Annotated in this window: 106 protein-coding genes, 1 tRNA gene and 1 pseudogene (2 of these 108 cut by a window edge); 49 read left to right on the top strand and 59 right to left on the bottom strand. The window is 72.3% G+C overall.

Features of this window, described 5'->3' with window-relative positions; translation table 11 throughout:
* On the bottom strand, positions 1-732 hold the 5' portion of the coding sequence (locus ACZ7LT_RS30865; protein ID WP_471239402.1) for a ferritin-like domain-containing protein. Its footprint begins 54 nt before the window's first position; 732 of the gene's 786 nt are visible here — the first part of the coding sequence; its start codon is at positions 730-732; the stop codon falls past the left edge of the window.
* A gap of 258 nt (positions 733-990) precedes the next feature.
* On the bottom strand, positions 991-2,040 hold the full coding sequence (locus tag ACZ7LT_RS30860) for an LLM class F420-dependent oxidoreductase (protein ID WP_471239401.1): 1,050 nt from the start codon (positions 2,038-2,040) through the stop codon (positions 991-993).
* Positions 2,041-2,181: 141 nt separating this feature from the next.
* Here ACZ7LT_RS30860 and ACZ7LT_RS30855 point away from each other — a divergent pair, with 141 nt between their 5' ends.
* Positions 2,182-3,171, top strand: coding sequence for an aldo/keto reductase (locus tag ACZ7LT_RS30855; RefSeq protein WP_471239400.1), 990 nt, complete (start codon positions 2,182-2,184; stop codon positions 3,169-3,171).
* Positions 3,156-5,294 carry a helix-hairpin-helix domain-containing protein gene (locus ACZ7LT_RS30850; protein ID WP_471239450.1) on the top strand — a complete coding sequence of 713 codons (2,139 nt, stop codon included), beginning with the start codon at positions 3,156-3,158 and terminating at the stop codon, positions 5,292-5,294. The genes ACZ7LT_RS30855 and ACZ7LT_RS30850 overlap by 16 nt, the downstream gene beginning before the upstream one ends.
* Before the next feature lie 211 nt (positions 5,295-5,505).
* Here the strand turns inward: ACZ7LT_RS30850 and ACZ7LT_RS30845 are convergent, their stop codons facing one another.
* Positions 5,506-6,162, bottom strand: a complete 657-nt coding sequence (locus tag ACZ7LT_RS30845; protein WP_471239399.1) for a hypothetical protein — start codon at positions 6,160-6,162, stop codon at positions 5,506-5,508.
* Between the two features lie 47 nt (positions 6,163-6,209).
* Between ACZ7LT_RS30845 and ACZ7LT_RS30840 the strand changes: the two genes are divergently transcribed.
* Positions 6,210-6,398: a DUF5703 family protein gene (locus ACZ7LT_RS30840; protein WP_019885022.1), complete on the top strand. Its 189-nt coding sequence runs from the start codon at positions 6,210-6,212 to the stop codon at positions 6,396-6,398.
* Positions 6,399-6,472: 74 nt separating this feature from the next.
* On the opposite strand, the gene ACZ7LT_RS30835 is transcribed toward ACZ7LT_RS30840, so the two are convergent.
* The 3 genes from ACZ7LT_RS30835 to ACZ7LT_RS30825 form a co-directional block, all read right to left on the bottom strand.
* The gene (locus ACZ7LT_RS30835; protein ID WP_471239398.1) at positions 6,473-7,300 is read right to left on the bottom strand and encodes a chaplin; all 828 of its coding nucleotides are present in this window, start codon (positions 7,298-7,300) and stop codon (positions 6,473-6,475) included.
* Positions 7,301-7,438: 138 nt separating this feature from the next.
* On the bottom strand, positions 7,439-7,672 hold the full coding sequence (gene chpH / locus ACZ7LT_RS30830; RefSeq protein ID WP_471239397.1) for a chaplin ChpH: 234 nt from the start codon (positions 7,670-7,672) through the stop codon (positions 7,439-7,441).
* Between the two features lie 163 nt (positions 7,673-7,835).
* Positions 7,836-9,173: a M20/M25/M40 family metallo-hydrolase gene (locus ACZ7LT_RS30825; protein ID WP_471239396.1), complete on the bottom strand. Its 1,338-nt coding sequence runs from the start codon at positions 9,171-9,173 to the stop codon at positions 7,836-7,838.
* A 196-nt stretch (positions 9,174-9,369) separates the two neighbouring features.
* Here ACZ7LT_RS30825 and ACZ7LT_RS30820 point away from each other — a divergent pair.
* The 3 genes from ACZ7LT_RS30820 (at position 9,370) to ACZ7LT_RS30810 (ending at position 10,889) form a co-directional block, all read left to right on the top strand.
* Positions 9,370-9,457: transfer RNA gene (locus ACZ7LT_RS30820), tRNA-Leu, on the top strand.
* 131 nt (positions 9,458-9,588) lie between these two features.
* Entirely contained in the window at positions 9,589-9,924 is a 336-nt protein-coding gene (locus ACZ7LT_RS30815) for a cupin domain-containing protein (RefSeq protein WP_471239395.1), read from the top strand.
* A gap of 38 nt (positions 9,925-9,962) precedes the next feature.
* Complete coding sequence (locus ACZ7LT_RS30810; protein WP_471239394.1) at positions 9,963-10,889, top strand: RluA family pseudouridine synthase; 927 nt, start codon at positions 9,963-9,965, stop codon at positions 10,887-10,889.
* Here the strand turns inward: ACZ7LT_RS30810 and ACZ7LT_RS30805 are convergent.
* The 4 genes from ACZ7LT_RS30805 to ACZ7LT_RS30790 all read right to left on the bottom strand — a co-directional run bounded on the left by ACZ7LT_RS30805 (position 10,873) and on the right by ACZ7LT_RS30790 (position 15,308).
* Positions 10,873-11,502 (bottom strand): MBL fold metallo-hydrolase, encoded by a 630-nt coding sequence (locus tag ACZ7LT_RS30805; RefSeq protein WP_471239393.1) that lies wholly within the window; start codon positions 11,500-11,502, stop codon positions 10,873-10,875. The two genes, ACZ7LT_RS30810 and ACZ7LT_RS30805, sit on opposite strands and share 17 nt — an antisense overlap.
* Positions 11,499-12,587: an S-(hydroxymethyl)mycothiol dehydrogenase gene (locus tag ACZ7LT_RS30800; RefSeq protein ID WP_471239392.1), complete on the bottom strand. Its 1,089-nt coding sequence runs from the start codon at positions 12,585-12,587 to the stop codon at positions 11,499-11,501. Before ACZ7LT_RS30800 ends, ACZ7LT_RS30805 begins: the two co-directional genes overlap by 4 nt.
* A gap of 308 nt (positions 12,588-12,895) precedes the next feature.
* Positions 12,896-14,359: an amino acid permease gene (locus tag ACZ7LT_RS30795; RefSeq protein WP_471239391.1), complete on the bottom strand. Its 1,464-nt coding sequence runs from the start codon at positions 14,357-14,359 to the stop codon at positions 12,896-12,898.
* A gap of 247 nt (positions 14,360-14,606) precedes the next feature.
* A complete protein-coding gene (locus ACZ7LT_RS30790) occupies positions 14,607-15,308 on the bottom strand; it encodes a FadR/GntR family transcriptional regulator (protein WP_471239390.1) in 702 nt (233 codons plus the stop codon).
* 135 nt (positions 15,309-15,443) lie between these two features.
* Between ACZ7LT_RS30790 and ACZ7LT_RS30785 the strand changes: the two genes are divergently transcribed.
* Together ACZ7LT_RS30785 and ACZ7LT_RS30780 are read left to right on the top strand one after the other, a co-directional pair.
* Positions 15,444-15,974, top strand: coding sequence for a gluconokinase (locus ACZ7LT_RS30785; protein ID WP_471239449.1), 531 nt, complete (start codon positions 15,444-15,446; stop codon positions 15,972-15,974).
* Between the two features lie 18 nt (positions 15,975-15,992).
* Entirely contained in the window at positions 15,993-17,390 is a 1,398-nt protein-coding gene (locus ACZ7LT_RS30780) for a GntT/GntP/DsdX family permease (RefSeq protein ID WP_471239448.1), read from the top strand.
* Between the two features lie 80 nt (positions 17,391-17,470).
* Here the strand turns inward: ACZ7LT_RS30780 and ACZ7LT_RS30775 are convergent, their stop codons facing one another.
* On the bottom strand, positions 17,471-19,126 hold the full coding sequence (locus ACZ7LT_RS30775) for an FAD-binding dehydrogenase (RefSeq protein WP_471239389.1): 1,656 nt from the start codon (positions 19,124-19,126) through the stop codon (positions 17,471-17,473).
* Between the two features lie 238 nt (positions 19,127-19,364).
* Here ACZ7LT_RS30775 and ACZ7LT_RS30770 point away from each other — a divergent pair, with 238 nt between their 5' ends.
* The 4 genes from ACZ7LT_RS30770 to ACZ7LT_RS30755 all read left to right on the top strand — a co-directional run bounded on the left by ACZ7LT_RS30770 (position 19,365) and on the right by ACZ7LT_RS30755 (position 21,540).
* Positions 19,365-20,129 carry a glucose 1-dehydrogenase gene (locus tag ACZ7LT_RS30770; RefSeq protein ID WP_471239447.1) on the top strand — a complete coding sequence of 255 codons (765 nt, stop codon included), beginning with the start codon at positions 19,365-19,367 and terminating at the stop codon, positions 20,127-20,129.
* Between the two features lie 60 nt (positions 20,130-20,189).
* Complete coding sequence (locus tag ACZ7LT_RS30765) at positions 20,190-20,729, top strand: NUDIX hydrolase (RefSeq protein WP_471239388.1); 540 nt, start codon at positions 20,190-20,192, stop codon at positions 20,727-20,729.
* Positions 20,730-20,753: 24 nt separating this feature from the next.
* On the top strand, positions 20,754-21,146 hold the full coding sequence (locus ACZ7LT_RS30760; protein ID WP_019885045.1) for a YidH family protein: 393 nt from the start codon (positions 20,754-20,756) through the stop codon (positions 21,144-21,146).
* Positions 21,147-21,255: 109 nt separating this feature from the next.
* On the top strand, positions 21,256-21,540 hold the full coding sequence (locus ACZ7LT_RS30755; RefSeq protein WP_471239387.1) for a DUF202 domain-containing protein: 285 nt from the start codon (positions 21,256-21,258) through the stop codon (positions 21,538-21,540).
* A gap of 93 nt (positions 21,541-21,633) precedes the next feature.
* On the opposite strand, the gene ACZ7LT_RS30750 is transcribed toward ACZ7LT_RS30755, so the two are convergent.
* Entirely contained in the window at positions 21,634-22,575 is a 942-nt protein-coding gene (locus ACZ7LT_RS30750) for an NADP-dependent oxidoreductase (protein ID WP_471239386.1), read from the bottom strand.
* 163 nt (positions 22,576-22,738) lie between these two features.
* On the opposite strand from ACZ7LT_RS30750, the gene ACZ7LT_RS30745 reads away from it, so the two are divergent.
* The 4 genes from ACZ7LT_RS30745 to ACZ7LT_RS30730 all read left to right on the top strand — a co-directional run bounded on the left by ACZ7LT_RS30745 (position 22,739) and on the right by ACZ7LT_RS30730 (position 26,500).
* Positions 22,739-23,035: a hypothetical protein gene (locus tag ACZ7LT_RS30745; RefSeq protein WP_471239385.1), complete on the top strand. Its 297-nt coding sequence runs from the start codon at positions 22,739-22,741 to the stop codon at positions 23,033-23,035.
* A gap of 102 nt (positions 23,036-23,137) precedes the next feature.
* Complete coding sequence (locus tag ACZ7LT_RS30740) at positions 23,138-24,049, top strand: MBL fold metallo-hydrolase (RefSeq protein WP_471239384.1); 912 nt, start codon at positions 23,138-23,140, stop codon at positions 24,047-24,049.
* 197 nt (positions 24,050-24,246) lie between these two features.
* Positions 24,247-25,269 carry a phosphotransferase family protein gene (locus ACZ7LT_RS30735; RefSeq protein ID WP_471239383.1) on the top strand — a complete coding sequence of 341 codons (1,023 nt, stop codon included), beginning with the start codon at positions 24,247-24,249 and terminating at the stop codon, positions 25,267-25,269.
* 7 nt (positions 25,270-25,276) lie between these two features.
* Positions 25,277-26,500 (top strand): acyl-CoA dehydrogenase family protein, encoded by a 1,224-nt coding sequence (locus ACZ7LT_RS30730; protein ID WP_471239382.1) that lies wholly within the window; start codon positions 25,277-25,279, stop codon positions 26,498-26,500.
* Positions 26,501-26,538: 38 nt separating this feature from the next.
* Here ACZ7LT_RS30730 and ACZ7LT_RS30725 read toward each other — a convergent pair whose 3' ends face one another.
* From ACZ7LT_RS30725 to ACZ7LT_RS30710, 4 genes are all read right to left on the bottom strand, one after another.
* Positions 26,539-26,685: a hypothetical protein gene (locus tag ACZ7LT_RS30725; protein ID WP_471239381.1), complete on the bottom strand. Its 147-nt coding sequence runs from the start codon at positions 26,683-26,685 to the stop codon at positions 26,539-26,541.
* Between the two features lie 57 nt (positions 26,686-26,742).
* Positions 26,743-27,336, bottom strand: a complete 594-nt coding sequence (locus tag ACZ7LT_RS30720; RefSeq protein WP_471239380.1) for a TetR/AcrR family transcriptional regulator — start codon at positions 27,334-27,336, stop codon at positions 26,743-26,745.
* 121 nt (positions 27,337-27,457) lie between these two features.
* Positions 27,458-29,113 (bottom strand): class I adenylate-forming enzyme family protein, encoded by a 1,656-nt coding sequence (locus ACZ7LT_RS30715; RefSeq protein ID WP_471239379.1) that lies wholly within the window; start codon positions 29,111-29,113, stop codon positions 27,458-27,460.
* Positions 29,110-29,913, bottom strand: coding sequence for an SDR family oxidoreductase (locus ACZ7LT_RS30710; protein WP_471239446.1), 804 nt, complete (start codon positions 29,911-29,913; stop codon positions 29,110-29,112). The genes ACZ7LT_RS30715 and ACZ7LT_RS30710 overlap by 4 nt, the downstream gene beginning before the upstream one ends.
* Before the next feature lie 216 nt (positions 29,914-30,129).
* Here ACZ7LT_RS30710 and ACZ7LT_RS30705 point away from each other — a divergent pair, with 216 nt between their 5' ends.
* The 3 genes from ACZ7LT_RS30705 (at position 30,130) to ACZ7LT_RS30695 (ending at position 33,623) form a co-directional block, all read left to right on the top strand.
* Positions 30,130-31,377: an exo-beta-N-acetylmuramidase NamZ family protein gene (locus ACZ7LT_RS30705; protein ID WP_471239378.1), complete on the top strand. Its 1,248-nt coding sequence runs from the start codon at positions 30,130-30,132 to the stop codon at positions 31,375-31,377.
* A 117-nt stretch (positions 31,378-31,494) separates the two neighbouring features.
* Positions 31,495-32,805, top strand: coding sequence for an alpha/beta fold hydrolase (locus ACZ7LT_RS30700; RefSeq protein WP_471239445.1), 1,311 nt, complete (start codon positions 31,495-31,497; stop codon positions 32,803-32,805).
* Between the two features lie 170 nt (positions 32,806-32,975).
* Complete coding sequence (locus ACZ7LT_RS30695) at positions 32,976-33,623, top strand: hypothetical protein (RefSeq protein ID WP_471239377.1); 648 nt, start codon at positions 32,976-32,978, stop codon at positions 33,621-33,623.
* 143 nt (positions 33,624-33,766) lie between these two features.
* Here the strand turns inward: ACZ7LT_RS30695 and ACZ7LT_RS30690 are convergent, their stop codons facing one another.
* Entirely contained in the window at positions 33,767-34,651 is an 885-nt protein-coding gene (locus ACZ7LT_RS30690) for an NAD(P)-dependent oxidoreductase (RefSeq protein WP_471239376.1), read from the bottom strand.
* A gap of 49 nt (positions 34,652-34,700) precedes the next feature.
* Here ACZ7LT_RS30690 and ACZ7LT_RS30685 point away from each other — a divergent pair, with 49 nt between their 5' ends.
* The 3 genes from ACZ7LT_RS30685 (at position 34,701) to ACZ7LT_RS30675 (ending at position 37,035) form a co-directional block, all read left to right on the top strand.
* Entirely contained in the window at positions 34,701-35,108 is a 408-nt protein-coding gene (locus ACZ7LT_RS30685) for a MerR family transcriptional regulator (protein WP_471239375.1), read from the top strand.
* 60 nt (positions 35,109-35,168) lie between these two features.
* Entirely contained in the window at positions 35,169-35,882 is a 714-nt protein-coding gene (locus tag ACZ7LT_RS30680) for a 3-keto-5-aminohexanoate cleavage protein (protein WP_471239374.1), read from the top strand.
* 67 nt (positions 35,883-35,949) lie between these two features.
* Complete coding sequence (locus ACZ7LT_RS30675; protein WP_471239373.1) at positions 35,950-37,035, top strand: RNA ligase (ATP); 1,086 nt, start codon at positions 35,950-35,952, stop codon at positions 37,033-37,035.
* Positions 37,036-37,101: 66 nt separating this feature from the next.
* Here the strand turns inward: ACZ7LT_RS30675 and soxR are convergent, their stop codons facing one another.
* Positions 37,102-37,572, bottom strand: coding sequence for a redox-sensitive transcriptional activator SoxR (gene soxR, locus ACZ7LT_RS30670; protein WP_471239372.1), 471 nt, complete (start codon positions 37,570-37,572; stop codon positions 37,102-37,104).
* 116 nt (positions 37,573-37,688) lie between these two features.
* Here soxR and ACZ7LT_RS30665 point away from each other — a divergent pair, with 116 nt between their 5' ends.
* Entirely contained in the window at positions 37,689-38,150 is a 462-nt protein-coding gene (locus tag ACZ7LT_RS30665) for a MaoC family dehydratase (RefSeq protein ID WP_471239371.1), read from the top strand.
* 57 nt (positions 38,151-38,207) lie between these two features.
* Here the strand turns inward: ACZ7LT_RS30665 and ACZ7LT_RS30660 are convergent, their stop codons facing one another.
* The 3 genes from ACZ7LT_RS30660 to ACZ7LT_RS30650 all read right to left on the bottom strand — a co-directional run bounded on the left by ACZ7LT_RS30660 (position 38,208) and on the right by ACZ7LT_RS30650 (position 40,412).
* Positions 38,208-38,834 carry a TetR/AcrR family transcriptional regulator gene (locus tag ACZ7LT_RS30660; RefSeq protein WP_471239370.1) on the bottom strand — a complete coding sequence of 209 codons (627 nt, stop codon included), beginning with the start codon at positions 38,832-38,834 and terminating at the stop codon, positions 38,208-38,210.
* Positions 38,835-38,906: 72 nt separating this feature from the next.
* Positions 38,907-39,194, bottom strand: a complete 288-nt coding sequence (locus ACZ7LT_RS30655) for a YiaA/YiaB family inner membrane protein (protein ID WP_471239369.1) — start codon at positions 39,192-39,194, stop codon at positions 38,907-38,909.
* A gap of 66 nt (positions 39,195-39,260) precedes the next feature.
* On the bottom strand, positions 39,261-40,412 hold the full coding sequence (locus tag ACZ7LT_RS30650; protein WP_471239444.1) for an acyl-CoA dehydrogenase family protein: 1,152 nt from the start codon (positions 40,410-40,412) through the stop codon (positions 39,261-39,263).
* A 65-nt stretch (positions 40,413-40,477) separates the two neighbouring features.
* On the opposite strand from ACZ7LT_RS30650, the gene ACZ7LT_RS30645 reads away from it, so the two are divergent.
* The 3 genes from ACZ7LT_RS30645 (at position 40,478) to ACZ7LT_RS30635 (ending at position 43,072) form a co-directional block, all read left to right on the top strand.
* Positions 40,478-41,212 (top strand): TetR/AcrR family transcriptional regulator, encoded by a 735-nt coding sequence (locus tag ACZ7LT_RS30645; protein WP_471239368.1) that lies wholly within the window; start codon positions 40,478-40,480, stop codon positions 41,210-41,212.
* Between the two features lie 18 nt (positions 41,213-41,230).
* On the top strand, positions 41,231-41,926 hold the full coding sequence (locus ACZ7LT_RS30640; protein WP_471239367.1) for an ArsR/SmtB family transcription factor: 696 nt from the start codon (positions 41,231-41,233) through the stop codon (positions 41,924-41,926).
* Between the two features lie 231 nt (positions 41,927-42,157).
* Positions 42,158-43,072 carry a DMT family transporter gene (locus ACZ7LT_RS30635; protein ID WP_471239366.1) on the top strand — a complete coding sequence of 305 codons (915 nt, stop codon included), beginning with the start codon at positions 42,158-42,160 and terminating at the stop codon, positions 43,070-43,072.
* Here the strand turns inward: ACZ7LT_RS30635 and ACZ7LT_RS30630 are convergent.
* The 10 genes from ACZ7LT_RS30630 to ACZ7LT_RS30585 all read right to left on the bottom strand — a co-directional run bounded on the left by ACZ7LT_RS30630 (position 43,069) and on the right by ACZ7LT_RS30585 (position 56,360).
* Positions 43,069-44,148 (bottom strand): Zn-dependent alcohol dehydrogenase, encoded by a 1,080-nt coding sequence (locus ACZ7LT_RS30630; protein ID WP_471239443.1) that lies wholly within the window; start codon positions 44,146-44,148, stop codon positions 43,069-43,071. The genes ACZ7LT_RS30635 and ACZ7LT_RS30630 overlap by 4 nt on opposite strands.
* 25 nt (positions 44,149-44,173) lie before the next feature.
* Complete coding sequence (locus ACZ7LT_RS30625) at positions 44,174-45,565, bottom strand: aldehyde dehydrogenase family protein (RefSeq protein ID WP_471239365.1); 1,392 nt, start codon at positions 45,563-45,565, stop codon at positions 44,174-44,176.
* A 143-nt stretch (positions 45,566-45,708) separates the two neighbouring features.
* On the bottom strand, positions 45,709-46,194 hold the full coding sequence (locus tag ACZ7LT_RS30620; RefSeq protein WP_471239364.1) for a DUF3574 domain-containing protein: 486 nt from the start codon (positions 46,192-46,194) through the stop codon (positions 45,709-45,711).
* Between the two features lie 131 nt (positions 46,195-46,325).
* Positions 46,326-47,546, bottom strand: coding sequence for an MFS transporter (locus ACZ7LT_RS30615; RefSeq protein WP_471239363.1), 1,221 nt, complete (start codon positions 47,544-47,546; stop codon positions 46,326-46,328).
* A gap of 1 nt (position 47,547) precedes the next feature.
* Positions 47,548-48,951, bottom strand: coding sequence for a CitMHS family transporter (locus ACZ7LT_RS30610; protein WP_471239362.1), 1,404 nt, complete (start codon positions 48,949-48,951; stop codon positions 47,548-47,550).
* Positions 48,952-49,070: 119 nt separating this feature from the next.
* Positions 49,071-51,287 carry a molybdopterin oxidoreductase family protein gene (locus tag ACZ7LT_RS30605; protein ID WP_471239442.1) on the bottom strand — a complete coding sequence of 739 codons (2,217 nt, stop codon included), beginning with the start codon at positions 51,285-51,287 and terminating at the stop codon, positions 49,071-49,073.
* Between the two features lie 181 nt (positions 51,288-51,468).
* Positions 51,469-52,149 (bottom strand): TetR/AcrR family transcriptional regulator, encoded by a 681-nt coding sequence (locus tag ACZ7LT_RS30600; protein WP_471239361.1) that lies wholly within the window; start codon positions 52,147-52,149, stop codon positions 51,469-51,471.
* 26 nt (positions 52,150-52,175) lie between these two features.
* The gene (locus tag ACZ7LT_RS30595; RefSeq protein ID WP_471239360.1) at positions 52,176-53,438 is read right to left on the bottom strand and encodes a hypothetical protein; all 1,263 of its coding nucleotides are present in this window, start codon (positions 53,436-53,438) and stop codon (positions 52,176-52,178) included.
* A 7-nt stretch (positions 53,439-53,445) separates the two neighbouring features.
* Complete coding sequence (locus ACZ7LT_RS30590) at positions 53,446-54,258, bottom strand: cupredoxin domain-containing protein (protein WP_471239359.1); 813 nt, start codon at positions 54,256-54,258, stop codon at positions 53,446-53,448.
* On the bottom strand, positions 54,255-56,360 hold the full coding sequence (locus ACZ7LT_RS30585; protein WP_471239358.1) for a right-handed parallel beta-helix repeat-containing protein: 2,106 nt from the start codon (positions 56,358-56,360) through the stop codon (positions 54,255-54,257). Before ACZ7LT_RS30585 ends, ACZ7LT_RS30590 begins: the two co-directional genes overlap by 4 nt.
* A gap of 164 nt (positions 56,361-56,524) precedes the next feature.
* Here ACZ7LT_RS30585 and hmgA point away from each other — a divergent pair, with 164 nt between their 5' ends.
* The 3 genes from hmgA (at position 56,525) to ACZ7LT_RS30570 (ending at position 59,998) form a co-directional block, all read left to right on the top strand.
* Positions 56,525-57,841 (top strand): homogentisate 1,2-dioxygenase, encoded by a 1,317-nt coding sequence (gene hmgA / locus ACZ7LT_RS30580; protein WP_471239357.1) that lies wholly within the window; start codon positions 56,525-56,527, stop codon positions 57,839-57,841.
* A 45-nt stretch (positions 57,842-57,886) separates the two neighbouring features.
* Positions 57,887-58,636 carry a GntR family transcriptional regulator gene (locus ACZ7LT_RS30575; protein WP_471239356.1) on the top strand — a complete coding sequence of 250 codons (750 nt, stop codon included), beginning with the start codon at positions 57,887-57,889 and terminating at the stop codon, positions 58,634-58,636.
* A 165-nt stretch (positions 58,637-58,801) separates the two neighbouring features.
* Entirely contained in the window at positions 58,802-59,998 is a 1,197-nt protein-coding gene (locus tag ACZ7LT_RS30570) for a type ISP restriction/modification enzyme (RefSeq protein WP_471239355.1), read from the top strand.
* On the opposite strand, the gene ACZ7LT_RS30565 is transcribed toward ACZ7LT_RS30570, so the two are convergent.
* A complete protein-coding gene (locus tag ACZ7LT_RS30565) occupies positions 59,995-60,711 on the bottom strand; it encodes a TetR/AcrR family transcriptional regulator (RefSeq protein ID WP_471239354.1) in 717 nt (238 codons plus the stop codon). The genes ACZ7LT_RS30570 and ACZ7LT_RS30565 overlap by 4 nt on opposite strands.
* 63 nt (positions 60,712-60,774) lie before the next feature.
* Between ACZ7LT_RS30565 and ACZ7LT_RS30560 the strand changes: the two genes are divergently transcribed.
* The 3 genes from ACZ7LT_RS30560 to ACZ7LT_RS30550 are packed head-to-tail and all read left to right on the top strand — an operon-like array spanning position 60,775 to position 63,729.
* A complete protein-coding gene (locus ACZ7LT_RS30560; RefSeq protein ID WP_471239353.1) occupies positions 60,775-61,722 on the top strand; it encodes an ATP-binding cassette domain-containing protein in 948 nt (315 codons plus the stop codon).
* Positions 61,719-62,495, top strand: coding sequence for an ABC transporter permease (locus ACZ7LT_RS30555; RefSeq protein WP_471239352.1), 777 nt, complete (start codon positions 61,719-61,721; stop codon positions 62,493-62,495). Before ACZ7LT_RS30560 ends, ACZ7LT_RS30555 begins: the two co-directional genes overlap by 4 nt.
* Positions 62,496-62,529: 34 nt before the next feature.
* On the top strand, positions 62,530-63,729 hold the full coding sequence (locus ACZ7LT_RS30550) for a CaiB/BaiF CoA transferase family protein (RefSeq protein WP_471239351.1): 1,200 nt from the start codon (positions 62,530-62,532) through the stop codon (positions 63,727-63,729).
* Positions 63,730-63,920: 191 nt separating this feature from the next.
* Here the strand turns inward: ACZ7LT_RS30550 and ACZ7LT_RS30545 are convergent, their stop codons facing one another.
* Entirely contained in the window at positions 63,921-64,184 is a 264-nt protein-coding gene (locus tag ACZ7LT_RS30545) for a hypothetical protein (protein ID WP_471239350.1), read from the bottom strand.
* Positions 64,185-64,510: 326 nt separating this feature from the next.
* Here ACZ7LT_RS30545 and ACZ7LT_RS30540 point away from each other — a divergent pair, with 326 nt between their 5' ends.
* On the top strand, positions 64,511-66,205 hold the full coding sequence (locus tag ACZ7LT_RS30540) for a serine/threonine-protein kinase (protein WP_471239349.1): 1,695 nt from the start codon (positions 64,511-64,513) through the stop codon (positions 66,203-66,205).
* On the opposite strand, the gene ACZ7LT_RS30535 is transcribed toward ACZ7LT_RS30540, so the two are convergent.
* Positions 66,189-66,995: an SGNH/GDSL hydrolase family protein gene (locus tag ACZ7LT_RS30535; protein WP_471239348.1), complete on the bottom strand. Its 807-nt coding sequence runs from the start codon at positions 66,993-66,995 to the stop codon at positions 66,189-66,191. The genes ACZ7LT_RS30540 and ACZ7LT_RS30535 overlap by 17 nt on opposite strands.
* A 173-nt stretch (positions 66,996-67,168) precedes the next feature.
* On the opposite strand from ACZ7LT_RS30535, the gene ACZ7LT_RS30530 reads away from it, so the two are divergent.
* The 5 genes from ACZ7LT_RS30530 (at position 67,169) to ACZ7LT_RS30510 (ending at position 71,927) form a co-directional block, all read left to right on the top strand.
* On the top strand, positions 67,169-67,594 hold the full coding sequence (locus ACZ7LT_RS30530) for a hypothetical protein (protein ID WP_471239347.1): 426 nt from the start codon (positions 67,169-67,171) through the stop codon (positions 67,592-67,594).
* Positions 67,595-68,063: 469 nt separating this feature from the next.
* On the top strand, positions 68,064-68,909 hold the full coding sequence (locus ACZ7LT_RS30525) for a glycosyltransferase family 2 protein (RefSeq protein ID WP_471239346.1): 846 nt from the start codon (positions 68,064-68,066) through the stop codon (positions 68,907-68,909).
* A complete protein-coding gene (locus ACZ7LT_RS30520; protein WP_471239345.1) occupies positions 68,906-69,997 on the top strand; it encodes a glycosyltransferase family 2 protein in 1,092 nt (363 codons plus the stop codon). The genes ACZ7LT_RS30525 and ACZ7LT_RS30520 overlap by 4 nt, the downstream gene beginning before the upstream one ends.
* A gap of 20 nt (positions 69,998-70,017) precedes the next feature.
* Positions 70,018-70,791, top strand: a complete 774-nt coding sequence (locus tag ACZ7LT_RS30515; RefSeq protein ID WP_471239441.1) for a polysaccharide deacetylase family protein — start codon at positions 70,018-70,020, stop codon at positions 70,789-70,791.
* A gap of 41 nt (positions 70,792-70,832) precedes the next feature.
* A complete protein-coding gene (locus ACZ7LT_RS30510) occupies positions 70,833-71,927 on the top strand; it encodes a DUF5925 domain-containing protein (RefSeq protein ID WP_471239344.1) in 1,095 nt (364 codons plus the stop codon).
* Positions 71,928-71,947: 20 nt separating this feature from the next.
* Here the strand turns inward: ACZ7LT_RS30510 and ACZ7LT_RS30505 are convergent, their stop codons facing one another.
* Complete coding sequence (locus tag ACZ7LT_RS30505) at positions 71,948-72,322, bottom strand: GntR family transcriptional regulator (protein ID WP_019885109.1); 375 nt, start codon at positions 72,320-72,322, stop codon at positions 71,948-71,950.
* Positions 72,323-72,416: 94 nt separating this feature from the next.
* Here ACZ7LT_RS30505 and ACZ7LT_RS30500 point away from each other — a divergent pair, with 94 nt between their 5' ends.
* Positions 72,417-73,346, top strand: coding sequence for a GNAT family N-acetyltransferase (locus ACZ7LT_RS30500; protein ID WP_471239343.1), 930 nt, complete (start codon positions 72,417-72,419; stop codon positions 73,344-73,346).
* Positions 73,327-73,809 (top strand): ribonuclease FAU-1 family protein, encoded by a 483-nt coding sequence (locus ACZ7LT_RS30495; RefSeq protein WP_471239342.1) that lies wholly within the window; start codon positions 73,327-73,329, stop codon positions 73,807-73,809. The genes ACZ7LT_RS30500 and ACZ7LT_RS30495 overlap by 20 nt, the downstream gene beginning before the upstream one ends.
* A gap of 9 nt (positions 73,810-73,818) precedes the next feature.
* Here the strand turns inward: ACZ7LT_RS30495 and ACZ7LT_RS30490 are convergent, their stop codons facing one another.
* The 5 genes from ACZ7LT_RS30490 to ACZ7LT_RS30470 all read right to left on the bottom strand — a co-directional run bounded on the left by ACZ7LT_RS30490 (position 73,819) and on the right by ACZ7LT_RS30470 (position 77,791).
* Entirely contained in the window at positions 73,819-74,244 is a 426-nt protein-coding gene (locus tag ACZ7LT_RS30490; protein ID WP_471239341.1) for a DUF6299 family protein, read from the bottom strand.
* A 112-nt stretch (positions 74,245-74,356) separates the two neighbouring features.
* Positions 74,357-74,803 (bottom strand): GNAT family N-acetyltransferase, encoded by a 447-nt coding sequence (locus ACZ7LT_RS30485; RefSeq protein ID WP_471239340.1) that lies wholly within the window; start codon positions 74,801-74,803, stop codon positions 74,357-74,359.
* A complete protein-coding gene (locus ACZ7LT_RS30480) occupies positions 74,800-76,296 on the bottom strand; it encodes a tripartite tricarboxylate transporter permease (RefSeq protein ID WP_471239339.1) in 1,497 nt (498 codons plus the stop codon). The genes ACZ7LT_RS30485 and ACZ7LT_RS30480 overlap by 4 nt, the downstream gene beginning before the upstream one ends.
* Positions 76,296-76,811, bottom strand: coding sequence for a tripartite tricarboxylate transporter TctB family protein (locus tag ACZ7LT_RS30475; protein WP_471239338.1), 516 nt, complete (start codon positions 76,809-76,811; stop codon positions 76,296-76,298). Before ACZ7LT_RS30475 ends, ACZ7LT_RS30480 begins: the two co-directional genes overlap by 1 nt.
* Entirely contained in the window at positions 76,808-77,791 is a 984-nt protein-coding gene (locus ACZ7LT_RS30470; RefSeq protein ID WP_471239337.1) for a Bug family tripartite tricarboxylate transporter substrate binding protein, read from the bottom strand. Before ACZ7LT_RS30470 ends, ACZ7LT_RS30475 begins: the two co-directional genes overlap by 4 nt.
* Before the next feature lie 132 nt (positions 77,792-77,923).
* On the opposite strand from ACZ7LT_RS30470, the gene ACZ7LT_RS30465 reads away from it, so the two are divergent.
* Together ACZ7LT_RS30465 and ACZ7LT_RS30460 are read left to right on the top strand one after the other, a co-directional pair.
* Positions 77,924-78,595 carry a response regulator gene (locus tag ACZ7LT_RS30465; RefSeq protein WP_471239336.1) on the top strand — a complete coding sequence of 224 codons (672 nt, stop codon included), beginning with the start codon at positions 77,924-77,926 and terminating at the stop codon, positions 78,593-78,595.
* Between the two features lie 261 nt (positions 78,596-78,856).
* The gene (locus tag ACZ7LT_RS30460) at positions 78,857-79,840 is read left to right on the top strand and encodes a lytic polysaccharide monooxygenase (RefSeq protein WP_471239335.1); all 984 of its coding nucleotides are present in this window, start codon (positions 78,857-78,859) and stop codon (positions 79,838-79,840) included.
* A 32-nt stretch (positions 79,841-79,872) separates the two neighbouring features.
* On the opposite strand, the gene ACZ7LT_RS30455 is transcribed toward ACZ7LT_RS30460, so the two are convergent.
* The 3 genes from ACZ7LT_RS30455 to ACZ7LT_RS30445 all read right to left on the bottom strand — a co-directional run bounded on the left by ACZ7LT_RS30455 (position 79,873) and on the right by ACZ7LT_RS30445 (position 85,319).
* On the bottom strand, positions 79,873-80,736 hold the full coding sequence (locus tag ACZ7LT_RS30455) for an esterase/lipase family protein (protein ID WP_471239334.1): 864 nt from the start codon (positions 80,734-80,736) through the stop codon (positions 79,873-79,875).
* 183 nt (positions 80,737-80,919) lie between these two features.
* Positions 80,920-81,888: a DNA polymerase Y family protein gene (locus ACZ7LT_RS30450; protein WP_471239333.1), complete on the bottom strand. Its 969-nt coding sequence runs from the start codon at positions 81,886-81,888 to the stop codon at positions 80,920-80,922.
* Positions 81,885-85,319, bottom strand: a complete 3,435-nt coding sequence (locus ACZ7LT_RS30445) for a DNA polymerase III subunit alpha (protein WP_471239332.1) — start codon at positions 85,317-85,319, stop codon at positions 81,885-81,887. The genes ACZ7LT_RS30450 and ACZ7LT_RS30445 overlap by 4 nt, the downstream gene beginning before the upstream one ends.
* 163 nt (positions 85,320-85,482) lie before the next feature.
* Here ACZ7LT_RS30445 and ACZ7LT_RS30440 point away from each other — a divergent pair, with 163 nt between their 5' ends.
* Positions 85,483-86,553, top strand: coding sequence for an ABC transporter permease (locus ACZ7LT_RS30440; protein ID WP_471239331.1), 1,071 nt, complete (start codon positions 85,483-85,485; stop codon positions 86,551-86,553).
* A gap of 421 nt (positions 86,554-86,974) precedes the next feature.
* On the opposite strand, the pseudogene ACZ7LT_RS30435 reads toward ACZ7LT_RS30440, so the two are convergent.
* The 5 genes and pseudogenes from ACZ7LT_RS30435 to ACZ7LT_RS30415 form a co-directional block, all read right to left on the bottom strand.
* Positions 86,975-87,145 (bottom strand): annotated as a pseudogene (locus tag ACZ7LT_RS30435) (Tn3 family transposase); the annotation flags it as partial.
* 10 nt (positions 87,146-87,155) lie between these two features.
* Positions 87,156-87,590 (bottom strand): hypothetical protein, encoded by a 435-nt coding sequence (locus tag ACZ7LT_RS30430; protein WP_471239330.1) that lies wholly within the window; start codon positions 87,588-87,590, stop codon positions 87,156-87,158.
* A gap of 828 nt (positions 87,591-88,418) precedes the next feature.
* Complete coding sequence (locus ACZ7LT_RS30425; RefSeq protein WP_471239329.1) at positions 88,419-89,351, bottom strand: hypothetical protein; 933 nt, start codon at positions 89,349-89,351, stop codon at positions 88,419-88,421.
* A gap of 77 nt (positions 89,352-89,428) precedes the next feature.
* On the bottom strand, positions 89,429-90,514 hold the full coding sequence (locus ACZ7LT_RS30420; protein ID WP_471239328.1) for a S1 family peptidase: 1,086 nt from the start codon (positions 90,512-90,514) through the stop codon (positions 89,429-89,431).
* 223 nt (positions 90,515-90,737) lie between these two features.
* Positions 90,738-91,547 (bottom strand): AAC(3) family N-acetyltransferase, encoded by an 810-nt coding sequence (locus ACZ7LT_RS30415; protein ID WP_471239327.1) that lies wholly within the window; start codon positions 91,545-91,547, stop codon positions 90,738-90,740.
* A 119-nt stretch (positions 91,548-91,666) separates the two neighbouring features.
* Here ACZ7LT_RS30415 and ACZ7LT_RS30410 point away from each other — a divergent pair, with 119 nt between their 5' ends.
* Positions 91,667-92,611 (top strand): alpha/beta fold hydrolase, encoded by a 945-nt coding sequence (locus ACZ7LT_RS30410; protein ID WP_471239440.1) that lies wholly within the window; start codon positions 91,667-91,669, stop codon positions 92,609-92,611.
* On the opposite strand, the gene ACZ7LT_RS30405 is transcribed toward ACZ7LT_RS30410, so the two are convergent.
* Positions 92,582-93,055 carry a hypothetical protein gene (locus ACZ7LT_RS30405; RefSeq protein WP_471239326.1) on the bottom strand — a complete coding sequence of 158 codons (474 nt, stop codon included), beginning with the start codon at positions 93,053-93,055 and terminating at the stop codon, positions 92,582-92,584. The genes ACZ7LT_RS30410 and ACZ7LT_RS30405 overlap by 30 nt on opposite strands.
* Positions 93,056-93,272: 217 nt before the next feature.
* Here ACZ7LT_RS30405 and ACZ7LT_RS30400 point away from each other — a divergent pair, with 217 nt between their 5' ends.
* On the top strand, positions 93,273-94,172 hold the full coding sequence (locus ACZ7LT_RS30400) for a DUF4231 domain-containing protein (RefSeq protein ID WP_471239439.1): 900 nt from the start codon (positions 93,273-93,275) through the stop codon (positions 94,170-94,172).
* An 11-nt stretch (positions 94,173-94,183) separates the two neighbouring features.
* Here the strand turns inward: ACZ7LT_RS30400 and ACZ7LT_RS30395 are convergent, their stop codons facing one another.
* The 6 genes from ACZ7LT_RS30395 to ACZ7LT_RS30370 all read right to left on the bottom strand — a co-directional run bounded on the left by ACZ7LT_RS30395 (position 94,184) and on the right by ACZ7LT_RS30370 (position 100,247).
* Complete coding sequence (locus ACZ7LT_RS30395) at positions 94,184-94,663, bottom strand: hypothetical protein (protein ID WP_471239325.1); 480 nt, start codon at positions 94,661-94,663, stop codon at positions 94,184-94,186.
* 163 nt (positions 94,664-94,826) lie between these two features.
* On the bottom strand, positions 94,827-95,729 hold the full coding sequence (locus ACZ7LT_RS30390; protein ID WP_471239324.1) for a S1 family peptidase: 903 nt from the start codon (positions 95,727-95,729) through the stop codon (positions 94,827-94,829).
* 251 nt (positions 95,730-95,980) lie between these two features.
* Entirely contained in the window at positions 95,981-96,778 is a 798-nt protein-coding gene (locus ACZ7LT_RS30385; RefSeq protein WP_471239323.1) for a DUF1684 domain-containing protein, read from the bottom strand.
* Between the two features lie 60 nt (positions 96,779-96,838).
* Positions 96,839-97,591, bottom strand: coding sequence for an amino acid ABC transporter ATP-binding protein (locus ACZ7LT_RS30380; RefSeq protein WP_471239438.1), 753 nt, complete (start codon positions 97,589-97,591; stop codon positions 96,839-96,841).
* Between the two features lie 5 nt (positions 97,592-97,596).
* Positions 97,597-99,396: an FAD/NAD(P)-binding protein gene (locus tag ACZ7LT_RS30375; protein ID WP_471239322.1), complete on the bottom strand. Its 1,800-nt coding sequence runs from the start codon at positions 99,394-99,396 to the stop codon at positions 97,597-97,599.
* Positions 99,393-100,247: an amino acid ABC transporter permease gene (locus tag ACZ7LT_RS30370; protein ID WP_471239321.1), complete on the bottom strand. Its 855-nt coding sequence runs from the start codon at positions 100,245-100,247 to the stop codon at positions 99,393-99,395. Before ACZ7LT_RS30370 ends, ACZ7LT_RS30375 begins: the two co-directional genes overlap by 4 nt.
* 429 nt (positions 100,248-100,676) lie before the next feature.
* Between ACZ7LT_RS30370 and ACZ7LT_RS30365 the strand changes: the two genes are divergently transcribed.
* Positions 100,677-101,621 carry an ABC transporter substrate-binding protein gene (locus ACZ7LT_RS30365; RefSeq protein ID WP_471239320.1) on the top strand — a complete coding sequence of 315 codons (945 nt, stop codon included), beginning with the start codon at positions 100,677-100,679 and terminating at the stop codon, positions 101,619-101,621.
* Between the two features lie 81 nt (positions 101,622-101,702).
* Here ACZ7LT_RS30365 and ACZ7LT_RS30360 read toward each other — a convergent pair whose 3' ends face one another.
* Positions 101,703-102,950 carry a DUF5685 family protein gene (locus tag ACZ7LT_RS30360; RefSeq protein ID WP_471239319.1) on the bottom strand — a complete coding sequence of 416 codons (1,248 nt, stop codon included), beginning with the start codon at positions 102,948-102,950 and terminating at the stop codon, positions 101,703-101,705.
* A gap of 288 nt (positions 102,951-103,238) precedes the next feature.
* Between ACZ7LT_RS30360 and ACZ7LT_RS30355 the strand changes: the two genes are divergently transcribed.
* Positions 103,239-103,673 carry a cell division protein SepF gene (locus ACZ7LT_RS30355; protein ID WP_471239318.1) on the top strand — a complete coding sequence of 145 codons (435 nt, stop codon included), beginning with the start codon at positions 103,239-103,241 and terminating at the stop codon, positions 103,671-103,673.
* A gap of 38 nt (positions 103,674-103,711) precedes the next feature.
* On the opposite strand, the gene ACZ7LT_RS30350 is transcribed toward ACZ7LT_RS30355, so the two are convergent.
* Positions 103,712-104,902, bottom strand: a complete 1,191-nt coding sequence (locus tag ACZ7LT_RS30350; RefSeq protein WP_471239317.1) for an acyl-CoA dehydrogenase family protein — start codon at positions 104,900-104,902, stop codon at positions 103,712-103,714.
* Positions 104,903-104,974: 72 nt separating this feature from the next.
* The gene (locus ACZ7LT_RS30345) at positions 104,975-106,636 is read right to left on the bottom strand and encodes an MFS transporter (RefSeq protein ID WP_471239316.1); all 1,662 of its coding nucleotides are present in this window, start codon (positions 106,634-106,636) and stop codon (positions 104,975-104,977) included.
* Between the two features lie 418 nt (positions 106,637-107,054).
* On the opposite strand from ACZ7LT_RS30345, the gene ACZ7LT_RS30340 reads away from it, so the two are divergent.
* A complete protein-coding gene (locus ACZ7LT_RS30340; protein WP_471239315.1) occupies positions 107,055-108,056 on the top strand; it encodes a phosphatase PAP2 family protein in 1,002 nt (333 codons plus the stop codon).
* Between the two features lie 107 nt (positions 108,057-108,163).
* On the opposite strand, the gene ACZ7LT_RS30335 is transcribed toward ACZ7LT_RS30340, so the two are convergent.
* Positions 108,164-108,379, bottom strand: coding sequence for an I78 family peptidase inhibitor (locus ACZ7LT_RS30335; protein WP_019885138.1), 216 nt, complete (start codon positions 108,377-108,379; stop codon positions 108,164-108,166).
* Between the two features lie 376 nt (positions 108,380-108,755).
* Between ACZ7LT_RS30335 and ctaD the strand changes: the two genes are divergently transcribed.
* A protein-coding gene (gene ctaD, locus ACZ7LT_RS30330; RefSeq protein WP_471239437.1) for an aa3-type cytochrome oxidase subunit I crosses the window boundary here: on the top strand, positions 108,756-109,899 show its 5' portion. The gene runs 557 nt beyond the window's last position; 1,144 of the gene's 1,701 nt are visible here — the first part of the coding sequence; it begins with the start codon at positions 108,756-108,758; its stop codon lies off the right edge, out of view.

Genomic DNA, 109,899 nt, shown 5'->3' with positions numbered 1-109,899 from the left:
CATCTTGAGGGCGACCATGCGCCGCCAGCCGCCGGCGCGCTCGTAGGCGTACATGCCGTGGATACCGGCCTGGAGGGCAGCCGACTTGGCCTTGGGCCAGCGCAGGATGCGGCCCATGTGGCCCATGACGGCGAAGCTGACGTCGCGGTAGATCTTGATCTCGGCGAGCGCGCACTCGCGCAGCGTGTGCTGGATCGCCCGGCCGTGCCCGGCGCGGGCGAGGCGCAGCAACTCCTCGTGGCAGTAGGCGAGGTGGTTGTCCTCGTCGTTACTGATCATGCGGATGGCCTTGCCGACCTCCGGATGGTCGCCGAAGTACTTGACCAGCATCACCATCTGGTCGGCCGCGCGCTGTTCGGTGACGCGGCTGTGCGAGAGGTAGACGACGATGTCCCGCTCGTCCAGGGGCTCGTCGTTGCGGAGCTTGTCATGGGCGAGGCCGATGCCGTTCTTCTCCAGGAGCATCGTGTAGTCGGTCTCGGGCGGTACCTCGACCGGTTCCAGCTCGCGCTTCTTGAGCAGGGCGTGGAAGATGCGGCCGTGCTTGTCCTCGTCGGCACCGTGCCGGGTGATCTTGGGGGCGAGTTCACGCATGCTGGGCGGCACGAGCGCGGCGATCCGGGCGTTCTCCCAGCCACCCTGGCTCTCGCCGCTGGCCGCGATCGAGCAGAAGAGCTGGTAGGCGTCGTCGTTGTCGACGATCTCCTGGAACAGGCTGCGGGCCGAGAGCATCAGTGCCACCTCCGTGCGAGCGTCCGCGAAACGCAGAGGGGCTTCTCCCGGACACCCCGGGAGCAACCTCCGCAAAGGGAAAGTCAAGTGCGGGACGGAGCCGGAGGCAACAGATGGAGCCGGAGACTGGGCCGAAAGAAGGAGCGCACGCGGGCGTGGAGCCCCGTAACCGGGAGCCCGGCTCCGGCGTTGTGCTGCGTGACGGCCGTGGCGGGGAGACACCCCGAGCCCCCACCACGGCCGTGGGTCTTTCCGGAGTCAGGCGACGCCCGCGCGCTCCAGGGCCTCGGTGCCGGCCCGCAGCGCGGCGATCCGCTCGTCGAGCGTGAAGCCGGCGGGGGCCAGCGTGAGCGTGGTGACACCGGCCTCGGCGTAGGCCCGCATGCCGTCGGCGATCCGGTCCACGGAGCCGAGCAGCGTGGTCTGGTCGATCAGCCGGTGCGGTACGGCGGCCGCGGCGCCGGCCTTGTCCCCGGCCAGGTACTTCTCCTGGATCTCGGCGGCCTCCTTCTCGTACCCCATGCGCTGCGCGAGCTGGTTGTAGAAGTTCTGCTTGCGGCTGCCCATGCCGCCCACGTAGAGGGCGGTGTACGGCCGGAAGGTGTCGGCGAGGGCCTCGACGTCGTCGCCGAGGGCGATCGGGACGGTGGGGTGGACGTCGAAGCCGCCCATGGTCTTGCCGGCCTTCTCGCGGCCCGCGCGGATGTGGCGGAGCGCGGTCTCCTCCAGGTGGGCGGCGGAGGGGAAGATCAGCAGGGCGCCGTCGGCGATCTCGCCGGTCTGTTCGAGGTTCTTGGGGCCGATGGCGGCGATGTAGAGCGGGATCTCGTGGCGCGTGGGGTGGACGGTGAGCTTGATGGGCTTGCCGGGGCCACCGGGCAGCGGGAGCGTCCAGTGCTCGCCCTCGTAGGTGAGGCGCTCGCGGGACATGGCCTTGCGGACGATCTCAACGTACTCACGCGTGCGTGCCAGGGGCTTGTCGAACTTCTGGCCGTACCAGCCCTCGGAGACCTGAGGGCCGGAGACGCCGAGGCCGAGGCGGAAGCGGCCGCCGGAGAGGGAGTCGAGGGTGGCCGCCGTCATCGCCGTCATGGCGGGCTGGCGGGCCGGGATCTGCATGATCGCCGAGCCGATGTCGATCCGCTCGGTCTTGGCGGCGACGAAGGACAGGACGGTCGGGGCGTCCGAGCCGTACGCCTCCGCGGCCCAGCACACGTCGTAGCCGAGGCGGTCCGCCTCCTGGGCGACGGCGAGGTTGTCGCCGTCCATGCCCGCGCCCCAGTAGCCGAGGTTGATGCCCAGCCGCATGTCCACACCCTCTTTACTGATCAGTAACGTCTCTTTGGCGCGGACTCTAGCGCGCGGGCGGACGTTGCGTCAGGGGGCCTCGCGAGGGACGTTGTCCACAGGCTCTCTCCGCGTGGTGTCTTGGCCAGTACTCTCCCGCCCATGGAGCAGAGGCATCTCGGCCGTACGGGCCTGCGCGTGTCCCGGATCGGCCTCGGCACCCTCACCTGGGGCCGGGGCACCGACGAGCACGACGCCGCCGAACAGTTGAAGGCGTTCTGGGAGGCCGGTGGGACGCTGGTGGACACGGCGGACGTCTACGGCGGCGGTGAGGCGGAGTACCTGCTCGGGCAGCTCATGGAGCGCCTGGTGCCGCGGCGGGATCTGGTCGTCGCCACCAAGGCGGGCAGTGTGCCCCACCCGGATCCGGGGCGCCGGTTCGACGCCTCGCGCGGCCATCTGCTGTCGGCGCTCGACGCGTCGCTGGCCCGGCTCGGCACGGACCACGTCGATCTGTGGCAGGTCCACGCCTTCGATCCGCGCACCCCGCTGGAGGAGACCCTCCAGGCCCTGGACATCGCGGTGACCAGCGGACGCGCCCGCTATGTCGGCGTCGCCAACTTCTCCGGCTGGCAGCTGGCGAAGGCGGCCACCTGGCAGCTCGCCGCGACCGGCGGGCGTACCCCGCTCGCGGCGACCCAGATGGAGTACTCCCTGCTCCAGCGCGGCATCGAGCGGGAGGTGCTGCCCGCCGCGCGGGACCTGGGGGTCGGTCTGCTGCCGTCGTCACCGCTCGGCCGCGGGGTGCTGACCGGGAAGTACCGGGGCGGGACCCCGGCCGACTCGCGGGGCGCCTCGGAGACGATGGCGCCGTTCGTCGAGCCCTATCTCGACGATCCGTCGAGCCGGATCGTGGACGCGCTGGCGACGGCCGCGGACGGGCTCGCCGCGACGCCGCTCCAGGTGGCGCTGGCGTGGGTACGGGACCGGCCGGGAGTGACCGCGCCGATCGTCGGCGCGCGCAACGCGCAGCAGCTCACGGCGGCGTTGTCAGTGGAGAGCCTTAGTCTTCCTGACGAGATCTGCCGGGCCCTCGACGATGTGTCGGCGCCCGTGCACCGCTACCCCGATCAGGACTGGAGCACGTTGTGACTGTGCCTTCCGAGGAAGCCGCCGGCCCCGAGAGCGCCGGCGAGTCGGCCGACGAGGCCGAGCAGAGCGCCGAGGGCACGGCAGAGGTGTCCGAGGCGCAGGCCGAGCTCGCCGCCCAGCGCGAGCTGCGGGAGCGGATCGAGCGGCGCAAGGCCGAGAAGGAGGCGCCCATCGAGGCGGGCGCCAAGCTGAGCGGCACGGCCGCCGACCTGCTGGCGGCGGTACGGGCCGTGGAGAGCGGCGAGAAGTCCGGCGGCGCGTTCTTCGACTCCCCCGCCCCGGCCCCCCGCCGCGCCGTCCCCGAGCCCGCCGCGCCGGTACGGCCCCAGGTGCCCGGGCCGGCCGCGACGCCCGAGCGGGGCGTGACCCCGCAGACGCTCGCGTCGGTACGGGCGGTGCTGGCCCGGGGCGGCGCCCCTGAGGCGCTGGCCCCGCGGGCAGCGGGCGTCCTCGGCGAGGGCGCGGGCGAGCTGCTGGCCGAGGACCCGTGGCAGCTGCTGTCCCTGCCGGGCGTCCGCCCCGAGCAGGCGGACGGCTTCGCGCGGGCCCTGCTCGGCGACGCGTGCGGGCCGGGCGACGACCGGCGGACCACGGCTCTGGTCGGCTGGCTCCTTGAGCGGGCCGCCCTCCAGGGGCACACGGCCATGGAGCTGGCCGCCGTCCGGGAGGCGCTCGCCGAGCACAAGGTGCCGGACCCGGCGGAGGCCGTGCGGCACGCCGTGGCCGAGGGTGTGGTGCTCGTGTTTCAGGAGGAGGAGCAGGAGGAGCCCGGCGAGGAGGACGAGGAGGAGCTGGAGGGCGGCGAGGAGTCCGGCGAGCGGCCCGAGGGCGCGGCGGAGGCGGCCGAGGCCGGTCCGGTCCTGCTGGGCCTCGACCGGTACGCGCTCGCCGAGGAGTCCCTCGCCGACAGCCTCGCCCGGCTGGCCAGGACCGGCCCTTCGGACGACTGGGCCGAGGCGGCCGCCGCCGCGCCCTCGCCGTCCGCCGCCGACCTGATCCGGGCTTCCGCCGCCCATGGCCTGATCGTCCACACGGGCGGCGAGGCGGCCCGCGCCGAGCCGGTCGCGCTGGCTCGCGCGGCACGCGCCCTCGGCCTGCGGGCGGTCGTCGCGGCCCACAGCGAGAACGGCGTACGGCGCCTGGGTGAGGACGTGCAGGCGGTCACCGTGGCCGCCCTGCTCTCCGGAGCGGCCGGTCCTGGCCGGGACGCGGAGGGCGCGCTCGCCGTCGATCTGCTGGCCGTCCTCGACGCCCCGCAGCTGGACGTGGAGACCGCCGCGATGCTCGTGGAGTCGCTGCCCGACGGCTGCCGGCTGGTGCTCAGCGGTGACCCGGGGGTGCTCGGTTCGGCGGGCGCGGGGCGGGTGTTCGGCGACGTGCTGGCCGCACGGGTGTGTCCGCAGGTCGCCTCGCGGACCCCTGACCCGGGTCCGGTCGGTGAGCTGGTGTCGGGCATCGGGATCGGCGAGCTGCTCCCGGTCGAGGCGCCCGGCAAGGAGGTCGTGATCGTCCCGGTCCGGGACGCGGGCGAGGCGGTGCACCGCGCGGTGCAGCTGGTCGCGGACTCGGTCCCCCGGGCCTTCGCGCTCACGGCCGACCAGATCCAGGTGATCACCGTCGGCCACGGCGGCTCGGCGGGCACGCGCGCGCTGAACGCCGCCCTGAAGCAGCGGCTGAACCCCGGCCCCGGCCGGTTCGCCGGCTTCGACCCGGGCGACCGGGTGGCGTACGCACCGGCGCCGGGGCGGACGCTGACCGGGACGGTCGTCTCGGCGGACGTTGAGGGCCTGCGGCTGGACTGCGGCGGCGAGGCGGTCGTCGTACCGAAGGAGCGCGTGGAGCAGTCCGTCCGCCACGGCTGGGCCCTCACGGCGCACCAGTCGGCCGGCATGCGCTGGCCGGCGGCGGTCGTGGTCCTCCCGGGCGACGCGGCCCAGGGCCTGAGCCGCCCGTGGGTGTACACGGCCTTCGGCCGGGGCGAGCGCCACCTCTCAGTGGTCCACGGAGTGGACCAGGCCCTGCCGCGCGCGGTGTCCGAAATCCCCGCCACGGAACGCACGACCCGCCTGCGCCCCCTCCTGGAGTCCCTCCTCACGGAGCCGGAGGAGCCTCCGACCGCCTGACGGCCGTGGCCGGCTGCCCACGGGGCCGGACGAAACCTCCGGCGCCTCACGGCCGCGCTGGAAGCGGAGCCACACCCCCGCCGTGGCCACCCCAGGCCCCCGCCCACCGAGCCGACGCCGGTACCCCCACCGCCCTGACGGCCGTGGGGGTACCGGCATCGCCGGTACCCCCACGGATCGTCCCGCCCGGCTCACCTGGCCGGTGGCCCGGTCAGGTGGGCTCCGTGTCCAGGTCCTCCAGGTCTTCGTCGGTGTCGTCGTCGAAGACCGCGCTCACGTCGAAGCGGCAGACGATCCGCTCCGGGTCCGCCTGGTCGAAGGGGGTGGTCAGCCATTCGCCCGGTTCGGGGAGGTCGTCCACGGCTGAGACCCAGAGGGTGGAGTCACCCTCCTCAAGGCCGAACTCCTTGTGTCGGGAGGCGATTTCGTCCGGTTCGTACTCGCCGAAGAGGACGCCGATCGCCGCGTGGACGCTGTCGCCGACCACCGGCGCCGCCTGCGTGGCGTCGTCGTCGCGGTCGAGGTCGGCGATGCGCTGCGCCTGGGCGAGCAGCCGCTGCGGTTCCACGACGGCGTAGTCGCGCCGGATCAGCACGCTCAGCGCGTTCGGCTCCTCGGGACCGGCGTACGGCGGCATCGAGTCGTCGGCGCCCGGGATCTCGAAGGGCGTGACCTCGTCGTACCGGTCGTAGAGCCGCTCGTCGTAGGCCTCGGCGGCCGCGGCGAGGGCGTTGAACGCGCTGTAGACGGCCGGGTCGTCGTCGCCCGTGCGGCGTTCCACCGCCTCCAGGTGACGGTCCAGTGCGGCTTTGACCGCCTCGGCGGCGGCACGTACCTCGGCAGCGGTGGGCTGCGCAGCATCAGACATGGGACAGACGCTATCCGTACTGGGCCGGTGCCCGCACAATAGATGCGATGCCGGAATACGAATTTGTCGACGTGTACGTGCCGCGCGGCGTCTCCCGCAAGGAGGCGACGCGGCTGCTGACCGACCATGCCGAGTACGGACACTGGGAGTTGGACCGACTGAGCCTGCTCCGGGACGGCAGCCGCCGGGTGCGGCTGCGCCGGCGCATCATCCGCCAGGTCCGCGCCTCGTGGTGAGTGCCCGAAGACGACGGAGCGGGCCCCGCGGCTGCGGGGCCCGCTCCTTTGCGTAACGGCGGCGGACGGGCCGGTTACGCGGTCTGGCGGGCGCGGCGGTAGAGCAGCGCGCCCGCGAGCAGCATCCCGGCACCGACCGGGATCACCACGCCGAGGGAGGCGGCGCCGGTCTCGGCGAGCTCCTCGGTCGCGTCGTCCCCGGACGGCGACCCGGTCTGCGGACCGGGCTGGTTCGCCTTGCCCGAGTCGTCACCGGTGTCACCGGGCTCGCCCGGGTTCCCGGGCTGACCGGGCTGACCGCCGTTGCCGGGCTCACCGGGGTTGCCGGGCTGACCCGGCTGGCCCGGGTTGCCGGGCTCACCCGGGTTGCCGGGGTTCCCCGGGTTCCCCGGGTTTCCGGGGTTGCCCGGGTTTCCGGGGTTGCCCGGGTTTCCGGGGTTGCCCGGCTCACCCGGCTGCCCCGGGCCCGGGCGCTCGACGCCGGAACCGTTGGCGCATTCGTTGCCGAACGTCGGGTTGAGCACGCCGACCACGTCGACGCTGTTCCCGCAGGCGTTCACCGGCACATGGACCGGTGCCTGCACCTGGTTGCCGGAGGCGATCCCGGGGGAGTTGCTCGCCGTACCCGACGCTTCGGCCCCCTTGGCGTGGCGGCCCGAGGAGACGTTGGCGCACTTGTTTCCGAACGCGGGGTTGAGCACCCCGATGAGATTCACGGTGTTTCCACAGACGTTCACCGGCACATGCACGGGCGCCTGGACGGAATTGCCGGACGCGATGCCCGGCGAATTCGACGCGTTTCCGCCGGCGTTCGCATCGGCGTGCGCGTATCCGCCGCCGAGGGCGAGTACGCCGCCCGCGGCCGCCACGGTGATCAGGCCTTTACGCGTGACCTGTCGCATAGGTTGTTCCCTGCCTTCTAGGCTTCCGGACTGCCTCCGGGCGGATCACCCGGAGACGGAATGCCCACCGGCCCCGGAGTGCATGGCGTGCACTCCGGGGCCGGCCGGGCTCAGACCCTCACGGGTTGAGACGCAACGTCACTTGTTGATGCAGATGTTGCCGAAGGTGGGGTTCAGCAGCCCGATCACGGAGACCGTGTTGCCGCACACGTTCACCGGCACGTGAACGGGCACCTGGACGACGTTGCCGGACACAACGCCGGGGGAGTGCACAGCGGCACCCTGAGCACCCGCGTCGGCAACGGCGACGCCCGCACCCGCGAGCACGAGACCGCCAGTGGCAGCCGCAGCAGCGACGACCTTCTTGATCATTGTTCCTCCTTGTTGGCAATGCGGTCCCAGCCGCGGACCGCATCACCTGTAACGAGGGGGAACTATTGGGGCTACGAGCCTATGAGTCCATTCACCCTTTCCGGTTATCTCCGCACACTCGGACGAATTCGACGTACAAGAGCACGAGGATCAGCCGGTGATCTCAGGAAGCGTCGATGAAACGGTCCAGCACACGTACGCCGAACTTGAGTCCGTCGACCGGTACGCGCTCGTCCACGCCGTGGAACATGCCGGCGAAGTCCAGCTCGGGCGGCAGCTGGAGCGGGGCGAAGCCGAAGCAGCGGATGCCGAGGTCGTCGAAGGACTTGGCGTCCGTGCCGCCGGACAGCATGTACGGCACGGCCCGGGCGATCGGGTCCTCGGCGCGCAGCGCCAGCTGCATGGCGTCCACCAGGGCGCCGTCGAAGCTGGTCTCCAGCGCCTTGTCGCCGTGCACGTCCTCCCGCTTGACCCGGGGCCCGAGGATCCGGTCGAGGTCGGCCAGGAACTCCTCCTCGTAGCCCGGCAGGAACCGTCCGTCGACATGGGCGGTGGCCTGGCCGGGGATGACGTTCACCTTGTAGCCGGCGCCGAGCATCGTCGGGGCGGCCGAGTTCCGCAGGGTCGCGCCGATCATCTTGGCGATCCCGCCGAGCTTCACCAGCGTGGCGTCCATGTCCTCCGGATCGAGCGGGGTGCCCAGCGCGTCGGAGAGCTCGTCGAGGAAGGACCGCACGGTCTTGGTGACCCTGACGGGCCACTGGTGGCGGCCGAGGCGTCCCACCGCCTCGCACAGCTCGGTGATGGCGTTGTCGTTGTTGGTCATCGAACCGTGGCCCGCGGTGCCCTCGACGGTCAGCCGCATCCAGTGCATGCCCTTCTGGGCCGTCTCGACCAGATAGAGCCGCAGGTTCTCGTTGACCGTGAAGGAGAAGCCGCCGACCTCGCCGATCGCCTCCGTGACCCCGTCGAAGAGGTCGCGGTGGTGGTCGACCAGGTGCCGGGCGCCGTAGGTGCCGCCGGCCTCCTCGTCGGCGAGGAAGGCGAGGACGATGTCGCGCGGGGGCTTACGGCCGCTGCGCAGCCGGTCCCGTACGACCGCGAGGGTCATCGCGTCCATGTCCTTCATGTCGACGGCGCCGCGGCCCCAGACGCAGCCGTCGGCGACCTCGCCGGAGAACGGGTGGTGGGTCCAGTCCTCCGCGTTGGCCGGCACCACGTCGGTGTGGCCGTGGATCAGCAGGGCCGGGCGCGAGGGGTCCTCACCCTCGATTCTGGCGACCGTGGAGGCACGCCCCTTGTGGGACTCGATGATCTGGGGATCGAGGCCGACCTCGGCCAGCTTCTCGGCGACGTACTCGGCCGCGGCCCGCTCCCCCGGTCCGGAGTGGTCGCCGTAGTTGCTGGTGTCGATGCGGATGAGGTCGCGACAGAGGTCGACGACCTCATTCTCGGCGGTCTCGCCGGTGACGCCCCGGGCCGCGGTGTTCGACTCGCTCACGCTGCTTCCTCCCACTGTCACTGCTGGTGGTCCCCCTCATCCTCCCGCGCGCCGGTCCCGCGCCCAAGGGCGGGCCCCGGCCGTCGTACGGCCGTCACGGGCTCCGGCCTGGGAAGGGGTGGTGATCTGCCACCTCGAATGTTTGCTATGGTTTTCCACGTCGGAACGGCCCAGCGGCCCGAACGGCAGACACCTTGTCCGGGTGGCGGAATGGCAGACGCGCTAGCTTGAGGTGCTAGTGCCCTTTATCGGGCGTGGGGGTTCAAGTCCCCCCTCGGACACCACACGACAGACCGGTCGGGCCCCAGAGCCTGGCCGGTCTTCGTCGTTCTGTGGGGCTTTCGGTCCCTCCCGGCGTGCCCTTGGCCCCCGGCCCTGTCAGGGTCGGCTTGGGAGCACCAGCAAGGGAGGCACGATGATGGAGAAGTTCTCGCTGGACGCGACGGCCCGTGAGCAGCTGAGGGCGGCGCAGGCGGCCGACTCCGGCCGCAGTGCGACCACCCTGGTCGGCGGGCACGAGCGCATCCTGCGGCAGACCGTGGTGGCGATGACCGCCGGCACCACGCAGAGCGAGCACGAGACAGCGGCCGGCGAGGCGACGGTCCTGGTGCGGTCGGGGCGGGTGCGGCTGGACGCGGACGGACATGTCTGGGAGGCCCGCGACGGCGACCTGCTGGTGATGCCGGTGGGGGCGCACACCATGGAGGCGCTGGAGGACTCGGTCTTCCTGCTGACGGTGGCGATGCGCTGACCTGCGGCCGGCTCGCCGGAGCCGGATATCGTGCGGTGGTGAGACGCAGAGCGAGGACCCCGGCGGCGCCGCTCCCCCAGCGGGACGGGATCGATCCGGTACGGCTGAAGCTGCCCGCCGATCCGGACGCCGCCTGGCCGACCGTCCGCGACCATCTGCTGGCACGGTTCGCCGGGGCGATCGGGGCCGGGCGGGTGGACGCGATGCTCGCCGAGGGCCGGTTCGTCGGGACGGAAGGGCCGGTCGGGGGCAGGGAGCCGTACCGCGCGGGAACGTATCTCTGGTTCCACCGGGACTTTCCGCCCGAGCCGCCGGTGCCGTTCGGGATCGGGATCGTCCACCGCGACGAGCGGATCCTGGTGGTCGACAAGCCGCATTTCCTGGCGACGATGCCGCGCGGCAGCCATGTGACCGAGACGGCGCTCGCGCGGCTGCGGCGGGATCTGGGGCTTGAGCGGTTGCAGCCGGCGCACCGGCTCGACCGGCTCACGGCGGGGCTGGTGCTCTTCGTCGTACGGCCCGAGGACAGGGGCGCGTATCAGACGCTGTTCCGGGACCGGCGGGTGCGCAAGGAGTACGAGGCGGTGGCGCCGTACGACCCGGCGCTGCGGCTGCCGGTGACCGTGCGCAGCCGGATCGTGAAGGAGCGGGGGGTGCTGGCGGCGCGGGAGGAGCCGGGTGAGCCGAACAGCGAGAGCCGGATCGAGCTGATCGAGCACGCGGGCGGGCTCGGCCGGTACCGGCTGCTGCCGGCCACCGGCCGCACCCATCAGCTGCGGGTCCATATGAACCGGCTCGGGGTGCCGATCCTGAACGATCCGATCTATCCCGTGGTGGCACCCGAGGGGCCGGAGGACTTCACGCGGCCGCTGCAACTGCTGGCGCGGACGCTGGAGTTCACCGACCCCGTGACCGGCTCCCCGGTGCGGTTCGAGAGCCGGCTGCGCCTCAGTGGCCTCGTCTGAGCCACTCCTCCAGGTGGGGGGCCTCGGCGCCGATGGTGGTGGAGTCGCCGTGGCCGGTCCGTACGACGGTCCCCGGCTCCAGCGTGAGCAGCCGGCCCCGGATCGAGTCGATGATCGTCGGGAAGTCGGAGAAGGACCGGCCGGTGGCGCCGGGGCCGCCCTTGAAGAGGGTGTCACCGGTGAAGACGGTGGCGAGGTCGGGGGCGTGGAGGCAGACCGCGCCGGGGGCGTGGCCGGGGGTGTGCAGGACGTGCAGGTCCACGCCGGCGATGGTGAGGGTCTGGCCGTCGGACAGGTCGCCGTCCGGGGAGTGGCCGGGGTGGGTCTGCTTCCACAGCGGCTGGTCGGCGGGGTGGAGCAGGATCCGGGCGCCGGTGGCGGCGGCGAGGGCGGGGGCCGCGTCGATGTGGTCGTTGTGGGCGTGGGTGCAGACGATGGCCCGCAGGGTGCGGCCGCCGAGCGCGGCGAGGATGGCGGTGGTGTCGTGGGCGGCGTCGATGACGATCGCCTCCGAGTCGTCACCCACGATCCAGACGTTGTTGTCAACGTCCCAGGTGGAGCCGTCGAGGGTGAAGGTGCCGGAGGTGACGAGGTGGTCGATGCGGGCGGTCATCCCAGGACCACCACCGAGCGCAGGACGTCTCCCTCGTGCATCCGGGCGAAGGCCTTCTCGACGTCGCCGAGGCCGATGGTCTCGGTGACGAACGCGCCGAGGTCGATGCGGCCCTGCTGGTGCAGGTCGACGATGACCGGGAAGTCGCGGGAGGGCAGGCAGTCGCCGTACCAGGACGACTTGAGCGAGCCGCCGCGGCCGAAGACGTCGAGGAGGGGGAGTTCGAGCTTCATGTCCGGGGTGGGGACGCCGACCAGGACGACCGTGCCGGCCAGGTCGCGGGCGTAGAAGGCCTGGCGGTACGTCTCGGGGCGGCCGACGGCCTCGATGACGACGTCCGCACCGAAGCCGCCGGTCAGTTCGCGGATCGCCTCGACGGGGTCGGTGGAGCGGGAGTTGACCGTGTGGGTGGCGCCCATGGAGCGGGCGGTCTCCAGCTTCCGGTCGTCGATGTCGACGGCGATGATCCGGGCCGCGCCGGCGAGGCGGGCGCCGACGACGGCCGCGTCGCCGACTCCGCCGCAGCCGATGACGGCGACCGAGTCGCCACGGCCGACGTTGCCGGTGTTGATCGCGGCGCCGATGCCCGCCATGACGCCGCAGCCGAGGAGTCCGGCGACGGCGGGGTCGACGCCGGGGTCGACCTTGGTGCACTGGCCGGCGGCGACCAGGGTCTTCTCGGCGAAGGCGCCGATGCCGAGGGCCGGGGAGAGTTCCGTCCCGTCGGTCAGGGTCATCTTCTGCTTGGCGTTGTGGGTGTCGAAGCAGTACTGGGGGCGGCCGCGCAGACAGGCCCGGCAGCGGCCGCAGACGGCACGCCAGTTGAGGATGACGAAGTCGCCGGGGGCGACGTCGGTGACGCCGTCGCCGACCGACTCGACGATGCCCGCCGCCTCGTGGCCGAGCAGGAAGGGGAAGTCGTCGTTGATCCCGCCCTGTTTGTAGTGCAGATCCGTGTGGCAGACCCCGCAGGCCTGGATCTTCACCACCGCCTCGCCCGGGCCGGGGTCCGGGACGACGATGGTCTCCACGCGGACCGGCTCGTTCCTGCCGGTGGCGACGACCCCCTGGACCTGCTGCGGCATCGCGTCTTCCCTTCCTCGGTAACGGTGTCGGTACCACTATTCCGTGCTGTCGGGTGGAGATCCGCCGTCGATGAGAGGGTTTCGGCCAGCTGGCGCGGAGACCGGCAAGCCGGTGTCGCTGCCGTTCTTCGGCCCGTACACCACGGTCAACGGCAGGATCTGGCCGTATCTGGACGTCGACTTCGGCTGGTACCGCTTCCGGCGGCCGCCGCGACCACGGGGGCGGGCACGGCGGTCACCACTGACGTACGGAACGAGGCGGGGCCCCCACCGGAGTGTCCGGTGGGGGCCCCGCCCTGTGCGAGAGGTCAGCCCTTGTGCGCGGCGGAGGCCGAGGCCACCCGCTTGCGGACCAGGTACCAGCCGCCGACGAGCATGAGCGCGATCAGCGGGAGGCAGTTGACGGTGGTGCGGCTGATGCCCTCGTCCATCCACATCAGGACCAGGACGGAGCCGAGGAAGAACAGCGTGATGATCTGGGTGTACGGCGCCCAGGGCAGCTGGTAGGAGGGGCGGGTGACCCGGCCGTCCTTGGAGCGGTGCCAGAAGAGCAGCGAGCAGACCATGATCATCGCCCAGGTGCCGATGATGCCGATGGAGGCGAAGTTCAGCACGAGCTCGAAGGCCTCGCCGGGCATCACGTAGTTCAGGCCGACGCCGACGACACCGAAGGCGGCGGTGAGCAGGATGCCGCCGTAGGGCACGCCGCCCTTGTTCATGACGCCGGTGAACTTGGGCGCGGAGCCCGACAGCGACATGGAGCGCAGGATGCGGCCGGTCGAGTAGAGACCGGAGTTGAGGCTGGAGAGCGCGGCGGTGAGGACGACCAGGTTCATCACGCCCGCGGCGCCGGGGATGCCGAGCTTGTCGAAGACGGTGACGAAGGGGCTCTGGTCGCCGGAGTAGGCGGTGTACGGCAGCAGCAGGGCGAGCAGCACGACCGAGCCGACGTAGAAGAGGCCGACGCGCCACATGATCGAGTTGATCGCCTTCGGCATGATCTTCTCGGGGTTCTCGGTCTCACCGGCGGCGACGCCGCACAGCTCGACGGAGGCGTACGCGAAGACGACACCCTGGATCAGCAGCAGCATCGGCATCACACCGCTGGGGAAGATGCCGCCGTTGTCGCTGATGGTGGACAGGCCCGGGGTGTGGCCGCCGATGTCGTGCGAGGTCACGACGAGGAAGATGCCGACGAGCATGAAGACGACCAGCGCGGCGACCTTGATGATCGCGAACCAGAACTCCATCTCGCCGAAGTACTTCACGGAGATGAGGTTGGCGGCGAGGACGACCGCGAGGGCGATCAGCGCCAGGATCCACTGCGGGATGTCGCTGAACATGGCCCAGAAGTGGGCGTAGGTCGCGGCCGCGGTGATGTCGGCTATGGCGGTGGTCGACCAGTTGAGGAAGTAGAGCCAGCCGGCCGTGTAGGCGCCCTTCTCGCCCATGAACTCACGGGCGTAGGAGACGAAGGCGCCGGAGGAGGGGCGGTAGAGGACCAGCTCGCCGAGGGCCCGCACCACGAAGAAGGCGAAGACGCCACAGACCGCGTACGCGATGAAGAGGGATGGTCCGGCGTTGGCCATGCGGCCACCGGCGCCGAGGAAGAGGCCGGTGCCGATCGCGCCACCGATGGCGATCATGTTGATGTGCCGGGACTTCAGGTCCTTCTTGTACCCGGCGTCACCGGCGTCGACGTGGGGGGACGCCGCTGCCGGTGGCGTGGCGGACAGCGTGTCGTCGGCCGCAGTAAGCGTGCGGTCAGGCATGGAGATGTTCGCCTTCGTGAGGGGGAGGGTTGTGCGGTACCCGGCCGTGTCTGCCTGTCGATGAGGGTGGTCATCAGGCAGAGGGCCACGGCACATAGTCACGGCAGGACCGCGATTTGGCAGTGGCCTATGTCACGTACAGGCAGATCTGAGGTGTTTCTGAGGTTACCGGCTGGTTTACGGCGCGCCGACCACCGGCGGACGATCCGCCTTCAGGACGGCCCGCGAGAGGGTACGGCCGGGGGTGCTACGGGGCGAGGACGTCCAGCTCGCGCAGGGCGCCGACGGCGATCTGGCGGGTCAGCTCCTCGGCGCGGGCCGCGTCCCGCTCCCGTACGGCCTCCGCGACCTGGACGTGGAGGGTGACGGCGGCCGGGTCGGGGTCCTCGAACATCACCTGGTGGTGGGTGCGGCCGGTGAGGACCTCGGCGACGACGTCTCCGAGGCGGGCGAACATCTCGTTCCCGGAGGCGGCCAGGACGACGCGGTGGAAGGCGATGTCATGGACGAGGTACGCCTCCAGCTGCCGGCCGCGCGAGGTGGCGACCATGCCGAGGGCCTGCTCGGTCAGCTCCCGGCACTGCTCGGGGGTGGCGTACAGGGCGGCGAGTCCGGCGGCGACCGGTTCGACGGCGGAGCGCAGCACGGTCAGGGAGCGCAGCTGGCGGGGGCGGTCGGCGCCGGCCAGCCGCCAGCGGATGACCTGCGGGTCGTAGACGTTCCACTGCTCGGCTGGGCGGACGGTGACGCCGACCCGGCGGCGGGACTCGACCAGGTGCATGGACTCCAGGACGCGAACGACCTCGCGGACGACCGTACGGGAGACGTCGAAGCGCTGGGCGAGCTCGTCGGTGCGCAGGACGCTGCCGGGCGGATACTCACCGGCGGTGATCGCCAGGCCCAGGGTGGCCAGCACGTGAGGGTGGAGCCCCTGGGTCCGTGTCGTCATGGTCACAGCCTACGGGCCGCCCGTCTCCCACATTAAGTACGACTTTTATCTCACAGGCTCTTGAATACGTCGTATCCAATGGGTTTCATGAGCGCGTCGAACATCGATGTCGAAGAAGACAGCGAGGCATCAGCCATGAGCGCCACCCCGCTTGCCGCCCCTCCGGTCGTCGTCGTGATGGGCGTGGCGGGCACCGGCAAGACCACCATCGGTCCGCTGGTCGCCCGGGCGCTCGGCGTCCCCTACGCGGAGGGCGACGATTTCCATCCGGCGGCCAACGTCGCCAAGATGGCGTCCGGCGTCCCGCTGGACGACGCGGACCGCGGTCCCTGGCTCGACGCGATCGGCGCGTGGGCGCACGGGCGCGCGGGGCTGGGCGGGGTGGTGAGCAGCTCCGCGCTGAAGCGGAGGTACCGCGACCGGCTGCGGGCGGCCGCCCCTGGGGCGGTGTTCCTGCATCTGACCGGTGAGCGGGAGCTGATCGAGCGGCGGATGGCCGGGCGCAAGGGCCACTTCATGCCCGTGGCGCTGCTCGATTCGCAGTTCGCCGCGCTGGAGCCCCTCCAGGGCGACGAGGCCGGTGTCGCAGTCGATGTCACCGGCACCCCCGAAGAAATCACCGACCGGGCCGTCGCCGCGCTGCGCGCCGCCGCCCTCGCCCCGTAAGGACTCCCCGTGACATCCCTGACCGGTCTCAGCGTCGAGACGCTGGCAGCGGACGCGGCCGAGCCGATCACCTCGGCCGGCAACGCACAGCTGGGCATCGCCGTTCTCGCCGGCATCGCCGTCATCGTGCTGCTCATCACCAGGTTTAAAGTGCACGCGTTCCTCGCGCTGACCATCGGGTCGCTGGCGCTGGGGGCGTTCGCCGGGGCTCCGCTCGGGGCGACCGTCGACTCCTTCGGCACCGGTCTGGGCAAGACCGTGGCGAGCGTCGGCGTACTGATCGCGCTCGGTGCGATCCTCGGCAAGCTGCTCGCCGACTCCGGCGGCGCGGACCAGATCGTCGACACGATCCTCGGCCGGGCGAGCGGCCGGGCGATGCCCTGGGCGATGGTGCTCATCGCGTCGGTGATCGGGCTTCCGCTCTTCTTCGAGGTCGGCATCGTGCTGCTGATCCCCGTGGTGCTGCTGGTCGCCAAGCGCGGCAACTACTCGCTGATGCGGATCGGCATCCCGGCGCTCGCGGGTCTGTCGGTGATGCATGGGCTGATCCCGCCGCACCCCGGCCCGCTGGTCGCCATCGACGCACTCGGCGCGAACCTCGGGGTCACGCTCGCCCTCGGCGTGCTCGTCGCGATACCGACGGTGATCATCGCGGGTCCGCTCTTCTCCCGGTACGCGGCGCGCTGGGTCGACATCCCGGCGCCGGAGCAGATGATCCCCACCCGGCCGTCGGAGGATCTGGGCAAGCGGCCCGGCTTCGCCGCGACCGTCGCCACGGTGCTGCTGCCGGTGGTGCTGATGCTGGTCAAGGCGCTGGTGGACATCGTCGTCGCCGACCCGGACAACGGCGTGCGGAAGGTCACCGACGTGATCGGCTCCCCGCTGATCGCGCTGCTCGCCGCGGTGATCGTGGGCATGTTCACGCTGGGCCGCGCGGCCGGCTTCACCAAGGAACGGATCTCCTCCACCGTCGAGACCTCGCTCGCCCCGATCGCGGGTGTGCTGCTGATCGTCGGCGCGGGCGGCGGCTTCAAGCAGACCCTGATCGACGTGGGCGTCGGGCAGATGATCCTGGACTTCTCCGAGGACTGGTCGATACCGGCGCTGCTGCTGGCCTGGCTGATCGCGGTGGCGATCCGGCTGGCGACCGGCTCGGCGACGGTGGCGACCATCTCTGCGGCGGGGCTGGTGGCGCCGCTCGCCGAGGGGATGCCGACGGCCCAGACGGCGCTGCTGGTACTGGCGATCGGAGCGGGTTCGCTCTTCTTCAGCCATGTCAACGACGCAGGGTTCTGGCTGGTGAAGGAGTACTTCGGGATGAACGTCGGCCAGACGGTGAAGACCTGGTCGGTGATGGAGACGATCATCTCGGTGGTGGGGCTGGGGTTCGTGCTGCTGTTGTCGCTGGTGTTGTAGAGCGGGATCGTCCGCGGGGCGGAGGGGTTTGCGGGGCGGCCGGGGCGCGGCGGTCGGGGCGGGGGCGCGCGGCGGTCGGGTCAGGCGACCGCCTCGGCCGCCGCGCGGCCCGCCGTACGGCCCGAGAAGAGGCAGCCGCCGAGGAACGTGCCCTCCAGCGAGCGGTAGCCGTGGACTCCCCCGCCGCCGAAGCCGGCCGCCTCCCCCGCCGCGTACACGCCCGCCAGCGGCTCGCCGCTCTCCGTCAGGACGCGCGAGGACAGGTCGGTCTCCAGTCCGCCCAGGGACTTTCTGGTGAGGATGTTCAGTCGTACGGCGATCAGCGGGCCGGCCTTGGGGTCGAGGATGCGGTGCGGGGCGGCCGTACGGATCAGGCGGTCGCCGAGGTACTTGCGGGCGCCGCGGACCGCCATGACCTGGAGGTCCTTGGTGAAGGGGTTGGTGATCTCCCGGTCCCGCGCGACGATCTCGCGGCGCAGCTCCGCCTCGTCGATCAGCGGCTCCTTGGTGAGCGCGTTCATGCCGCGCACCAGCGCGCTCAGGTCCTTCTCCACGACGAAGTCGACGCCGCGGTCCATGAACGCCTTGACGGGGGCGGGGACATCGGCCCGCGCGCGGCCGATGACGTCGCGGACAGACTTGCCGGTGAGGTCCGGGTTCTGCTCGGAGCCGGAGAGCGCGAACTCCTTGCCGATGATGCGCTGGTCGAGCACGAACCAGGTGTGGTCGTGCCCGGTCCGCATGATGTGTTCGAGGGTGCCGAGCGTGTCGAAGCCGGGGAACAGCGGCACGGGGAGCCGGCGGCCGCGGGCGTCCAGCCAGAGAGAGGACGGGCCGGGCAGGATGCGGATGCCGTGCCGGGCCCAGATGGGGTCCCAGTTCTCGATGCCCTCCGTGTAATGCCACATGCGATCTTTGTTGATGTGACGTGCTCCGGCGCTCTCCGCGATGCCGAGCATCAGCCCGTCGACATGGGCGGGCACTCCGGAGAGCATCTTCTCGGGCGGGGTGCCGAGGCGCTCGGGCCACTGGGCCCGTACGAGATCATGATTGCCGCCGATGCCGCCGGAGGTGACGATCACGGCCTGGGCGCGGTACTCGAACGCCCCGGTCACCTCACGGCTGCTGGCGGCTCCGCGTACGGCGGACGAAGGGGCCAGGATCTCGCCGCTGACGGTGTCCACGGCTCCGTCGGTGCGGCCGAGGCCGGTGACCCGGTGACGGAAGCGCAGCTGGACCCGGCCGCGGGCGGCGCCCGCGCGCACCCGGCGCTCGAAGGGGGCGACGAGCCCGGGGCCCGTACCCCAGGTGATGTGGAAGCGCGGCACCGAATTGCCGTGGCCGTTGGCGTCGTACCCGCCGCGCTCGGCCCAGCCGACCACGGGGAAGAAGCGCACGCCCTGGGCGTGCAGCCAGGCGCGCTTTTCGCCGGCCGCGAAGTCGACGTACGCCTCGGCCCACCGGCGCGGCCAGTGGTCCTCGGGGCGGTCGAAGCCCGCTGTGCCCAGCCAGTCCTGGAGGGCGAGGGCATGGCTGTCCTTGATGCGCATGCGCCGCTGTTCGGGCGAGTCGACGAGGAAGAGACCGCCGAAGGACCAGTGGGCCTGGCCGCCGAGGGACTGTTCGGGCTCCTGGTCGAGGAGGATCACACTGCGCCCGGCGTCGACGAGCTCCGCCGTGGCGGCGAGGCCCGCGAGGCCCGCCCCGATCACGATCACATCAGCGTCGTACGCCATGGGTGTTCCGTCCTTCCGGGAGGTGGTCCGATCTTCGATACCCGGCAGTAGCCCGTCAACCGTCTGGCACGTCCGGCCTCTCCCAGTTGCCAATGCCCGGCATTGGAGTGCCGCCGTGACGAGTCCTCAGGGGCCCGGAGCCCGGGAGGGGCGTGGTGGCGCCGGCAGCGGCTGATCGAACGTCTGGACTCCGGGCCCCCGTGCCCAGTGCGGGAAAGGACCACGTATGAACGAGCGGATCCACGACCTCTCCGGCAAGACCGTGATCATCACCGGAGCCGCCCGCGGGCTGGGTGCGGCCGCCGCGTCCGCGGCGGTCGCGGCCGGGGCCTACGTCGTCGTCACCGACGTCCTGGACGACGAAGGCAAGGCCACGGCGGCGCGGCTCGGGGAGCGCGCCCGTTTCGTCCACCACGACGTCACCTCCGAGGAGAGCTGGCAGGCGGCCCTGGCGTACGCGAACGCGGAATTCGGCGCGGTCCACGGGCTGGTGAACAACGCCGGGATAGCCGCCGGATCCCTCCTGGACTCCGAGTCGGTGGAGCAGTTCCGCCGGGTCCTCGACGTCAACCTGACCGGTGTCTTCATCGGGATGCGGACCGTCGTCCCGGCGATGAAGGAGAACGGCGGGGGCTCGATCGTCAACATCTCCTCCGCCGCCGGGCTGATGGGCCTCGCCCTGACCGCGGGCTACGGCGCGTCGAAGTGGGGGGTCCGGGGCCTGACGAAGATCGGCGCGGTCGAGCTGGGCACGGCGAAGATCCGCGTCAACTCCGTCCACCCCGGCATCACCTACAGCCCGATGACGGAACCGATCGGCGTGGAGCGGGGCGAGGGGAAGTACCCCAACACGCCCATGGGCCGGATCGGCGAGGCGGAGGAGATCGCCGGCGCGGTGGTCTTCCTGCTCTCGGACACGGCGTCGTACGCGACCGGCGCGGAGCTGGCGGTGGACGGCGGCTGGACTGCCGGTCCGACGGTGAAGTACGTGACGGGCCGGTGAGAGGTGCGCCGTACGCGCGGGCGGGCCGGTGTGCCGTACGCGCGGTGATTTCATGGCCGTATGAGCGATGCTTCGCCCGCACCGGCGCGTGCGGCTGACGAAATCCTGGACCTCGTCGACGAACACGACGAGGTGGTCGGGCAGGCACCCCGCGGTGAGGTGTACGCGCGGGGCCTGCGCCATCGGTGTGTCTTCGTCCAGGCCAAGGACTCCTCGGGCCGGGTGTTCGTGCACCGCCGCACGGCGACGAAGCTCGTCTTCCCGTCGCTGTACGACATGTTCGTGGGCGGGGTCGTCGGCGCGGGCGAGAGCTACGACGAGGCGGCGCTGCGGGAGGCGCAGGAGGAGTTGGGGGTCGTCGGCCTGCCCCGGCCGGTGCCGCTGTTCACGTTCCTGTACGTCTCCCCCGACGGCGCCCAGAGCTGGTGGTCGTACGTCTACGAAGTGCAATGTGATCTGCCGGTGAACCCGCAGGCGGAAGAGGTCGCCTGGCACGCGTTCGTGCCGGAGGAGGAGCTCGCGGCCCGGCTGGAGGAGTGGGAGTGGGTCCCGGACGGGCTGGCCGCGTACGAGCGGTTGCGCGCCCACCGGGCGATGTGACAATCCGACGGATATGGTGCCCGGGTGAGCGCCTTCATACAGAGTCTGCGGCTGTGGTTCACGCCGCAGCGGATCCGGGACGAGGGGGAGACACCCGACTACCGGTTCTCCCTCGCCAACGAACGGACGTTCCTCGCCTGGCTCCGGACCGCGCTCGCCCTCGTCGGCGGTGGATTCGCCGTGGACCAGTTCCTGCCGGATCTGCGCTGGGGCGTCCGGGTGGGCCTGGCGCTCGCGCTGCTCGCGGCCGGGGTGCTCTGCGCCCTGCGGGCGGTCAACCACTGGATCCGCTGCGAGCGGGCCATGCGGCGAGGCGAGGACCTGCCCGTGTCGCGCTTTCCGAGTGTGCTCGCCCTGGCGGTGGCGCTGGTCGCACTGGTGATGGTGGTGGTCGTGCTCTTCGGCTGGGCGGGGTGACGTCCTCGTGAGGGACGAGCCCGGCCAGGGGGCGGGGGCGCACGATCCAGACGCCCACGATCCAGGGGCTCGCGATCCTGGCCCTCGTCCGGAGGCCCGCGATCCTGGGTTGCAGCCCGAACGGACCAGGCTGGCATGGCGGCGTACGACCCTTTCGGCCACGGTCGCCGGGGTGCTCGCCGCCAAGCAGGCGATCCACGACGAGGTCACCGCGGCCGGGCTGGTCGGCGCGGCGCTGTGTGTGCTGGTCTGGGTGGGTTTCCTGGGGGTCGCGCACCGGCGCATCGTCGGTCTGGGGACCGCGCGGCCGGCCGCGCTGACGCCACGTGCGGTGGTGGTGGCCGCGGGGTGCACGATCGCGCTGGCGGCCTTCGCGGTGGCGGTGGTGGTGTAGCGGGGGTGCGACGGGGCCGGGGGCGTGAGCCGTCGGTGGTTCAGCCCCCTGAGCCGGGGCGCCGGGGCCAGTGGCAGGGCGCGCGCCGGTGGTTCAGTCGTGCCACTCGACGGTGACGACAACCTTGCCGTGCAGACCGCCGACCGCGTTGGCGCGCTGGGCCTCGGCCGCCTCCTCCAGCGGGAACGTCTTGGCGACCGGGACCGTGATCACGCCCTGTTCGGCGAGCTCGGCCAGGGCCGCGAGATCCGCCGCGTCGGGCCGCACCCAGCAGTAGCGGCCGCCGAGCGAGACGACCTCGCCGTCCGAGATGGACGCGAGACGCCCCTCGGGGGCGAGGAGTTCGGGGGTGCCCTTGAGGAAGGGGCCGCCGATGGTGTCGAAGGCGGCGTCCACGCCGTCGGGGGCGAGGGCGCGGACCTGCTGGGGGAAGGTGTCACCGTATACGACCACCTCGGCGCCGAGGGACCGGACGAGCTCGAGGCCCTCCTCGCGCCCGGGCCGCACGGCTCCGATCACCCGGGCCCCGGTGTGGCGGGCGAGCTGGACGGCCATGGCCCCGACACCGCCGGCCGCCGCGTGCACGAGGACGGTCTCACCGGCCCGTACCTCAAGGGCCCGCAGGACCTGGTACGCGGTGAGGCCGACCAGCGGCAGCCCCGCGGACTCCTCGAAGCTCATGGTGCGCGGCTTGCGGGCGAGGGTGCGGACGGGGGCGGAAACGTACTCGGCGAAGGTGCCCCGGCACAGGAAGTCCTCCCGGACGTAGCCCATGACCTCGTCACCGACGGTGAACTCGGTGACGGCCGGGCCTGGCTGGACGACGACGCCGGACACGTCCCAGCCGGGGACCACGGGGAAGACGGCGTCCAGCATTCCGTCGAGGTGGCCGGCCTGGCACTTCCAGTCGACCGGGTTCACCGCCGCGGCCCGCACCTTCACGAGCACGGAGTCGGGCCCCACCTTCGGTTCGGGCCGGTCGCCGAACTCCAGGACCTCGGGGCCCCCGTAGCGGCTGTAGCTGATCGCCTTCATGCTCCGACCCTCGGCCCGGGAGCCACCGCCCGCAAGCGGAGCGAGGTCGTCGTGGGGCCTGTCGTTCACCGACGCGCAAGGGTTCAACTCTAACGAAGGGGACATTCCGGACTAGCCTGAGGCCTGTCACGGTACACACCGATCTCACCCAGAGGCAGCCACCATGACCCTCCTGCACCAGGAACACTCCGCGCACGAGCACACCCACGGCCCGGCCTGCGGCCATATGTCCATCGAGCACGGCGACCACGTCGACTACGCGCACGACGGACACATCCACCGCGAGCACGCCGGGCACTGGGACGAATGCGAGCCCGGAGAGCACATGTCACACAGCGGGCACGCGCACGAGCACGGGGCGGGCTGCGGGCACCCGGCGGTCGAGCACGGCGACCATGTCGACTACGTGCACGACGGACACCGGCACGCCGCCCACGAGGGGCACTGGGACGACCACTGACACCGGGCCCGGCCCGCGCGTCCACCCCTCTCGGCTTCCCCCGGGGACGCCTCAACTGGCAGGCTTCGGCCGACCGTTCAGGCCTCACCCGGGGGGTTCGCCATGCCCGCTCACGACCCGTACCTCGTCCCGCTCACCGAGGGCACGCACGCCTACGTGCAGCCCGACGGCGGGTGGTGTATCAACAACGCCGGATTCGTCAGCGACGGCGGCCAGACCCTGCTCGTGGACACCGCCGCCACCGAGCGGCGCGCACGGCGGCTGCGGGAGGCGGTACTGGCGAGCGGCGCGTCTCTCCCCCGGCTGCTGGTGAACACCCACCACCACGGCGACCACACCTACGGCAACGGGGTCTTCACACCCGAGGCGACCGTCGTGGGCCACGACTCCTGCCGCGCCGAGCAGCTCGCCGCCGGGCATCAGCTCCATCTCATCTGGCCGCAGACGGACTTCGGCGACATAAGCATCGCGGCGCCGACGGTGACGTACAGCGAGCGGCTCACCTTGCACGTGGGCGGGGTGGAGGTGCGGGTCCTGCATCCGGGGGTGGCGCACACGACCGGCGATTCGATCGTCCATGTGCCGGAACGGGATGTGGTCTTCACCGGGGACCTGATCTTCCAGGGCGGCACTCCCTTCCTGCCGTCGGGTTCGCTGCGTGGGTCGCTGCGGGCCCTGGAGCTGCTGCGGTCACTGGACGCCGGCACGGTCGTCCCGGGGCACGGCCCGGTCACCGACCCGTCGGCGTACGACGCCACCGAGCGCTATCTGCGGTACGTGGGCGAGCTCGGCCGGGAGGGGTACGCCAAGGGGCTCACACCCCTGGAGATGGCGCGCCAGGCGGATCTCGGCGAGTTCGCGTCCTGGCGCGAGAGCGAGCGGCTGGTGGCGAACCTGCACCGGGCGTACGCGGAGCTGGACGGCCTCCCGGACGGCTCCCCGCTGGATCTGGTCACGGTGTTCGGTGACATGGCGGCGATGAACGGCGGTGTGCCGGTGCAATGTCACGCGTGACGGCGGTGCGGTGTCACGCGTGACAGCGGCGATGTGTCATGCGTGACGCGGTGCCGTAAGTCCGCGCCATGAGCGCCCTGCCAGGAGCCCTGGCCGAGGTCTGCTCTGGACGACATACCGACTGGTCGGTCATCATGAGCCGGAGCCACGGCCAGGAAGCCGAGGAACCCGATCGTCGCCCCACCGGAGGTGCCCCGATGAGCTCGACCCCGCCGCCAGGCCTGGACCCCGAGCAGTTGCGCGGACTGCTCGACCGCGAGCGGCCGGGGCTGGTGGGCGGACCGCTCAGCGCCCGTCTGATCGAGGGGGGTCGGTCCAACCTCACCTACGTCGTCACGGACGGCGCCGACCGGTGGGTCGTGCGCCGGCCCCCGCTCGGCCATGTCCTCGCCACCGCTCACGACATGAAGCGCGAGCACCGGGTGATCAGCGCGCTGCACCCCACGGACGTGCCCGTGCCACGGCCGGTGCTGCTGTGCGAGGACACGACGGTGCTGGGCGCCCCGTTCTACGTGATGGAGTTCGTGGCCGGCACTCCGTACCGTACGGCCGAGGAGCTCGCCCCCCTCGGCCCCGAGCGCACCCGCGCCGCCGTCCTCGGTCTGGTCGACACGCTCGTCGCCCTGCACGCCGTGGACCCCGAGGCCGCCGGGCTCGGGGACTTCGGGCGGCCCGACGGGTTCCTGGACCGCCAGCTGCGCCGCTGGGGCAAGCAGCTGGACGCCTCCCGCAACCGCGAACTGGCCGGCATCGACGAGCTGCACGCCGCCCTGGGCCGGGCGCTGCCCCACTCCCCCGCCCCCACGGTCGTGCACGGCGACTACCGCCTGGACAACGTGCTGATCGGCGCGGACGAGGAGATCAAGGCGGTCCTGGACTGGGAGATGTCCACGCTCGGCGACCCGCTCACCGACCTCGGTCTGCTCGTGATGTACAGCGCGAAGCTTGAGCTGCCCGACTCGCCGATCTCCACCACCGCCTCGGCGGCCGGCCACCCGTCGCCGGCCGAGCTGATCGAGCGGTACGCAGCGCTCTCCGGCCGCGACACCGGTGCCATCGCGTGGTACACGGCGTTCGCCTGGTTCAAGCTCGCCGTGATCCTCGAGGGCATCCACTACCGCTACACCCTCGGCCAGACCGTCGGCGCCGGCTTCGACCGCATCGGCGAACTCGTCCCCGTCTTCATCGAGCACGGCCTCACCACCCTCCAGGAAGGCTGAACCGCACATGGACTTCGCATTCGACGCCCGCACCGAGGAACTGCGGGCGCGGCTGCTCGCCTTCATGGCCGAGTACGTGTACCCCGCCGAGGCGGTCGCGCACGAACAGCGCGCCCACCTCGCCTCCCCGTGGGACACCCCCCAGGTGGTCGAGGACCTGAAGGCCGAGGCGCGCCGCCAGGGGCTGTGGAACCTGTTCCTGCCGGACGCGGAGCACGGGGCCGGGCTCACCAACCTTCAGTACGCGCCGCTGGCCGAGATCACCGGCCGCAGTCCGCAGCTCGCGCCCACCGCGCTGAACTGCGCCGCGCCCGACACCGGCAACATGGAGGTGCTGGCGCAGTTCGGCAGCGAGGCGCAGAAGAAGCAGTGGCTCGAGCCGCTGCTGGCCGGGGAGATCCGGTCGGCGTTCGCGATGACCGAGCCGGAGGTCGCCTCGTCGGACGCGACCAACATTGAGACCCGGATCGAGCGGGCCGCCGACGGGGCGGACGAGTACGTCGTCAACGGCCGCAAGTGGTACATCTCCGGGGCGATGAACCCGGACTGCAAGATCTTCATTGTGATGGGCAAGACCGACCCGGACGGCGCCGACGTTCGCCGTCAGCAGTCGATGATTCTGGTACCACGTGGCACCCCGGGTGTTCAGGTCCGGCGGGCGATGCAGGTGTACGGGTACGAGGACCACTACCACGGCGGGCACGCCGAGGTGGTCTTCGACGACGTGCGGGTGCCCGCCTCGCATCTGATCGGCGAGGAGGGCGGCGGCTTCGCCATCGCCCAGGCGCGCCTTGGCCCGGGCCGGATCCACCACTGCATGCGACTGATCGGCATGGCCGAGCGTGCCATCGAGCTGATGTGCCGGCGTGCGGTGTCACGTACCGCCTTCGGCAAGGCGATCGCCCAGCAGGGCGTCGTACAGAACTGGATCGCCGACGCCCGGGTCACGGTCGAGCAGCTGCGGCTGCTGGTGCTCAAGACGGCCTGGCTGATGGACACGGTCGGCAACCGCGGGGCGCACACGGAGATCCAGGCCATCAAGATCGCGACGCCGCGCGCGGTGGTCGACATCCTCGACAAGGCGGTGCAGGTGCACGGCGCGGGCGGGGTCTCGCAGGACTTCCCGCTCGCCGAACTGTGGGCCGCTGCGCGCACGCTGCGGCTGGCGGACGGCCCGGACGAGGTGCACCAGCGGTCGCTGGCCCGCCGCGAGCTGAAGCGGTACCTCTAGCCGACGACCGGGCGGGACCGGGTGCCGCGAAACACGCCCTAGTAGCCGGCGAAGGGGTGGTGGTCGGCGAGTGCCAGCTCCCGTACGAACGCTCTGAGTGCCAGCGCCCGGCGGGCCAGGAAGCGGACGGGCGCCGGCCGGGCTGAACCGTAGGCCGCCGCCCAGAAGGCAGGTACGTGGTTCATGCCTCCAGCGTGACGCCGTGGCGGCCGCCGGTCCACCAGGGCCGGGGCGGCCACGGGTCAGGGGCGCAGGGCGCGCAGCAGCAGATCCGCCAGATGGCCGGCGACCTGCTCGGGGGTGAGCGGGCCGTCGGGGCGGTACCACGTCGACAGGTGGTGGACGGAGCCGAAGTGGTAGTCCACCACCAGGTCGGCGGGGGTGGCCGAGGAGAACACGCCGCTCTCCTGGCCCTCCTCGATCAGGGCCCGGAAGCGCTCGTGGTAGTGCCGTCGCTCGGCCCGGACCTGCTTGTTCTTCTCCGGGCTGAGGTGGTGCATGGAGCGGAAGAAGATCGCGGCGTCGTCGAGGTTCTCGATGGTGGTGACGACCACGTCGGCGGCGGCCGCGCGCAGCCGTTCCTCGATCGGCGCGTCGGCGTCGGCGAAGGCGTCCAGGCGCTCCTGCTGGAGCCGCAGCACGCGGGAGTAAACCTCCTGGAGGAGGTCTTCCTTGGAGCCGAAGTAGTGGTAGAGGGCGCCCTTGGTGACGCCCGCCGCCTCCACGATCTCCTGGACGGAGGTGCGGTCGTAGCCCTGTTCGGCGAAGAGCCGGGTGGCGGCGGCCAGCAGCCTCTGGGGGACGGGGGTGCCGCTCCCGTCCGTCGTCCTGGCCATGTGCCGCCGCCTTTCCGCTCGTCGTCGTGGTCCGTGGGGTGGTTGGCCCCTGGGTGGTGCCGTGTACCCGTGCAATATGACCGTGTACCGGCCCCATGTCGTGTCGTGGGGTGAACCACGCTCAGCGTCGTGAACGCAGCTCACGCCTGAGGATCTTCCCACTTGTCGTCTTCGGCAGCTCCGCCAGGACCTCGACCTCGCGCGGATATTTGTACGCCGCGAGCCGCTCGGCGCAGTAGGCGGAGAGCTCGGCGGGCTCCGCGGGGACGCCGGGGCGCAGGCTGACGTACGCCTTCACCGTCTCGCCGCGGTACGCGTCGGGGATGCCGACGACGGCGGCCTCGCGGACCGCCGGGTGAGTGTAGAGGACGTCCTCGACCTCGCGCGGCCAGACCTTGAATCCGGAGGCGTTGATCATGTCCTTCTTGCGGTCGACGACGTAGAGCCAGCCGTCCGCGTCCATGAACCCGATGTCGCCGGTGCGCAGCTCGCCGTCGGGGAAGGCCTCGGCGGTCGCCTCGGGGAGCTTCCAGTAGCCGGGGACGACCTGCGGGCCGCGTACGGCTATCTCGCCCGGCTCGCCGAGGGGCACGTCGTCGCCCTTCTCGTCCACGATCCGGACGAGGGTGTCCGGGCCCGGGACGCCGACCGACAGGGTGCCGGAGGCCGGGTCGACCGGGGCCTCCCGCTCCGGCGGCACGGAGGCGCAGGGTGCGGTGCACTCGGTCAGGCCGTAGCCGTTGCGGATGTACGGTCCGAAGGCCGCCCGGAACTTCTCCACCAGGGCGGGCGGCACCGGCGCGCCGCCGGAGGAGATGACCTCGAAGGACGAGAAGTGGTCGCGGGTGACGTCGGGGTGGGCGGCGAGGGCCATAAAGGCGGTGGAGGGGCCGACGGTGTAGGCGGGGCGGTGCTCGGTGAAGGCGTCGAGGACCACACCGGCCTCGAAGCGGTACGCGAGGGCGAGGGTGCCGGCGTTGGCGAAGCAGGCGGCGAGCTCGCAGACCATGCCGGTGATGTGGAAGAGCGGGGCGAGCGCGAAGTAGGTGGCGCCCTCGGCGATGGGGTGACCGGTGCGCTGGCGTTCGGCGTTGTAGGTGAGGGCGCGGTGCGGGTTCATGGCGCCCTTGGGGGTTCCGCTGGTGCCGGAGGTGTAACTGATGAGTGCAATGTCATCGGTCACCGGCTCCCGGCCCTCCGGCGCGGGCAGCCCGGCGCGGGCGACGGCGAGGAGGTCGTCGGTGTCCTGGGGCACGGGCAGCCGCTCGAAGCCGAGCACGCGGGGATCGTCGCGGGTCTGCAGATCACGCTCGCAGGCCGTGACGGCGACGCGCACGGAGGGGCAGCCGGCCGCCGTCTCCCGCAGATACGCCTCCCAGGTGCGGTCCGCGCAGATGACGGCGGTGGCCTCGGAGTCGTCGAGGACGTGCGCCACTTCGGCGGACTTGTACATCGGGTTGAGGGGGACGACGGTCGCGCCGGCCTTCCAGGCGCCGAGGAGCGCGAGGACGAAGTGCGGGCTGTTCTGCAGCATGACGGCGACGCGGTCGCCGCGCGCGACCCCGCGGGCGGCCAGATGTCCGGCGACGGCGTCGGAGAGGGTGTCGGTCTCGCGGTAAGTCAGCCGGCCGTCGAAGTAGGCGAGGGCGGTCCGGCCGGGGGCTCGGGCAACTGCGGCGCGGAAGGCGTGGACCACCGTGGCCGGTGGTGCGATCGGGGCCCGCTGGGCGTCGGTGAGCTGAGAGAGCCACGGCTTGGCGGCGTAGACGGAGGTCACCGGGCGGCTCCTTCTGTGGTCTCCCACCTGCGCTGGATGTGGTTCATGTTGCCCAGCCAGCGTTCGGGGTCGGTCGCCCGGGCCTGGTAGAAGGCGGCGACCTCGGGGTGCGGAAGGATCAGGAAGCGGTCGGCCTCGATGCCGTCGATGAGGGCGTCGGCGACGTCCTCGGGCTCGATGGCGGTGGGCGCGAGGACGAGTTCGCCGGCCGATCCGGCGGCGGTGAGCATGTCCGTCCGTACGCCCTGGGGGCAGATGGCGTGCACTTTCACACCGCGGTGGCGGTAGGTGAGCGAGAGCCACTCGGCGAAGGCGTACGCGCCGTGCTTGGAGACGCTGTAGGGCGCGGCGCCGACCATGGTGAGAAGGCCGGCCGCGGAGACGGTGGAGACGAAGCGGCCGCTGCCGCGCTCCAGCCAGTCGGGCAGCAGCGCACGGGCCGCGCGGACATGGGCCATGACGTTGACGTCCCAGGCGGCCGCCCAGACCGACTCGTCGGCGAAGGCGTCGCCGGGGGAGGCGAGTCCGGCGTTGGCGCAGTAGACGTCGACCGTGCCGCCGAGCGCCTCGCGGGCCTCGGCCACGATCGTGGAGGCGTCGCCGGGGACGGCGACGGCGCCGATCTCGTCGGCGACGGCCTTGGTCCGTACGGGGTCGATGTCGTTGACGACGACCCGTGCGCCCTCCGCGGCGAACCGGCGGGCGAGCGCGGCGCCGATGCCGCCGCCCGCCCCGGTGACCACTACCGCGGCACCTTGCACTCCGGCACCCTGCACTCCGCCACCCCGCACCGCACTCATCCGCATGCCCGCCTCTCCGTCGTGACGACCTTCCGGCGCGCCCGGCCGTGCCTGAGCGCGCCCGGACCGCCTCGGCAGACTAACCGGTCGGTATGTAGCGGGGGAAGGGCCCTGGGAGGTGCGGGGCGCGGAGCGCCGGGTCGGCCTCGTTCCCCCGGGCTCCGGTGCGCGCTAGCGTGCGGGGCCTGGCCTGACCGGGCGACGAGGAGGATCCGTATGAGCCTGTCCAGACGGGGGCTGCTGGCCGCCGGCGGTGCGCTGGGGGCGGTGGCGGCGGCGAGCCCCGCCGCCGCGCGGAGCGGCCAGGGCGGCCGGCGGCGGGTGCGCACCGGTTTCGACCGGCTGGCCGCCGACGGTTACGCCGCACTGGCCGGGCAGCGGGTCGGGATGGTCACCAACCCGACGGGGGTCACCGCCGATGTGCGGCACGTGGTGGACGTCATGCACGCCGACGACCGCGTGGATCTGGTGGCGGTCTTCGGGCCGGAGCACGGCTTCCGGGGGACGGCGCAGGCAGGCGGCTCCGAGGGCCGCTACGACGACCCGGCGACGGGACTGCCGGTCTATGACACGTACCTGAAGAGCGGGCGGCCCCTCGCCGACGTCTTCACGGCCTCCGGCGTGGACACGATCGTCTTCGACATCCAGGACGTGGGGGCGCGGTTCTACACGTACATCTGGACGCTGTACGACTGCATGGTCGCCGCCGCTCTCGCGGGGAAACGTTTCATGGTCCTCGACCGGCCCAATCCGGTGACCGGGCGGGCGGCGCTCGGGCCGGTGCTCGACCGGGCGTACGCGACCTTCGTGGGCCGGGAGCCGATCGCGCAGGCCCATGGGATGACGGTGTGTGAGCTGGCACGGCTGTTCAACGGCGAGTTCCTGGCCGAGCCGGTCGCGCTGGAGACGGTCCGCATGTCGGGGTGGCGGCGCGGCGACTTCCATGACGCGACCGGGCTCCCCTGGGTGCCGCCGAGCCCCAACATGCCGACGCCGGACACCGCGTTGGTGTACGCGGGGACCTGCCTGTTCGAGGGGACGAACCTGTCCGAGGGGCGCGGCACCACCCGCCCGTTCGAACTGCTCGGCGCGGAGGGGGTCGACCGGAGGTGGGCCGAGGCCGCGAACGCGCTGGCGCTGCCCGGGGTCCGGTTCCGGGAGGCGTACTTCACACCGACGTTCTCCAAGTTCCAGGGGCGAACGGTCGGCGGCGTGCAATTGCACATGGCGGACCGGGAGGTCTTCGATCCAGTACGGACCGGGATCGGGCTGCTGGTGAGCGCGAAGCGGTCGTGGAGCGGGTTCGCCTGGCGGCCCGACCACTGGATCGACAAGCTGACCGGGTCGGCGCGGGTGCGCACCCTGATCGACGCCGGGGCGGACACGGACGAGGTGGTGGGCGCCTGGAGCGACGACCTCGCGGCCTTCCGGGACCTGCGCCGGGAGTACCTGCTCTACCCCTGACCGGGGGCCGGGGGCGCGGGCCGCGCTGAAGCCGCGCCGGAGGTCTGGCCGTCCCTCCGCCCGGGCAGGATCCTGGTCACCAGCGACCTCGACGCGGAGGGACGGGCCATGGCCGGGATGAGTGTGGAGCCGTACCGGGAGATCACCTTCGACAAGGAAGGCGACGGGGACACCGCCCAGCAGGACGCGCTGGGGCGGCTCGGGGTCACGGACCTGGTGGTGTTCGCCCACGGGTGGAACAGCTCCCGCTCCGTGTCCACCCGGCTCTACGACCGCTTCTTCGGCCCGTTCCCGGGGCTGCTGCCCGCCGGGGCGCGGGTCGGGTACGCGGGTGTCGTCTGGCCCTCGATGATGTTCGCCGACGAGCCCGTGCCCGACTTCGCGCGCGTGGCCGCTTCCGCCGCTGAGCCCGGTCTGGAGGCGGAGACCCGGGACGCCCTCGTCGCGCTGTTCCCTGAGCGGGCGGGGGTGGTCGAGCGGCTGGCGCAGCTGCTGGACGAGCGGCCGCAGGACGAGGCGGCGATCGGCGAGTTCGGGGCGCTGCTGCGGGAGCTGACTGGGACCGAGGGGGCCGCGGCCACGGCCGGTGACGACGAGGCCGCGCCCGCCTTCCTGTTCGGGGATCCGGTGGAGGTGTGTGCCGCGTTCGCCGACGCGCTGGAGTCGCTGGAGACGGAGCAGTCACCGGACTCACCGGGGCCGTCGGAGGCACCGGAATCGCCGGAGGGGGCCGGCGGTCGTCAGGAGCTGCTCGGGCGCCGGCTGAACAGACTCTGGAAGGGCGCCAAGGAAGCGCTGCGCCAGGCCACGTACTACACGATGAAGCGGCGGGCCGGGACGGTCGGCGAACGCGGTCTGGGGCCGCTGCTCGGCGAGTTGGCCCGCTCCTCCCCCGCTCTGCGGATCCATCTGGTCGGCCACAGCATGGGCGCCCGGCTCGTCGCGTTCGCGCTGCGCGGCCTGCCCGGCGGCACGCGCAATGTGAAATCCGTGACGCTCCTTCAGGGTGCCTTCTCCCATTACGCGTTCGCGGCGAGCCTGCCGCACGACCGCGGCTCGGCCGGGGCCCTGCGGGACATGCAGCGGCGCGTGGACGGGCCAGTGGTGGCCTGCCACTCGCGCCATGACACGGCCCTCGGGGTGATCTATCCGCTGGCCTCCCGGCTCGCCAGGGACTCCTCGTCGGTGGCGGGGCTCGACCGGCGGTGGTGGGCGGTGGGCCACTCCGGCGTCCAGGGCGTGCCCGGAACCCCCTCGCTCACCCTGGAGGATGCCCTGCGCGCCGGGGTCGCGGCCGCGGGCTGTGTGAACGTCGACGCGGCCTCGGTGGTGCGGCGCGGCGGGCCGCCGTCCGGCGCGCACAGTGACATCTGCCACCCGCAGCTGGCCCGCGTGGTGATCGCCGCGGGCCGGATCGGGCGCGGATAGGCACGGATAAGGGCGAACAGGGGCGAATAGGGGGCGGACCGTCGGGGACAGGCCACGGACCGCTCGTCTCAGGCCCTTATGGGCCCCATCGGATTTTCGATGGAACAAGTTGGCGCGCCCATACGTCCATCCCTTGACGCCGAAGTACCAGCGACGGAGGTGGCAGTGCGATGGCCGGTTTCCGGAGTCTTGCGAGACAGGTGCGCGATCCGGGGTGCGATCTGGCGCTGCGGAGGTATTCGCTGCGCAAGTGCCTGGAGCGGTTCGCCCCGTACGGGCACCGGGCGACCTGGGCCCACCTGTGCGGCAGGCATGGGTTCGGGCCCGAGGACCGGGAGCCCGATCCGGCGCGGCTGGTGGCCGCGCTCGACGAACTGGAAGACGCGCGGGCCGTGTGGCTCGCCTACGAGAAGGACTTCGCGGCGCGCCGCAGGCGCGAGAAGCAGGACGGCCTGCGGCGCCCGGGAGTCTTCGACGACTGGCACCGGCGCACCTGGGGCGGCAACGGGGTGGCCCGGTGCGACGATCCGGCGGTGCATCCCGCGGAACCGCTCGGAGAGGTGCTGCGCCGGCTGATCGGCGCGCTGGAGGCGGCGCCCGGGGAACACTGCCCGGTGTGCGCCGGGACCCGGATCGTCTGGCGGCCGGACCTGACGGGCGAGCCGTGGTTCGGGCCGGTCTGCGAGGGCTGCGGGGTGCTCGTGCCGCAGCCGGTCCTGACCTCCCGGGCCCTGGCACGGGCCAAGGCCTTGACTGACCCTGACGCGGCGGAGCGAGCACCGCTCTCGCTGCGCAAGGAGCTGGCGTCGGTGGCGTGAGACGCGCCACGCGGCACGGAACGGGGGCGGTGCGGCATGAGCCGCGAGCGGTACGGCGTGGGGGCGGGCGACGGCGTCGGCACGCCCCCACGTCCACGGTGACGACGCGCCGCGTGGAGCCTCAAGGACCGCCCGGGGGCAGGTCAGTCGGTGCGAGGTGTGCTGAACTCCTCGATCAGCACGGGATACTGCTCCCCGCCGTGACCGGCGGCGATCGCGCGGTCGGCCATCGCCTTGAACAGCTTCGGCAGTTCGGCGTTGACGCCCACCGCCTCGCTCTCCTCGATCAGGTGGGCCATCGCCCGCGCGTCGGTCTCCAGCGCCGACACCTCGGCGGGGAAGGAGCCGCGGTCGATCTGCTCGGCATACCCGGGCAGCCATGTGGCCACCCCCTCGGCGACCTGCCGCGCGAACGGCGCGTACGTCGCGGCGTCGACACCGGCGGACCTGAGCAGGGCCGTGCCCTGGAGCCAGGCGTTCAGGACGCTCCACATCATGGCCAGGCCGGCCACGTCGTACAGGGACGCGAGCCCATGGTCCGCACCGAGGTAGGTGACGGTGCCGAGCGCGTCGAGTGTTGACCTGTGTGCCTCGAAGTGCGGCTGCGGTCCGCTGTGCAGGATCATCGCCTCGGCGGTCCCGATCGCCGGCGGGATGGCCAGGATGGCGCCGTCCAGGTAGTGGGCGCCGCGCTGCTCGGCCCACTGAGCGGCCTCCCGGGCCTGGGTCGAGTCGCCCGAGGTCAGGTTGACCAACGTCGTGCCGTCCAGGTCGACGTCGCGCGCGCCGAGCAGCTCGCGCACGGCCTGGTAGTCGGTGAGGCAGATGATGGTCAGGGCCCCTGCCTTGAGGGCGTCGCGGACCGTCGGCGCCAACTGAGCGCCCTGCGCCACGAGATGGTCGGCCTTTGCGGCCGTACGGTTCCACACGGTGGTGGGATGACCGGCCTTCAGGAAGGCGCCGGCGAGCGCCTGGCCCATCAGTCCGAGTCCGATGACTGTGACGGGTGTGTCGGTTTCGTTGGTCATGGCAGCATCGTCAACGTTGATACCAGTGTGAAGGTCAAGCGAGGTTTCGATGCGGATCGGGGAACTGAGTCGCCGGACGGGCGTCAACGCCCATCAGTTGCGCTACTACGAGGCCCAGGGCCTGCTGGAGGCGGACCGCGGCGCGAACGGCTATCGCGAGTACGACGAGAACGCCGTGCTCAGGGTGAAACAGATCCGGCACCTGCTCGGTGCCGGTCTGTCGTCGGAGGACATCGCGTACTTGCTGCCCTGTGCGGTCGGTGAGGCCCCCGAGTTGCTCGGGTGTCCAGAACTGCTGGCCGCGATGCGGTCGCGGCTGCGGCGACTGGACGATCAGATGGCCAGGCTCGCGCAGTCCCGCGACGCGCTCACCGACTACATCGACGCGGCCGAGCGCATGAGCAGCCGGACGTACCCGCCCTTCGACAGCACCGGCGTGGAGCCCGTCCCCGCCTGAGAGCTGCCCCGGTGGTCGACGGCGAGGGCGTTGTCAGTGGCGCCTGGCACCATCGGGGACATGATGCAGGTCTGTCTGAACGGGACGCGCGGGGCCGGGGATTCGGGCGCCGTGCCGATGTCGCCGGAGGCGCTCGCCCGGTCCGCCGCCGAGGCCGTGGCCGCGGGCGCCGCCGAGGTGCACGTCCATCCGAAGACGCCGTGCGGCTCCGACTCGCTCTCGCCCCGGGTGGTGGGCCCGGCGCTGACGGCGATACGGAGCGCGGTGGGCGTGCCCGTCGGGGTGACCACCGGCGCCTGGGCCGAGCCCGATCCGGCGCGGCGGGTGGAGCACGTCCGTTCCTGGACCGTCCTGCCCGCGTACGCGTCGGTGAACTGGCATGAGCCCGGCGCCGAGGAGGTCGCCGCGGCCCTGCTGGAGCGGGGTGTGGGCGTGGAGGCCGGGATCTGGTCGGGGACGGACGGCGCCGAGCGGTTCCTGCGGTCGCCGCGGGCGCCCCGGGTGCTGCGGGTGCTGGCCGAGGTGACGGATCCGGATCCGGTCGGCGCGCCGGAGGCCGCCCGCGCGCTGCTCGGCGCGCTGGGCACGGCCCACGGACGGCCGGTGCTGCTGCACGGCCAGGACGGCGGCGCGTGGCCGGTGCTGCGGCTCGCCGGCCGGCTCGGCCTCGACACCCGGATCGGCATCGAGGACACGCTGACCCTGCCGGACGGCCGACCGGCCGCGTCCAATGCCGAGTTGGTGACGGCGGCCAGGGAGGCTACCAGCCGCTAAATCGATGGCTCCAGCGGTTTGCCGCCGGAGAAAGTGGGGGCGATGAAACACGACCGAGGAGCCTGACATGTCGACGCTGCGCGTCACCGCCGAACTGCTGACCGTTCACGAACATCCCAACGCCGACGCCCTGGAGCTGGCCCAGGTCGGCCTCTACCGCGCGATCGTCGCCAAGGGTGCGTACCGCAGTGGTGATGCCGCCGTGTACATCCCGGAGCAGGCGGTCCTGCCCGCCGCGCTCGTCGACGAGCTGGGGCTCACCGGCCGCCTCGCGGGGAAGGCGTCCGACCGGGTCAAGGCGGTGCGCCTGCGCGGTGAGCTGTCGCAGGGCATCGTCTGCCGCCCCAAGGCGCTCGACGGGGTGGACCTGGTGCGCGCGGCCGCCGAGGGCACCGACTTCGCGGAGCTGCTCGGGATCACGAAGTGGGTGCCGCCGATCCCGCCGACGATGAGCGGGGAGGTGGAGCCCGCGGCGGATCTGCTGCCGTGGGTCGACATCGAGAACCTTCAGCGCTATCCGGGGATCTTCGAGCCCGGCGAGCCGGTCGTGCTCACCGAGAAGCTGCACGGCACGGCGTGCCTGCTGACCTACCGCGTGGACGGGGAGCGGGTGTTTGTCTCCTCCAAGGGGTTCGGCGCCAAGGGGCTCGCGCTCAAGGAGGACCCGCGCAATCTGTACTGGCGGGCGGTGCACGGCCATGGCGTGCCGGAGGTGGCCGCCCGTATCGCGGAGCGGCTCGGCGCGACGCGGGTCGGGGTGTTCGGAGAGGTGTACGGCGCGGGGGTGCAGGATCTGGCGTACGGCGCCGACGGCCGCCGGGAGACGCTCGGTTACGCGGTCTTCGACGTCTCGGCCGAGATCGGCGGCCAGGTCCGCTGGCTCGCTCCGGCGGAGCTGAGCGAGCTGGTGGAGTCGCTGGGCGGGGCGCTGCCGCTGGTGCCCCAGCTGTACGCGGGGCCGTACGACCGGGAGACCGTGCTGGAGCTGGCGAGCGGACGCGAGACGGTGTCGGGGCGTGAACTGCATCTGCGGGAGGGCGTGGTGATACGCCCGGCCGTGGAGCGGTACAGCCCGGTAGTGGGGGGACGGGCCATCGCGAAGGCCGTCAGCCCGGCCTATCTGACCCGTAAGGGCGGCACCGAGTACGAGTGAGGACCGGTCGTCCACGGGGGCCCGCCCACGGGGGTGGTGGGCTCCCGTGGGCGGCCTCTCACCCGGTCACGTGGCGGCGGGGCGCCGCTCGGGGAGCAGGCGGGAGCCGGTGATGCTTTCCCCGAAGACGTCGTCCGGGTTGGACAGGACACAGGTGTCCAGGGAGAGACAGCCGCATCCGATGCAGTCGGTGAGATGGTCGCGGAGACGGCCGAGCTGCTTGATGCGCTCGTCGAGTTCGGAGCGCCAGGCCTCGGAGAGCCGCGCCCAGTCCTCGTGGGTGGGGGTGCGTTCCTCGGGGAGTTCGGCGAGTGCGGCCCGGATGGTGGCGAGCGGGATGCCGACGCGCTGGGCGGCGCGGACGAAGGCGACGCGGCGCAGCGCGTCGCGGCTGTAGCGGCGCTGGTTGCCGCTGGTACGGCGGCTGCTGATCAGGCCCTTGGACTCGTAGAAGTGCAGGGCGGAGACCGCCGCGCCGCTGCGCGCGGACAGCTGGCCGACCGTGAGTTCGTGGATCTTCTCTGGAATCTGCGGCACCCCTCGAACCCTACTGCCCGTCCGTTGACAGACGGGCGCACACCCCACATGCTGAGCAAGCGCTTAGACAGCGCCTGGCGGGGGGACACCGTGTGCGAGAGGCAGGGAGCAGGGACATGGCCGAGCCGAGGATCTTCACCTCCGCCGAGGAGCTGCGCGCCGCCGTCGGCGAGCAGTTGGGGCACAGCGACTGGCTGGAGATCGACCAGAAGCGGATCGATCTCTTCGCCGACGCCACCGGCGACCACCAGTGGATCCATGTGGACCCGGAGCGCGCGGCGGCGGGGCCGTTCGGCAGGACCATCGCGCACGGCTACCTGACGCTGTCGCTGCTGCCGACGTTCGTTCCGCAGATCATGCGGGTCGAGGGCATGAAGATGGGCATCAACTATGGCACGGAGAAGGTGCGTTTCCCCGCGCCCGTGCCGGTCGGCTCCCGGCTGCGTGCCACCGCGCTGCTGACGGGGGTCGAGGAGGCGGGCGGCGGGGTGCAGGTCACGGCGAAGGTGACCGTCGAGCGTGAGGGCGGCGACAAGCCGGTCTGCGTCGCGGAGTCGGTGTCCCGCTACTACTTCTGAGCCGCACGGACCTCACGGACGGCGCGAACGTACGGGTGCTACTTAAACGTACGGGTGCTACTTCGCGGCACCGACCATCCGCAGCACGAGGTCGGCGTAGAACGCGCCGACCTCGTCCGGCGTCCGGCGCCCCTCCACGTTGAACCAGCGGGCCACGTCGATGCAGAGCGAGAGGACGGCGACGGTGGTGCCGGGCACGTCAAGCACGTCGAACTCACCCGCCTCCACACCCTCGTTGAGGATGCGGCGCACGACGCCGTCGCTCTTGCGGCGCAGCTCCATGATCTCGGCGCGGTGCTCCTCGCCGAGCGCGTCGAGTTCGTACTGCACCACGCGCGCGGTGGCGTGGCGTCCGGCGTGCCAGCGGACGAAGGACCGTACGGCGGCGGCGAGCCGCTCGGCGGCCGTGCCCTCGCCGTCCGCCGCGCCCTGGAGGATCTCCAGCGCCTTGTCGTGCCCGATCCGGCTGATGCGGTGGAGCAGCTCTTCCTTGGTCTTGTAGTGGATGTAGAGCGCGGCCGGGCTCATTCCGGCGCGGCCGGCGATGTCCCGGGTGGTCGTGGCGTGGTAGCCGCGCTCGGCGAACGCCTCGACGGCGGCGACGAGCAGCTTCCTGGCCGCGTCGGGGGCCACCTCGGCCCACGGCGTCTCGTCGCCGCCGGGCGTCTCGTCCGCCGCAGTCATGGTTCGCCCCTTCTCAGGTCCAGCAGGACGAACACCATACAACGCCGGTGAGCAAGCGCTTAGCCTCTTGGCTCAGAGCTTCTGGAACGGGTCGTGCTCGGCGAGGAGCTTCTCCAGCCGGGCCTGGTCGACGCGGCTGACGATCGACCCGGCCTCCTGCCGGTCCCGGACGACCTTGGCGAGCGTGAAGGCGGAGGTGGTGAGGTAGAGGACCGCGATGGCGAGGAAGGCGCGGACCCAGGCGTCGGCGTCCAGGTTGAAGATGCCGAGACTCACGGCGCCGAGGGCGAGGCCGAAGGAGATGACGGCCTGCATGTAGTACGCCGCCGTGTTCTGCTGCTTGACCGATGTGTCGCTCATGCGACGAGGATCCGCCGGGGGTGACCGAAACGGCATCCGCTCCCGTACTCATTCCCGTACTCACCGTCAGAACGCGGAGACGCCCGTCAGTGCGCGGCCGATGATCAGCTTCTGGATCTGGCTGGTGCCCTCGTACAGCGTCATCACGCGCGCGTCGCGCAGCAGCTTGCCGACCAGGTACTCGTCGATGTAGCCGTAGCCGCCGTAGACCTGAAGGGCGTTGTTGGCGCAGCGGACGGCGGCCTCGGAGGCGTACAGCTTGGCCTTGGACGCGGCCGTGGCGAACTCCTCGCCGCGGTCGACGAGATCGGCCACGCGCCAGGTGAGCAGCCGGGCCGCGTCCACGTCGACGGCGATGTCGCTGATCAGCTCCTGGACGAGCTGGTGGTGGGCGATGGACCGGCCGAACTGCTCGCGTTCCCCGGCGTACCGTACGGCGGCGTCCAGGGCGGCCTGGGCGATGCCGACGCAGCCGGCCGCGACCGACATCCGGCCCTTGGTGAGCGCGGACATGGCGATCGAGAAGCCCTTGCCCTCGGGGCCCAGCAGGGCGCCGTCCGGCACCCGTACGTCCTCCAGGACCAGCTCGGCGGTGGCCTGGCCGCGCAGGCCGAGCTTGCCATGGATGGTGCGGCGGGTGAGGCCGGGAGTGTCGGTGGGGACGAGGAAGGCGGAGACGCCCTTGGGGCCGGGGGTGTCGTTGGTACGGGCGAAGAGCAGGACGACATCCGCCCAGGTGCCGTTGGTGATGAACATCTTCGAGCCGTTGATCACCCAGTCGCCGCCGTCCCGGACCGCGCGGGTGGCGAGGCTGCCCGCGTCGGAGCCCGTACCGGGTTCGGTGAGGCCGAAGCAGCCGAGGGCCTCCCCCGCGGTGAGGCGGGGCAGCCAGGCGCGCTTCTGCTCCTCACTGCCCCAAGCGGCGACGGTCTTGGCGACCAGCCCCAGGGAGACGGAGACGATGCCGCGCACGGAGGAGTCGCCGCGGCCGAGCTCCTCGGTGACCAGGCAGTACGCGAGATGGTCGCCGCCGGAGCCGCCGTACTCCTCGGGGACCGTGAGACCGAGGAAGCCGACCGCGCCGAGCTTGCGCACGATCGCCCGATCCACCTCCTCGGCCCGGTCCCAGGCGGCGGCGTACGGCGTGACCTCGCGCGCCACGAAGTCCGCGGCGAGCTGCCGCACGGCGGTCTGCTCTTCGCTCAGCTCCAGGTCCACCGCGGCCACCCACCCCTTTAATTACCACTGCTAGTTTCTGCTTGGCAGGCCCTACTATGTGCGCCATGGCCCGACCACGCAAGCCCCTCCTCAGCAGAGAACGCATCGTCGCGACGGCGGGAGCGCTGGTGGACGCCGAGGGCCTCGCCGCGCTCTCCACCCGGCGGCTGGCCGCGGAGCTGGGCGTGAGCGGTCCCTCCCTCTACAACCACTTCCGTACGAAGGACGAGATCCTCGACGCCGTCGCTGACGCGGTCAGCGCCAAGATCGACCTGTCGATGTTCGAGGAGGGCGACGGCCGGGACTGGCGTACAGCCCTGCACGACTGGGCCGTCTCCTACCGGGCCGCGCTGGCCGACCACCCCCATGTCGTCCCGGTCCTCGCCCAGGGACCCGGCCGCCGCCCGGCGGGCCTGCGGGTCGCCGACGCGGTCTTCGGCGCGATGGTCCGCGCGGGGTGGCCGCCGGCCCAGGCCACGTACATCGGCGCGCTGATGCGGTACTTCATCACCGGCTCGGCGCTCGGCTCCTTCGCGCGGGGCTTCGTCGACGACGAGGAGGCCTACGACCCGGCCGAGTACCCCCACCTCGGGCAGGCGCATCTGCTCGCCGAGCGGCGCCAGAAGGTCGACGAGGGGGCGTTCGAGACGGGGCTGCGGGCGCTCCTGGACGGGCTGGCGCTGCAGTACGAGACGCGGGGCGGGGCGGATGGATCGGCCCGGGGCGCGAACGTTTCGGCTTCGGCCGAGGCGGGTGGATCGGCCCGAGGCGGGGACGTTTCGGCTCCGGCCGAACAGTAGCCGCGCGATCCTGGGGTCATGGCACCCAAGGACTTCGCCGCCCTCGCGGCCCTCTTCGCGGACGAGACCCGCGCCGCCTTCTGCCTCGCGCTGCTCGACGGCCGGGCCTGGACCGCCGGTGAACTCGCGCGCCACGCGCGCGTGGCGCCGTCCACGGCCAGTGAGCACCTCGGCAAGCTCGTCGCGGGCCGTGTGCTCACCGAGGAGCGACAGGGCCGGCACCGGTACGTCCGGCTCGCCGACGACTCCGTCGCGCATCTGGTCGAGGACCTGGCCGCCCGGTCCGCCCCGGCCACCACCGAGGCCCCGCGCTCGCTGCGCGCGGCGAGCACGACGTCCGCGATGGCGCGGGGCCGCACCTGCTACGACCATCTCGCGGGGCGGCTGGGGATCGCGATCACCGACGCGATGACGGCACGGGGTCTGCTGCGTCAGGACACGGGCTTCGCGCTCACCGACGCGGGCGTGGACTGGTGCGCCGGCCTGGGCCTCGACCTGTCCCCGAAGGGCCGGCGCCCGCTGGCCCGCTCCTGCCTCGACTGGACGGAACGCCGCCCGCACCTGGCAGGCGTGGCCGGAGCGGAGCTGTGCCGGCACGCGCTCACCACAGGCTGGTGCGTCCGGATCGGCTCGGAGCGCGCGGTCAAAGTCACCCCGACCGGCGAACGGGCCCTCCGGGAGGCTCTCGGGATCGCCCCGGAGCTGCTGCGGTGAGGGCCGGTCGGGAGCCTGGGCGGCACCACACGTACTGCCCGGCCCGGCCGCGCGGGCGCACCGCGCATGAGCCCCGCCGGACTCGACCGGCTCGACGGCCCGACCAGCTCAACCGGCTCAACCTGACCGACCCGACCCGACCGGCCCGCCGGGCTCGACCAGCCCGCCGCTCCCGCCCCCACCCCCCACCGTTCGGCCAGTGCCGAAACAACGCCGCCCTACTGTCGTCGCATGCATCCCACACCACGTCTCGCCCTCGCCGCCGCCGGAGTCACCGTCGTGCTCTGGGCCTCCGCCTTCGTGTCCATCCGTAGCGCCGGGGCCGCCTACTCACCCGGCGCGCTCGCCCTTGGGCGGTTGCTCGCCGGGGTGGTCGTCCTCGGGGTCGTGCTGTTGATACGGCGTGAAGGGCTGCCGGCCAGGGGCGCCTGGCCGGGGATCGTGGTGTCCGGGCTGCTTTGGTTCGGGGGCTACATGGTCGTCCTCAACTGGGGTGAGCAGGAGGTCGACGCCGGGACCGCGGCGATGGTCGTCAACGTCGGGCCCCTTCTCATCGCGCTCCTCGGAGCCCGGCTGCTCGGCGAGGGCCTGTCGCCGCGGCTGGTCGCGGGGATGGGCGTGTCGTTCGCGGGGGCGGTCGCCGTCGGCCTCTCCCTGTCGGGCGAGGGGCGCGCCTCCGTACTCGGGGTGCTGCTCTGCCTGCTCGCGGCGGTCGCGTACGCCGCCGGGGTCGTCGCCCAGAAGCCCGCGCTGGCGCACGGCAGCGCCCTGCAGGTGACGACGTTCGGATGTCTCGTCGGAGCCGTGGCCTGCCTGCCGTTCGCCGGGCAGCTGCTCGACGAGGCCGCACGGGCGCCGCTGTCGGCGACGCTCAACATGGTCTACCTGGGCGTGTTCCCGACCGCGCTCGCCTTCACCACCTGGGCGTACGCCCTGGCCCGTACGACCGCGGGCCGGATGGGCGCGACCACGTACGCCGTCCCCGCCCTCGTCGTCCTCATGTCGTGGCTGGTCCTCGCCGAGGTCCCCGGGCCGCTCACCCTCGCCGGGGGTGCGCTGTGCCTGGCGGGCGTGGCGGTGTCGCGGTCTCGGCCGCGGGCGGCGTCACCCGCGGCCGAGAGCGTCGAACGCGTCGAACGCGTCTAGAAGACGACCAGCGCCCGCCCGCCCTTGCCCGCGAGCATGTTGTCGAAGGCGCCGGGGATGCCGTCGAGCGTGATCCGCTCGGTGACCAGGGCACTCAGGTCCATGCGCCCGGCCCGGATGTGCTCGGCGAGGACCGGAAGGTCCTCGGCGGGGCGGGAGTTGCCGTACACACAGCCGGAGAGCGTGCGGCCCCAGTGGAAGATCTCCAGGGCGTTGAAGGAGACCTGCTGGTCCTTGCCGCCGATGCCGACGACGGTGGTGCGGCCGCCGCGCCGGGTCGAGTCCCAGGCGGTACGGATGGTGGTGGCGCGGCCGACGCATTCGACGGCCACGTCGGCGCCCTGGCCGCCGGTCAGTTTCCGTATCTCCTTGGCGGTGGTGTCCGAGGCGACGACGTACTCGGTGGCCCCGGCCGCCCGCGCCAGGGCCTCCTTCTCCGGGGAGACGTCGACGGCGACGATCGTGGACGCCCCCGCGATCCGGGCGGCCTGGATGGTGGCAAGCCCCACCCCGCCCACGCCGAAGACGGCCACCGACTCGCCCGCGCGGACGCGGGCGGAGTGGTGGACGGCGCCGTAGCCGGTGAGGACGGCGCAGCCGAGCAGCGCCGCGTCGGTGAGCGGGACGCCGTCCGGGACGGGCAGCACACAGCCGGCCGCGACGACCGTCTCCTCGGCGAACGCCGCGACGTTGAGGCCGGGGTGCAGCTCGCGGCCGTCCTCGGTGACGGTGTACACGTTCGCGGTGCCGGTCAGCGCGTGGGCGCAGAGCCAGACCTCGCCGATCGTGCAGTGGTGGCAGGAGCCGCAGGACGGCGCCCAGTTGAGGACGGCACCGTCGCCGGGGGCGACGTGGTCGACGCCCTCCCCCACCGAGACCACCGTGCCCGCGCCCTCATGGCCGAGGACGGCGGGGACGGGGACGCGCATGGTGCCGTTGGACAGGGACAGGTCGGAGTGGCAGACACCGGCGGCGGCGAGCCGGACCCGCACCTGACCGGGGCCGGGCTCCGGCAGGACGATGTTGGTGATCTCCAGGGGAGAGCCGACGGCGGGCAGGACTGCGGCGCGGACCACGCTCATTGCTCCTCGCTCCTCAGGCTCAGAACTGCAGGGACTTGGTCTGGAGGAACTCGGCGAGTCCGTGGGCGCCGAGCTCGCGGCCGATGCCGGACTGCTTGTACCCGCCGAAGGGGGCGAGCGGATTGAAGCGGCCGCCGTTGATGTCGACCTGTCCGGCCTCCATACGGCGGGCGAAGGCGACGGCCTCGTCGGGTTCCCCCCAGACCGCGCCGGCGAGCCCGTACACGGTGCCGTTGGCGATCCGCAGGGCGTCCTCCTCGTCCTCGTAACGGAGGAAGGCGACGACCGGCCCGAAGATCTCCTCCTGGGCGATGGTCATCTCGGGGGTGACGTCGGCGAAAAGGGTGGGCGTGACGTAGTAGCCCTGCGGGAGGGGGGCTTCGGTGCCGCCCACGACGAGCCGGGCGCCCTCCTCGACGCCCTTGTCGATGTAGCCGCGCACCCGCTCGCGCTGCTTGGCGTTGACCATGGGGCCGATACGGTCGCCGGGCGTGTAGGTGGCGATGGTCTCGGCGGCGTGGGCCACGGCCTCGTCGTACTGGTCCGTGTGGACCAGGACCCGGGTGAGGGCGCTGCACCGCTGACCGGCGTTGGAGAGGGCGTTGGCGAGGCCGGTGTCGACGGCCTTGGCCAGGTCGGCGGAGGGCAGGATGACGTTGGCGGACTTGCCGCCGAGCTCCAGGGCGACGCGCTTGACGGCGCCGCCCGCGAGGGCGCCGATCCGCCTGCCGACGGCCGTGGAGCCGGTGAAGGAGACCAGGTCCACGCCGTCGTGCTCGGCGAGCGCCTGGCCGGCGACCGGGCCGAGGCCGGTGACGAGGTTGAACACGCCGGCGGGCAGCCCGGATTCGTGCACGGCCTCGGCGAAGAGCTGCGCGGTCAGGGGCGTGTCCTCGGCGGGCTTGAGGACGACCGTGCAGCCCGCCGCGAGCGCGGGCGCCACCTTGGCAACGACCTGGTGCAGCGGGTAGTTCCAGGGGGTGATCGCGCCGACGACGCCGATCGGCTCCGCGTAGACGGTCGAGTTGCCGACCTTCTCCTCGAAGGCGTACGTGGCGGCGAGTTCGGCGTACGAGCCGGTGACGAAGATGGGCAGCCCGGCGTGGACGGCGGTGGCGAGCTGCGGCGGGGCGCCCAGCTCGGCGGTGACCGTCTCGGCGATCTCGTCCTGGCGGGCGGCCAGGGCGTCGCGCAGCGCGGTGAGCCGCGCCGCGCGCTCGGCGGGCGGGGTGGCGGCCCAGGCCGGGAAGGCGGCGCGGGCGGCCGACACGGCGGCGTCGACGTCCTCTGCGGTGCCGGCCGGGACATGGCCGATGACCTGCTCGTCGGCCGGGTTCACCACCGCGATGGTGTCGGTGCCGGCGGCGGGCCGCCAGGCTCCGCCGATGTACATCGCGTCGTGGGCCTTCATCCGCATCTCCTTCTCACCGGCCGGGCGTCTTCCGAGCCCAAACTAGCGCTGATAGTTTTCCGGCGCCAGGGGCTCCGGAGTGGCACGTGCCTCACCGGAAACGGATGACCGGCCCGAACGGCGCCCGGGCACAGGAGTCCGGCTCAGAAGTCCGCTCGGGTCGGCTCGTCGAGCCTGGCCACCGACTCCTGTGCGAAGGCGCGTTCGTAGGCGTCGCGGATGCGCTCGATCTGAGGGTCACGCACGCGCGCCTCCGTGGCCGGGTACAGCAGGATCAGCTCGTACGAGCGCTCCCGCTCGATGGTGCCGTTCGCGTCCCGCCACTGTCCACGTCCGTCCTGCACAGTCAGACCACTGGGAAAACTGGGGGTTACCTCCTTGTCGACGAAGGCCATGAACTGCCGGTCGGTTACGTCCGGCCCGCCGTCGGGCCGCTCGGTGCCGAAGAACAGCCGGGTCTCGACATAGGCCTTGCCGCGCGCCTGGGCCGAGGCGGAGGTCGTCGCCGTGGGGCTCTCGTCGCCCAGGGTGGCGTACGCGGTGGGGGCACCGGCGGCGAACAGGAGGGCGGCCGTGGCGGTGGCGACGCGGGTGCGGCGGCCGAGGCGGGGCAGGGTCGGCAGGGGCATGGGGGTCCCTTCGTACGGGGGTGCACCGGCTCGTATCGGGAGTACCGGCGCCGGAGTACCGGCGCCGATCACTCTGGCAGCGGTCGGCGGCGAGTCGGCGCGGAAACGCGGGTTCCGGCCGAAATGCGCCGCTATCCCCGCGACCTGGACCGCTGTCCTGCGGTGCGGCTCGCCCACACCGGTGGCCGCTCCCCGGCCGTGTGTCGGCTCTTTCCGGCCCCCAGGCCGGCGGCGACGAGCAGCAGGACGCCGAGCATCACGAACGGCGCGGCGGTGCCGGCGACCCCGGCGACCAGACCGGCGGAGGCGGGGGCCGCGACCTGGCCCAGGCGGTTGCCGGTCAGCCGCAGGGCGAGGGCGGTCGAGCGGGCCTCGGCGGGGGCGGCCTGGACGACCGTCGTCATGGAGAGCGGCTGGCCGACGCCGAGGCAGAAGCCGAGGGCGGCCAGCATCAGGGCGAGCGCCGGCACGGGGACGGGCAGCGCGATCCCGGCGCACAGGAGCGCGGCGAGCAGGCAGCTGACGGCGAGGAGGGCCGTACGTCCGAGCAGCCGGATCATCGGGGACATCACCAGTCGGCAGGCGATGGTGGCGGCGGCGCGCAGGCTCAGCAGCAGTCCGACGGTGAAGGGTGCGATGGCACGGTGCTCGCCGATGACGGGGAGGTAGGCCGTGAGAATGTCGGTGGCGGAGAGGACGGCGAGGCTGATGAAGATTCCGCCGGGGACCCCGCGCGTGCGCAGGATGCGGTGGACGGGGACCCTGGGGCCGTGGCGCCGGGCGGGGAGCGGGGTCCGGTGCTCGATGCGCCACAGGGAGGTGAGGGAGAGGGCGCCGACCCCGGCGGAGACGACCAGCGCCAGTGCGCTCGTACGTGCCATGTCACCGCCGATCAGCCAGCCGGCGGCCATGGGCCCGACGAGCTGGCCGAACGAGGCGCCGATGGTGAAGTAGCCGAAGTTGCGGTCCTGTTCGGCCGGGGCCGACTGGCGGGCGACGATCGACTGGCCGCCGATCACGAAGCAGAGATGGCCCAGGCCCATCACACCGCTCCAGGCCGCCATGGCGGGCAGGGAGTCCGCGACGCCGCTGAGGGCGCAGCCGCCCGAGATGAGGACGACCCCGAAGGGCAGGAGCGGGGCGCACCGGCCGTGGTCCGTGCGGCGGCCGAGCGGGACGGCGGCGAAGAGCGGCAGCAGCGCGTACACCCCGGCGATCACACCGATGGCGCGTTCGTCCGCGCCCAGGGCGAGGGCGCGGTAGGAGACGGCCGGCCGCGCCATCGACACCGCCGCCTGCGCGAAGCAGAAGGCGATGACGAGGCGCGGCAGCCAGCTCCTGGAAGGTGACACGTCAGATGATTCCGAAGAGGATTCCGGCGGCGAGGACGACCAGCGAGGTGAGCGCCGCCCATTTCACGGTGAAGCGGGTGTGGTCGCCGAACTCGACCTTGGCCATGCCGACCAGGACGTACACCGCCGGGACGAGCGGGCTGGACATGTGCAGGGCCTGGCCGACGAGGGAGGCGCGGGCGATCTCCAGCGGGGAGACGCCGTGGGCGGCGCCGGCCTCGGCGAGGACGGGCAGGACGCCGAAGTAGAAGCCGTCGTTGGACATGAAGTACGTGAGCGGCAGGCTCAGCACGCCGGTGACCAGGGCCATGTGCGGGCCCATGCCCTCGGGGATGGCGCCGACCAGCCAGTCGGCCATGTGCTTGACCATGCCGGTGCCGGTGAGGACTCCGGTGAAGACGGCGGCGGCGAAGACCATGCCGGCGACGTTGAGAACGTTGTCGGCGTGGGCGGCGATACGGGCCTTCTGGTCGGCCATCTTGGGGTAGTTGACGGTGAGCGCGAGGGCCGCGCCGAGCAGGAACAGCACCGGGATGGGCAGCAGCTCCAGGATCATGGCGGTCAGCAGGCCGACGGTGAGCGCGGCGTTGAACCAGTACAGCTTGGGGCGCAGGGTGGGGCGGTGCGGGTCGAGGCCCTGGAAGCCCTCGTCCTCGGCACCGGGGCCGTCCGCGGTGGGCGCGGCGCCGGACGGCGTGGGCGCGGCGCCGCCCGCGGTGTTGTCCGCGCCGCCGCCGGCCTTCACCAGCACCGTTTCGGTCTCGGGCTCCAGGGCCTCGTCCAGGGTGAGGTAGCCGATGCGCCTGCGCTCCCGGCGGCCGAGGACGTACGCGAGGACGAAGACGAAGAGGAGACCGACGCCCAGGGCGGGGATCATGGGGACGAAGATGTCGCCGGCGTCCAGTTTGAGCGCGGTGGCGGCGCGGGCGGTGGGGCCGCCCCAGGGGAGGGTGTTCATGACGCCGTTGGCGGTGGCGGCGACACCGGTCATGACGACCAGGCTCATGCCGAGCCGCTTGTAGAGCGGGTACATGGCCGAGACGGTGATCATGAAGGTGGTGGAGCCGTCGCCGTCCAGCGAGACGATCGCGGCGAGCACCGCCGTACCGACCACGACCCGCATCGGGTCGGCCTTGCAGAAGCGCAGGATGCCCCGGACGATCGGGTCGAAGAGGCCGACGTCGATCATCACGCCGAAGTAGACGATCGCGAACATCAGCATCGCGGCCGTGGGCGCGAGATTGCCGACGCCTTCGATGACGTAGTCGCCGAGCTTCGCGCCGTCTCCGACGAGGACGCAGAAGAGGGCGGGGATGAGCACGAGCGCCGCGATCGGCGACATCTTCTTCATCATGATCAGGACCAGAAACGTCGCGATCATGGTGAAGCCGAGGATTGTCAGCATGAGGGACACCTAACGTTCACCCTTGAACTCCCACCGAGCGGCGGTCCGGATGACGTTAGGTGCCGTTCATCGGCGTTAACAAGACGTTGACGCGTGAGCAATACGAGCAAAACCCCAGGTCATCGCCTTGGCGTCAGTTCGACGGGGAAGCCGTTGAGGACGGCGGTGCCGGACAGCGGGTCGAGCAGGGAGCCGTCGAGGAGCTGGTTCACATTGACTCCGGGGCGCCGGGCGGCGACCTGGAGACGGGTCCCGGGCCGGTCGTGGCCCCAGCCGTGCGGCAGGCTCACCACCCCCGGACGCACGGTGTCGCTGACCTCCACCGTCACCTCCAGCTCTCCCCCGTCGGCCTTGATCCAGGCGGGTGCGCCGTCGGTGAGTCCGAGGCGGGCCGCGTCGTCGGGGTGGACCTGGAGGGTGCAGACGTTGGTGCCGCCGGTGAGCGCGGGGACGTTGTGCATCCAGCTGTTGTTGGAGCGCAGATGGCGGCGGCCGACGAGGACGAGCGGCGCGGCCGGGGTGTCCAGGGCCCGCCACAGCCGGGGCAGATCGGCGGCGAGGGGCTCCGGCAGCAGTTCGATCAGGCCGCTGCGGGTCTTGAGGACCTGGCCGAGGCGGGGCTGGAGCGGGCCGAGGTCGATGCCGTGCGGTGCGGCGAGGAGGTCGTCGAGGGTGAGGTCGTACGGGCCGAGCCGGAGCATCATGTCCAGGCGCCGCTCGGGCCCGCCGCGTCCGGTCAGCTCGGCGGCGAGCTCCTGGGGGTCGCGGCCGTGGACGGGCGAGTGGGGCTGGGCGACGGCCTTGGCGAGGGCCTGGCCGATGACGAGGTCGTCGACCGCGGACGGATCGGCGCCGTGCATCCCGGTCACGGCGAGGATGAGCCGGGCGTGGATCTCGGCCTCGTCCATGCGTCCCTCTTCCAGAGGGACGGCGGCCGGGGTGTAGCGGACCTGGTTGCGTACGGCGAAGTTGTTGAAGGCGAAGTCGAAGTGGGCGCTCTGCGCGGGCGGCGGCGGGGGCAGGACGACATCGGCGTGGCGGGAGGTCTCGTTGAGGTACGGGTCGACGCTGACCATGAAGTCGAGCCGCTCCCCGAGGGCCCGGTCGAGCCGGTGACCGTCAGGGGCGGACAGGACCGGGTTGGCGGCGATGGCGACGACGGCCCGGATCCGCCCCTCTCCGGGCGTCTCGATCTCCTCGGCGAGCGCGGCCATCGGCAGTTCGCCCTTGGCCTCGGGGTGCCCGGCGACACGGCTGGTCCAGCGGCCGAGGTCGAAGCCGCGGCCGGGCCCAGCGGGGCGGGGTGCGGGGGCGGTGGCCGAGAGCGGGAAGAGGGCGCCGCCGGGCCGGTCGAGGTTGCCGGTGAGGACGTTGAGGACGTCGACCAGCCAGTTGGCGAGGGTGCCGAACTCGACGGTGCTGCTGCCCATGCGGCCGTATACGGCCGCGGACGGCGCGGCGGCGAGCTCCCTGGCGAGCGTACGGATGGTGGCGGCGTCCACGTCGCAGACGGCGGCGACGGCTTCGGGGGTGAAGTCCCGTACGGCCTCCCGCAGGGCGTCGAGGCCCTGCACCCGGCCGGCTAGGGCGCCAAGGTCGGTGAGGTCCTCCGCGAACAGGACCTGGGCCAGCGCGGCGAGCAGCAGCGCGTCGGTGCCGGGGCGCGGGGCGATGTGGCGGTCGGCGAGGCGGGCGGTCCTGGTGCGGCGCGGGTCGACGACCGTGAGGGTCCCGCCGCGCCGGCGCAGGGCGCGGAGCTTGCCGGGGAAGTCGGGGGCGGTGCACAGACTGCCGTTGGAGTCCAGGGGGTTGGCGCCGAGCATCAGGAGATGGTCCGTGCGGTCCAGGTCGGGGACGGGGACGGCGAACGCGTCGCCGAACAGGAGCCCGCTGGAGACGTGCTTGGGCATCTGGTCGAGGGTGGAGGCGGTGAACAGGCTCCGGGTGCGTACGGAGGCGAGGAGGACCGGCGGGTAGAGGGCGCCGGCCACCGTGTGCACATTGGGGTTGCCGAGGACGACGGCGAGGGCGTTCGGTCCGTGCTCGGCCAGGATCGCGGGGATACGGGTGGCGATGAGGTCGAACGCCTCCTCCCACGTGGCCTCCTGGAGCTCCCCGCGGCCGCCGCCGCTGCCGCCCTTGCGGACGAGGGGGGCGCGCAGCCGGTCGGGGTCGGCGTCGACCTCGCCGAAGGCGGCGCCTTTGGGGCAGATGAATCCGCGGCTGAACACGTCGTCCCGGTCGCCGCGCGCGCCGGTGACGCGGGAGCCGTCGAGGGTGAGGGTGAGGCCGCAGGTGGCTTCGCAGAGCGGGCAGATGCGCAGGGCGGTGGACATGACGGTCTCCCCGGGGCGGCGGCGGGCGGCTTCGGTGGCGCGCAAGCACGGAAGAGCATACCGACCGGTATGCATGGGGGCGAGGGGTCGGCCGAGGGGGTGGCTCAGCCGGTCCGGCCGAGGGGGTGGTTCAGCCGGTCAGGTCGAGGGGGTGGTTCAGCCGGTCCGGTCGAGCAGGGGCTCAGCCGGTCAGGTCGAGGACGGGCCCGAGGTAGGCGTGGAGCAGACGGCGGGTCTCGGCGATGAGGGCGCCGTCGCCCGGCGGGCCGGTACGGAAGGCGAGTTGCAGCAGCGCGTCGGTGGCCTCGACGGCAACGAGGACCTGACGGCGCAGGGTCTCGTCGGGGATGCGGCCGAGGTGGGTGGCGAGCAGCGCGCAGAGGCGGTCGGCGACGAGGTGGTTGGGGTCGTCGGTGTGGGCCTCGGCTCCTGGGGCGGGCTCGGTCGCGGCGTCGCCTTCGGGCCCGGTGTCGGTGGCGGACGGGCCGGGGATGCCGAAGTCGACGAGCGCGAAGCCCGGGACGGTGCGCTTCATCGCGATGTACTCGTCGAGGACGGTGTCGATCGCGCCGTACGCGTCGACCGGCGGCCCGGCCGCGAGGCGGGCGTCGATGCGGGCGGCGTACCGGTCGAGGTTGCGGTGGGCGAGGGCGGCGGCCATGGCCCGTTTGTTGCCGAAGAAGCGGTAGACCGAGCCGATCGGGACGCCCGCGCGGACGGCGACGGCCCGGGTACTCAGCTGCTCGTAGCCGGTCTCGTCGAGGAGTTCGGCGCACGCGTCGAGGATCCGCGCCAGGCGCTCGGCGCTGCGCTGCTGGACGGGCGCGCGACGGAGGGAGGGGGACGGAGGCACGGGGTCCATGATGCCGTTCCGGACGGTCGGCTGGGTCAGGCGATCAGAAGGCCGATGCCGCCGAGGGTGTACGTGATCATCAGCACGAGCAGCGGGAGCTGACCGGCGACGGCGCGGGCGGGCGGCAGCAGCCGCACCGAGCGGTCGTGCGCGGCGACGACACCGACGACGTGGCCGGTGACGACGGCGCCGACCTGGAGGGTGGCGAGGCCGCCCGGGCTCAGCGGCGGGGCGGGGGCGAGGGCGTTGTCAGTGCCGAGTGCCACCATGACTGTGCGTGGTCCTTCCGTCACGAAGAGGGTGGTGTAGTGCGCGACGAGATAGCCGAGCGCGATCGGCAGGAGGGAGTGGGCGAAGGCCGTGAGGGGGTGGGGCAGTTCGCGGTCCGCCAGGCGGACGGCCCCGGAGCACAGGCAGTACAGGCCGGCGACCAGGGCGACGGCGCCGAGCAGTCCGAGGGTGGCGGTGGGGGTGCGGCCGAGGGGTGAGGTCTGGACGGCGGTGATCCAGCGGGGGGCGTCGGAGAAGCCGTCGTAGGCGGTGGAGCCGAGCAGGACGCAGAGGGTGGCGACGAGGCCGGGGGTCTGCGGGGTGGCGTCCAGGCCGTGGAAGGGGTTGCGCAGGACGAGTTGGCCGTCGGCGCGGCGGCCGAGCGGGGAGAGCCGGGCGATCAGGGTCGAGTAGACCTCGAAGGCGTCGGCATGGGCGAACCAGCGGTCGCCGTGGCGGGCGGCGCCGAGGAGGTGGACGGCGGTGTGGGCGCCGAGGAAGGCGAGGAGGACGGGGGGTGAGGTGGGGTCGGGGGCGACGAGTTCGAGCCAGGTGAAGGCGAGCAGTCCGGCGGCGGCCGGCCACAGCCCGAGGCGGGGTGGCAGTGGGCGCGGGTGACGGGCCGGGAGGAGGCGGTGGAGGGTGCGCAGGGGGTTGAGGAGGCGCCAGACCGGGCCGAGGAGGAGGGAGGCGGGGACGAGCCCGACCCACAGGAGGACGTAGAGGGCGCCGGGGGCGGGGTTGCGGGCCGGGTCGTCGGGGCCGAGGAGGAGGTGCAGGGCGACGAACAGCGCGCCCGCGAGGCCGAGCAGGCGCAGGGCGGCGCGGGTGGCCGGGGCGTCGGCGAGCCGCTGGACGGGCCTGGGGAGCGGGCGGCCCGAACGGTCGCCCCGGAAGCGGGAGTCGGACCACAGGAGGCCGAGTGCGAGGAAGGAGACGAAGAGCGCGGCGAACGCGCCCGCGAAGGCGTAGAAGGGCGAGATCGGCAGGTCGTGCTGGGAGCCGACGCCGTGGGCGAGGGGGGTCACGGGCGGTTCACCGGACGACGAGCTGGGTCAGGACGAGGCCGGAGTCATGGGTCTCGACCTCGAAGAGGCCGGTGCGGTCGGCGGTGAATGTCAGGGTGGCGGGGCGGCCGGCGGGCAGGGCGGTGGTGTGGTCGTAGCCGTGGACATGGAGGGTGTCGGCGCGGTCGCTGGTGACCCGCAGGGCGATGCGCGCGCCTCGCTCGACCTCGATACGGGAGGGCGCGGGCTCGACCCTGCCGCCGGTGACGGTGATCTCGACGGTCCGGTCGGCCGCCGGGGGGTGCGGGTGCGTGCCGGCGCCTGTCCCCTGGCCTGGGGCCTCGCCTTTCGTGACGGCGGCCGTGGCCTCCACCGGCCGGCCCGCGACCGCCCAGGCGGTGTGGTCGTCGGCGTACAGCCGGACGGTGAGGGTGTGCCGCCCTGGGGTGGCAAGGGCCGTGGCGGGGAGGTGGTGCCAAGGCCCGTAGATCCGGGCCGTCTTGCGGCCGTCGACGAGGAGGTGGGCGTGGCCACGGCCCGGGAGAGCGGCGCCGCCCGCGCTCTCCGGGGTGAACCGGAAGTGCTCCACGCTGAGGTGGAGGTTCCAGCCGTCCTCGGAGTCGGGCCGCGCGCTGAGCTCCACGCGCGGTGCCCCCTCGGCCGGCACCTCCCTCAGCCGGTGCCCCGACTCGTCCCGAGCGTCGAGGAGCGCACCGCCGGTCCCGGTCGCCTCCTGGTGGCTGGTGCCGGGCTTGTGATGGGTCGTCGCCCGCCCACCGCATCCCGCCCCGGCGAGCGCGACCACGAGGGCGAGTACGAGCCCGGCCGCCCGGCGGGTCACGAGGTCTCCCCGGACAAGCGCCCGGACGCGCTCCCGGGCGTACCGCCGGACGCCCCGCCGGGTGCGGGCGCCGCTCCCCGTACCCCCTCCGCCGCCCCCTCCCCCGGGCCCGCCGCCGCGATCGCCGCCCACAGCACCCACACCACCGCGAGCAGACCGCGCAGCCAGGCGGGGCTCAGAGGGATCCAGGGGATCATCAGGACCGCCTTGTCGAAGGCGTCGAGGAGCGTGAGGGCGCCCAGCGCGAGGGTCGTCCAGGCGAGGGCGCGGCGGGTGGGTCGCAGGGTGAGGCCGAGGGTCGTCCACCAGGCGCCCAGGAGGAGCAGGGCCAGCGCGGGTACGTATCCGGCGGTCAGGGGCAGGGTGGAGCCGGCGACGTCGAGGGTGAGGCCCAGGGCGCCCAGGGCGGTGGCGACGGCCGCGAGGCGGCTCGTGCGCAGGCGGCGGCGCCACAGCACGGCGCCCACGAGGCCGAGCACCAGCGCGGTCCCCAGGGCGATCTGGGTCTCGACGCGGGCGAGGCCGCGCGCGCCGTACCAGTCGCAGCCCGCCGGGAGGCGGCGCGCCTGGACGTTGTAGTCGGCGCAGACCAGGAGTTGGACGAGCTTGACGGGTTCGCCGGCGAGCCGGTCGGAGCCGCCGGAGACGTCGCCGCGCCGGGCGCCGCACTCGGGCAGGGTGCGCGGCGAGGAGGCGCCGGTGCCGGACTGCCAGCAGTTGCCGCCGCCCTGGCCGTCCCACCAGACGTCGGTGCGGTTGGGCCGCGAGGCGCCCGCCCGGTCGACGCCGAGGTGGTTGCCGGCGTAGCGGTTGTGATGGGAGGTGTCGGCCTGTTTGGACCAGGCGGACTCGCCACGGATGAAGGCGGGGACGGCGTTGAGGTAGAAGGCGGTGCGCTCGTGACCGTAGATCCAGTTGTTCTCGTAGAGGTTCCAGTTGCCGCCGGCGGTGATGATGCCGGTGCCCGGGGGCATGGAGATCTGCGGGCAGACGACGCCCTGTTCGTAGCCGCGCTCGACTGGTGGTTTGGCGCAGGTGCCGTCGGCGACGTGCCGGTAGTAGTTCTGGTTGTTGTCGTGGATCAGGTTCCGCTCGAACTTGGCGTGGTTCTGCGGGAGTCCGGGGTGGCCGGGGAAGGCGCTGTCCATGGAGGCGCCGCCCATGTTGTGGTCGAACTCGTTGTCGTGGACCCAGACCGAGTCGCCCGCCGTGCCCGAGTAGCCGACCATGTTGTGGTGGCTGCGGCAGCCGGTGATCTCGATGGAGTAGCGGGGCACGTCGTAGCCCCGGCCGTTGTTGATGTCGGAGGCCGAGCCCGGGTAGATGCCGGAGTCGCCGTTGCCGTACGACTCGCAGTTCTTGTACAGGCCGTGGTCGCTGGCGAAGGTGAGGAAGCCGTACTCGTCGTTCCAGCGGGTCAGCACGTTGTCGATGACGAATCCGTCGCCCGCCAGCACGTAGAGGGAGTTGAAGGTGGTGCGCTGGGCGGTGAAGTTGCGGAAGTAGACGCCGTCGGACTCGTCGGCGCGGATCGCGTTGAGCTTCTGGTACTTGGCGTCGATGACGACGTCCGTGCGCGCCGCGCCCGTGCCCTCGATCTGGAGGTCCTTCTTGCCGAGGATGGCGACCAGGTTCTGGTTGTGCGGGCACTGCTTCTGCTGGGCGTAGCTGAGGATCTGGTAGCCGAACCCCGAGCGGGGTGCCTTCAGCCGGGCGCAGGCGCCGGTCGGCGGGGGCAGTGAGGGCTCCTCCTCGTACAGCCCGGGCAGGATCGCGATCGTCGTCCCGGGCCGGTCGACGGCGTCGACGGCCTGCTGGAGATGGCGGTGGCCGTCGGCGAGGCAGCGGGCGAAGAGGTTCAGGTTCCGGGTGCGCAGCGCGGCCGGGAAGGCGGCGATCCGGCGCTCGAAGTCGGCCCGGTCGGTCTTGCAGACGAGGAGGTCCGGTTCGCCCGTGCGCAGGGCGGGGACGCGGCCGGAGCCGTCGGGGAAGTCCACCGGCCGTTCCTCGTGGGCCTGGGCCAGGGGGGCGGCGGCGACGGTGCCGGCGAGGGCCGCCAGCAGGACCGAGAGCGCGAGAACGAGCCTGCGTGTCCACGACATGCCGGTGAGAGTAGAGCAATGTTCATCTTTTGGGACCCCCCGTGCACGGACGGGAACCCTCCGCACACCCGACACGTCCCAGCGGCGCCCCGTTGACGGGAGCGGGCGCGGAATCCTACGGTCATGCATAGGATTGTTGTGCGGGCTCAGGACAGGAGCGGGCGATGACCACGGAACTGGCGAGAAAGACGGCCGAAGGGCTGGAGTACTCCACCGGATTCGGCAACGAGCACAGCTCGGAGGCGGTCCCCGGAGCGCTGCCGCTCGGCCGGAACTCGCCGCAGCGGGCCCCCCTCGGCCTGTACGCGGAGCAGCTGAGCGGCAGCGCGTTCACCGAGCCGCGCGCCCACAACCGCCGCTCGTGGCTCTACCGGATCCGCCCGTCGGCGGCCCACCCGCCGTTCGTCCGGATCGACAACGGCCACCTCCGCAGCGCGCCGTTCACCGAGACCGTCCCCGACCCCAACCGGCTGCGCTGGAACCCGCTGCCGGAGCCGGCCCCGGGCACGGACTTCGTCGCGGGCCTGTGGACGCTCGGCGGCAACGGCGACGCCACCCAGCGCACCGGCATGGCCGTGCACCTCTACCACGCGAACGCCTCCATGGACCGCCGTGTGTTCAGCGACGCCGACGGCGAGCTGCTGATCGTCCCCGAGCGGGGCGGGCTGCTGCTCCGCACCGAGCTGGGCCTGCTCGCCGCCCGCCCGGGCGAGGTCGCGCTGATCCCGCGCGGGGTGCGCTTCCGGGTCGAGCTGCTGGACGAGACCGCCCGCGGCTACGTCTGCGAGAACTACGGCGCGCCCTTCCAGCTCCCCGACCTGGGCCCGATCGGCGCCAACGGCCTCGCCAACGCCCGCGACTTCCGCGCCCCGCGCGCCGCGTACGAGGACGTCGAGAGCCCGGTCGAGGTGGTGAACAAGTACTGCGGCAACCTCTGGTCCGCGACCTACGGCCACTCCCCGCTCGATGTCGTCGCCTGGCACGGCAACCACACGCCGTACGTCTACGACCTGCGCACCTTCAACGTCATCGGCTCGATCAGCTACGACCACCCGGACCCGTCGATCTTCACGGTGCTGACCTCGCCGTCCGACACCCCCGGCCTCGCGGGCGTCGACTTCGTCGTCTTCGCGCCGCGCTGGCTGGTCGGCGAGGACACCTTCCGCCCGCCGTACTTCCACCGCAATGTGATGAGCGAGTACATGGGCCTCATCGAGGGCGCCTACGACGCCAAGGCCGAAGGGTTCGTGCCGGGCGGTGGCTCGCTGCACAACATGATGTCCGCGCACGGCCCCGACCGCGAGACCTTCGACAAGGCGAGCGCCGCCGAGCTGAAGCCGCAGAAGATCGACGACGGCCTTGCCTTCATGTTCGAGACCCGCTGGCCGGTCACGGCGACCGCGCAGGCCGCCGGAGCCGACCATCTGCAGAGCGGCTACGACGACGTATGGCAGGGTCTGGAGCGCCACTTCCGGCCGTAAGGTCCGCTCGTGGTGTCCCGTAGTGCCGTTCGTACGGAGAGAGCCGTGACCGCCTTCGCACCCGACTCGCTGGTCCTGAACCGCAAGCTGCCGCTCTGGTATCAGGTCTCGCAGTCGCTGCGCGCCTCGATACTGGGCCGCGCGCCCGACGCCTCGCTTCGGCTGCCCACCGAGGAGCAGCTCGCCGCGCACTACGGCGTCAGCGTGCTCACTATGCGCCAGGCGCTCAAGGAGCTGGAGGAGGAAGGCCTGATCAGCCGGCACCGGCGGCGCGGGACGTTCATCGAGCCCGGCGCCCGGCGCAGCGCCCCGCGCCGGCTGCTCGGCTCGATCGACGCGATCGTGGCCCAGCAGTCCGGGGAGCGGACCGAGGTCCTCGGCCACGGCCCCGAGCCCGTCCCCGGTGAGCTCGCCGAGTACTTCCCCGACGCCTCGGAGGTGGTCGCCTACCGGCGGCTGCGCTGCGACGGGGAGACCGGCGAGCCCACCAACTGGGCGGAGAACGCGGTACGTCCGGAGATCGCGGCGGATCTGGACCCGGCCGACCTGGAGCGCTGGCCGATGACGAAGGTACTGCGGGACCTGGTGGGGGTCCGGATCAGCCGGATCACGGACACGGTCGAGGCGCGCCTGGCGGACCCGGAGACGGCGACGCTGCTCGCTGTGCCGCTGCTGTCGCCGATCCTGCACTACACGGGCGTGACCTACGACGAGGACGGCCGGGTCGTGGACGTGGCCCGGATCCGCTACCGGGGCGACCGCTTCTCCTTCTCGGTGACGGTGGACGCGCACTGACCGCCGCGCGGGCGCGCGCACGACGGCGCCCACGGCGCCGCCGCGACCGGCCGCCCTTCGGAACGCACCGACCGGCAGCGCAGGGCCACCGGGCGCCCCCACCCGCGCACCGGCCCACCCCCGCGACCGGACGCGCACTGATATCGGCGCCCGCCGGTCATTAGCATGCCTGCCGTGACCGAAGATGTGCCGCTGCTCGACGACCTCATGCCCTGGGCCGTGGCGCCGCTGCGGCTCGGCCGGCCGTGGATCGTGGCGCCCGACGCCGCGACGCTGCGGGCGCGCTGGAAACGGCTCGTCGCGGCCGAGGGCGCCGAGCGGGAGACGCTGTTCGGGCCCAGCCGGGCGCGGACCCCGGCGAGTTCGGTGGCCGCGCTGCCGGGGCAGGCCACCGGCACCGGGAGGTTCGCCCGGGAGTCGGGACCCTGCCCCGAGCCCGTACGGCTCGCGCACGGCCCCTTCGACCAGCAGTGGCTGATACCGGACCACCGCCTCATCGACACCGCCCGGCCCGAGTTGTGGCGGGTCGCCGACGACCGCCAGCTGTTCGCCGTCGAGCAGGGCTACGTCCCCGGCGCCGGCGGCCCGGCGCTGCTGGTGACGGCGGCGCTGCCGGACGGACGGTCCCCGGCGGGCCGGCCGGGCCGGATCCGGCCGCTCTACCGCCGGCCCGGCGGCCGCGAACCCAACGTGGCGCCGGGGCTGCTGCCGCTGCTCAGCGAGCGGTACGGGCATGAGGTCACCGCCGAGGAGTGGCTGGCCTGGGCCGTGGCCGCCGCCCGGCCCTCCCCCGCCGGGTGCGCGGTGCCACTGCCGGCCGCACCGGGGGCATGGCAGGCCGGTGTGGAGCTGGGCCGGTGGATGACGGGGGTGCAGCTGCGCGACGCCCGGGGTGGTGAACGGCCCAGGCTGCCGGGCGGGCGGCGCCCCTACGTCCGGGCGGCGATCCCCGCCCGGCCCGACGCGCTCACGTACGACGCCGAGGAGGAGAGCCTCGCGCTCGGCGCCGGGCGGATCTCGCCCGTCCCGGCGGAGGCCTGGGAGTTCCGGGTCGGCGGGGTGCGGATGCTGGAGCTCTGGTTCGAGCGCCGGACGGCGCCCGCCGAGCCCGGCACCCTGGCGGCGATCGGCCCAGCCGCCTGGCCGCAGGAGTGGACCTCCGAACTCCTGGAGCTGATCACGGTCCTGGCCCTCCTCGGCCGGCGCGCGCCGGAGTGCGCGGCGCTCGCCGAGGGGCCGCAGCTGACGCGCGGCGCGCTGCGGGAGGCCGGTGTGCTGCCCGTACCGGAGCGGGCGCGGCGGCCCGCGTCCGTACTCGACCACCAGGAGGAGGGCCCGGAGGGCCAGTTCGCGCTGCTTTAGGCGGTCGCGAAGGAGTCGAGGACCCGCCGCAGCGTCCGGTCGAAGACCTCGTCGGGTTCGAACCGGTCGACGCCGGACTCGGCGAAGACGGCGGCCAGTCTCGGATACGCGCCGCCCGCGAGCCGGCTCATCAGATAGGCGCCGCGCACGGCCTGCTCCTGCTCCTCGGACCACGGCAGCCCGCGGGCGCGTTCGGCCATGGCGAGTTCGTTGGCGACGATGGTCATCACCGTACCGTTGACGGTCGCGATCAGCTCCAGCTTGGTGCCGCCGGGCAGGTCGAGGCCGTCCAGGCAGCCGAGACAGTGCTCCAGGAAGCGCAGGGCGTTGGGGCCGTAGGCGTACCCGGTCGTCATCAGCCGGATGACCCAGGGATGGCGGTGCAGGATCCCCTTGGCCTCGCGGGCGATATGGAGCATGTGCGCGCGCCAGTCACCGCCCGGCCCCCCGGACAGGTCGTACTCCCCGCTGACCGCGTCGACCATCAGCTCGTACAGATCCTCCTTGCGGGGGACGTAGTTGTAGAGCGACATCGTGCCGCAGCCGATGTCGGCCGCGATGCGCCGCATGGAGAGCGCGTCGATGCCGTCGGCGTCGGCGATGCGCACGGCCGCGGCCACGATGTCCGCCCGGCTGTACGCCGGTTTGGGACCACGGCCCGCGCGCTCGGGGCGCGCCCAGATCACTTCCGGTTCGGCCGCTCGGCCCGCCATTACTCATCACCTCGCCACCATCCTAGTTACGTACAGCGTACGTAGTGCGGTATGGTCCGCCTCATGACAACTACGTACGCTGTACTTAGTGAGGGCCTGCAGAAGCGATACGGCGAGGTGTACGCGCTGCGCGGCCTCGATCTGGCCGTTCCCGAGGGCACGGTCTGCGGCGTCCTCGGCCCCAACGGCGCGGGCAAGACCACGGCCGTACGGGTGCTGACCACGCTCACCACCCCCGATTCCGGCAGCGCCCGGGTCGCCGGGTGCGACGTGGTGCGCGACCCGGCAGGGGTACGCCGGCGCATTGCCGTGACCGGGCAGTACGCATCGGTCGACGGGGAGCTCAGCGGCGCCGAGAACCTACGGCTGTTCGCGAAGCTGCTGCGGGCGCCCCGGGCGCGCGCCGGTGAGCTGCTGGAGCAGTTCGGCCTGACGGAGGCGGCAGACCGCCCGGCCCGGACCTACTCCGGCGGGATGCGGCGCCGTCTCGACCTCGCCGCGAGCCTGCTGGTCCCGCCGAAGGTGCTCTTCCTGGACGAGCCCACGACGGGCCTCGACCCGCACAGCCGCAACGGCATCTGGGACGCCGTACGGGGGTTGGCGTCCCAGGGCACGACCGTGCTGCTCACCACGCAGTATCTGGAGGAGGCCGACCAGCTCGCCGACGACATCGTGCTGATCGACGAGGGCCGGGCCGCCCACCGCGGTTCACCCGCCGAGCTCAAGGCGATGATCGGCAGTTACGCGCAGGTGGTCGTCGCCGACCCCGCCCATCTCGACGCCGCCGCGGCCGTCCTGGACCAGCTCACCGGCTCCGCACCGGCCCTGGACGTGGAGCGGTGCACGGTCGGCGCGGTCACCACCGACCCGACGCTGACCCTCCCCCGGGTCGTCCGCGAGATCGACGCGGCCGGGGTCCCCGTCGTCGACGCGAGCCTGCGTCCGCCCACCCTCGACGAGGTGTTCCTGCGCCTCACCGACCGTACCGACCGTAAGGAGCTTGCCGTATGAGCGCGCTCGCACACGACGGGGCCGCCGTGCTCGGCCGCCATCTCCAGCGGATCCGGCGCGCCCCCGCGATCCTGGTGATGACCCAGACGATGCCGATCGTCTTCCTGCTCTTCTTCGGCTACGTCTTCGGCAGCGCGCTCGCCATGCCGGGCGCCGACTACCGGTCGTTCCTGGTGCCGGGCATGCTCGTGGCGACCGCCGCGAACGGCATCATGACCGGCATGTTCCAGGCCGCCCAGGACTCCCACCGGGGCGTGATGGACCGCTTCCGGACCCTGCCGATGAGCCGGGCCGCCGTCCCGCTCGGCCAGGCGCTGGCCGATCTGCTCACCAGCGCGGCCGGCCTGGTCCCGCTGATGCTGGTGGGCCTGGCCATGGGCTGGCGGATCGAGGGCACGGCGCTCGAAGCCGTGGGCGCCTTCGGACTGCTGCTGCTCTTCCGCTTCGCCACCACCTGGGTGGGGATCCTGCTGGGCCTCGCCTCGAAGAGCGAGGAGGCGGCCGGCCAGCTGGGCAGCGCCACCTTCATGCTGCCGCTGCTGTCCAACGCCTACATCCCGGTGGAGGGCATGCCCGGCTGGCTGCGTACGGTCGCCGAGTGGAACCCGATCTCGGCGGTGACCACGGCCGTGCGGGAGCTGTTCGGCAACGCCGCGGTCCCGGCGGACGCCGCCTGGCCGGTGACGCATCCGGTCGCCGGGGCGCTGCTGTGGTCCCTCGCCCTGATCGCGCTCTGCGCGCCGCTCGCGGTCCGACGGTACGCGCGGGGGTGACAAAGGTGGTGCGTACACGGTAGGTACGCCTGCCATGAGTACTCAGCCGCTCCCGCTGGACGGGATCACCGTCGTCGCCGTCGAACAGGCCGTCTCGGCGCCGTTCGCCACCCGCCAGCTCGCCGATCTGGGCGCCCGGGTCATCAAGGTCGAGCGCCCGGACGGCGGGGACTTCGCGCGCGGGTACGACACGGCCGCCGGCGGCCTCGCCTCGCACTTCGTCTGGTGCAACCGCGGCAAGGAGTCGCTGGCCGTCGACCTGAAGGACCCGCGGGGGATCGGGATCGTCCGCCGGCTCGTCGCCGACGCGGACGTGTTCGTGCAGAACCTGGCGCAGGGCGCCGCGGCCCGGCTCGGGCTGGACGCGGCGACCCTGTGCGCGGCGCATCCGCGGCTGGTGGCGGTGGACATCTCGGGGTACGGAGCGGGCGGCCCGTATGCCCACAAGCGGGCCTACGACATGCTCGTGCAGTGCGAGTCCGGGCTGGTGTCGGTGACGGGGACACCGGAGCGGCCGGTGAAGGCGGGGATCCCGGCGGCGGACATCGCGGCGGCGATGTACGCGTACGCGGGGGTCCTCGCCGCGCTCGTGCGGCGCGGGACGACCGGGCGGGGCGGGCCGGTGGAGATTTCCATGCTGGAGTCGCTCGCGGAGTGGATGGGGCACCCGCTGCACCATGCGATGCACGGGGGCGAGAGCCCGGCGCGCACGGGGGTCGCGCACGCCGTCATCGCGCCGTACGACGCGTACGCCACGGCGGACGGCGGTCAGGTGCTGCTGTCGGTGCAGAACGACCGGGAGTGGCGGCGGCTCGCGCAGCAGGTGCTCGGCCGGCCGGAGCTGGCGGACGATCCGTCGTTCGCGACGAACACGGCACGGGTGGAGCACCGGGAGAAGACGGACGCGGTGGTGGGCGAGGCGCTGGCGGCGCTGACGGCGGCCGAGGCGGTGGCGCGTCTTGAGGAGGCGGGAATCGCGTGCGCCCGGCTGAACACACTGACGGACCTGGCGGCCCATCCGCAGCTGGCGGCGCGTGAGCGCTGGCGCGAGGTGGCGAGTCCGGTGGGGCCGCTGAGGGCGATGCTGCCGCCGGTGACGTTCCCGGACGCGGCGGAGTCGGCGGTGATGGGGGCGGTTCCGGCGCTGGGCGCCCACACGGACGCGATCCTGCGGGAGGCGGGTCTCGGGGCGGCGGAGGTGGCGGCGCTGCGGGACGCGGGCGTCGTCGTCTGACGTACGGGCGGCGTAACGGGCGTGGGCCTGGGGCGTCGTACCGGTGGGTGGTGCGCTGCGGTGGTGCGGTGATGCGTTGCGATGGTGCGGTGGTGTCGGCGGGTGTGCCGGTGCGGTCGGGTGGGGGCGCGAGCTGGGCGGGTGCGCGTGGTGGGGCACACGGACCCCACCCGACCGTGCTGGGCAGACCCCTAGCGGTGACTGCCGAAGAGCGAGCGCCGCAGGCGCCGCAGCGGTGCGAAGAGCGAGACTCGCGCGCTCTTGCTGCCACGGCTGTGCGCGACATCGCGCGTCGTCAGTTCCCGCATGAGCAGCGTCGCTTCCGCCGCCTCGCGCTGTGGCACGGCAGGGCCGCCCAGCACCGAAAGGTGGCGGTCGAGACGCGAACTTGTCGCGCTGCTCCCGCAGGTGATCGCAGGCACACGCGGCCTGCTGCGCACCGTTATCTGTTCCATGTCACTCCCCACCCGTACGAGGGCACCCGGCCCGGGCAGATTAACCCTATCGCTCCGCAGTGACACCCGTGTATCCCGTCCCCTGGATTCACCACGCCGGTACGGGGGTTGACGGTCACTCTCTGAATACATGTGATTCCAGGGCGAGTTGGACAGGCGTCGATCCGTCACCTTCCGTCCGGTACCGCCACCTCCGGCGGCCCTCTGTGATCTCCGCCACCAAGATCACAGAAGGGCGCGCGGAGAGACCCGGTCCAAGGGGGCGGCAAAAAGGCTCGGTTGAGCTAGCTTGGAGGGGTTCGACCCTGCTGCGGAGAGGGGCTCGCGTGAGCGAGGTACCGGGCGACGAGCGTCTGATCGCGGGGCGTTACCGCCTGCTGAGCCCCCTTGGGCAGGGCGGCATGGGCGTGGTGTGGCGGGCCAGGGACGAGGCGCTCGGCCGCGAGGTCGCCGTCAAGGAGGTCCGCGCCCCGGCCGGCCTGGACGACGCGGAGACCGGCAGGCTGTACGCGCGCCTGGAGCGCGAGGCCTGGGCCGCCGCGCGGATCTCGCACCGCAATGTGGTCACGGTCTACGACGTGGCGTCCCAGGACGGCCGGCCCTGGATCGCGATGGAGCTGATCCGGGGCCTGACGCTCGCCGAGACGCTCGACGCCGAGGGGCCCCTGACGCCCCAGCGGGCCGCGCACATCGGCGGGGAAGTGCTCGCGGCGCTCCGCGCGGCCCATGAGGCGGGGGTGCTGCACCGGGACGTGAAGCCGGGCAATGTGCTGATCGCCAACGACGGCCGCGTGGTGCTGACGGACTTCGGGATCGCGCGGGTGTCCGGGGCGAGTGACCTGACGATGACCGGCGAGTTGATCGGCTCGCCCGAATTCCTCGCTCCCGAGCGGGCGTTGGGGCGCACACCGGGTCCGGAGTCGGACCTGTGGTCGCTCGGCGTGCTGCTGTACGCGTGCGTGGAGGGCAACTCGCCCTTCCGCCAGGACACTCCGCTGAGCACCCTGCGGGCGGTGGTGGACGAGGAGTTGCCGCCGCCGCGTCGGGCGGGAGCGCTCACCCCGGTCATCGAGGGGCTGCTGCGGAAGGTTCCGGCGGAGCGGCTGTCGGCGGCCGAGGCGGAGCGGCTGCTGCGGGTGGTGGGCGCGGGCGGCACGCCCCGTACGGCGACCGTGCACGCGAGCACACCGGTCCCTCCGGTCCCGTACGCCCCGAGGGAGACGGGGACGCCCACGCCTCCCCTGGAGCGTCCGGCCTTCCCGGCTCCCACGCCGGGCGCGGACACGACGGTCTCGGCGCCCGAGCGGCCGCGGCGGGCCGTGGCGGTGCTCACCGCCGGGATCGCGGTGCTGGTGGTCGCGGTGGGCGCGCTGACGTACGCGCTGGTCCAGGAGCACGGCCGGGGCGGCACACCGGCCGGTGCCTCGACCACCAGCCAGGGCGGTACGGATCCGGCGACGGATGAGCCGGGGCCTTCGCCGACGCCCACGCCCCCGTCCTCGGCGCCGGCCACCGGCGCGAGCCCGGGCGCGAGCACCGGCAGCGGTTCTGCGTCCTCCACTCCCCCGCCGGCGCAGACCGTACGGGTCCATGTGACGGCGGTGCGCGACAGCTACACCGGGGCCTGTCCCCCGCCCGCGGACCGGGCGCCGTCGTTCGCCGCCGGGATCGCGGTCGGCCGGGTGCCGGCGTCCGTCTCCTACCGGTGGGTGACCGAGAGCGGCGGCGGCTCGGGCGCGGAGTGGAAGACGGTGGAGTTCGGCGCGGGCGGCGCGCGGGAGCGGGTGGTCCACCACACCGAGACGTCGTTCGCGGCGGACTCGGAGCGCCACGACCGGATCCGGGTGGAGATCCGGACGCCGGTCGGGGCGCGGTCGCAGTGGGTGGGCTTCTCGGTGAGCTGTGAGCGGGAGACCCCGACGGACGGGGCCTCCTACCCCACCCCTACGGGGTCGGCCGAGGCTTCGGCCGAGGGGTCGGTCGAGCGGTCGGCCGAGGGGTCGGTCAGACCGCGTTCCTGAAGGTGGGCAGGTAGCCGCCGGACTGGCCGGAGGCGGTGGGGTGGTAGGAATCCCCGATGTTGAGCCAGTTGACGCTGTGCAGCCAGGCCGCGCCGGAGCAGATCTCGTGTCCGGTGAAGGCGGGGACGACGTCGGCGAAGGTGTAGCCGTGGTCGGCCGCGCGCTTGGCGATGGCGGTGTTGAGGTGGTCGGCGCCGCCGTTGATGGCGCGCCGTTCGTTCTCGCTGAGTCCGGTGGTGCAGGTGCCGCTCAGTTTGTAGAAGCGGGGGTAGCCGATGACGACGACCTTGGCCGCGGGCGCCTTGGATCTGATCGCCGAGTACACCGAGTCGAGCTGGCCGGGCAGGGTGGTGTCGACGTACGCCTTGGCTTGATTCACTCGGTTGATGCAGGTGGCTTCGGACTGGAGGACACAGGTCGTCATGACGTCGGCGAAACCGGCGTCGTTGCCGCCGATGGTGATCGAGACGAGGTCGGTGGCGGCGCTGAGCGGGCCGAGCTGACCCGCCGTGACATCACCCGTACGAGCGCCGGAGCACGCCGTGAACGCGAACGACGAGGGTGAGTTCGCCGCCGCCCACAGCCGGGGGTAGGCCTTCGTGGAGCGCTTGCAGGAGCCGCTGGCGCTGTCGTAACTCCCGGCGCCGACACCGGAGGAGTACGAGTCGCCGAGCGCCACGTAGTCGAGAGCGGCGGTCTCCGCGGCCTGCGCCGCCCCCGAGCCCGTGAGGGAGAGGACGGCGCCGAGGAGAAGCGAGGACGAGAATGCCGCGATTCGGGACAGTTTCATGGAACCTCCCTTTAGCAGGACCTCTGCCACAACTGTGGTAGCAGCGCGCATAGCTGACTGGAAGTGTCCATGCCAAGAAGATTTGGCAAGGGAGTTCAGGGCTTCTTGACGAGGCATCACCGCCGCCCGAGCATGGCACTCCGACATCCGGCACCTTGGGGGCAAATTCACCCATGCGGACCAACGGAAACCAGCCAACTGCCGGTAGGCGGCCCTTCCTTGCGCGTTCCGCCTCCCGGGACGCGCTCGCCCTGCTCGCCGGTGCCGTCGCGGCCGTCTCGGGCGTCGGCGCCGCACTCGCCGCCGCCGACCTCGATTCACCCCTGCGCGCCCCCTTCGCACTCTTCCTGCTTCTGGTGACCCCGGCGCTCGCCATCGGCTCGGTCCTGCGCCGGTTCACCACACTCACGCGCTGCGTGCTCTCGGCGGCGGGAGCGGTCGCACTCGATCTCACCGTGGCCCAGATGATGCTGACGTTTCATCTGTGGTCCATCCGGGGCGGTGTGGCGGCCGTCGCGGGGGTCTCGGTCCTGCTGCTCCTGGTCGTGGCGATACGGAATGCATTCACGCGCCGCGCGTGCAGGAGTTCCGCGCAATAACGGAGTTCCCGGTCCGCCGGAATTGCATAACTCTCCCGTCACACACGTCACTTATTCCCACACCCGTTCGGTAGGAACTATTCGAGCGGACCTCGCGTCTGTGCAGTCGGAGAAGGACGAAACAAGGAAATCGCGAGACCCTGGCCGGGTCTTGCCATACAGTCCCATTCATCAATACCGTCGTACATCTCACCCGCAACGGTCCATCATGCAAAGCGGCTCAGGGGAGGGCTCTAGCGTCGCGATGGATCCGGAGCGGAGCGCTGTGTAGGGGGGTGCCGCGGCCTGTACCGCATGCGTTGCCGCATGGGGGCCAAGTCGCGTGTCACGCGGCCAGTCATGCCAGCTCATCCATTTCGCACGGAGATCGAATTCGTGCTGGGCGGATGAGAACCCCCCTTTCGAACCGGACAGACAACGAGACCGCCCGGGGGCGGGCGGTCCACCGGACGAGAGGGATACCCAAACCATGAGCTCATCGCTCGAAACGTCGCTCGAAACGTCACTCGAAACTCATTCCGCCACACAGATCGACCGGCGAATAGCGGCTCAGTACCGCGCCATCACCTCGCATCTGGCCATCACTCCGCCGGTAAGCGTGGTCATCCCCGCGATGAACGAAGCGGAAAATCTCCCGTACGTCTTCAAGACACTGCCGGACTGGATCCACGAAGTGGTCCTGGTCGACGGCAACTCCACCGACGACACCGTCCGTGTGGCCCGTGAACTGCGGCCCGACGTCAAGGTCGTCAAGCAGGTCGGCAAGGGCAAGGGAGACGCGCTCATCAGCGGCTTCGCCGCCTGCACCGGCGACATCATCGTCATGGTCGACGCGGACGGCTCGGCGGACGGGCAGGAGATCGTCTCCTATGTGTCCGCCCTGGTCGGCGGCGCCGACTTCGCCAAGGGATCCCGTTTTGCCAACGGCGGCGGTACGGACGACATGACGCCGGTCCGCAGACTCGGGAACCGCATCCTCTGCGGGATCGTCAACGCCAAGTTCGGCGCCCGCTACACCGACCTCTGCTACGGCTACAACGCCTTCTGGCGCCGGTGCCTGGACGAGATCACCCTCGACTGCACCGGCTTCGAGATCGAGACCCTCATCAACATCCGGGTCGTCAAGGCCGGCCTGCGCGTGCAGGAAGTACCGAGCCACGAGTACCTGCGCATCCACGGCGTCAGCAACCTCAACGCCGTACGGGACGGGCTGCGCGTCCTGCGCGTCATCCTCAAGGAGAAGGGCGTCCGGCGCGCGGCGCGCCGCAGGCCCGCCGCCTTCTCCGCCAACATCCCTCGGGGAGAGGTCTCTTGAGGCCCCAGCCCCCCGCAGGCCCCGGTGAGCGCCGGTTCTCCGTGGTGATCTGTGTGTACACCGAGGAGCGGTGGGAGGACATCCTCGCCGCGGTCGACTCGGTACGCCACCAGTCACGGCCGGCCCTGGAGACGCTGCTCGTGGTCGACCACAACGCGGCGCTCCTGGACCGGCTCACCCGCCGCTACGAGCGGGAGACGGACCGGGAGGAGGTGCGGGTGCTCGCCAACGCGGGCCCCCGCGGCCTCTCCGCCGGCCGTAACACCGGCATCGCCGCCGCCCGCGGCGACATCGTGGCCTTCCTCGACGACGACGCCGTGGCCGAGCGTGACTGGCTGCGCCACTTCGACGAGGGGTACGACGACCCGCGGGTGATGGCCGTCGGCGGGCGGACCGTGCCCGCCTGGGCGTCCGGCCGCCGGCCGGTGTGGTTCCCCGAGGAGTTCGACTGGATCGTCGGCTGCACCTACCGGGGCCTGCCGCCCGGCCGGGTCCGGGTCCGTAACGTCCTCGGCGGCAACGCCTCCTTCCGGCGGGCCGCTTTCGACGCGGCGGGCGGCTTCGCCACCGGCATCGGCCGCGACGGCGACCGGCGCCCGCTCGGCTGCGAGGAGACCGAGCTGTGCATCCGGCTCACCGCTGCCCTCCCCGACGCGGTCCTCTTGATCGACGACCGCGCCGTCATCCACCACAAGGTCCCCGCCGCGCGGGAGCGGTTCGGCTACTTCCGCACCCGCGCCTACGCCGAGGGCCTGTCCAAGGCGCTGGTGGCCCGCAGTGTCGGCGCGGGCAAGGGCCTGGAGTCCGAGCGCCGCTACACCACGCGGGTGCTGCCCGCCGGGGTGGTCCGCGGGCTGTACGACGCGCTGCTCGGGCGGCCGGGCGGCGCCGGGCGGGCCGGTGCGATCCTCACCGGCGTGGCGGTCGCGGCGGGCGGCTATCTGCGCGGCTCGCTCGACGCGCGCGGGGGCGGTCCGCGGTTCTCCTACGGCCCCGTCGAGGCGTACGGCGGCGGCGAGGCGCGCGTCCCGGCCGACCCCGTCGACCCGGTCAGCTCGCTCGGCGCCGTCGAGGGGCGGCCGCGGTGACCGGAGCCGTACCGATCCTCATGTACCACGCGGTCGGCCCTCACCCGGCGAAGGCGGCGTACGGACTGTCCGTCTCGCCGGAGGCGTTCGCCGGGCAGATGGAGGTGCTCGGTGAGCGGGGCTTCACCCCGCTCACCACCGCCGAGCTGGCCGCCGCCTGGCGGTCGGGCGGCCCGCTGCCGCGCCGCCCGGTCCTGATCACCTTCGACGACGGCTACGAAGGAGTGCACCGGTACGCGCTGCCGGTGCTCGCCGAACACGGCTTCGCCGCCACCCTGTTCGTCTCGACGGGGTGGCTGCGGGGAAAGTACGAGGAAGGGGGCGCCCTGGACACCATGCTTGACTGGGACCAGGTGCGCGAGCTGGCCGCCGCCGGCACGGAGATCGGCGGACACACCCACACCCATCCCCAGATGGACCAACTCGACGACGAACGGCTCGCGTTCGAGAGCGCGCGGTGCCGGGAGATCATCGAGGGGGAGACCAGCCGCGCCCCGGTGTCCTTCGCCTATCCGTACGGCTACTCCAGCCGGCGGGTGCGGCGGGCGGTCCGCGCGGCCGGGTTCGCCCAGGCGCTCGCGGTCGGCAACGCGCTCGCCCGCCGCCGCCAGGGGCCGTACGCCCTGGAGCGGGTGACCGTGCGGCGCTCCACCGGCATCGAGGAGTTCGCGCGGCTGGCGGAGGGGCGCGGGATCGGCCGGGCCTTCGCCGGGGACCGGGTGCTGACGAAGGGGTACGCGCTGGTGCGGCGGGCCCGCCGGGCGGGTGCCTCGCTGGTTCGAACACGTACATAAACACCGTGCGCCGGGGCGTCGTGTGCCGGATCATGGGCGCCATGTCCGCGAACCCGCACGACGCCCTGCCGATCCGGCTCCATGTCGACGACAGCGATTCACCGGCCGACGTCGTCGACGCGCTGTTCCTCGGCCGTTTCGCGACGGGCGAGCAGCCGTACTCGCACAGCTCCTCCATCGACCGCGTCAAGCCCGGCGCCACCCTGCTGCCGCCGGGCTCTGCCGTGCTGCGCTCGGCGAAGGACGACGACCGCAGCGCATTGCTCGCCGAGGGCGAGGGCTGGACGCTCCTCGCCTCACGCTGGAACCGGGGCGCCGACGTCACCGTCACCGCCGTCAGCCAGGAGCTGGCCGAGCGGGTGCTCAAGGAGGCGACGGACGGCGCGCAGGACGAGCCGGAGCCGCAGCCCGAGAACGTGACGATGGGCTTCTGGTACGTGTCGCCGCGGCGCGGACCGCACCGCACGACGCGGCAGATCGCGGCGGGGACGTGGGACGAGATCCGGCCCAACTACACCGCCCCCGTCGCCACGGCGATGGACCGGCTGATGAAGGTCACCCCCGACGACATCGCCGGCCGGCTGCTGCTTCTGCACGGCCCACCGGGCACCGGCAAGACGTCCGCGCTGCGCACGCTGGCGCGGTCCTGGCGAGAGTGGTGCCAGGTGGACTGTGTGCTGGACCCGGAGCGGCTCTTCAACGACGTCGGCTATCTGATGGACATCGCGATCGGCGAGGACGAGGGCACGGCGAAGGGCCGCTGGCGGCTGCTGCTGCTCGAGGACTGCGACGAACTGATCCGCGGCGAGGCCAAGCACACCGCGGGGCAGGCGCTGTCACGCCTCCTCAACCTCACCGACGGTCTGCTCGGCCAGGGCCGCAACGTCCTCGTCGGAGTCACCACCAACGAAGACCTGGAGCGCCTCCACCCGGCGGTGGTCCGCCCCGGCCGCTGTCTGGCCCGGATCGAAGTGGGGCCGCTGACCCGTCAGGAGGCGGTGGGCTGGCTCGGGCGGGAGGACGGGGTCGGCCGCGATGGCGCGTCCCTGGCGGAGCTGTACGCGCTGCGCCGAGGCCACGCGCCGTCCGCCATCCCGGACCAGCACAACGGCGCGGACGCGGGCCTCTACCTCTGACACGTCCGAGGCGACAGGGGTCAGTCCTCGTACGCCGCGCGCAGGGCCTCCTCGATCGCGGCCCGCGCGCCCACCTTCGTCAGGCCCAGGCGGCGCGCCTCCGTCGCATACAGCGCCGCGGCTGCCGCCGCCCGGCGCTGGGCCTCGTCTCCGGCCGGTGCGACGAACGTGCCGTGGCGGCCGCGGGTCTCGATCACTCCGTCGCCCTCCAGGGCGCGGTAGGCCTTGGCGACGGTGTTCGGCGCGAGGCCCAGTTCGTCGGCGAGGCCTCTCACCGTGGGGAGTTTGTAGCCGACCGGCAGCGCTCCCGTTCTCGCCTGCTCCGAGATCTGGGCGCGCAGCTGCTCGTACGGGGCGGTCGGGGAGTCCGTGTCCACGGCGATCTTCAGGGTCACGCGGCGATTGTCCCCCACCCCGCGAGGCACCGCCGTAGAACGCCGCCGGAAAAGGAGAGGCGGCCCCGCCGTCGCCGCGCGTAGCGTGCTGGCCATGACTGTGATCGTCCGTGATCTGCGCCCCGGGGACGCGGCGGACGCCGCCGCCGTGACCCGCGTCCGGCGCGCCGCGCTGCCCTACCTGGTGACCACGCCCGAGGCCCTCGCCTTCGGTGCGGAGAACGCCCATCCGGCGGCGAAATACCGGCTGTTGGTCGCCGAGCGGGACGGGGAGGTGATCGGGACGGCGCACGCCGGGATCGCGTACGACAGCAGCGAGCCGGGCCAGGGGTATGTCACGCCCCATGTCCACCCCGACCACCGTGGCCAGGGCGCGGGCGGCCTGCTGCTGCGGACCGCCGAGGAGCATCTGGCCGCCGAGGGCGCCACCGCCGTGTACGCGTGGGCGCTGGAGGAGCCCGGTTCGCTGGAGTTCGCGCGCCGGCGCGGCTACGCCCCCCGCCGCACGGCCCACTTCCTCCGGCTCGATCTGGCCGACGGGACGCTGCCGGAGCCGTCCGCGCTGCCCGCCGGGGTCGAGCTGCGGACCGCCGCCGACTTCGCCGCCGATCCCCGGCCGCTGTTCGAGGCGGACGCGGAGACGACCTCCGACGAGCCGAGCGACATCGCGATCGACTTCGACGACTACGAGGACTGGCTGAACCACACCTGGAACAGCCCTCTCCTGGACAAGGAGCTGACCACGGTCATCGTGGTGGACGGCAAGGTCGCGGCGTTCACCGCCGCCCAGACCGACGGTCTGACCCGGTACATGTCCGGGATGACGGGCACGCTGCGGGCGCACCGCGGGCGAGGTCTCGCCAAGATCGCCAAGACCGACTCGCTGCGCCGGGCCCGCGCGGCCGGCTACACCGAGGCGTTCACCAGCAACGACGCCGGCAACGGGCCCATGCTCGCGATCAACCGGTGGTTCGGGTACAGCGTCTGCGCCTCGGAGGTACGTCATGTCCGCACGCTCGGTTGAGGTGGTGCTCGTCAAGGGCGCCCGTACGAAGATCCGTTACCCGGCGGAGCTGGTCGCCGACGACGGTACGCGGCTGACGGTCCGGGCTCCCTGGGCGGCCGAGGGGGTGCGTGACTTCGGGTTCGTACGGTTCGAGCCGGGTGACGTCTTCCTGGAGCACTACTGGCGTGACCGGTGGTACGCGGTGAAGGAGGTCAGGGCCGCCGACGGTTCGCTCAAGGGCTGGTACTGCGACATCACCCGGCCGGCCGCCGTCGCCGGTGGCGAGGTCGTCGTCGAGGACCTGGATCTGGATCTGTGGGTGTCGGCGGACGGTTCGCAGGTCCTGCGGCTGGACGAGGACGAGTTCGAGGCGAGTGGTCTGGCCGAGGCCGATCCTCAGGCGGCGGCGCGGGCCCGTGAGGCCCTGGACGAGCTGGAGTTCCTCGCCCGGGACGGGCTCGCGCCGATGCTCGGCCTGTGAGGCGGCGGGTCAGTGCAGTGTGACGTCCGCGCTCTCCTGGGCGAGGAAGCTGGGCAGCGGGATGCCGCGGCTGGCGTCCAGCTTCATCAAGGTGGCCTCCACGCGGGCGGGGCCTGGCTCGAAGTGGCCGGGGGTGGTGACGACGGCGGTGTTGCTCCACTCGCGGACCTGCCCGTCGCAGACGGCGCGGGTGCCGCCGATCCCGGTGGACAGGGACTTCTGCTTGAGGGTGCTGCCCACCAGCACCGGGCCGGTGGTGCCGTCGTCGAGGCACTGGTAGGTGCCGTGGAGGGTGACGGTGCCGTCGGCGGTCACCGTTCCGGTGCCCTGGACGGTCACCCGGTCGGTCGGGCCCGCGTGGGCGGGCGCGGCGGCCGCGAGGCCCGCCACGAGGAGGGTGCTCGCGGCGGCACCGAGGGGGAGGCGGAGGCGCATGGCTGTGTCCCTTTCGGGGGCGGGGGGTGATTGACGCCCGCCAGGGATACCCGATCGCGCCGCGCCGGTGTCCGCGCCTCGCCCGAACGGCGGCGAGTCGTACCCGGGTGGTTCACAGCGTCTTGCGGTAGTGCATACGGTCGTACGGTCCGTCCACGCGCCGCTCGACCAGTTCGTAGCCGTAGCGCTCGTACAGCTTCTGGTTCTCCCACATCATCGCGTTGGTGAGCAGCCGCACTTCGGGCAGGCCGAGCTCACGGGCGTGCGCTTCGACCCATGTCAGCAGAGTGCGGCCGAGGCCCGTGCCCTGGGCGTCCGGGTGGACCGCGATCGTGTCGAGGTAGAGGTGGTCGGCGGCGGGGACGACGACCACGAGGCCCCGCACCGGGTCGCCTGCGACGTACACCCGCCCCGCGGCCACGTCGGCCGCGTGGTCGTTCTCCATCGGCGCCGGCACGAGACCGATCCGTTCGATGTAGTGGTGGAAGGCCGCGTCGGTCACCGCCTTCACGGCGGGCACGTCGGCGGGGACCGCGAGGCGGGGCACGTCGTCCGTCATACCGTCACATTACGGCGGCGCGTGATCACCTTCTTCACCAGGGGCCAGGCGAGCAGCAGCACGATCACGGCGTACACGGTCACCGAGAACGGGGTGTTGACCAGGCCGGTCACGCTGCCGTCGCTGATCTGCAGGGCGCGCCGCAGCTGCTGTTCGGCGGCCGGGCCGAGGATGACCCCGATGACGGCGGGCAGCACCGGCAGTCCGTAGCGCCGCATGCCGAACCCGATCACGCCGATGACCAGCAGGACGACCAGGTCGAGCGCCTCGCCGCCGACCGCGTAGGCGCCGACGGCGGCGAAGAAGAGGATGCCGGCGTAGAGATACGGGCGGGGGATGCGCAGCAGCTTCGCCCACAGGGGCGCGAGCGGCAGGTTGAGGGCGAGCAGCAGCACCATGCCGACGAAGAGCGAGGCGATCAGGCCCCAGACCAGCTCGGGTTCGCGTTCGAACAGGAGCGGGCCGGGCTGGATGCCGTACTGCTGGAAGGCGGCGAGCATGACGGCGGCGACGGCGGTGGTCGGCAGGCCGAGGGTGAGCATCGAGACGAGGGTGCCCGCGGCGGAGGCGGACGCGGCCGACTCCGGTCCGGCGACGCCTTCGATCGCGCCGCGCCCGAATTCGTGCCGGTGCTTGGAGAGCCGCTTCTCGGTGACGTACGAGAGGAAGGTGGGGATCTCGGCGCCGCCGGCCGGTATCGCGCCGAACGGGAAGCCGATGAGCGGGCCGCGCAGCCAGGACTTCCAGGTCCGGCGGATGTCGTCGCGGCCGAGCCAGGGGCGGCCGACGGGGATGGGCTCGCCGGTGGTCCGGCGCAGGTGGGCGGCGACCCACAGCGCCTCGCCGATGGCGAAGAGACCGACCGCGACGATGACGACGTCGATACCGTCGGCGAGTTGCAGGGATCCGAAGGTGAGCCGCTGCTGTCCGGTCATCTGGTCGAGGCCGACCAGGCCGAGGGTGAGTCCGATGAGCAGGGAGGCCAGGCCGCGGATGCGGGAGGAGCCGAGCACGGAGGTCACCGCGATGAAGGCGAGCACCATGAGGGCGAAGTAGTCGGGGGCGCCGATGTCGACGGCGAGCGCGGCGACCGTCGGGGCGAGCACCACCAGCAGGATCGTGCCGATCATGCCGCCGGCGAAGTGGCCGACGGCGGCGGCCGCGAGGGCCTGGGCGCCGCGTCCCGCCTTCGCCATCGGGTTGCCTTCCAGGGCGGCGACGACGGCGGCGCTCTCGCCGGGGGTGTTGAGCAGGATGGAGGTGGTGGAGCCGCCGAACATGGCACCGTAGTAGATCCCGGCGAACATGATGAAGGCGCCGGTGGGTTCGAGCCCGTAGGTGACGGGGAGCAGCAGGGCGACCGCCATGGCGGGGCCGATGCCGGGCAGGACCCCGATCGCGGTGCCGAGCAGGACGCCGAGCGCGGCCCAGAGCAGATGCGCCGGGGTGAGGGCGGTCTGGAAGCCGTCGAGGAGGGAGTTCAGGGAATCCATCAGATCACTCCCATGAGCGGGCCGCCGGGCAGCGGGACGCCGAGCAGGTTGTTGAAGACGCCGTAGGTGATGAGGGAGAGGACGGCCGCGATCAGCGGGTCGCGGTGGAGGTGGCGGCTGCCGAGCGCGTAGGCGGATCCCCAGAAGAGCAGGGCGCCGGAGACAGGGAAGCCGACCGGGCCGACGAGGACGGCGAAGCCGAGGAAGACGCCGATGAGGAGCAGGACCGTACGCCGGTCGCCAGGCTCGGAGAGGTCCACGTCCTCGCCGCCCTCGGCCTCGCCGCGGCCGCCGCGCAGGACGTCGACGGCGAGGAGCACGGCGACGACGAGCAGGCCGGTGCCGACGACGAGGGGGACGGTGGTGGGGCCGATCGGGCCGCGCTGGGCGATGGCCACGTCCATGGTGAGCGCGTCGGTCAGTACGAGGACGCCGAGGACGAGCAGCAGGGCGCCGACGCCGAGTTCGGAGTGGTCGCGCAGCCAGGACCTGCGGGGGGCGGTGGGTGTGGTCACAGTCCCAGCTCCTTCAGCACCGCGTCGACGCGGGTGTTCTGTTCCTCGAGGAAGGCGCCGAACTCCTCGCCGGGCAGGAAGGCGTCGTTCCAGCCGTTCTTCTTCATCGACTCGCGCCACTGGGGCGAGTCGTGGAGCTTGGTGACGAGTCCGACGAGCTTGTCGCGTTCGGTGTCGGTCAGGCCGGGCGGGGCGACGATGCCGCGCCAGTTGGTGAACTCGGTGTCGAGGCCGGCCTCGCGGAGGGTGGGGGCGTCGAGGCCGGGGACCCGCTTCGGGCCGGTGACGGCGAGGAGCCGAAGCTCACCGGACCTGATCTGGTCGAGGTACTCGCCGACGCCGGAGACGCCGAAGGCGACCTTGTTGCCGAGGATGGAGGCGAGGAGTTCGCCGCCGCCGTCGAAGGGAACGTAGTTGACCGACCGGGGGGCGATGCCGGCGGCCTGGGCCATCAGCATCGGGGCGAGGTGGTCGGGTCCGCCGGGCGAGGAGCCGCCGCCGACGGGCAGTTTGCCGGGGTTCTTCTTCCAGGCGGTGAGCAGGTCCTGGATGGTCCGGTACGGGGAGTCCTTGCCGACGACGACGATGTCCTGCTCTTCGGTGAGGCGGGCGATCGGGGTGGTGTCGGCGAGGGTCCTGGGCGACTTGTTGGTGTGGACGGCGCCGACGACGCCGAGGCCCATGGACATGGCGAGCTTGCCGTTGCCGTGTTCGCCGGCGAGCCGGGTCAGTCCGACGGTGCCGCCCGCGCCGGGCAGGTTGAACACCTCGATGTTGCCGGTGAGCCCGGCTTCCTCGGCGTTCTTGGCCGCGGTGCGCGCGGTGATGTCGTAGCCGCCGCCGGGGGTGTTGGGCACCATCAGGCGCAGGCCGGGGATCTGGGTGCCGGTGTCGGCGCCGCTGCCGGGAGTGAGCAGCGGCGGCCCCACCAGCACCAGCAGCGCGGCCCCGAGCAGGGCGAGGGGGGTGCGTAGACGCACGTGTGCCGCCTCTCAGGAGTCTCAGGAGGAGTGTGTGAAGTGGCCCACATGTTGCCTGCGCGTTAAGAAGCTGTCTCCCTTCCGCAATCAACGGACGTTGTGGTCGTTGTGGTCGCGACCTAGCGTGTCGGCGTGACCAAGGTGCTGGTGGTGGACGACGACTTCATGGTCGCGAAACTGCACAGCCGCTATGTGTCCGCGGTGGACGGATTCACGGTCGTCGGGGTCGCGCACAGCGGCGCCGAGGCGCTGCGCGGCGCCGAGCGGCTGCGCCCCGACCTGGTCCTTCTGGACATCTACCTCCCGGACATGGACGGGCTCGGTGTGCTGCGGGAGCTGCGGGCGGCGGGCCTGGGGGTGGACGCGCTGGTGATCACGGCGGCTCGGGACGCGGGCACGGTCCGCTCGGCGCTGCGCGCGGGCGCGCTGCACTATCTGATCAAGCCGTTCAGCCAGGCGGCGCTGCGCGAACAGCTGCTGCACGCGGCGGCGCTGCGGACCCGCCTGGAGGCGCTGGAGGAGGCGCGCCAGGAGGACGTGGACCAGATCTTCGGGACGCGCCCGCCGGGCTCACGAGAGCTGCCGAAGGGCCTGGCCGCGCACACGGCGGAGCTGGTGGAGCGGATCCTGCGGGAGCATCCGGGTGGCCTGTCGGCGAGCGAGTGCGCCGAGGCGGGTTCGCTGTCGCGGGTCAGCGCCCGCCGCTACCTGGAGTACTTCGCGGAGACCGGCCGCGCGGAGGTGACCCTGCGCTACGGCGGCACGGGGCGGCCGGAGCGGCGGTACCGGGGCGTGGGGGCGTAACGGGGGGCGCACGCCCGCGAAACCCCCGCGAGGGGCCGTTTCTCAGCCCGTGCTTACGTCCGCCTTAAAGCGACCATAAGGATCGCCCTCACCCGCCCCCAACAGGGGATTTCGGCGTGCCGAGGGGCTAGCTTGCTGATCGCCGGGGCCGGTTCGGGTCGTCGGCGCCGTAGCTCTCGGGGGGCTGCGCCGCCGGCTCGGAGCGGTCGTGGAATCCCCCACACCCTCCCCCCTCTTCCGCCGTTGAAGGAGATCGTCACCATGACCTCTCGCCGCAGGGCAGCCTCTGTCGTCACCGCCGTCACCGCCGCCTCGGTGGCGTCGCTCGCGCTGACCGGGCAGGCGGCCGCACACGGGTCGATGACGGACCCCGTCAGCCGGGTCTCGGCGTGTTACGCGGAGGGGCCGGAGAGCCCGAAGTCGGCGGCGTGCAAGGCGGCCGTCGCGGCCAGTGGCGCGCAGGCGTTCTACGACTGGAACGCGGTGAACATCGCCAACGCCGCGGGCAAGCACCGTCAGCTCATCGCGGACGGCAAGCTGTGCAGCGCCGGCAACGACAAGTACCGCGGCCTCGACCTGGCGCGCGGCGACTGGCCGTCGTCGAAGCTCAGCTCCGGGAAGCACACCTTCCGCTACAAGGGCACCGCCCCGCACCGGGGTTCCTTCGAGCTGTACGTGACGAAGGACGGCTACGACCCGTCGAAGCCGCTGCGCTGGTCCGACCTGGAGCGGAAGCCGTTCGTGAAGGTCACCGACCCGCGGATGGAGAACGGCGACTACGTCTTCCAGGGCACGGTGCCGAAGAAGTCCGGGCGGCACCTGATCTACTCGATCTGGCAGCGCTCCGACTCCCCCGAGGCCTTCTACACCTGCTCCGACGTCGTCTTCGGCAAGGACAGCGGCGGCTCGGGCGGCCCCGCTCCGACCGCGTCCGCGCCGACCGAGAAGGAGATCGAGGACGGCGCGGACAAGTCGTCGGTCGAGCACCACGGCCATGGTGACGACAAGGCCGAGACGGGGGCGAAGGAGACCGCGGCGGCGCCCGCGTCCACGCCCCCGGCCACCGGGCCGGCCACCCTGAAGGCTCCTGAGGCGAACGCCCCGGAGGCGGCCGGCGCCGGCCAGGACCTCGCCGAGACCGGCGCCGGCGACTCGACGCCGTACCTCGCGGTCGGCGGCGCGGCGGTGCTCGCGCTCGGCTCCGCGGTGCTGTTCGGCACGGCCCGCCGGCGCCGCTCCAGCTGACACCGGCCGGCCGACCGGCCCCGGGTCAGCGGTCAGCCGATGACCGACAGGCAGGTGGTCTCGGTCGCGTGCGCCGGGTCGAGCGCGTTGGCCACCTCGTGGTACGCGATCCGGTCCAGCGTGCCGATGGCCACGTGCTCGGACAGGTCGAGCGCGCACTTGTCCTGGATGACGACGTTGGTGACGTTGTCGCCGGTGAGGAAGCCGCTCCGGTACGGCGTGACGACCTGGTCGTACTTGGTGGTGATGACGGTGTACGTGACCCCGGGGACGGTGTCGCCGCCCGCGTTGAGCTTGGTGAGGAACGCCGAGCCGGCGATCTGGTCGGCGAGCCCCGGGGTCTTCTCGCTGATCAGGTCGGCCGCGCCGGGGAAGTGCTCCAGCAGGGAGGTGAGGCCCGAGAGGGTGGTGCCGTGGTTGTCGGGCCCGAGGCCGACCAGGGCGTTCACCTTCTCGGCCCCGCCGAGGAACTTGAGGTAGTAACGGGGCATCATGCCGCCCTGCGAGTGGCCGACGAGGTCGGTCTCGGCGGCGCCGGTCGCGGCGAGCACTTTGTCTACGAAGACGTCGAGCTGTTCGGCCGATTTGTCGATGGGGCCGAGGCCGTGGAAGAAGGGCACTCCGGGCAGCTGGCCGTAGTCGAGGGAGAAGACGCAGTATCCGCGGTTGACGAGATAGGGGGCGAGAGCCAGCCAGTTGTCGACCGAGTTCCCGAGCGTGCCGTGGACCAGCACGACGGGGCGGGGATGCGCGGCGGACGGTTTGCAGGACCAGTTGTTCCAGCCCCTGCTGGGCGCGGCTTCGGTGGCCTGGGCGGAGGCGGTGGGGGTGAGGGTGGCCGCGGCGGCCAGCAGGAGCACGGACAGTGCTCTGCACAGGTGTTTCCAGGGCAGCATCGGGTGATCTCCTTGCGGCTCAAGGGACATGACGATGGCGGTACGCCCTGCGGTCCGGACCACAAGTGGGGATGCTGTACTTCGGCCAAATTACGCACGAGTAGCCTGAAGGGGGAAGTTACGTGTCGGTAAAAAGTGCTGTGTCGGCAAGTCCGGGGTGGGATAGGGGACTCGGCGGACGGTTCAGGCGGCCAGCGACCCCGGGATGACGGCCCGCGGCCCGAACTTCGCCCGCGCCCGGTCCGCCACCTCCTCGATCCGCCGGGCCTTCTCGTCCGCCGGGTCGAAGGAGAGCTGGTGCGCGGCCCGCTCGGCGGGGGTCAGCCCTTCGGCGCGCAGGGCGATCCCCCGCACCCGGGCCCGCTGGAGCCCGAGCGCGTCGAGGGCGGCGTACGCGGTGGCGGTGAGCGCCGCGGAGTGGGCGGTCGGCTCGGGCAGGGTGCGGGTACGGGTGGTGGTGGAGCGGTCGGCGTAGCGCACGGTGAGGGTCAGCGCCCGGCACACCTGCTCCTCGGCCCGCATCCGCGCGCCCAGTTCCGCGGCGAGCGAGAGCAGTGCGCGGCGGTGGCGTACGGCGTCCAGCTCGTCGCGGGGGAAGGCCCGTTCGGCCGCGACCGAGCGGGAGACGGCGTTCGGGACGACCGGCGTACGGTCGATGCCCTGGGCCCTTTCCCACAGGTCGCGGCCGGTGCGGGCGCCGACGAGCCGCTGGAGGACGGCGAGCGGGGCCGCGGCGACGCGGCCGACGGAGTCGAGTCCGTATCCGCAGAGGGTACGGGCGGTGGTGCGGCCGACGCCGTCGAGCGCGGCGACCGGGCGTTCGCGCAGCAAGGCCGCCGGGTCGTCGACGACGAGGGTGGCGCCGGGGCGGGCCTCTCGGGCCGCCATCCTGGCCAGCATCGGGTTGGGTCCGGCGCCGATGACGCAGTCGACCCCGTAGAGGGCGAGTGCCCTGACCCGGATCACCGCGGCCAGTTCGGCGGCCCCGCGGCCGAAGTAGCGCAGGGCGCCGCTGAGGTCGGCGAGCACGGTGTCGGGCGGGGCGGCCTCCACGACCGGGGTGAACTCGCCCAGCAGGGCGACCAGTCGGGGCAGTACCGACTCGTCCGCCTCACCCATGGGACCGATCCTGAACCGTACGCAGAGAATCATCCCGCGCTCCCCTGACTCTGGTGCCACAGCTTCCGCGGCGGTTTCGCCGTCTGTTCGCCCGCCGGGCGCAGGTCCGCCCAGGGGTTCAGCTCGTAGCCGGTGGACATCCGGATCCGGCGTCCCGGGTCGCTCGCGGGGGCTCCGGCGGGTGCGAGCGGTTCGGCGAGGCGGGCGGCCACCGCCTCCAGGCCGCCGGTGGCGCGCAGTTCGGCCAGTTCGGCGAGGTTCCAGGCGGCGGCGCCGACCACGCTGAGGCTGCGCGGTCCGCGGCGCTGGACCACGCCGCGCACGAGCAGCAGCCAGGAGTGGAAGACGGTGTGGGCGCAGGCCTCGTGGCTGTCGTCGAAGAAGGCGAGGTCGACCAGGCCGGTGCCGTCGTCGAGGGTGGTGAAGATGACGCGTTTGCCGGAGCGGACCGGCGGGGTCTGGGTGGCCGCCTTGGCGCCCGCGACCAGCACGGTCCGGCCGTGCGGGGCCTCGCGCAGCCGGCGGGCGGAGACCACGCCGAGCTCCTGGAGGAAGGCGTGGTGGTCGGCCATGAGATGGCGGGAGGCGTCCATGCCGAGGACGCCGAGCTCGGCGCTGAGCCGTTCGGACTCGTCGAGGTCGGGCAGGCCGACGGGCGCGGTCTTGCGGCCCTGGGCGAGCGGGAGCTGCCCGCCGTAGGAGGCCGCGCCCCGCTGGACGCGGTGGAGTTCGGTGAGGTGGAGCAGCAGATCGCGGCGGTTGGCGCCGAACGCGTCCAGCGCGCCGACCTGGGCGAGGCGTTCGGCCACCGGCTTGCGCGGCCGGGCGCGCTCCCAGAAGTCGAGGAGGGAGGCGTAGGGCTGCCCGGCCTCGATCCGGGCGCTCTCAGCCTCGCTGATGCCGTGGACGTCGGCGAGGGCGAGCCGCAGGCCCCACACCTCCGGCTTCTCGGACACCAGTTCGATGCGGTGGGTGGCGGCGGACCGGTTCACATCCAGCGGCAGCACGGGCACACCGCGCCGCCGCGCGTCCGCGAGCAGCAGCCGCTTGGGGTACATCCCCGGGTCGTGGGTGAGCAGCCCGGCGTAGAAGGCGGCCGGGTGGTGGGCCTTGAGCCAGGCCGACTGGTAGGTGGGGACGGCGAAGGCGACGGCGTGCGCCTTGCAGAAGCCGTACGAACCGAACGCCTCGACGATCTCCCAGGTGCGGGCGGTCACTTCGGCGTCGTACCCCTGCCGCGCGGCCCGCTGGGCGAACCACACCTTGATCTTTCCCTGTTCCTCGGGGTCGGAGAGCCCGCGCCGGATCTGGTCGGCCTCGTCCGCGGCGCAGCCTGTCATCACGCTCACGATCCGGATGATCTGCTCGTGGAAGACCACCACGCCGTAGGTCTCCTTCAGCGCCTCCTCCAGGTCGGGGTGCGGGTAGCGGACCGGTGCGCGGCCGTGCCGGGCCTCGATGAAGGGCCGCACCATGTCGGCGGCGACCGGGCCGGGGCGGAAGAGCGAGATGTCGACCACGAGGTCGTGGAAGGTGGCGGGCTGGAGCCGGCCGACCAGGTCGCGCTGGCCCGGCGACTCGATCTGGAAGCAGCCCAGGGTCTCGGTGGAGCGAATGAGGGCGTAGGTCCGCGGGTCGCCCTCGGGGACCGCGTCGATGTCGATGCGGCTGCCGGTGGCCCGCTCGATCTCGGCGACCGCGTGGGCCATCGCGGACTGCATCCGCACACCGAGCACGTCGAGCTTGAGCAGCCCGAGGTCCTCCACGTCGTCCTTGTCGAAGGGGGACATGGGGAACCCCTCGCCGCTGGTGGGGATCACGGGCGTACGGGTGAGCAGCGAGGCGTCCGAGAGCAGCACCCCGCACGGATGCATGGCGATCCCCCGGGGCAGTGCGTCCAGCCCCTCGACCAGCTCCCACAGCCTGCCGTACCGCTCCCGCTCCCCGGCCAGTTCGCGCAGCTCGGGCAGTTCGTCCAGGGCGGCGCGGGCGTCGCGGGCACGGATGTGCGGGAAGGCCTTGGCGATCCTGTCGATCTCGGCGGGGTCCATGGAGAGGGCGGCGCCCACGTCCCGTACGGCATGGCGGACCCGGTAGGTCTCGGGCATGGCGACGGTGGCGACCCGTTCGGTGCCGAAGCGGCCGATGATCGCGCGGTAGACCTCCAGCCGGCGGGCGGACTCGACGTCGATGTCGATGTCGGGCAGGGCGGTGCGCCGTTTGGACAGGAAGCGTTCCATGAGCAGGCCGTGCGCGACCGGGTCGGCGTGCGCGATGCCGAGGAGGTGGTTGACGAGCGAGCCCGCGCCGGAGCCGCGCGCGGCGACCCGGATGCCCATGGCCCGTACGTCGTCGACGACCTGAGCGACCGTCAGGAAGTAGGTGGCGAAGCCGTGGTGGGCGATGATGTCCAGCTCGCGGCGCATCCGGTTCCAGTACTCCCGGCGGTTCTCGTAGCCGCGCAGGACCATGCCGGCGGCGGCCCGGGAGGCGAGGACGCGCTGGGCGGTGCGATGCTCGGCGCCGACGAGATAGGCCTCGGGGAAGTGGGCGGCACCGATGCCGAGGTCGTCCTCGGGGTCGACGACACAGCCGGCCGCGGTCTCCTCGGTCCAGGTGAGCAGCCGGTGGGCGGCGTCGCGCCGCAGCCCGGCCGCCTCGGCGACCCGCTCGGCGGCCTGGGCCATCGCCGCCGGGTCCTTGAGCCAGCGCTCGCCGCTGTCGAGGCCTTTGCGAGGGTCGATCGGGACGAGCCGGCGGGCCGCGTCGAGGACGTCGGCGACCGGGCCCTGGCCGGGGTCGGCGTACCGGACGGCGTTGCTCAGCACGGCCCGTACGCCCTGGTCGGCGGCGAAGCCGAGGGTACGGGCGGCCTGCCGCAGGGAGCCGGGTCCGGTACCGGTGCGGCCGTGGTGCACGACCTCCAGGCGCAGCGCGTCGCCGTGGATCTCCCGCCAGGGGGCGAGCAGCCGGGCGGCCCGGTCGGGGCGGCCGGCGGCCAGGGCGCGGCCGACCGTGGAGTCGGGGCCGAGCAGCACGGTCAGGTCCTCGCCGTACTGGTCGGGCCAGGGCAGCAGCGGGGTGGCGGCGCCGGCCGCGTGGGCGGCGGTGACCAGCCGGCACAGCTCGGCCCAGCCCCGGCGGGAGCGGGCGAGGAAGACGGCGCGGGGTGCGGACTCGTCGACGAAGGCGCCGCCGCGTACGGGACTGCGGCGCCGCCCGGAGGCCCCTTCGGGGCCGGTGACCGGCTCCGCGACCGCGAGATCCACCCCGAACAGGGGGCGCACCCCCGCCTTCGCGCAGGCCTTGGCGAACCGGACCGTGCCCGCGAGGGTGTCGCGGTCGGTCAGGGCGAGCGCGTCCATGCCGCGCTCGGCGGCGCACTCGGCCAGCCGTGCCGGATGCGAGGCCCCGTAGCGCAGGGAGAAGCCCGACGCGGTGTGCAGATGCGTGAACCCGGTCATCCGCACCTCCTGGATCGCTTCGGTCTCACCTCTCCCTTCTCCACCATAGACCAATTTCGAACGTGCGTACGACACGGTTGTTCGAATGGGAGTGTGTCGGGGGTGTCAGCCATTCGGACCCGTCCCACCTGCGGGGATACGGGCCCGGCCGGAGCGTGGGGGCATGAGCTTCGCCGAGGAAGTCAAGAGCGCCGTCACCCCCCGAGCGGCCCTGCTCGTCGTCGGGGTGCTCGCCCTCCAGCTGCTGTTCATCACCTCCTACGTCGGCGCCCTGCACAACCCGAAGCCCAAGGAGGTCCCTTTCGGGGTGGTCGCCCCGGGGCCCGCGGCTCAGCAGGCCACCGACCGGCTGGCGAAGCTCCCCGGCGAGCCGCTCGACCCACGGGTGGTCGCCGACGCCGCCGAGGCCCGCGCGCAGATCATGGAGCGGAAGATCGACGGCGCGCTGGTGATCGACCCGCGGGGCACCACGGACACCCTGCTCGTCGGCTCCGGCGGCGGGACGGTCCTCGCCCACGCCCTGGAGCGGATCGCCGTCGCCGTCGAGAAACCGCAGGGGCGGACGGTACGGACGGTGGACGTGGCGCCCGCCTCACCACAGGACTTCGACGGACTCTCCGCCTTCTACCTGGTCGTGGGGTGGTGCGTGGGCGGCTATCTGTGCGCCTCGATCCTGGCGATCAGCGCCGGCTCCCGCCCCGCCAACGCCCAGCGGGCCGTCATCCGGCTCGGGGTCGTCGCACTGTCCGCGATCATCGGCGGGCTCGGCGGCGCGCTCATCGTCGGCCCGATCCTGGACGCGCTGCCGGGCAGTGTGGTGGCGCTGTGGGGGCTGGGCGCACTGGTCGTCTTCGCCGTCGGCGCGGCCACGCTGGCCCTGCAGGCGCTCACCGGCATCGTGGGCATCGGCCTGGCCGTCCTGCTGATCGTGATCGCGGGCAATCCGAGCGCGGGCGGCGCCTTCCCGGCCCCGATGCTCCCGGACTTCTGGCGGGCGATCGGCCCGGCCCTGCCGCCGGGGGCGGGCACCTGGTCGGCGCGCTCGATCGCCTACTTCAAGGGCAACGCGATGACTGGTCCGATGCTGGTGCTCGCCGCCTGGGCGGTGGTGGGCAGCGCGATCACCCTGGTCAGGGCGGGAATGCGGCGCACAACGGACGACAACGAGCTCGCGGGCCCGGCCCGGCCCGGCGGCGCGGTAGGCGCCGGGCCGGTCACCCCGGGGTCCGAGTAGGAACGGCCCAGGAAACCGGTGTTGCTGTCACCGTGATCCGGGCCGTCAGGGGGTGCGGGTGAGCGATGACCCGACGATCGGTTTCCTGAAGGCGGACGTGGCGCGGTTCTGCGCGGGTCTGGATGATCTGGCTCCCGCGATCCGGCTGCGGCTGGTCGTCCAGCTGCGGGAGGTGCTGGACGAGGTGACGGACGCGGCCTTGGACGGTGGGATGGCCGCGGCGAAGGCGGAGGGCTGGGGGCTCCGGCAGATCGGCGCTCAGGCGGGTTTGTCGCACGAGAAGGTCCGTTACCGGCTCGCCCGGGTGTCGGACGAGCCGGGTGGCCGTCCTAGATCGTGGTGCTGGCCGACTCCGGCTTGCGGGTGGAGCGGAGCTGGTAGCCCAGGACTTCGGCGGGCAGGGCGAAGCTGTAGCGGCCGTGTAGAACGTCACTCCGCGCCTGCGGGTGCCGAAGTATTTCGGATTCGGCCCGGAGTTCAGCATGCGGATCGGGGTGACGAAGCGCAGGCCGTCGGCGGAGGCCAGTTCCCCGCCGCCCCAGGACTGCACCAGCGGAAGGCGCATGTGGTGGTCGACGAGGCGGGTGTTGGCCCGGGACAGTTCAGGGGCGGATGATCCGGCGTGCGCGGATGCTGGTGTGGAGAGCCCAGGCCGTCAGGAGTACACAGGCGACGACGGCCGCGATCCGTACGGCGGTCCAGGTGCCGGTGGCGACGGCTCCGTCGAGTTCGGGGTTCCCGGGCAGGCGCAGGTTCATGTCGACGATCGCGATCAACGGAACCATCAGACGGAAAGCGAGTCCGCGCAGATGCGGCTGGCGCGCCAGGGTTCCGGCCCACCCCAGCAGCGGGCCGAAGATGCAGGCCGCCACCCACCACGCCATCGCGTTCCCGATGAAGCCGGCCCAGTCGATGGGCAACGACTCCATCTGCTGGCTCCCTGCCGCCATGTCGAAGACCCGGAACTCTCCCTGCCCCATCTTCACCAGGTAGTACGCAGCCACCGCCACCACCAGCGAGGCCGGTGCCAACCACACCGCCCGCTTCCATGACCGGCACACCAACCCGATCGCGAACGCGAAAGCCGCCCAGGACCACCCCGCGCTCGCCACCAAGTGCACAACATGCCCCGCCGCTCCGCCGACAGCCTCCCTCCCGCCATCCGACCTCTGCCGCGTCAACACCGGGCCCAAAGCCCCCAGAACAGCCCCCGCCACCAGAGCGACGGGAACCACCACACGCACACGTGCCCAAGTCATATCCATAGCCGAAGATCATCAGCCAGCCCGCCCCGGACCACCACCCTTTTCCAACCCCGCATCTGTAGTCTCGCCTTCACATCCACACGTAACCGCACATCCCCCGCTCGCGACAGCGAACAGAACCCCGCTTCACACCCCACCACCGTGACAGCGGCCCACAGGCGAAGCCCCCTCTCGCCAGCAGAACAGGCCAGAGCCCAGCTGACACTCCACCCCCGGCGTCACTGCTCCGGTCTGCGGGCGGGCACTGCGTGTTGCCCGGGAGGCCCTGCTGGAGCAGCGTGCGACCTCGATGTCAGCCAGGTGAGAGAGCCGCCGCGTTCTCCGCCTTCGGCCGCTTGCCCGGAGCAGCCGGTACCCGACCGGGCTCAGACAGGCGGTGGCAGGCCCAGATGTCCGGCCTCGGGGCCAACGGAACAGCCAGTATCAGTGAGATTGATCATGGTCTCCGAGCTGGCCCGGATAGGCTGGCCGACTCCTTCGTGCTTCCCTGTCCCGGTAGGCCCCCGGCGGCTTGGAGGGCGGCGAAGTCGATGTGTGCCGCGGTCACGGCTTCGGGGTACGCGGCTCGCTTCTCGTGTTCGGCCAGGGCCCGGTAGCCCCCTAAGCCCCGGGCTCCTTCAGCGCGGCCAGGACCTCCGCGTCGGTGGCCGGACGTATCGCCAGGAGCAGCCGACGCAGCTCGGCGGCGGGCAGCGGTCCGCCGAGCTCGTGGTAGATCTCGCCGCGGCGCAGGAACAGCGTCGTGGCGGCCGTGCCGTCGTCCTGGCGGCGCACCACCCGGGTGAAGCCGTCGCCCTCGTCGGTGCAGCTCGCCGGCGGCGGATCGGCGCAGGGGCCGACCGTCCGCCCGCCGCTCACATAGCGCAGCCCGCTGGTCCACCCGCCGGCGGGATCCCGCTTCTCGAAGTGGAGCACGATGTGCCGGCCTTCGAAGGTGGCGCCGTCGGCGATGCGGAAGCCGGGGGGCGTGGGCGGTATCAGCAGCTCGGACCGTTCGACCCCCGGCGGCAGGACGGCGCGGACGTCCGGGGGGCCGTAACGCTCGGTCAGCTTCGCCTCGTACGCCGCCTTGTTCACCACCGCCTGGCCGCTGATGTCGACGGCCCACCACACGCCCGCCGCCACCAGCACGGCCGTGAAGGCCCGTAGCGCCCAGCCGGGTATCAGCGCCGCGGCCGCCAGGACGAAGGGCAGGCCGGAGACCACCACCAGCTCACCGAGGAACTCGCTCTCCACGCCCGCGTGGAGCCGCACGGACTCGGCCCAGCCCGCGCCCACCAGGAGCAGCGCCGCACCCGCGCCGTAGACCAGCGCCGCCCAGCCGAACAGCCCGCGCGGGGAACGGCACCAGGGCACGACCGTGCGCACGGGCAGCGCGGCGGCGGCGAGCAGCGGGACCGCCACCACCGCCGACATGGCCACGCCGGACAGCCCGCCCGGCATCAGGAAGATGCCGGACATCGACGTGACGTACCCGACTGCCCAGACCAGGGCCAGATGCGCCCCGATCCGCCCCCACCGTGCGAAGTCCATCCGTCGATCATGCCGTACGGGTACGACAACGGGCCGCCCGGGGACTGCCGGACGGCCCGCTCGCTGTGCGAGGACGGTCAGCCGATCTCCGCCCCGAAGGCCGCCAGCGCCTCCGGCACCGGCTGGAAGAAGGTCGTACCACCTGAGGTGCAGTCGCCGCTGCCGCCGGAGGTGAGACCGATCGCGGTGTCACCGGCGAAGAGAGAGCCGCCGCTGTCGCCCGGCTCGGCACAGACGTCGGTCTGGACGAGGCCCTCGACGATCTGGCCGTTGCCGTAGTTCACCGTGGCGTCGAGGCCGGTCACCTGGCCGTCGTGGACCTGGGTCGTGGAGCCGGAGCGGGTGACCTTCATCCCGACGGTCGGCTCCCCGGCCTTGGTGATCTGCTGGGTCGAGCCGTTGTAGAGGTCGACGGCGCTCGGGTGCTCGGTGTCGCCGTCGTACTTGACCAGCGCGAAGTCGTTGCCGGGGAACTGCGAGTCGACCATCGTGCCGATCTCCGGGCCGCCTTGGGACTCCGCCCACTTGCTGCCCGACTCACCGCAGTGCCCCGCGGTGATGAAGTGCGGCTGGCCGTCCTTGACGACGTTGAAGCCGAGCGAACAGCGCCCGCTGCCGGAGTGGATGGCCTCGCCGCCCGCGATGAACGGCTTGAACTCGCCGGCCGACTTCTTCAGCACGGCCTTGGAGCCGAGCCCCTCGACCACCTTGGTGAGCGTGGACCAGGCCTTGCCCTTGACCGTACGGTCGGCCGTCACGACGACCTTGTTGGTCACCGGGTCGACCGCCCAGGACGTGCCGGGGAGCGTCGCCCGGCTCTTCAGCGTCTGCCGGGCGCCGGCCAGTTCGGCCGTGGTGTTCTCGACGATTCTGGCCTGACCGCCCGCCTTGCGGACCGAGTCGGCCGCGGCCTCGTCGACCACGTTGACGACCAGTGCCTGGGACTTCACGTCGTAGTAGGCGCCGGCGGACCGGCCGCCCAGATCGTCGCCGAGCGTCGAGGCGAGATTTCCGGCCGCCGTCGCCGACAGCTTCTTCACGGCGAACGCGGCTGGTTCCTCACTGGCGTTCGCAGTCTGGAAGGTGACCCCCGCGGCCACCAGAGCCACTACGGCTGCTCCGGCCACGGTCGCATGCCGTTTGGGTATGCGTCGGTGCTTCACGCAGGACCTCCTGTGGGGGGCCGCATCCGGGCATGTGGGGTGCCCTGACGCGGAGGATGGACGGTCCACTATTCCGAGCCCGACGGGTAGCACACAAGGTCGAGTTCAGGACGCGCACGCGTCAACATCCATGCGCCCCCTACCGGTTCGCCACCCCCGGTCACCACGGGTCGATTCCGATTGCGAACACGTGAGGTGACCGGCTGGGAGGCGGCGGTGAGGACTAGTCCTGTCTTGTTCTGATGCCTAGTTCGCAGACGACGCGCTTCTCGGTCATCCACTCGACCGCGTGGTCGACCGCCGCCCTCAGCGAGAAGAGCCGGGCGTGCGCCCCGCCGAGCCACCCCTCACGTACGGCGTCGAAGGGGAACGCGGAGCCGATGGCCTCGAAGTCGCTGTCGTCGACGTTGACGCCCTGGAAGGCGATCCACCGCGGCCGCCCGTCCGCCCCCGGCACCACACAGCGGTAGCGACGCCGTGGCGTGCCCGTGCGGTACTCGGCGAGGTGGAAGGCGGTGCACACCCCGAACCCCACATTGATCATCAGCACCTGCGCGTCGGCCCGGTAGAGCGCGCCGAGCGGCGAGTCCTCCCCCAGATGGCTCTCCAGCGGGTGTCTGGCGAGCAGTTCCCGGGCCCGCCGACCGACCGCCGCGAACGAGGTCTGCGGATGGGCGCTGCGTACGGCGCCCTCGGCGGTACGGACCGACTCGGCGAGCCGCCCCATGCGCGGGCAGGGGGTGGTGCGCGGGTCGAAGGCGGGCATGGCCGCCCGGACGGCCGCCACCTGCGCCGGGTTGAGCCCGGCGACCCGGGCCCGGTACACGGGTGAGGTGTCGGAGTTCTCCGCGGTGAAGGCCGGCACCACCAGCGTGCCGTCCGGCCCGAGCGCCGCCCGCAGCGCCTCGCGCAGCGGCACCGCCGCGAGGCCGGTGCCATGGAGCCCGGCATGGACGAGCAGCGTCGCCCCGTCCCGTACGCCGATCTCTTCGAGGTCCCGCGCGAGGGTGCCGGGACCGCGGGGTCCAGTCATCTCCCCAGTGTAGGACGGGGCGTTGAGGGCGCGGGACGGCGTTCGGACACCGTCCGGGCCCTGCGCGGGGGCGGGGCGGGGTGTTCCGATGGACGGGTGACATGGCAGTGTCCACGGAGATGTACAAGTCCCTTGGCCGGCCGGACCCCTGGAGGACACCTGTGTTCACGCATGTTCGTACCGGCGACGGCCGCAGACTGGTCGCCGAGGAGTGGGGCAACCCCTCGGGGACACCGGTGCTGCTGCTGCACGGCACGCCCGGCAGCAGGCTCGGCACCGCGCTGCCCGACGTCACCCTCCGGTACCCCCATGTTCGATTCATCGCCTACGACCGCCCCGGGTACGGGGATTCGGACCGGCTGCCCGGCCGCCGGGTCGCGGACGCGGCGCGTGACGCCGTGGCGGTGGCGGACGCGCTGGGTGTGGAGCGGTTCGCCGTGGTCGGCCGCTCCGGCGGCGCCCCGCACGCGCTCGCCTGCGCGGCGCTGCTGCCGAGCCGGGTCCTGGGGACTGCGGCCCTGGTCAGCCTCGCGCCCCGTAACGCCACGGGCCTCGACTGGTTCGACGGCATGACCTCGTCCAACGTCCGCGAGTACACGATGGCGTCGGACGCACCCGAGCTCCTCGCCGGCGAGCTCGCCCCGAGGGCGGAGGCGATCCGGCGCGATCCGGTCCGGCTCATCGAGGAGATGCGCGCCGAACTCTCCGACCATGACGTGCCGATCGTGTCGGACCCGCGAGTGCGCGCCTCGCTGCTGGACAACTACCGGGAGGCGCTGCGCACCTCGCACCACGGATGGTTCGACGACAGTGTGGCGCTCGCCCACCCCTGGGGCTTCGACCTCTCGGCGATCGGCGGTCCGGTGATGCTCTGGCACGGCCAGGACGACGGATTCTCGCCGGTCGGCCACACCCGCTGGCTGGCCGACCGGATCGAGGGCGCCGAGCTCGTCCTGGAGCCGGACGCGGGGCACTTCGCGGCCCAGTACGCGCTCCCCCAGGTGTTGGACTGGCTGCTCGGCGGGGAGCGTACGTCAGGCGGGGGCGTTGCCGGGCGTCCGTGACCCCTTGAGGCAGTCCAGGATGCGCTCATGGGTGTCGCCCACGGTGTCCACCACCCGTACCCGTACGTAGACGGCCTCGACGGTCTCGACGCACCGCTGCGAGAACGACCCGACCAGCACGGTCTCGTAGGCGCCGGTGCTCACCAGCGGAAAGCCGCGGCCGAAATGGACCAGGACGTAGTCCTGTCCGACGGCGAGACCCGCCGCCTCCAGGGTGGCCGTGGCGCCCGCCGTGTCCGTCCACGGCGTGGCCGCCGGGTCGGGCTCCCCCTTCAGCACGACACGGACGTCGTAGCCGTCGACCACCGCGGTGTACTGGCCGCCGTTGAGGAGGCCGACCCGCCAGCCGGCGGCGGTGCCGGCGATCGCGCCGGTCGTCCAGGCGCCCCGCCAGCCCAGATAGGGCCGGACGGTACGGGCGTACTGCGCGCGGGCGAGGACCACCCCCGCGGCGACCGCGAGGAGGCTGCCGAGCGGCGCTGCGCGTCGGAGCGGGGTATCGGCCCACCGGGGACGGCCACGCCTTCTCCTCCTCGCGGCAGGGGCCGCACCGTTGCAGTGTTTGACCGGCCGACTCTACCCTCGTGAACTCAAGCCGAATCAACGCCTTTTGCTTCATCCGGGGGTGCGAATGAGCGGAGTTCACGGCTTACGGCAGAGCATGGTCTTCCGCAGCGCGGACCTTCCGGTGCTGTTCCACCGCACCGACGAGATCGCCGTCACCCGCCAGCGCGAGGCCGTGTCGGACACCCGGCTGCAGTTGCTGCTGCTGGTGCTGGGCGCGTGCCTGGCCGCGCTGCCCGAGGGGTGGCGCCTGGGCGACGGCTTCCGGCTCCCGGGCGCGCTGAGCGCCGCGGCGTACGCCGGGGTGCTGCTGGTCACCTTCCGGGCGTCGCGGCGCCGGGCCGCCTCGCAGTGGCAGCTCAACCGCAGCGCCGCCGAGTTCATCAAGTCGATCTGCTGGCGGTACGCGGTGCACGGCGCCCCGTTCGACACCCGCGGGCAGGACGCCGACCGGCTCTTCACCGAGCAGCTGGAGCTGGGCCTGAAGGAGCTGCGGAAGGTCGGCTGGAACGATCCGCGGGACTCGGGCGACGCCACCCGCGCCGAGCTGATCACCGGTCCGATGAGGCAGCTGCGGGAGAAGCCGTTCAGTCTCCGCAAGGAGACCTATGTGCGGGACCGGCTGATCGAGCAGCGGAACTGGTACCACCGCAGGACCGTGGTCTCCCGCCGGGCCACCACCTTCTGGTCGGTGACGATCTCCCTGCTCACCCTGCTGGCGCTGTTCCTCGGCGTGCTGCACGCCTTCTCCGTCGCCGGCTCCTTCGAACCGGCCGGTGTGCTGTCGGCGGCCGCGGCGGCGTGTGTGGCCTGGGGCGAGGTCCGCCGCCATCAGCCGCTGATCGCGGCGCACTCGCTGGTCGAGGAGGATCTCGCGGCCATGCACACGGCGATGGAGACGACGGTCGGCGAGGCGAGGTGGGCGGCGGCGGTGTACGAGACCGAGCGGATCGTCTCGCCCCAGCACACCGACTGGCTCGTCCGCCACCGCAGCTGACCGGGCGGGTCTCAGCCGCGTTCGACGCCGTCCCGCCAGATGACCGTCACGGGGGTGCCGCGCTCGCGGGCGTAGCGGACGATGTCGCCGGTGCCGCCGAGGCCGCGGGCCGGCCGGCCGTCCCAGACCGCGAGGAGCCGGTCGCAGTGGTCGGCGATGTAGGTGCCGGCCGCGTAGTACGCCTCGTCGGTGGAGTACGGGAAGGCCAACTGGATCTCGCGGGTGGCCCGTTTCCGCAACGCCTGGAAGCGGGCCAGCTCACCCGGGTCGGTGAAACCGCGCGCGTAGTCGCCGCTGGGGATGACCACGGTCAGTTCGGCGCCGCAGTCCAGGGCGAGGTCCGCGAAGAGCTGGTCCGCGCCGGCCGCCAGGCTGGAGAGGGCCTCCAGGGAGCCTTGGTGGCCGTTGAGCGCGGTGTGCAGGGCCGCGCGGACATGGGCGTAGGCGGCGGCCGGGATGTCCCTGTGGCCGGTCACTCCGATGCGCTTCATCCGCCCCCGCTCTCCTGTGGCCGACCCCTCTCACATCCTCTCAAATGCGGGCGAGCCGTCCAGACCCCCTGCCGGTCCGGGACGGGCGGGAGCCCCCGCCCGGCGGTGCGGACGGGGGCTCGTACTGGGCCGGCTACAAGGTGGGGGGTGGGCCGGCCGTTCGTCAGTAGACGCTGACCCTGTAGGCGCTCAGGGCCTCGGTGACGGGCTGGAAGAAGGTCGTACCGCCCGAGGAGCAGTTGCCGCTGCCGCCGGAGGTCAGGCCGATGGCCCGGCTGCCGGAGTAGAGCGGGCCGCCGCTGTCGCCGGGTTCGGCGCAGACGTTGGTGCGGATCATGCCGTAGACGATGTCCCCGCCGCCGTAGTTGACCGTGGCGTTGAGGCCGGTAACGCTGCCGCTGTGGGTGCCCGTGGTGGAGCCGCGGCGGGTCACGGACATGCCGACCGTGGCGTTGGCGGCGCTGGTGATGTCGACGTTGCCGACCGTGCCGGGCTTGGAGATCGAGGTGTTGCTGTAGCGCACGAGACCGTAGTCGTTGCCGGGGAAGCTGGAGCCGGCGGTCGGGCCGAGGACGGTGGTGCGGCCGGAGTTGGCGTACCAGGTGCCCGCGCCGTCGGTGCAGTGTCCGGCGGTGAGGAAGTACGTCGTACCGGCGCTGTCACGGACGTTGAAGCCGAGTGAGCAGCGCCAGCTGGTGGCGTAGGTGGCGTCGCCGCCCGAGATGAGCTTGCTGAACGTGCCGGGGGTGCGCTCGATCTTGAGGGCGCCGGCGTTGGCGCCGGCCTTCCGCTTGATGGTGGCTATCTCGGCCTGGGAGACGGTCGAGTCGACGGTGACGACGACCTTCTTGGTGGCCGGGTCGGTGTGCCAGGCGGTGCCGGGGATGTCGGCGGCGAGTACGGCGTCGCCGGCGGCGGTGAGCTGTGTGGCGCTGAACGTCTGGTTCGAGTCGGCGTTCGCGGTCGGGACGGCGAGCGCCGCGGCGGCGACCAGACCGGTGGTGACCGCGACGAGGCGGGTTCGTCTCGCGGCCGTGGGGCGGGGGGTGGTGCGCTTGATCCTCACTTCTCGTTCCTCCCGAGGGGAATCGGGGGCCCGCCGTGGGGGGTCGGGCCCGTGAGGCGCAGCCAGGGGCGGGGGAGACGATGCCCGATTTTCGGACACGCCGTGCCCCTGACAAGCGCTGTTCGGGAGTATTCGACGCGTCAACTACGGGCGCAAGGGCGCCTTTCGGCCGCCGGGAACCGTGCGCGGGCGCAGCCGGAAGCGCCCCGGCGGCTCGGTCGGTGACCGCCGGGGCGCGCTCCTTCGACGGGTCAGCCGGTGCGCAGGTTCCGTTCGCCCGCCGGAACACCCACGGGGAGGGTGTTGCCAGGGGGCGGGAAGGGGCAGATGAAGTGATCGGCGAAGGCGCACGGCGGCAGCAGCGCGCGGTTGAAGTCCACCGTCACGGTGCCGTCCTCGGCGGGCGGCGCGGGCCGCAGGAAGCGGAAGCGGTAGCTGTCCTTTCCGCTGGTGGCGTCGGCGAAGACGGCCCACAAGGAGCCGTCGGCCTCGACCGCGACATGCAGGGCCTGCGGGGCGCCGTCGATCTCGAAGACGATCTCCCCGGCGAGCCCGAGCCCGCGCTCCCGCCCGTCGGCGTTCTCCACCCGGACGCTGCGCGCCTCGGGGTACGGGCGGAAGGCGCCCGGCAGCTCCCAGCGGGGGTCGTACGGGGTCGCCTCGATGCCCTTGAACGCCTGCCGCGCCGGGGAGCCGGGGTCGAAGTCCCGTACCGCCCACAGCCCTTCGCGGCGCATCACCACCAGCCGCCGGCCGCCCGCCTCGACGCGGGACTCGGGGATCGGTCCGCGGTCGGCGGTGAGGCGGATCTCGCCGGTGAGGGGCTCGCCATCGACCGTGAGGCGGTCCTCGGCGGTGGCGGTCAGGACCACTTCGTCGCCGTCTTCACGCCACTGCCCGGGGACGGCCGGAATTCGACCTTCCGGGTGATCGGCGAGCCAGTGGGTGCCGGTGAGGGAGAGCGGCCCGTACGGCGCCGAGACCATGGCCGTGCGCTGCTCGTGCCAGTGCTTCCACTCCTGCTGTGCGCTGTGCGCATCCGTGCTCATGCTGTTCAACCTTTCCACACACCCTCCCCTTCCCGGGTCTTGGCGGACCGGGCGGGCATGTCACAGGACCTTGGAGAGGAAGGCGCGGGTGCGCTCGTGCCGGGGGTTGTCCAGGACCTCGCCGGGCGGCCCCTGCTCGACGATCCGGCCGCCGTCCATGAACACGACGGTGTCGGCGACCTCACGGGCGAAGCCGATCTCATGGGTGACGACGATCATCGTGGTGCCCTGGCCGGCCAGGTCCTTGATGACGTCGAGGACCTCGCCGACCAGCTCGGGGTCGAGCGCGGAGGTCGGCTCGTCGAAGAGCAGCAGCTTCGGTTCGAGGGCGAGCGCGCGGGCGATGGCGACGCGCTGCTGCTGGCCTCCGGAGAGCTGACCGGGATACGCCCGCTCCTTGTCGGCGAGGCCGACCCGGTCGAGCAGCGTGCGCGCGGCGGCGACGGCGTCCTCACGGGGCCGCTTCAGCGCCGAGACGGGGGCCTCGACGATGTTGTCGAGGACGGTCAGGTGCGCGAAGAGATGGAAGTTCTGAAAGACGAACCCGATCCGGGTCCGCTGCCGCAGGACGTCCCGCTCCCGCAGCTCGTGGAGCCTGTCGCCGCGGCGGCGCAGGCCCATGAGAGTGCCGTCGACGCGGATCCAGCCGCTGTCCGCCTTCTCCAGGTGGTTGATGGTGCGCAGCAGGGTGGATTTGCCGGACCCGGACGGGCCGAGGACGGCCACGACCTCACCGGCGCGCACGTCGAGGTCGATGCCGCGCAGCACCTCCAGGGCACCGAAGCGCTTGTGGACGGACCGGACTTCGACCATGGAGCTCATCGGGTGCTCCCCTTCGTGTAGTGATGTCCGACGGAGAGGTCGCGCAGCAGGCCGAGGGCGGCGCGCGCGGTGGCGTCGTTCTGCCGGAAGCCGAGGCCGCCGGTGCGGGGCCGGGTGAAGGCGGTGCCCGCCCGGCCGGTGGTGTGCGGGCCGAGCGCGAAGCGGCGCGGGTGCGGCAGGCCGCCGCGGTCCAGGATCCGGCCGTCCACGGGGTCGACACGGAGCAGCCCGCCGGGGGTGGCGGCGGCGCCGTCCTCGTACAGGGCGCGCAGCAGCGGGCTGCCGGTCAGAGCAAGGGTGGGGTCGGGCAGGCGGGCCTCGACCAGGGCGCGGGCCTCGACGGCGTGCCCCGGCACGCTGACGCTGCCGGCCCGGAACAGGCCCCGCTCCTCGTCGGCGGTGACGGTCATTCCGGCGCCGAGGAAGCGGACGACCCCGGCGCGGGAGAGCGCGAGCAGCCGGCGCAGCCGAGGCGCGGGCGGTCCGGAGGCGAGGAAGCTGAAGAAGCCGTGCCACCAGCCGTCGCCGACATCGCCGCCGAACCGCGCGATCTGCCCGTAGACGGAGAGCAGGGCGCCGAAGACGGCGAGGTCGGGGCTGTGGGCGGGGTCGTGCCGCCGGACGAGGTCGTCGGTGATGTGACGGCGCAGCCCGTCCTGGAGGGCGTCGAAGGTGTCGAAGCGCAGTCCGTCCAGGGGCCGGTCCAGGCCGTCGAGGTCGAGCCGGTCGGTGGCGTCGGGCACGGCGGAGGCGACCAGCGCGTCCAGTTCGGGCCCGCCGGGCGGCGCGGCCTCGTACCGCCGCTCGAAGACGCTCCACGGCAGCGCGGTGCGCTCGCCGTGGGCGGTGAAGAGCCGGTGGTAGTGGGCGAAGCGGAGCTCTTTGTCGATGTGCGGCCACAGGTCGCGGCGGAAGTCGAGCGGTCCCGCCGTGCGGGCCCGGCGGAGCAGGGGGTCGACCTGCGCGGGTCCGAAGAAGCGGGGCAGCGGGGGCCGTTCGCCCTCCAGGGCGTAGCCGATCTTGGCGTGGTACGGGACTCCGCGCCGCGACCCGACGTACAGCACCGGCTCGCGGCCGGAGGGCACGTACGCGCCGTTCTCGTGGCGGCCGCCGCGGCCCTCGGTGAGCAGGACCATGAGGTCGACGAAGGCGAGCCCGAGGCCGCGGACGAGGACCGGTTCCCCGGCGGGCAGCGCGGACAGGTCGCTGTCGGCGGTGAAGTCGGGCGGCAGATGCACCAGCCCGTGCCGCCGCGCGAACGCCCGCAGCGCCGTCTGTTCCGCGTCCGGTTCGGCGTCGAGATGGCCGATGGTCACCGCGACCAGGTCGGCGAGGAGCGGTGCGCTGCGGCCCTCGATCCAGACCCGCTGGCGCCCTTCGCGGGGCCCGCTGATCCGCAGCGCGCGTCCGCGGTGTTCCCGGACGGTGACCTGGGGAGGCAGGGCGGCGAGGGCCTGCTCGTACACCCAGCGCAGATAGGCGCCCTGCTCGCGGCGGCCGGGGAAGGCGCGCCCGTCGGTGCCGGCCCAGGCGGCGTGGGCGGGGCCGGGCCGCACCGGCCCCTCCAGCAGCACGGTCTCGTCGGTGAACATGGTGACGTCCTCGGCCCTGGAGTTCATCCACAGCAGGGGCGACTGGTCGTGGCGCCAGATACGGCCCCCGCCGGGCGGGTGCGGGTCGACGAGATGGATGTCGAGCGGCCGGTCGCCGTAGACGTCGGGCAGGTTGGCGGCGAGGCGCTCCAGCAGACCGGTCCCCCGCGGCCCGGCCCCGACGATCACCATCACGGCGCTCATCGCGCACCGGCCGTGCCGCGCGCGTAGTGGCGCTCGACGTAGTGCTGTCCGACGCTCAGCAGTGAGGTGACCAGGACGTACCAGAGGGTGGCGACCAGCAGCAGCGGGACGACCTCGTACGTGCGGTGGTAGACGAGCTGCACCGAGTAGAGCAGGTCCTGTACGGCGATGACGCTGACGATCGACGTGCCCTTGAGGGTGCCGATGAGCATGTTCCCGGCGGGCGGGACGATGGAGCGCATGGCCTGCGGCAGGACGATCCTGCGCATCCGCCGCCACCGGCCGAGGCCGAGGGACTGCGCGGCCTCGATCTGGCCGCGCTCCACGGAGAGGATGCCGCCGCGGACCACTTCGGCGGCGTAGGCGGCCTCGTGCAGGGTGAGCCCGATGACGGCGACGGTGACGGGTCCGAGGAGGTCGACCGTACGGACGCCGAGGATCCGCGGGTACAGCGCGCCGATGTTGAACCAGAACAGCAGCTGGACCAGGACCGGGGTCGAGCGGAAGAACCACACGTACGCCCAGCTGACGCCGCGCAGCACGGGGTTGTCCGAGAGCCGCATGACGGCCAGCGGGGTGCCGAGGAGGAACCCGAGGACCATCACGAGGGCGGTGAGCCACAGGGTGAGTCCAAGGCCGCGCAGCACGGCGGTGGAGGTGAAGTAGGCGGCGACGACGTCCCACTGGAAAGCGTCGTTGCGGATCACCGAGGCGAGGCCGAGCGCCAGCAGGGCGAGGACGGCGACGGCCGCCGCCCACTGGCCCGTGCGGCGGGCGGGGACGATGCGGAGATGGCCGGACGGCGGATCGTCCGGGGTGACCGTGGGGGCTTTGGAGAGGGTCGCGGACATGCGAAGGCTCCGTGGATGCGATGGGTCGAACACGGGTGGTGCCTTCACGGACCGGGCCCCTCAGCGCGATCCGTTCCTGAGGCTAGGCGACATGCACGGAGCGCTGTCAAGCCTGTCCGGAGTATGAGCCGTACGTCTCACGGCAGTTGACGCGCCATCGGATGCCTGTTCCACTTGGCCCATGCATCCACAGCAGTGGCTGGTCACGCGCTCCCACATCGACTTCGGTCGTGTGTGGTCCTCCTCCTGTTGAGCCGACCCCCGCTGTTCCGCCTGCCCGCGAACTGAGTTCCGGCAGCGTCTTTCGCCGCAGTGCCTGTTTCCGCGGTGCCTTCACTTCCGTAGCCCTGTGCTCGACTCCCCTCGCTCTGCCCTGCCTTCCTCCCTGGCTTCCTTCACCATGTCGTTCCTCCTGGAGAACCCGAAACCATGAGCGCCACACATACCCGTCGCCACACCGCCGTCTTCGCTCTGATCACCGCTGCCGCGCTGACGCTGACGGCGTGCGGACCGGGCGGCCCGGCGCCGGTGGCGCATCCGAAGGGCGCGGTGCCGACCGCCGATGTGACCGCGTCCGTCACCAAGGACGAGGCGGTGGCACGGCTGCTCCCGGCGGAGGTCCGCCGGCGGGGCGCCCTCACGATCGCGACCGCGGTCGGCTCCCCGCCGAGCGCCACCTATCTCGCGGACGGCAGGACCGTGGCGGGCCAGGACGTGGACGTCGCGGACGCCGTCGCCAAGGTCCTCGGCGTGCGGCTGAAGCGCGAGGTGGCGAGCTTCGAGGTGATCCTCCCGGCCCTGGACAGCGGGAAGTACGACCTGGGGACGGGGAACTTCGGCGTGACGGAGGAGCGGCGCCGGACGATCGACTTCGTCACGTACGTCAACGACGGCCAGGGCTTCGCCGCCCGCGCGGACAGCCCCCTGACGGAGATCACGGACCTCACCCAGCTCTGCGGCCTGAACGTGGCGACGGGCGCGGGCACGACGTTCGAGACGACCCTGGAACGGGAGAAGGGCCGCTGCGCCGCGGCGGGCAAGAAGCCGTACGGCCTCCAGACGTACGCGGAGCAGGGGGCGCCGTGGATCTCGCTCCGGCAGGGCCGCAGCGACGTCCTGATGAGCACGATCAACGGCCTGCGGTACGCGGTGGCGCAGCAGGAGGGGGTGAAGTTCCTCAACGAGTACAAGCGCCTCGACGTCGGCTTCGCCTTCAAGAAGGGGACACTACTGGCGCGGGCGTTCCAGGCGGCGGTGACGAAGCTGAAGGCGGACGGTACGTACGACAGGATCCTGGAGAAGTGGGGCACGAGCGAGTCGGCGATCAAGGAGTCCCGGATCTCCCCGCCGGAGATCACGACCCCGGTGCGGTGACCGGGCCCGGCACCCACGCCACGCCCCGCAGACATGCCGGGCCCGGCGCACATGCCGGGCCCGTCTCACACATCAGCAGCCTCAGCAGCCGTCGCAGGGGCAGCAGCAGCCACAACCGTCGCAGCCGCAGTCGTCGCAGTCCCGGCAGCAGCCCTCGCGCTTCTTCCGGGACCAGGGCCCCTCGTACTCCTTCGCGCAGCAGATCTGGCACGTGCAGAAGAGGCCCACGAACATCGCGCACCCGGCCCAGAAGCCGCGCGGCTTCGGACGGCCGGGGTCCGCGCCGAACTGGGGCGGGAGCGCCGGGCCGCCGGGTCCGCCCGGCGTGCCGCCGTAAGGGCCGCCCGGACCGGACGGGCCGCCGCCGTACGGATTGCCGCCGCCGCCGTACGGATTGCCGTCCCCGTACGGGCCGCCGGCGTACGGGTTGCCAGGGACCGGCTGGTGCGATCCGTCCGGCCGGTGCGCGCAGGTCGGGGTGGAGAAGGCGCGGTCCACCGACCGGCGCAGTTCGTGGACGAGGAGCACATGCGCCAGCCGCTGGTCCGCGAACTCCACCTCGCGCAGCGCCAGCCGGATCCCGTGGACGGCGTCGTCCGCGAGGCGGCGGGCCTCCGCGAGGGAGGTGCCGGTCGCGGTCAGCGGGTTCCAGGCGCCGCGCTCCGCGTCGGTCACGCGGTCCTCGACGGCGTCCAGGAGGTGGGCGAGGCGGCCGAAGAGCCGGCCGGCCTCGGCCAGCGGTGCCGCGTTGCCCGGCCGCCCGGCCAGGACCGCGGTGTGCGCGAAGGCCGCCGCGGTCGCCGTCTCGGTCGGTTCGGTGACGGTGAGCAGGGGCGTCCCCGGACCCGCCAGCGCCTCGATGCCCGGCTGCCGGTCGACGGCGTCGACCAGCACGGCCGTGTCGAAGCCGACCGCGCGGCCGGTGCGGGCGCCGGCCCGGTCCCAGCCACGGGCGACCGCGCGGGCCGCCGCCGCGGCCGGGCGGCGCGCCAACACCCCGTCCCGGTCGGCCACGTGGTCCCGTACCTTCGCCGAGGCCAGTACGAGCGAGACGGCCGCGGCGAGCCGCGCCCCCTCGCCCTTGGCCACCGGCGCCGTGCGCATCGCGCGCAGCGGACAGGGCCCGGCGGTGCGCCGGCCCCCGGAGGTGATGCCGCTCTGAGCCTCCGTCAGAACCGAGATGATGAGGCCGTCGTAGTTGGTGACGATCCGGGCGAACTGCCCGTGGTCGGACCGCAGTGCCAGACAGAGGCCGCAGAGATGGGCCATCCACTCCGCCGCGAGGCCGTCGCCGAGCCGGTGCGTGCAGGGCCGGACGATTCCGAACATGAAGACTTCCCCCGAGAGTCGGATGCTTGTGCGCCGGGCATCGTATCGAGGGGACCGTTCACCCGTACGTCCCCCCGCTCACCCGTCCGGACCGATTGTCCTCCCATAAGTTGCGCGACCCCCCATCAGAGGTCGTACAGCGGAAGAACCTTGACGAATCGCCACATCTTCTGCACCAGTACCGTCACGAATCCCCTGCGCGGCGACTATCCACTTGGCGCGCGATCCGCATCATGGACGACCATAGGGGTGCGGAACCACAAGTGACCGCGCTGAAAGGAGGCGTCCATGGGATCGGTGCGTAAGGCAAGTGCCTGGCTGGGGCTCGTCGAGGACAGCGACGAGCGTTACTACGACGACGAGTACGCCGAGGGTGCCGAGAGCGGCGACGCCTGGGTGACGGACCCGCGGGTGCGGGTGGCCTCCGAATCGGCGCGGGAAGAGGGCCGCCGGATCGCGACGATCTCCCCGGACGGTTTCCGTGACGCCCGGGGGATCGGCGAGCTGTTCCGGGACGGTGTCCCGGTGATCGTGAACCTGACGGCGATGGAGCCCTCCGACGCCAAGCGCGTCGTCGACTTCGCGGCGGGCCTGGCCTTCGGCCTGCGTGGTTCGATCGAGCGGGTCGCGACCCGGGTCTTCCTGCTGACCCCCGCCGACACCCAGATCGTCAGCGGAGAGTCCCCGGGCCGCCGTACGGACGGCTTCTTCAACCAGAGCTGACGGGCAAGGCCGCTCACCCCCCGCCCGGTGCGCTCCGCCTAGCGGAACGCGTCCAGACCGGTGAGCGCCTTGCCCAGCACGAGCTGATGCATCTCGACGGTGCCCTCGTACGTCAGCACCGACTCGAGGTTGGTGGCGTGCCGCATCACGGGGTACTCCAGCGAGATTCCGTTGGCCCCGAGCACGGTGCGCGAGGTGCGGCAGATCTCGATCGCCTCCCGCACGTTGTTGAGCTTCCCGAAGCTGACCTGCTCCGGGCGGAGCTTCCCGGCATCCATCCGCCGCCCCAGATGGTGGGCGAGCAGGATGCCCTTGTGCAGTTCGACCGCCATGTCGGCCAGTTTGGCCTGGGTGAGCTGGAAGCCGCCGATCGGTCGCCCGAACTGCTCGCGGGTCTTCGCGTACTCCAGCGCCGCCTCGAACGACGAGCGCGCCGCGCCCATCGCGCCCCACACGATGCCGTAGCGGGCGTGGGACAGACAGCTGAGCGGACCCTTGAGGCCGGCGACCTCCGGCAGTACGGCGTCGGCGGGCAGCCGGACCTCGTCCATGACCAGCTCGCTGGTGACGCTCGCGCGCAGCGACCACTTGTGCCGGATCTCGGGGGCGGAGAAACCGGCGGCGTCGGTGGGGACGACGAAGCCGCGGATGCCCTCGTCGGTCTGGGCCCACACGACGGCCACCCCGGCCACCGAACCGTTGGTGATCCACATCTTGCGGCCGGTGAGCACCCAGTCGGTGCCGTCCTTCTTGGCGTACGTGCGCATCCCGGCCGGGTCGGAGCCGTGGTCCGGCTCGGTCAGCCCGAAGCAGCCGATGATCTCGCCGGCCGCCATGCCCGGCAGCCAGCGCCGCTTCTGCTCCTCGGAGCCGTACTTCCAGATCGCGTACATGGCGAGCGAGCCCTGGACGGAGACGAGGGAGCGGATGCCGGAGTCGGCGGCCTCCAGCTCCAGGCAGGCCAGGCCGTACTGGACGGCGCTCGCACCGGCGCAGCCGTATCCGGTGAGGGACATGCCGAGCGCACCGAGCGCACCGAGCTCGCGGGCCAGCTCACGGATGACCGGCAGCTCGCCCCGCTCGTACCAGTCGGCGATGTGGGGCAGGACGCGTTCGGCGGACCAGGCGCGGATCGTGTCGCGGATCGCCAGATCCTCGGGTTCGAGCAGATCGTCGAGGCCGAGGGGGTCGTCGGCGGAGAAAGGCGGGAGCTTCGAGGGTGCGGACATGGCGGGGCCTCCGGGCGGCTCACACTCGTAAAACTAGCGGTGGTAGTTACAGCTCGGCGCTGACGTTACGGCTCAGTGTGCCGCGCGTCCAGACCTCGCCGCCTCGACCGGCTCGCGCCGCCCCGGAACCCGCACCTCCGGCCCGGTGACGGTCTCGGCCGCCCACTCCCGCAGCGCGCTCGCGCACTCGGCCGCGGCCTGTGTCTCCATCACCCGCGGCAGCCGCAGCGCCATCACCGCCCCGGCCAGCAGCAGCCCCGCGCTGACCAGCAGCGTCACATGCAGACCGTGGACGAAGGAGTGCCGGGCGGCGGCGTGCAGGGCGGTACCCGCCGGGCCGCCGAGCTGCGCCGCGACCTGGTAGGCCTCCCCCAGCGAGTTGGCGGCGGCCGCGGAGGCGGCGGCGGGCACGCCCGGGACCGCCGCGAGGCCCGGCGCGTAGGCGGCGTTCATGACGCTGCCGAGCATCGCGATGCCCATGCCCGCGCCGAGTTGGTACGACGTCTCGCCGATCGCGGCCGCTCCGCCCGCGCTCTCGGCCGGGGCCTCGCTCAGCATCGACTCGTACGCGGCGAAGAGCGTGGTCTGCAGGCCGAAGCCGAGCAGGACGAAGCCGACGGTGAGCAGGACGGGCCGGTCGTGCTGGCCCATGAGGATCAGCAGCAGCACGGCCCCGGCGGTAAGGACGAAGCCCCAGCCGACCATCTTGCGCGGGCCGATCCGGGCCAGGGTGTACGAGCCGGTGGCGCCGGCCGCCATCGCGGCGAAGGTGAGCGGCAGCAGCCGCAGCCCGGTCTCCAGCGGGCTCAGCCCGAGCACCAGCTGGAGGTACTGCACGGCGATCAGCTCCAGGCCGACCAGCGCGAGCATGGCGAGGACGATGCAGCCCACCGAGGTGGTGAAGGCGGCGCGGGAGAAGAGCCGCATGTCGATGAGGGGGTGCTTGCGGCGCTTCTGGCGCCGGACGAAGAGCACCAGCAGGGCGGCGCCGAGCAGCAGCGGGAGGGCGGTCGCCAGGGAGAGCAGCGGCTCGCCGGAGCCGACCCGCTTCACCCCGAGGACCACACCGAGCACACCGGCCGCGGCCATCAGCGCGCCGAGCACGTCCCAGGGTCCGTCGCCGCTGCCCTTGGACTCGGGGAGCAGCCAGCGGCCCAGCGGCAGGATCAGCATCATCAGCGGGATGTTGATCAGGAAGACCGAGCCCCACCAGAAGTGCTGGACGAGGAAGCCGCCCAGGACGGGTCCGGTGGCCGCGCCGACGGCGGCGACGGCGGTCCAGATGCCGATGGCGGTGGCGCGCTCGCGGCGGTCGGGGAAGACCGCGCGCAGGATCGAGAGCGTCGCGGGCATGATCATCGCGCCGCCGACGCCGAGGAGGGCGCGGGCGCCTATCAGCACGCCGGGGTGGGTGGCGAGCGCCGCGACGGCGGAGGCGACGCCGAAGAGGGCGTAGCCGAGGAGCAGGATCCTGCGTCGGCCGACCCGGTCGCCGAGGGTGCCGAAGAGGATCAGGAGCGCGGCGCAGACCAGGGGGTAGGCGTCGACGATCCACAGCAGGGCGGTGGAGCTGGGGCGCAGGTCCTCGGTGACGGAGGGGACGGCGACATGGAGGACGGTCGCATCGAGCGCGACGAGCAGCAGGCTGACGCACAGGACGAGCAGGACGACCCAGCGGTTGGCTCCGCCGGCGACGGCGCGCAGGCGTGATCCGGCCGTGGTCGTCACCGACATGTGTGTACCTCCCAGTGCTTCCTCGCGGTCGGCGGGCGCCGGCCGGGGTGGTCGGCCCCCCGGGGCGGCCCGGCATCGACGGGCGAGTGAGCCGTCAGCGTACGCGAGTTCGCGCCGGTGGCGCGTGGTCCAGCTCTCACCTCCACCGGCCACGGAGTGTGGCGTACGCCACTTCGGGCCGGCCGCGCGTCGTCTGGCGCCGCGCCGGGAATTACCTCCAGGGCCCCGCGCGACGCATTTCACCGGCATACAAACAGACTTACGTAAACCCCGTCCCCGCCAATAGGCCGCGAGGTCACCGCGCTTTCTGGATTGCCCGGGAATAATCCACAGACTGAGACAGACCCCACATCACATGGTCATCACGAAGAGCGCGGATCGACCGGGATCGCCGCTCACTCGCTGTAACGTCGATTGGGTGCGTACCGACATCTTTGCCCGGCTGGACCGGGAGCCGGAACCGCCGAAGATTGAGATCCCGCGGATGACCCGCACGCGTCTCGCCCTCTTCGGCGGGACGCTGGCCTTCTATCTCGCCATCGTCGTCGCCGTGCTCATCACGTCCTGGCTCGTCACGCTCGACTGGAAGATCATGCTCTTCCGGCCGTACCAGCAGTGGCCGCAGCTGCACGCCTTCCTCGACTACTACGTGGTCCTCGGCCAGCGCGGCCCGACCGCCGTGATGGTCGCCGCCTGGCTGGGCTGGCGCTCCTGGCGCCAGCACACGCTGCGACCGCTGCTCGCCCTGGGCGCCTCGCTGCTGCTGCTCAATGTCACCGTCGGCTCGGTCAAGCTCGGCCTCGGCCGGCTCGGCCCCCACTACGCGACGCAGATCGGCTCCGCCGAGCTCTTCGCGGGCGGCGATATATTTCCTTCGGGACATACCGCCAACGCGGTCGTGACCTGGGGAATCCTGGCCTATCTGGCCACCACGCCGCGCGCGAGGCGCTATCTGTCGGCCGTCTCGGCCGTGGTCGCCCTCGGTGTGGGGCTCACCACCGTCTACATCGGTACGCACTGGCTGAGCGATGTGCTGCTCGGCTGGGCCGCCGGTCTGCTGATCCTGCTGGCGCTGCCCTGGTGCGAGCCGCTGATCGCCCGCGCCGAGGCGTTCATCCTCGGGGTGCGCGACCAGCTGCGGGAGCGCCGCCGGCTGGTGCCGTCGCTGCCGGTCGCGGCCGGTGGACCGCGGCCCGCGATGTTCCCGCAGCACGGGCCCGCGGCCGTGGACGCGGAGGAGGAGCCGACGTGCGCGCCGGTCGGCGCGGGCAGCGGGCGGGTCGCCGCCCGCTCGGCCGCCCATCTCGCCCCGCCGCACGGCCCGCAGCGGGCGCACGCGGTGCGCTCGGATCGGACGCCGGTCACCCCGGTCGGCAGCCGTCGACCGCCGCGCTCGCGGCCGGTGGGCACCGGCGGCTGACCCCGGGAGAGTTTCCCGTCCGACCGCGGGACGGTACGCACGGCATCACCCCAGCAGGGCGAAGGCCCCGGCTCCGGCCGGGGCCTTCGTCGTGTGTGCGGGGCCGGTCAGCCGAGCCAGCAGCGCGTGACGGTGCCGTCCTCGACCTCGAAGTTGATGCGTTCCGCCATGTACTCCATGGTGATGATCGAGCCCGGTGGCAGGGTGCGCACCAGCGTCCAGCCGCGGGCGTGGGCGAGTTCTTCGGCGCCTTCCGCTTCGAGTCCGACATAGGACTCGGGGGCGTCTTCGGGCGGTACGGGCGAGGTCGGAATCGGTGCCATGTTTCTCACCGTAGGCCGCATCGGACGGTGACGGAAGCCGGGGTCCGACAGATGTGTCAGCACCCTCACGTACCTCACCGGTCACACTTGTGTCACAGGATCTCGACATATGTTTGACACGAACCCCGTCACTCGAACGGGCAGTTCCGGGCCGCTTCCGCGGTAATTCCGAACGCCTCGTACAGCCCTTCGCCCACACCCGCGCGAATTCCATTGCGGCAGCCGGTGAAGGGAATTACGGGGCCGCTTTCCGGCCCGGTTTCACCGCTCCTCGCGCGGGCCGCCCCCGGCCCGTGAGCCAGTCGGCCTATCCGGCCGGATCGCGCTCTGTCCCGGCCCCGCCCGGCGCGCGCATCATGTGGCGATGGTGTCAGCGATGGGTACGGAGACCGACGAGGCGGCGGTCGCACCGGGACCGGTACGGCACGGCAGGGTCGTGATCGACTGGCTCACGACCACCGACCACAAGAAGATCGGCCACCTCTACCTGATCACGTCGTTCTTCTTCTTCCTGGCCGCCGGGCTGATGGCCATGCTGATGCGGGCCGAGCTGGCCCGCCCGGGCCTTCAGCTGATGTCGAACCAGGAGTACAACGCGGCGTTCACCCTGCACGGCACGATCATGCTGCTGCTCTTCGCCACCCCCACCTTCGCGGGCTTCGCCAACGAACTGGTGCCGCTGCAGATCGGCTCGCCCGACGTCGCCTTCCCGCGGCTGAACATGTTCTCGTACTGGCTCTTCCTCTTCGGCGGCCTGATGGTGATCGCCGCCCTGATCGTGCCCACCGGGCCCCCCGCCTTCGGCTGGACCGCCTACGCCCCGCTCAACAGCATGGAGCGCTCCCCCGGCCTCGGCGCCGACCTGTGGATCATGGGGCTCGCGCTCTCCGGCTTCGGCACGATCCTCACCTCGGTGAACTTCCTGGCGACGATCGTCGGGATGCGCGCCCCGGGCATGACCATGTTCCGGATGCCGATCTTCACCTGGAACGTGCTCTTCACCGCGATCCTGGTGCTCGCAGCCTTCCCCGTCCTCGCGGCGGCGCTGCTGGTCCTGGAGTCCGACCGGCGCCTGGGCTCGATGGTCTTCCAGTCGGAGAACGGCGGCGCGCTGCTGTGGCAGCACCTGTTCTGGTTCTTCGGCCATCCCGAGGTCTACATCATCGCCCTGCCGTTCTTCGGCATCATCACCGAGATCATCCCGGTCTTCGCCCGCAAGCCGATCTTCGGCTACGCGACCCTGATCGCCGCCACCATGTCCATCACCGGGCTCTCGCTGGTGGTGTGGGCGCACCACATGTTCGCCACCGGGGCGGTGCTGCTGCCCTTCTTCTCACTGCTGTCGTTCCTGATCGCCGTGCCGACCGGGGTGAAGTTCTTCAACTGGACGGGCACGATGCTGCGCGGCTCGCTCTCCTTCGAGACCCCGATGCTGTGGGCGGTCGGCTTCCTGGTGACGTTCCTCTTCGGCGGGCTGACCGGGGTGATCCTCGCCTCGCCGCCGCTGGACTTCCATGTCA

The organism is Streptomyces sp. NPDC039465 (genome assembly GCF_055639315.1).
This window is presented reverse-complemented; position numbering and strand designations above follow the sequence as displayed.

Excerpts from the sequence above, each read along its gene's own strand:
- ACZ7LT_RS30585 (WP_471239358.1), bottom strand. The coding sequence starts at position 56,360 with ATGTCGTGGACACGCAGGCTCGTTCTCGCGCTCTCGGTCCTGCTGGCG.
- ACZ7LT_RS30705 (WP_471239378.1), top strand. The coding sequence starts at position 30,130 with ATGAGCCTGTCCAGACGGGGGCTGCTGGCCGCCGGCGGTGCGCTGGGG.
- ACZ7LT_RS30480 (WP_471239339.1), bottom strand. The coding sequence starts at position 76,296 with ATGGATTCCCTGAACTCCCTCCTCGACGGCTTCCAGACCGCCCTCACC.
- ACZ7LT_RS30800 (WP_471239392.1), bottom strand. The coding sequence starts at position 12,587 with ATGCCGCAGCAGGTCCAGGGGGTCGTCGCCACCGGCAGGAACGAGCCG.
- ACZ7LT_RS30750 (WP_471239386.1), bottom strand. The coding sequence starts at position 22,575 with ATGAAGGCGATCAGCTACAGCCGCTACGGGGGCCCCGAGGTCCTGGAG.
- ACZ7LT_RS30490 (WP_471239341.1), bottom strand. The coding sequence starts at position 74,244 with ATGCGCCTCCGCCTCCCCCTCGGTGCCGCCGCGAGCACCCTCCTCGTG.
- ACZ7LT_RS30860 (WP_471239401.1), bottom strand. The coding sequence starts at position 2,040 with ATGCGGCTGGGCATCAACCTCGGCTACTGGGGCGCGGGCATGGACGGC.
- ACZ7LT_RS30550 (WP_471239351.1), top strand. The coding sequence starts at position 62,530 with ATGAGTACTCAGCCGCTCCCGCTGGACGGGATCACCGTCGTCGCCGTC.
- ACZ7LT_RS30845 (WP_471239399.1), bottom strand. The coding sequence starts at position 6,162 with ATGTCTGATGCTGCGCAGCCCACCGCTGCCGAGGTACGTGCCGCCGCC.
- ACZ7LT_RS30645 (WP_471239368.1), top strand. The coding sequence starts at position 40,478 with ATGGCCCGACCACGCAAGCCCCTCCTCAGCAGAGAACGCATCGTCGCG.
- ACZ7LT_RS30460 (WP_471239335.1), top strand. The coding sequence starts at position 78,857 with ATGACCTCTCGCCGCAGGGCAGCCTCTGTCGTCACCGCCGTCACCGCC.
- ACZ7LT_RS30360 (WP_471239319.1), bottom strand. The coding sequence starts at position 102,950 with ATGTTCGGAATCGTCCGGCCCTGCACGCACCGGCTCGGCGACGGCCTC.
- ACZ7LT_RS30410 (WP_471239440.1), top strand. The coding sequence starts at position 91,667 with ATGTACAAGTCCCTTGGCCGGCCGGACCCCTGGAGGACACCTGTGTTC.
- ACZ7LT_RS30665 (WP_471239371.1), top strand. The coding sequence starts at position 37,689 with ATGGCCGAGCCGAGGATCTTCACCTCCGCCGAGGAGCTGCGCGCCGCC.
- ACZ7LT_RS30555 (WP_471239352.1), top strand. The coding sequence starts at position 61,719 with ATGAGCGCGCTCGCACACGACGGGGCCGCCGTGCTCGGCCGCCATCTC.
- ACZ7LT_RS30835 (WP_471239398.1), bottom strand. The coding sequence starts at position 7,300 with ATGCGACAGGTCACGCGTAAAGGCCTGATCACCGTGGCGGCCGCGGGC.
- ACZ7LT_RS30640 (WP_471239367.1), top strand. The coding sequence starts at position 41,231 with ATGGCACCCAAGGACTTCGCCGCCCTCGCGGCCCTCTTCGCGGACGAG.
- ACZ7LT_RS30530 (WP_471239347.1), top strand. The coding sequence starts at position 67,169 with ATGCGGACCAACGGAAACCAGCCAACTGCCGGTAGGCGGCCCTTCCTT.
- ACZ7LT_RS30455 (WP_471239334.1), bottom strand. The coding sequence starts at position 80,736 with ATGCTGCCCTGGAAACACCTGTGCAGAGCACTGTCCGTGCTCCTGCTG.
- ACZ7LT_RS30660 (WP_471239370.1), bottom strand. The coding sequence starts at position 38,834 with ATGACTGCGGCGGACGAGACGCCCGGCGGCGACGAGACGCCGTGGGCC.
- ACZ7LT_RS30685 (WP_471239375.1), top strand. The coding sequence starts at position 34,701 with ATGCGGATCGGGGAACTGAGTCGCCGGACGGGCGTCAACGCCCATCAG.
- ACZ7LT_RS30385 (WP_471239323.1), bottom strand. The coding sequence starts at position 96,778 with ATGAGCACGGATGCGCACAGCGCACAGCAGGAGTGGAAGCACTGGCAC.
- ACZ7LT_RS30730 (WP_471239382.1), top strand. The coding sequence starts at position 25,277 with ATGGACTTCGCATTCGACGCCCGCACCGAGGAACTGCGGGCGCGGCTG.
- ACZ7LT_RS30515 (WP_471239441.1), top strand. The coding sequence starts at position 70,018 with ATGTACCACGCGGTCGGCCCTCACCCGGCGAAGGCGGCGTACGGACTG.
- ACZ7LT_RS30565 (WP_471239354.1), bottom strand. The coding sequence starts at position 60,711 with ATGGCGGGCCGAGCGGCCGAACCGGAAGTGATCTGGGCGCGCCCCGAG.
- ACZ7LT_RS30400 (WP_471239439.1), top strand. The coding sequence starts at position 93,273 with ATGGTCTTCCGCAGCGCGGACCTTCCGGTGCTGTTCCACCGCACCGAC.
- chpH (WP_471239397.1), bottom strand. The coding sequence starts at position 7,672 with ATGATCAAGAAGGTCGTCGCTGCTGCGGCTGCCACTGGCGGTCTCGTG.
- ACZ7LT_RS30425 (WP_471239329.1), bottom strand. The coding sequence starts at position 89,351 with ATGGACTTCGCACGGTGGGGGCGGATCGGGGCGCATCTGGCCCTGGTC.
- ACZ7LT_RS30345 (WP_471239316.1), bottom strand. The coding sequence starts at position 106,636 with ATGTCGGTGACGACCACGGCCGGATCACGCCTGCGCGCCGTCGCCGGC.
- ACZ7LT_RS30450 (WP_471239333.1), bottom strand. The coding sequence starts at position 81,888 with ATGATTCTCTGCGTACGGTTCAGGATCGGTCCCATGGGTGAGGCGGAC.
- ACZ7LT_RS30510 (WP_471239344.1), top strand. The coding sequence starts at position 70,833 with ATGTCCGCGAACCCGCACGACGCCCTGCCGATCCGGCTCCATGTCGAC.
- ACZ7LT_RS30560 (WP_471239353.1), top strand. The coding sequence starts at position 60,775 with ATGACAACTACGTACGCTGTACTTAGTGAGGGCCTGCAGAAGCGATAC.
- ACZ7LT_RS30655 (WP_471239369.1), bottom strand. The coding sequence starts at position 39,194 with ATGAGCGACACATCGGTCAAGCAGCAGAACACGGCGGCGTACTACATG.
- ACZ7LT_RS30795 (WP_471239391.1), bottom strand. The coding sequence starts at position 14,359 with ATGCCTGACCGCACGCTTACTGCGGCCGACGACACGCTGTCCGCCACG.
- ACZ7LT_RS30600 (WP_471239361.1), bottom strand. The coding sequence starts at position 52,149 with ATGGACCCCGTGCCTCCGTCCCCCTCCCTCCGTCGCGCGCCCGTCCAG.
- ACZ7LT_RS30790 (WP_471239390.1), bottom strand. The coding sequence starts at position 15,308 with ATGACGACACGGACCCAGGGGCTCCACCCTCACGTGCTGGCCACCCTG.
- ACZ7LT_RS30485 (WP_471239340.1), bottom strand. The coding sequence starts at position 74,803 with ATGACGGACGACGTGCCCCGCCTCGCGGTCCCCGCCGACGTGCCCGCC.
- ACZ7LT_RS30635 (WP_471239366.1), top strand. The coding sequence starts at position 42,158 with ATGCATCCCACACCACGTCTCGCCCTCGCCGCCGCCGGAGTCACCGTC.
- ACZ7LT_RS30785 (WP_471239449.1), top strand. The coding sequence starts at position 15,444 with ATGAGCGCCACCCCGCTTGCCGCCCCTCCGGTCGTCGTCGTGATGGGC.
- ACZ7LT_RS30680 (WP_471239374.1), top strand. The coding sequence starts at position 35,169 with ATGATGCAGGTCTGTCTGAACGGGACGCGCGGGGCCGGGGATTCGGGC.
- ACZ7LT_RS30570 (WP_471239355.1), top strand. The coding sequence starts at position 58,802 with ATGCCTGCCGTGACCGAAGATGTGCCGCTGCTCGACGACCTCATGCCC.
- ACZ7LT_RS30675 (WP_471239373.1), top strand. The coding sequence starts at position 35,950 with ATGTCGACGCTGCGCGTCACCGCCGAACTGCTGACCGTTCACGAACAT.
- ACZ7LT_RS30805 (WP_471239393.1), bottom strand. The coding sequence starts at position 11,502 with ATGACCGCCCGCATCGACCACCTCGTCACCTCCGGCACCTTCACCCTC.
- ACZ7LT_RS30740 (WP_471239384.1), top strand. The coding sequence starts at position 23,138 with ATGCCCGCTCACGACCCGTACCTCGTCCCGCTCACCGAGGGCACGCAC.
- ACZ7LT_RS30695 (WP_471239377.1), top strand. The coding sequence starts at position 32,976 with ATGGCCGGTTTCCGGAGTCTTGCGAGACAGGTGCGCGATCCGGGGTGC.
- ACZ7LT_RS30690 (WP_471239376.1), bottom strand. The coding sequence starts at position 34,651 with ATGACCAACGAAACCGACACACCCGTCACAGTCATCGGACTCGGACTG.
- ACZ7LT_RS30440 (WP_471239331.1), top strand. The coding sequence starts at position 85,483 with ATGAGCTTCGCCGAGGAAGTCAAGAGCGCCGTCACCCCCCGAGCGGCC.
- ACZ7LT_RS30375 (WP_471239322.1), bottom strand. The coding sequence starts at position 99,396 with ATGAGCGCCGTGATGGTGATCGTCGGGGCCGGGCCGCGGGGGACCGGT.
- ACZ7LT_RS30370 (WP_471239321.1), bottom strand. The coding sequence starts at position 100,247 with ATGTCCGCGACCCTCTCCAAAGCCCCCACGGTCACCCCGGACGATCCG.
- ACZ7LT_RS30840 (WP_019885022.1), top strand. The coding sequence starts at position 6,210 with ATGCCGGAATACGAATTTGTCGACGTGTACGTGCCGCGCGGCGTCTCC.
- ACZ7LT_RS30765 (WP_471239388.1), top strand. The coding sequence starts at position 20,190 with ATGAGCGATGCTTCGCCCGCACCGGCGCGTGCGGCTGACGAAATCCTG.
- ACZ7LT_RS30625 (WP_471239365.1), bottom strand. The coding sequence starts at position 45,565 with ATGAAGGCCCACGACGCGATGTACATCGGCGGAGCCTGGCGGCCCGCC.
- ACZ7LT_RS30815 (WP_471239395.1), top strand. The coding sequence starts at position 9,589 with ATGATGGAGAAGTTCTCGCTGGACGCGACGGCCCGTGAGCAGCTGAGG.
- ACZ7LT_RS30610 (WP_471239362.1), bottom strand. The coding sequence starts at position 48,951 with ATGCTGACAATCCTCGGCTTCACCATGATCGCGACGTTTCTGGTCCTG.
- ACZ7LT_RS30500 (WP_471239343.1), top strand. The coding sequence starts at position 72,417 with ATGACTGTGATCGTCCGTGATCTGCGCCCCGGGGACGCGGCGGACGCC.
- ACZ7LT_RS30725 (WP_471239381.1), bottom strand. The coding sequence starts at position 26,685 with ATGAACCACGTACCTGCCTTCTGGGCGGCGGCCTACGGTTCAGCCCGG.
- ACZ7LT_RS30335 (WP_019885138.1), bottom strand. The coding sequence starts at position 108,379 with ATGGCACCGATTCCGACCTCGCCCGTACCGCCCGAAGACGCCCCCGAG.
- ACZ7LT_RS30735 (WP_471239383.1), top strand. The coding sequence starts at position 24,247 with ATGAGCTCGACCCCGCCGCCAGGCCTGGACCCCGAGCAGTTGCGCGGA.
- ACZ7LT_RS30525 (WP_471239346.1), top strand. The coding sequence starts at position 68,064 with ATGAGCTCATCGCTCGAAACGTCGCTCGAAACGTCACTCGAAACTCAT.
- ACZ7LT_RS30745 (WP_471239385.1), top strand. The coding sequence starts at position 22,739 with ATGACCCTCCTGCACCAGGAACACTCCGCGCACGAGCACACCCACGGC.
- ACZ7LT_RS30545 (WP_471239350.1), bottom strand. The coding sequence starts at position 64,184 with ATGGAACAGATAACGGTGCGCAGCAGGCCGCGTGTGCCTGCGATCACC.
- ACZ7LT_RS30445 (WP_471239332.1), bottom strand. The coding sequence starts at position 85,319 with ATGACCGGGTTCACGCATCTGCACACCGCGTCGGGCTTCTCCCTGCGC.
- ACZ7LT_RS30395 (WP_471239325.1), bottom strand. The coding sequence starts at position 94,663 with ATGAAGCGCATCGGAGTGACCGGCCACAGGGACATCCCGGCCGCCGCC.
- ACZ7LT_RS30350 (WP_471239317.1), bottom strand. The coding sequence starts at position 104,902 with ATGTCCGCACCCTCGAAGCTCCCGCCTTTCTCCGCCGACGACCCCCTC.
- ACZ7LT_RS30700 (WP_471239445.1), top strand. The coding sequence starts at position 31,495 with ATGAGTGTGGAGCCGTACCGGGAGATCACCTTCGACAAGGAAGGCGAC.
- ACZ7LT_RS30380 (WP_471239438.1), bottom strand. The coding sequence starts at position 97,591 with ATGGTCGAAGTCCGGTCCGTCCACAAGCGCTTCGGTGCCCTGGAGGTG.
- ACZ7LT_RS30495 (WP_471239342.1), top strand. The coding sequence starts at position 73,327 with ATGTCCGCACGCTCGGTTGAGGTGGTGCTCGTCAAGGGCGCCCGTACG.
- ACZ7LT_RS30710 (WP_471239446.1), bottom strand. The coding sequence starts at position 29,913 with ATGAGTGCGGTGCGGGGTGGCGGAGTGCAGGGTGCCGGAGTGCAAGGT.
- ACZ7LT_RS30535 (WP_471239348.1), bottom strand. The coding sequence starts at position 66,995 with ATGAAACTGTCCCGAATCGCGGCATTCTCGTCCTCGCTTCTCCTCGGC.
- ACZ7LT_RS30720 (WP_471239380.1), bottom strand. The coding sequence starts at position 27,336 with ATGGCCAGGACGACGGACGGGAGCGGCACCCCCGTCCCCCAGAGGCTG.
- ACZ7LT_RS30415 (WP_471239327.1), bottom strand. The coding sequence starts at position 91,547 with ATGACTGGACCCCGCGGTCCCGGCACCCTCGCGCGGGACCTCGAAGAG.
- ACZ7LT_RS30620 (WP_471239364.1), bottom strand. The coding sequence starts at position 46,194 with ATGCCCCTGCCGACCCTGCCCCGCCTCGGCCGCCGCACCCGCGTCGCC.
- ACZ7LT_RS30855 (WP_471239400.1), top strand. The coding sequence starts at position 2,182 with ATGGAGCAGAGGCATCTCGGCCGTACGGGCCTGCGCGTGTCCCGGATC.
- ACZ7LT_RS30355 (WP_471239318.1), top strand. The coding sequence starts at position 103,239 with ATGGGATCGGTGCGTAAGGCAAGTGCCTGGCTGGGGCTCGTCGAGGAC.
- hmgA (WP_471239357.1), top strand. The coding sequence starts at position 56,525 with ATGACCACGGAACTGGCGAGAAAGACGGCCGAAGGGCTGGAGTACTCC.
- ACZ7LT_RS30775 (WP_471239389.1), bottom strand. The coding sequence starts at position 19,126 with ATGGCGTACGACGCTGATGTGATCGTGATCGGGGCGGGCCTCGCGGGC.
- ACZ7LT_RS30605 (WP_471239442.1), bottom strand. The coding sequence starts at position 51,287 with ATGTCCACCGCCCTGCGCATCTGCCCGCTCTGCGAAGCCACCTGCGGC.
- ACZ7LT_RS30365 (WP_471239320.1), top strand. The coding sequence starts at position 100,677 with ATGAGCGCCACACATACCCGTCGCCACACCGCCGTCTTCGCTCTGATC.